Source organism: Chryseobacterium sp. ERMR1:04 (genome assembly GCF_001297705.1).
Classification (GTDB): domain Bacteria; phylum Bacteroidota; class Bacteroidia; order Flavobacteriales; family Weeksellaceae; genus Chryseobacterium.
In genome coordinates, this window is the sequence record NZ_LIRF01000007.1 from 173,015 (window position 1) to 288,357 (window position 115,343).

Consider the following 115,343-nt stretch of genomic DNA (forward strand, 5'->3'; position numbering starts at 1 on the left):
CTATGACATATACTTGGGAAGAGGTTGATAATGCAAGTGTTATCATTAATAAAACTAATTTAGGAACTACTACTACTGGAGCTTCATTTAGATCGGTATCTCCAAGTATTAGCTCAACTAGATATTTCCCAAAACTGTCATCAGTTTTAGCTGGAGTGCTTAATAACTCTTTGGATACTTGGGAATCTACTTCTCAGGTTGCTAGAGGTTCTAAATTTGCAGTAACTGTGAGAGATAATAATCCAGCTATTGCTCAACAACAAACACAATATGCTGAACAATCTATTACAGTAGGGGCTGCAGGGCCTTTTAAAATATCTAATGCATCTGCGTATTTATACACGAATGCTACTAATACGTTAACTTGGGATATTGCTAATACTGCAGCTGCACCTTACAATTCCCCAAATGTTAAAATTGATTATTCTATTGATAGCGGAGTGAACTGGACTGTTCTTGCTGCAAGTACTGCAAATGATGGCTCAGAGGTAATTAGTGTACCAGCATCTCTAAATGGACAATTTGTTGCAGTTAGAGTTTCTTCAATAGGAAATGTTTTTTACGCTCTTAAAAAGATGATGGTAGCTACACAGGTTGCTTGTGGAAGCGCTGTAACAGGTGTTAATGTAAGCAATGTAACTTCATCTGTTGCAACAGTTAACTGGGCACCCGTTACTGGAGCAACATCTTATGTGATTCAATATAAGAAGACAGCAGATACTTCATGGCAGCAGACAACATCTACAACAGGTAGTGTAAACCTTTCAGGTCTTTCATCAAGTTCTACTTATGAAGTGCAGGTAGCTTCGGTTTGTGGATCTCAAGGGCCATTCTCAAGTAGTGTAATTTTCTCAACAGCAGTAATCTCTTATTGCCCTATTTTTGCTACGAATAGTCCACAGTTTGAATATATTTCTAATGTGAAAATTACTAATGGAGCTACAACTTTATTGAATAATAATAGTGGACCATCTAATTATACAGACTATACAACAAATACAGCACTTCAGACAAGTTTACTTCCTGGTGTACCTTATACATTCTCAATGACTATTGCAACTCCTGACTATGATACAGCATTAGTATTTATTGATTATAATAATAACGGTATTTTTGACCCAGCAGAAAGAGTATTTAACTATCCTATCAATCTTCCAACTGGTCCAATAACCGGAAACTTTACAGTGCCATCTACAGCTGTTACTAATCAGCCGTTGAGAATGAGAGTAATATTGTATTATGCAGGTCAATTTGGTGCAGATGGAACAACATCTCAAGTTGGTTTTTCACTAGGATCAGGTTATGCAGGTTGTGGTACATTCGGTTATGGTGAAGCTGAAGATTATAACGTTGTTATAACAGGTGCTTTAGGAACAAATGATATTGCTGCTAACCCTAAAGATGGGATTCAGATTTATCCAAACCCGGTAAGTGATATCTTAAATGTTACTAAAGTTTCTGATAAAGCTACTTTCAAAATTTACAGTGCTGCAGGTCAGCTAGTAAATAGTGGAAATATTAACTCAGGAAAAATTAATGTTTCTGAATTAGTAAAAGGTGGATATGTAATTACAATTGAAGAAAAAGGAAAAGATTTATTCAAATCTAAATTCATCAAGAAATAATAAAAATCCCATAACAATAATGAATCCTCAGGTTTTTCCTGAGGATTTTTTGTATTTATAAATGCATTATGATATCCTGAGTATTTAATAAAAAATATAATTGAATTGGTAAATTGTTGGTAAAAAATCATTAGATTTGTTTAATTAATATAAAATATAGAACATTATGAAGAAAATCTTTACTTTTTTAATTTTTCTCCTCAGGCTGATAAATATAGGTTTTATAAAAAAAACTTATAGTATGACATCCGACAGAGTGTTACCTCACTTGTCTTCTACTGAAGATACTGTTATTTTGAAAAAAAGTAACAATAGTTTTATAGACAGGGCAATCTATAGACTTAAAAATAACCTTACTGCCAAATTATACTTTAATATTTAACATTATGAAGAAACTTCTACTCATGTGTCAATTGCTTTTTGGCGCACTTCTCATGGCTCAGGTTTCCTATACCCAAAACTGGACGGCAACAGGACTTAATAACTGGACAACCAGTGGCACTGTTTTTTCAAATAATACTACTGCCAATCAGATTTGTGGGACTAGTGGAGGAACCATCAGAGGAGAAAGATATTATGGTAATTCGGGGCAATTTACGTCTCCTAATCTTACCGGAAATAATTTAGGACAAATAACGATGTCTTTTGATTATAAGGTAACTGACTATTCCGCAGGTACGGTAGCAACACCTACAGCTAATATTGGAACAATAAACGTAGAATATGCTAGCAGTACTACAGGACCGTGGACGGTTGCTTATACTATCAACTCTTCCAATCACGTGTCTGCTAATACATGTGCTACTAAAACATTTACTTTTGTTCCTCCGACAGGAGCGAACTTGTATGTGAGATTTAATGTTACTTCCGATATTAATTCGGATGTTTATTATTATTTTGATAATGTAAACATTACACAATCAGCACCACCAACTTGTCCGTCTCCTTCTGCAATAGTATTTGGAGGCGCTACATCGAATTCTGCCAATATTTCTTGGACGGCACCAACGCCTGTACCGGCAAACGGATATGATGTTTATTTTAATACAACAGGGGTAGCGCCAACAGGGGCTATTGTCTTGAATGGAACTAACTCGGTACAAAGTACAACAACTACAGCATCTATTCCTGGATTATTACCTACTACTACCTATTATGTATGGGTAAGAGCGAAGTGTAGCCCAACGGATCAAAGTTTTTGGATAGCAATGCCTGCATTTACAACTTTATGTGCTGCGGTTACAGCCTTACCATGGACACAGAATTTTGATTCTATGACAGCTATAGGTTCTGGAATTGTTCCTAATTGTTGGAAGCAGATTACTGGAACTAATGCATGGACATCTTCAAATGCAACAGCGTCTACTACATCTCCTGGAGCGAGGTCTGTGCCTAATTATATGAGAATTCAATACAGTAATACAAATGCCAGCCAACTTTGGACCCCTGGTTTTACTTTGACAGCAGGTACAGTGTATGAATTCTCGTTCTATTATAACACAGGTGGTACTGGAAGCTCTTATGTAGGATATACAGGTAATGTATTAGTGAATACTTCACAATCTGCTACAGGAGCTACTACTTTAGGAGCATTTATTACTGCAACACAAGGTACAGCAGATTATACATTATATAAAGTATATTATACGCCTACAACATCAGGAACATATAATTTCGGATTAAATGTTAGCTCTACAGGTGCTCCTTGGTATTTAGGGGTAGACGATTTCAAACTAAGAGTTGCTCCAACATGCTTAGATCCACAGGGTTTATCTGTTTCAAATACAGGCACTTTGAATACTACAATACAATGGACGGTACCAAATCCGGCGCCTGCAGGGGGCTATGACATCTATTATAGTACAACAAATACACCTCCTGCTGCGGGTGTTACACCTCAATATTCTGGAGTTACCGGACCAACTCAGCTAATAACAGGATTAGCGGCAAGTACAACATACTATATTTGGATAAGAGCAAGATGTAGCGCTACTGATATTGGTGATTGGACAGGTCCTATTTCTACGACAACTCTTTGTGCTGCAGTTACAGCTTTACCATGGACCCAAAATTTTGATTCTATGCCAACTATAGGGACAGGTATTGTACCTAATTGCTGGAAACAGATAACTGGTACCTCTGCATGGGTATCTTCAAATGCAACAGCATCTACTACATCTCCTGGAGCGAGGTCTATGCCTAATTATATGAGAATTGCATATGGTAATACAACAGCAAGTCAGCTATGGACACCAGGTTTTGCGTTAACAGCCGGAACGACTTATGAATTTTCGTTTTATTATCATACTGGCGGAACAGATAGTAGTAATATAGGGTTTACAGGTAATGTTTTGGTAAATTCTTCACAATCTTCTACAGGAGCTACAAATTTAGGAACATTCATTACTTCAACACAAGGTACTGCTGGTTATACTCTGTATAAAGTATATTACACACCTACAGTTACAGGAACATATAATTTCGCTATAAATGCATCATCGAATGGTACTCCTTGGTATTTAGGGGTAGATGATTTCAAATTGAGAGTTGCTCCAACATGCTTAGATCCACAGGGTTTAACTGTTATAAATACAACGACTTCGAGCACCACAATACAGTGGACAGTGCCAACTACTGCACCTGCAGGGGGCTATGATGTTTATTATACTACAAGTGCTGCAACTCCTGCTGCAGGGGTTACACCTCAATATTCTGGTGTTACAGGACCAACTCAGTTAATAACAGGATTGGCTGCAAGTACAACATACTATATTTGGGTAAGGGCAAGATGTAGCGCTACTGATATTGGTGATTGGACAGGACCTCTTTCGGTTTACACTAATTATTGTGTTCCTACTGGAGGCTCATCTTCAACAACAACTTATTTAAAGAATATTACAACTACAGGAGGATTTACCAATCTTGCTTATACTGCTTCTACATATAGTGCATATGTAAACAATTCTGCTACGAGTTTCTCTGCTTTACCGGGAACTTCTGTAAATGTTAGCATGAATTCTGGAACAGGTTCGTACTATTATTATCTATGGATAGACTGGAATAATGATATGGTATTTGATCCTCTAACGGAAACGGTTTATTCTACAACTGGTGCTGGGACAGGGACAGCAGCCATTAACACTGCAGGTCACCCTTCAGGCTCTTACAGAGTGAGATTTGGTACAGGGCAGTATGGGGCGTTAACTCCTTGCGGATCATCTCCTTATGGTAATTATGTGGACTATACTTTTGTTATTAGACCTTGTTCTACTACAGCACCTACCAATGTGTATGTAGATACAGTTAGCCATATTGCTGCAACGGTACATTGGACGGCTTCTACAAATAATCTTGCCTATAAGGTATATTGGAGAGAGGTGGGAACTACCACCGGATGGCCAAATTTCTCTCCGGTACTATCACCACCTACAAACAGTTATGTTATTACAACAGGTTTACTGCCTGCTAAAAACTACGAAGCAATAGTAGTAGCTATTTGTAATACAACTGAGGGTACGGCTACTCCTGTAGCATTTGCTACAAAATGTGACCCTACTCCTCCGAATGTTACTATATCTGCTATTACTTCCAACTCAGGGTTAATCACTTGGGCACCTCTTGCTGCAAATTCAACGTATGTAATGAGATGGAGAATTGTAGGAAGTGGAGCTACGGGATGGAGTCCTAATATACCATTGCCTGTAGCGCCTGCAAATACCTATACGTTAGGAGGATTAGATCCGAATGTTTCTTATGAAGTTCAAATAGCGAATATGTGTACTGGTGGTACACTTAATCCATGGTCAAATCCTAAAGTATTTACTACAGAAAGAATCTGTCAGCAAGCGCCTCCAGGATTAACAATTACCAATCTTGCACCTACAACAGCAGCAGTAGTTTGGGACCCATTCCCAGGAGCTACCTATATCTTAAGATATAGAAAAGTAGGTATTTCGAGCTGGACAACCGTAGCAGTTCCAACAAATACAATTACCTTAACAGGATTGTTAGAATTAACGAAATATGAAATGCAGGTTATGAATGTATGTACAGGAACTCCGGGTACTTTTACGCCGCCTTATTTCTTTACAACACCAACTGTAACTTACTGTCACATGGTTTCAGCAAGTGCAGCGAATGAATTTATTTCAAAAGTAACAGTGAAGCCAAATGGTAAGCCTATGATGGAGAATGCTTCTCTTGCATCTACTTATACGGATTATACAGGCACCGTTGCTAAGTTTATAGAATTAATTCAAGGATCTACAGGAAATGAAATTTCTATTGAAAAATCATGGTTAGGGGCAAACAATGATGCAGGTATTGCCGTTTGGATTGATTTCGACAGAAATGGATCTTTCGATATCAATGAAAGAATTCTTGCTTCGGCTCCTAATACAACGACTCCTATTAAAGGAACATTCAATGTACCTGCAGATGCATTTATCAGTTTAACTGATTATAAATATGTGGTCATGAGAGTTGCATTGCAGAAAGGTGCTATTCCTGTAAACTGTACAAACTTTGCGAATGGTGAAGTTGAAGATTACACGGTGAGAATTTCTAAAACAGCTGTTCCTAGTGGTATTAATCAGGATGAAATTATGATTTATCCTAACCCGGTAAGTTCAGTATTATATGTTAAGAATATTAGTACAAAAGGAAATTATAAGATTTATAATTCAGCAGGACAATTAGTGTCTAAAGGCATTATCTTGAATAATAAGATAGATGTAAGCAACTTGCTAAGTGGAGTGTACGTTATAGACATCGAAGATGCTAAAGGTACAATTCAGAAGAAATTTATTAAAGAAAAATAATTAACTTTTAAAATAGAATAAGCTCTCAGAAATGGGAGCTTATTTTTTTATAGGTCAATAAAAAACTCGCTAGATTATTTCTAACGAGTTTTTGCTTTATTCTATATCAAAGATGATTCGTTCGGTTTGTTCCTTTAAATCTTCCAGATTCGTATTGTTGTAAATAATGCAGTCTGCCATCTTTATCTTATCTTTTTCAGGCATTTGCTTTTCCATAATGGTTTCTACTTCGCGGTAGGTTTTTCCGTCTCTGTCCATCACTCTTTTTGTTCGTATATTATCTTCAGCAGTAACCAGAAGAGATTTGTAACATTGTTTATGAAGCTTTAATTCAAACAATAAGGCTGTTTCTTTAAAGACTAAATATTTAGACTGTTTTGCCAGCCATTCTTCAAAATCAATGCGAACTGCAGGGTGAATGATTTCATTCAGTTGTTGAAGAAGATCTTTATTGTTAAAAACTTTATCTGCAACAAACTTTCTGTTGTAAAGATCTTTCTCATCGTACGATTTTTCGCCTAAAAGTTCCTTAATTTGAAGCTTTAATTCTTCATGATCATTAACGATTGTTTTAGCTCTGTCATCCGAGTAATAAACAGGGAACCCAAACTCCTCAATAAAATGGGCAACGGTAGTTTTTCCTGAACCAATTCCACCTGTTAAACCAATGATCTTGGATGATGGTGGTTCTGTACTTTTTGTTTCTGAATGTAATTCTTCCATACTTAAAAATTAATATCCAAAAACGTCATTAAAGCTAAAGGTTTCGTCAAGTCTAACGCCTTTTTCAGTCATTTTAAGACTTGCCAATTCGTTATGAGCATCATGTTCAAAGAACAATAGATATTCGTTATCTACACATTGTTTAAGGAATTTTCCTTTTTCCTCCATTGTTAGAAGAGGTCTTGTATCATACCCCATCACATATACCTGGTTGATGTGTCCTGCAGTTGGAATAAGATCCGCTGCGAAAACAATCGTTTTTTCCTGATATTGAATTACGGGAAGCATTTGCTTTTCAGTATGTCCATCAACAAAAATAACGTCCATTTTCAAATCCGGAGCAAAACCATAATTTCCGTTTGCCGGAAGGGGTAGAAAGTTCAGTTGTCCGCTTTCCTGCATCGGAAGAATATTTTCTTTTAAAAAGCTAGCTTTCTCTCTCGGATTAGGCTCTGTTGCCCACTGCCAATGGTTTTCGTTAGTCCAGAACTGAGCATTTTTAAAGGCAGGTCTGTAACCGGTCTTGTCGTCATTCCATTCAATAGCACCACCACAGTGGTCAAAATGAAGGTGAGTCAAGAAAACATCGGTAATATCTTCTTTTACAAAACCATACTTGCTTAAATTTTTATCTAAATTATCATCTCCCCAAAGAGAGTAGTGACCGAAGAATTTATCATCCTGCTTGTTTCCAAGACCACAGTCTACTAAGATTAATTTTTTACCGTCTTCAATTAATAAAGAGCGGGTTCCCAATTCAATTAAATTTTTTTCGTCTGCTGGGTTTGTTTTCTCCCACAGACTCTTTGGGACGACACCAAACATTGCGCCGCCGTCCAGCTTAAATTTTCCACATTGTATCGGATATAACTTCATATATATTTTGATTATTTTATTTTTAATTAATAAAAATTATTTGATGTTTCTAAATTATAAAACTTTAATGGAAAGTCTAATACTTAGTGTATAAATTCTGAGATCTATTTAATGAGTTTCATTTTTTCAGCGATTTTTTTTCCATTCTCGTCTGAATTTTCAAGATTGGAAATAATATTTTGAAAGTCTGCTTCCTTTCTGTTCTGAGAAAGTTTTTGCTTAATAAATATTTCGGTCGGAATTATTTTTATACCAAAAGCTCCTTTCATTTCCTTTTCTACAAACTCTCGACCCATCTTGTCTACAAACATTGGGCACTTCTGGAAAGTCTCATATTTTGAGGTTAACTTTTCAAGATGATTGTAAAGTTCTTCTTGATTCATTAGTTCTACCTTTCCGTAGATCTGAACTGCTTCATAATTCCAGGTTGAAACATTCACCTGCTCATACCAACTGCTGGAAATGTACGTGTGTGCCCCAAGGAAATCACACAGAACTTCATCGCCATCTTTTAAGGTCTTCGCTTGTGGATTAGCTCTGGAAAAGTGAGATTCAATATAAATATTTTCAGGATCATCTTCATTAAGCATCATCATTGCATGTGTTGCTCTGATCTTTTCGACTGAAGAAATAAGTAAAGCAAAAGAATTCTCTTTGATGATTTCTTTCATCAATTCATAATCTTCGCTTTTGTATAATTTAGGGATAAACATAAATTTTCTTATACTTTATTTTAATCACAAAATTTATAAACATATAAGTTTTTAGCAGATGAAATTTTGAAAATATGAAGTTCACATGAGAAGAAAATCACAGGTTTTCCAAATTTATGTGTTCTTTTATTCAGTTTACTTTTAACTTAAAACTTATGTGCTACAATCTTTTGTGCCTTTTGCGGTTAAAAAACTTAAACCTAGAATAATTCTCCGGGATTTCTAGGGATAGCAATATTTAAATGCTTGTATGCTTTGTCTGTAACTTCTCTTCCTCTTGGGGTACGAATGATGAATCCTTCCTGAATCAAGAATGGTTCATACACTTCCTCCAACGTTTCAGGATTTTCCGCGATGGATGTTGCCAAGGCTGAAATTCCAACAGGTTTCCCCTTGAAGTTTTCAATCATGACACGCATAATTTTATTATCCATTTCATCCAGTCCGAATTCGTCTACATTTAAAGAGTTTAAGGCGTATTTCGTAATATTAATTTCGATTTCACCATTCCCTTTTATTTCAGCAAAATCACGAACTCTTCTCAGTAAAGCATTGGCAATTCTGGGAGTACCACGGCTTCTTCTTGCAATTTCAAGAGCAGCATCTTCGTAGATTTTCACTCCTAAAACTCTTGAACTTCTGATAATGATCATCGATAAAAGCTCAATAGAGTAATATTCCAATCTGCTTTGAATACCGAATCTTGCTAACATTGGTTTTGTCAGCATTCCGCTTCGGGTTGTTGCACCTACTAATGTAAATGGATTCAGGCCAATTTGGACACTTCTCGCATTAGGACCGCTTTCCAGCATAATATCAATCTTATAATCCTCCATAGCAGAATATAAATATTCTTCTACAATAGGAGAAAGACGATGGATCTCATCAATAAAAAGGACATCATTTTCTTCAAGGTTAGTTAATAAACCGGCTAAACTTCCAGGTTTATCCAATACAGGACCTGAGGTTATTTTGCAGTTTACGCCCAATTCATTGGCGATAATATTGGCTAAAGTTGTTTTACCCAGACCTGGAGGGCCGTGTAATAGAACATGATCAAGAGCTCCGCCACGTTTTTTTGCAGCAGTAACAAAAACTTCAAGATTTTCCAAGGTTTTTCTCTGTCCGGCAAAATCGTTAAAGCTCTGGGGACGAATTTGTTCTTCCTGTATAAGCTCTTCGTGGGAGTAGTTTTCTTTATCTGGATGTAAAAAATCTGGCATTAATTCATTTCATTTACTTCAAAGATAGGGAATTTAGACTTAGGTTGAGGTAAAGCTTAAAGTAAAAAATGAAGCGTAAAAGATATTTTTTGAGTATTTTTGGTTGAAAATTTTAAACCTATTTTTAGGATAAGCAAATGAAATTAATAGGACCATTCAAACAAGTTGTAACACTTGCAAACCTTCCTTTAAGAGGAAAGTTGTCAGACGAACAAATAGAGATCATCATAGATGGCGGAATTTTAATTGACAATAATAAAATTCAAAAAATTGGAAATTTTGAAGAATTAAAAGCAGAAAATCAAAATATAGAGATCGAAAAAATAGAAGGTGAACAAATTGTTCTTCCTGCTTTTGTAGATTCTCACACGCATATTTGTTTTGGTGGAAATCGTGCGAATGATTTTGCGATGAGAAATGCAGGCAAAACCTATTTGGAAATTGCTGAAAGTGGTGGTGGAATCTGGAGTTCTGTTCAGCATACAAGAAGTGCTTCTGAAGAGGAATTACTAAAAACCTTATTAGAAAGAATTGATTTTTTGATTTCTTTGGGGATTACTACCATTGAAGTAAAAAGCGGATACGGACTGGATGTAGAAAACGAGCTGAAAATGCTTCGAATGATTAAAAAAGCACAAGCACAAACGAAAGCTACTTTGGTTCCGACTTGTCTTTCAGCGCATTTAAAGCCACGAGATTTTGAAGGAAGTAACCAAGAATACCTGAACTATATCATCACTGAAATTTTACCAAAAGTAAAAGAAGAAGATTTAGCCAAGCGAGTGGATATTTTTATTGAGAAATCTGCTTTTCAACCTGAGGAAAGTAAAGCTTTTTTACTTGAAACTAAAAAGCTAGGTTTTGAAATTACGGTACATGCAGATCAATTTACCGCTGGAAGTTCAAGAATTGCGGTGGAAGTTGGAGCAAAATCTGCAGATCATTTGGAAGCTACGATTGATGAAGATATTGAGTTTTTAGCAAAATCCGATACGGTTGCTACAGCATTGCCGGGCGCGAGTTTAGGATTGGGAGAAAAATTTACGCCTGCGAGAAAATTATTGGATGCAGGTGCGATATTAGCCATTGCGAGTGACTGGAATCCCGGTTCAGCGCCGATGGGGAATTTAATTACCCAAGCCTCCATCTTAGCCACTTTTGAAAAATTGACTACAGCTGAGGTTTTAGCGGGAATGACTTTCCGTTCAGCATTCGCACTTGGTTTGGACGACAGAGGGAAATTAGAAAAAGGTTTGAAAGCAGACTTTGTTACTTTTAAAACAAATAATTTCCAAAATGTTTTATACAATCAAGGGAGCTTAAAGGCTGAGCATATTTATATTGACGGACATAAGTTTTAAACCTCATGGTGACTTTGAGAGTCTAAGTCGCCAATCAATGTTGAAAATCACTTTAGGTGGCTTAGAATTTTGAAGCCACACTACTTTAAAAACATAATGGAATATGAACAATATTTGGCAAGGTAGATTTGACGGAGAAGAAGCTCTTTTCCACAGAGTTTTTCAGAGAGTAAAAGAAGAAAATAATTACGATACTATTTCAACTAATGATTTCGTTTTACATGGGTTTGCTGTGGAAGAGGGAGTTAGAAGAAACAAAGGGAGATTGGGTGCTAAAGATGCTCCGGATATTATCAGAAAAAATATGTCTAATTTTCCTGTAATTCTTCCTGACTTTACATTGCTTGATTTTGGGAATGTAACTTGTGAGGATGGGAATTTAGAAGAGACTCAAAATACGCTTGCTAAGAATATTTCAAAAGTTCTTTTGAAAGGTGGGAAATCACTTGTTTTTGGTGGAGGTCATGAAGTAACGTATGCCCATTATTTAGGAGTGAAAACGGCTTATCCGGAACAAAAGATAGGAATCATTAATATCGATGCTCATTTTGATAATAGACAACCTGAAAATGGTGTAGGGGCGAGCTCCGGAACCGGATTTTGGCAGATTGCTCAAGAAGGGGAGATCAATTCTTTACATATCGGAATTCAGAGAAATTCTAATACCCTTAAATTATTTGATACTGCCCATCAATACGGAATGAAATATATTCTGGCAGATGAATTGTTTTTTGAAAATCTTTCTTCCATTTATCAAAGAATCGATGAATTACTAAATGAAGTCGATTTTGCTTATCTCACTATTTGTATGGACATTTTTAATGCTTCTATTGCGCCGGGTGTTTCGGCAGCTGCTTATAATGGAATCTTTGCTGATGCTACGTTTATGCATTTTTACAGACATATTTTAAAAAATCCTAAATTGATTGCGTTGGATGTAGCAGAAGTTAATCCAAGCTATGATATTCAGGATAGAACGGCAAGATTAGCCTCTTGCTTGATGAATGAATGGTTTATGGTATAACAAAACTTATTGATTCAATAGAAAAAATCATTATTTTATTTAATATAAAGGAACAAATTTTGTTGCTTTCATCATGCTTTTAAAAGAAAAGCATTTATAAATTCATTATTTGAATTTAAATTGAGAATTACGTTATGGAACAATTAATTGAAAACAAGCTTATTAAAGCTGACTTGGCTTTTTCGAGTTGGAAAAAGATGTCGTTTGAGGAAAGACAAGTATTAATCAGAAAAGGTGCTGAAATTTTAAAGAATAATGCGGCAAAATTTGGAGCTATCATTACCACAGAAATGAATAAACCCATTTCACAATCTATTGCTGAGGTGGAGAAATGTGCGTTAATGATGAATTATTATGCTGATGCAGAAAATATTTTAAAAGTAGAAAAAATTGATTCTGAATTTACGTATTCTGAAGTTCATTATGTTCCAAAAGGGGTTATTTTAGGAGTAATGCCTTGGAATTTTCCTTTCTGGCAGGTATTGAGATTTGCTGTTCCTGCAATGTTGGCGGGAAATACAGTTGTTCTGAAACACGCCTCAATTTGTTTTGGAAGCGGTAATGCAATTGAAGAAGTATTATTAGAAGCAGGTTTTCCAGAAGGTGTTTTCCAAAATCTGGAAGTTGGCCATACAGAAGTAAGAGGAATTCTTGAGCATGAAATAGTAAAAGGAGTAAGTCTTACGGGTAGCGGGAAAGCTGGAGGTGAAGTGGCTTCCATAGCAGGTTTAAATATCAAAAAATCATTACTTGAATTAGGAGGAAGTGATGCCTTTATTATTTTTGATGATGCAGATTTGGACGAAGCTGTAAAATCAGGAGTAAAATCAAGACTCCAAAATTGTGGACAAACTTGTACTGCTGCAAAAAGATTTATTATTGATGAGAAAATAGAAGATGAGTTTCTTCCGAAATTTATCGAAGAATATAAAAAATACATTCCTGCAGATCCGATGGATAAGGAAACCATGATTGGCGGAATGGCAAGACCTGATTTAGCAGATGATCTGGAAAATCAATTTAAAAAAGCGTTAGAAAATGGTGCCGAGATCATTATTCCATTAGAAAGGATTTCGGATACTGAATTCAATCCTGGGTTAATAAGAGTACAAGAAGGTAATCCTATTCTTCAGGAAGAACTATTCGGACCATTAGGAATGATAATGATTGCTAAAACGGATGATGAGGCTTTGCAAATGGCCAATGATATTCCTTTCGGACTTTCTAATTCAGTTTGGACCAACAATAAAGAACGTCAATTATTTTTCATTGAAAACTTAGAATCAGGAACAGTAAATATCAACAGAATGACAAGTTCTGACCCTCGTTTTCCTTTTGGTGGAACAAAGTCTTCAGGATATGGAACTGAACTTTCTTTGCATGCTTTAAAGGAGTTTGTGACGGCTAAAACAATTGTTGGGAATTAATCTTTTAAATAATTACACTTCCCATATATAAAACAAAAAACTCTCGATATTCTCGAGAGTTTTTATTTTTGTATGATTGAGATTAAACCGTAGTCAATCTTAATGTATTCGTTTTACCACCTTCATAAGATGGAGTAGCGTTGATGTTGATTACGAAATCTCCAGTTTCAATATAACCGTGATTATGCGTCAACATGTTTACCTGAATAATAGTTTCATCCGTAGGTTTTTTCATATCGTAATAATAAGCACGAACTCCCCAAAGAAGGTTCAACATCGTGATTACTCTTTTGTTTCCACTGTAAACAATGATATGAGAGTTGGGTCTGTGTGCAGAAAGTTGGAAAGCTGTATATCCAGAATGCGTTAAAGTAACAATCGCTGAAACGTTTGTTGTTTTTGCAATTCTAACCGCTGCAAGACATACTCTGTTTGTGATGAATCTCTCATCAATACAGTTGTAGTCTTTTTCCATAGGCTCATTCTTGTGTTGATAGAAGCTAGTCTTCTCAATATTCAATACAATCTTAGCCATATTTTCAACCACCTGAATAGGATATCTACCTACAGAAGTTTCTCCTGAAAGCATTACTGCATCAGCACCGTCCAATACAGAGTTGGCAACGTCGTTTACCTCCGCTCTTGTTGGTGTTAAGCTGTTGATCATCGTCTCCATCATTTGAGTTGCGATAATAACCGGTTTAGAATAGAATCTTGCTTTTTCAACCAAATTTTTCTGAATGGCAGGAACTTCTTCCATTGGAACTTCTACTCCTAGATCTCCACGAGCAACCATCAAACCGTCACATTCTAATAGAATTTCGTCGATATTTTTTACCCCTTCAGGTTTTTCAATCTTCGCAATGATCGGTGTTTTGAATTTCCCGTTTGGATGCTTTTTAATAAGATCTTTTAGGTCGATAATATCTTGAGCATGACGAACGAATGATAAAGCAATCCAGTCAACCTCCATGTCTAGCATGAAATTAGCATCCTGAATATCCTTTTCCGTTAGTGCAGGAAGAGAAACGTTTGTATTAGGAAGGTTTACCCCTTTTTTAGAACTTAAAGGTCCCCCTTGAATTGTTTTTGCTTTTACGGTATCTATTTTGTTGGTTTCAATAACTTCCAACATAAGTTTACCATCATCAATAAGGATTTTTTCACCAACATTTACATCTTGAGGAAATTGCTGGTACGTCATATAAACGATAGTAGAATCTCCTTCAATCTTTTCATTGGTGAAAGTTAGAATATCTCCAGGATTAAGATAAGATCCCTCTTTTACAACGCCTACTCTTAGTTTCGGACCTTGTAAGTCTCCTAAGATACTTACAGAATATCCGTGTTCTTTATTTAGGTCTCTAATAGTATCAATATTAGTACGAACCAAGTCGTAATCTGCGTGTGAAAAATTTATTCTAAAAACGTCAACACCTGCTCTCATAAGTCCTAACATTACTTCTTTCGATGATGAAGCCGGCCCAAGTGTTGCGATAATTTTTGTCTTCTTTAAATGCTTATTCATAATACTGGATAATTTGATAAAGTTCTTCGTCAGAACTTAGTGTGTAATCTTGAATTGGAAAAACAAGATTTTCAGGGAGCAAAATTACGGAAAAATCAGTAAACTGTTCCGAACTATGCAGAATATATTCCACATCTACCTGATTATTTAATAAAAATTTAACATTCTGTTCTTCTGTGAAGAGCTCAGTTTGTGATTTTTTTTCTCTACTTTCGGATGATTTGTTGGAAATGAAAGTAAAACAAGTCTTTGTAAACTTGTGGTATGCCTCAAATCTTGAAAAATAATAATCATAATACGCACCATGAAAGATCCAATCTTTTTTTCTGGAAAAATTAAGGTCGTTAATCTGATTTATTTTGTAAAAAAACTCATGATCGGGTACATTTTTGGCTAATCTTACCAATCCTATGGCAATATCTTCAAATTCTGTATCGTCTAGATCATATAGTTTTTGAATTTCCAAGTATATTCTCTTTTTTGTTTAAAATATAAAATGCCCTCTGCGCTGCCTTTTCTTCTGCTTTTTTCTTGGAAGTTTCCGAAGCATTTGCAATTTTCTCGTCTCCAAGCCACACATGGCATCGGAACACGATTGCTTTATTTACTTGGGCTTCTTCGCAAGTTTCGTACTTTATATTCACTTTTTTCTTCTGGCTCCATTCGAGCAAAAGACCTTTGTAGCTTACAATTTTATTTTCAAGCTTATTGATTTCGGATGGCGTTAAAAGTCTTTCCAAGATGATTCTCTTACAAGTTTCATACTGAAAGTCTAGATAAACAGCACCGATTAATGCTTCAAATAAATTTCCGGAGATATTCTCACCTAACGCTACAGAGTTTTGTTTTAGTAATAGATCTGTAAGTTTTAAGTCTTCGCCTAATTTATTAAGATTTTTCCTATTAACAATCTTAGATTTCATTTGCGTTAAATATCCTTCATTAGCATGAGGATATGCTTGAAACAAATGACAAGAAATAATTGTACCCAAAACAGAATCTCCCAAAAATTCAAGCCTCTCGTAGTTACTGTCTTGATTTTTAGAAGAGCTTTTTAAAGAAAAAGCTTCACGGTAAAGGTCAACATTTTGCACCTCAGCACCAAGCACCTGATTCAGGTGAGTACTAAGAAATGAATCTCTTTCCGATAATTTTCTTTTTCTTTTTTTGAGAAGGAATTTAGAAAAGTATTTCTGTAACTCCATTCAGTAAATTTAGATTTTCGTAAATAGAACGCAAGCATTGTGCCCACCAAATCCAAAAGTATTACTCATGGCTACTTTTACATCTTTCTTCGCAGCTTCGTTAAATGTAAAATTAAGTCTGCTGTCGATCTTTTCATCATCAGTAAAATGGTTGATGGTAGGAGGAACAATACCATGAATAATAGTCCCCAATACAGCAATAGCTTCAATAACTCCGGCAGCACCCAGAAGGTGACCTGTCATTGATTTTGTAGAATTGATTTGAATGTTGTAAGCGTGCTCTCCCAATAATTTTGAAATTGCGCTAGATTCTGCAACGTCTCCTAATGGAGTAGATGTACCATGCATGTTGATATGATCTACTTCATCAGCAGTTAGCCCTGCATCTTCCAAGCAATTTTTCATTACTAAATAAGCTCCTAAACCTTCAGGATGTGGTGCCGTCATGTGATGTGCATCTGCACTCATACCGCCACCTTTTAATTCTGCATAAATTGTTGCTCCACGTTTTACCGCATGCTCATACTCTTCAAGAATAATTGTTCCTGCACCTTCACCTAATACAAAGCCATCTCTGTCTTTATCAAAAGGTCTTGAAGCTGTTTTAGGATCCTCGTTTCTTGTAGAAAGAGCCATCATTGCATTAAATCCACCAACGCCACTTGCTGTAACGGCTGCTTCAGAGCCTCCGCATACAATCACGTCTGCTTTTCCTAGTTGGATCAGCATTTTTGAATCAATAATGGCATTCGCAGATGAAGCACAAGCAGAAACAGTAGTATAATTTGGTCCGTGGAACCCATACTCAATAGAGATGTGTCCAGGAGTAATATCTGCGATCATCTTAGGAATAAAGAATGGGTTAAATCTAGGTATTTCTGTATTTGCCCATCCTAAAACTTCTGTTTCAAAAGTTTCTAAACCTCCGATCCCGGAACCCCAAATTACGCCGACTCTGTTTTTATCCACATTGTCTTCCATGATTCTAGAATGTGCAACTGCCTCTCTGGCAGCCACCATTCCAAGCTGAGTATTTCGGTCCATTTTCTTTGCTTCTTTCTTATCGAAATGTTGCAACGGATCAAAATCTTTCACCTCACAAGCGAATCTTGTTTTGAAGTTTTTGGCATCAAAAAGAGTAATCGGAGCAGCACCGCTCTCACCTTTAAGAAGATTTTCCCAGTATTCTTTTGCATTATTTCCAATCGGTGTTATTGCGCCAAAACCGGTTACAACTACTCTTTTTAATTCCATAAACTTTTTAAATTTTCTTTTTTGTTGAAGAGAATATTATTTATTTACTACTTCTTCGATATAAGCGATAGCGTGCCCTACAGTAGTAATTTTTTCAGCTTGATCATCAGGGATTTGAATGTTAAATTCTTTTTCAAATTCCATAATTAGTTCAACTGTATCCAATGAATCAGCTCCTAAATCGTTAGTGAAGCTAGCTTCAGGAGTTACTTCTGTTTCTTCAACGTCAAGCTTATCAGCGATGATAGCTTTTACTCTTGATGCAATGTCTGACATAGTAAATTATTTTTTTTAATTGTTAGATGCTGCAAATATATAAAATTCTTTACGATAAAACATTTTTTTAGTCTTTTTTGTGGGTAGACTATTCTTATTTTAAAGCTGGGAGATTTAGTCTTTTCGTTTTCAGGGGGTTATATTTTAATATTTTTCATGCTTAGATAATTAAATAAATAATATCCCCTATCTATCTGTGTAGATGGATTTAGTTTTTGGGCGAAAATGGTTTTTTTACGGTCGTAAAATCTTTTTTGATGGAAGTTTTATGTTGGTTTTTATTCTTGATAACACTTTTTTAAGGCAAAATATTTTTTTTCATGACTCTTTTGACAAAGTAAAGTTGAGCTTTTTAACAAAGTGAATGTGTTGTGATTTGATGGAAATTTGTATCAATATAAAATTCAATAAAAATGAAAAATGTTTGGTTTATTACAGGAAGTTCAAAGGGGTTGGGAAAAAGCCTTGTTGAAGAAGTATTATTAAAAGGAGATTATGTGGTTGCGACTGCCAGAAATCCTGAACAATTAAAAGAGTTATCAGAACAATATCCCAATCAGTTATTGGCTTTGCAGTTGGATGTACAGATCAAAGAGCAGATTTATTCTACAGTTGCAGAGGCAATCAACCATTTCGGAAGAATTGATGTCTTGGTAAATAATGCAGGTTTCGGAATTACAGGCGCTACTGAAGCATTTACGGATGAACAAGTGAGAAGTCAGCTGGAAGTTAATTTATTTGCTCCCATAGAAGTTACGAGAGCGGTATTGCCATATATGCGTAAACAACGTTCCGGACGTATTTTACAAATCAGTTCTATTGGTGGAAGGGTAGGAAATGCCGGACTTTCTATTTATCAGGCGGCGAAATTTGGACTTAGTGGTTTTTCAGAGTCTTTAAATAAAGAAGTTTCTCCTTTAGGAATTAAAGTAACTTCTGTTGAACCTGGAGGCTTTCGTACCGATTGGGCTGGCCCTTCGATGAGTTTTGCAAAAGATGTGGAAGGATATGAAGAGACGGTTGGAGGTATCAAACAATATTTAACATCAGGAAAGTTCCTTCCAATGGGTGATCCTGCAAAAGCGGCAAAGGTAATGGTTGATTTAGTAAATCATCCTAATCCGCCCGTTCATTTGGTTTTGGGAAGTGAGGCTGCTACTATTTTAAAAATGGCTGACGAGAATAGAAAAGAAGAATTTGAAAAATGGCTGGATGTTACTGTTTCTACAGATCATGACGAAGCCGTAAATGTTTTTAAGTCTGAATTTGGAAAACAATATTTAGCACATAAAGGGATTAAGCTAGAATAAGTAGGTACGAATGATGGGGTTGGGGATGAATTTCTGTAACCTCATCATTTGATTTTAATTATATTTGTATTACATGAAATCAACAAGAGAAAATCTGGAAAATATTGTTTATTCCTGCTACACCCAGCTCAGCAGGCAGGGCGAGCATTTTGTTTCCGATCATGTATTAAGTTACCAAATCGCTGGAGATCTGATTTTCAATGATGGAGTTAATGATTATTCAACTACCGATGGTTCGATACGGTTTTTAAGAAGAAATCAGTTGTTGAAATTCACAAAAATACCTCCTGCAAATGGTGATTTCAAGTCATTATCAATTCATCTTGATCAGCAAATACTAAAAGATTTCAGCTTGGAATACGGATTGACTTGCGAAAAGAAGCAGTGGAATCAACCCTTATTATTGATTCAGGAAAATAATTTGTTAAAAAGTTTTATGGATTCTTTATTGGTCTATCAATTGTCCGATCATTTTTCTGATCAACGTTTGGTAGAACTAAAGATAAAAGAATTGCTCATTTTGTTACTTCAATATGATCCGGAATTAAAAAACATTTTATTTGATTTTAATGAGCCCGGGAAAATGGATATTGAAGCTTTTATGAATAAAAATTATCACTTCAATGTGCATTTAGACCGTTTCGCTTATCTTACAGGAAGAAGCTTAGCGACTTTTAAACGCGATTTTGAAAAGGTTTTTAATTCCACCCCAGGAAAATGGTTGCTTCAAAAAAGACTTCAGGAGGCACATTATCTTTTGGAGAAAGGGAAAATGGCATCAGATATTTATATGGATCTTGGGTTTGAAGATCTTTCGCATTTTTCATTTGTATTTAAAAAGCAATACGGTTTGTCGCCGAGTAAAATAGTATCCTAAATTTCATCATCATTAAATGACGAAAATATAATTCCAAAGCATTTAGATTTTTTTTTTTGATTAGATAATTTTTGCGATAATTATCTTTTAAATAGATTCGTGAAAAACAGCTCGTTTTATGTTGAAATTAATATTTTCTACAAAATACATTAATAATAAAAATGTCCTCAAGTAAATGAATGGTGTGGTTGGTTTGACTGATATTATCGCTTGTTGGATTATTTTTAATCATTAAATGAATAATAGAGTGCTGGTTTAATTATCGTATATTGATAAAAATGTCTATTAATACTTTATAAAATAAGTTGTAAACATTCATAATTTTAAAAATAATATAAAATGAAAAATGTTTACTTAGGCGGAAACAATGAGCATATTGATTTTTCCACAAAGCCTATTAGTATTGCATATTTAATCTTGGTACACCGTTTGCCAGATCAGTTCAAAAGACTTTTTACCGCGATTTACGAACCTTCCAATTTCTACCTTATTCATATTGATAAAAAAGCAAGCCTTGAAATCGGTGAAGAAGTCACTGTTTTTCTGGAAAAATACTCGAATGTGCATATTCTTAAAAGTGAAAATGTAATCTGGGGCGGATATAGTATGGTTCAAGCCGAATTGGATGGAATGCAATATCTCCTAAACATGAACGCAAAATGGGATTATTTCATTAATCTTAGTGGACAAGATTATCCTTTAAAATCGCAAAAGATCATCAATGATTTTTTATCTAAAAATAAGGGAAAGAGTTATATGAAATTTGATGATCAGGAAAAAAGCAGACCTGAAACCATGAATAGAATCGAGAATTATTTTGAAGAATCTGAAGATCGTATTTCTGATAAGACTCACAAGAGAGGATTTATGAAAGATGTGATTCCTTATATTGGTGGACAATGGATGATCCTCACAAGAAATTGTTGCGAATTTATCTGTAATAGTATGGAGGTGAAAAAGTTTGAAGATTATTACCTAAATACCTTGATTGCCGATGAATCTTTTTTTCAGACAGTGTTAATGAATACTTCGTTTAATGGAGTGTTGGTCAATGATGATAAAAGAGCCATTATCTGGATTCCTGATGGCGATATCAAATTACGTCCCAAAACATTCACTGGAACTGATTTAGATTTTCTACAGAAAGGAGATCATCTCTTCGCTCGAAAGTTTGATGATCATGTAGACGATGAGATAATTAACAGTATCGAAAGTCAGTATAATGAACCATTTAAAGCCTTAGTTAAAGTAACTGATTTGAAAAGTATTAGCAAAAGTTTTAATCACTTGAATTAATAAGGAAGTATAATAAAGAACTATTTTTAATATAAGCTTTGATCAGTTTTGATCAGGGCTTTTTTGTTGGAAGGATATAGGGGATAAAAAAGGCTGTAAAATAGTTGGAATTAATTCTTTACAGATACTTAAGAATGTCTAAATGCTTGTATGAATATTGAGTTTTATTTAAATTTTGAACAATCGTATAGATTGTATAGTGAAAACTCAATCAGCATTAATAAATATTGTAAATTTTTCACAAAACTTTGATTTTTTGTTTTTTTTTCACATTGTGGTGTATTAAAAAAAATAATATATTTGAAACCTAAATGTAAAATACTCATTAGTCAATGTATAAAGCAATCTTTCTTTTTTTATGTATTTCATTAATGTCCGAAGCTCAAAATAAACGTTTTGTATACGAGTATAATTTTGCACAAGATTCCACCCACATTGAAATCAAGACAAAAGAATTGTTGAATCTGGATATTGGAAAAGAAGGTTCAAAGTTTTATGCTTCTGAAATTTTAGAACAAGATTCTTTAGTAAGAATCAAAGAAAAGCCAATGGGAAAATATCCTTATCAGGGAATAAAATTTTTAGATGTAGTTATAAAAAAAGACCCAAGTTTTGAGATGAACTTTTATACTAGTTGTCTTATTTACTATAATGCAAGCTTAAAGAAGAAGTTAGAATGGCAAATTCTTCCTGAAAAAGAGAAAATTTTAGGTTACTCTGCTCAAAAAGCAACTACAATATTGTACAAAAGAAAATGGACGGTGTGGTTTACTACTGAAATTCCGATACAAGACGGACTATACTTATTTCAAGGTTTACCTGGTTTGATCATAAAAGCAGAAGATGAGAAAAAAAGTATCTCATTTAATCTGATTGGAATAAAATCGTTAAATCATTTTGATATAAATGTAGTTCCTTATTTCTTTAGATTTAAAACAGTGCAGATTAATGAAAATGAATTTAAAACAGTCATAAAAAATTATTTTGATAAACCTTCACGACAGTTGAGTGATGCAGGTAATGATAATCAAGTTTTTTATCTTGAGGGAAAAGAAGTTTCAAGTTCCGAGTTTTATAGAGCAATGGAACAAAATAATAAAAATGCTTTAAAGAAAAATAATAATTTATTAAGATACGATATTATTAAATAGGAGGAACCCGAAAATCCTTTTAGAGTAGGGAAAACAAAATAAAATAATTTTATGAAAACAATTAGAGCCTGTTTAAATTTTATTCAATAATAATTTTATCGCGGATAATTTGACCATGTTTTCAGAATTTTCCATTAGCAATTCATAATTTCGGCAAAGTCTTCTGTCGTTATCAAACCAAGCAAACGTTCTTTCAACAATCCATCTTTTGTGTAAAGGCTTAAAGTGGCTTTATTATGAAAGTGTTGTATCTTCCTAACTTGCCTGTGTATAAGCCTAGTTCATAAAGAACATTATCTCGAACGGTAGAATATTCTACCCCCTAATCTTACTGATGTCATCATCACTAAAGACGAAAATGCCAAAATCAGACTTATTAAGTTACTCTATTAGGTCATCTATAGTAGTACTTCCAATATTAAACACACCATCAGTCCAAAGATTAATATTAAAGTTATGATTTAGTTTGGATTGAATTGCTTCAGCAATATCTAGACCTTCTACGGAAGATCCAATAAAAAGTTCTGGTTTCATACGAGATTAGTTTTTTAATATAATAATTTTTATCGATATTGTTAGTTTTTGAGTCTTTCTAACTGTGATTTAAGGTTAATTTTAGTAGTTCTAGCTTGAAGCTTTTCTTTTACTAACTCAAAGCATTTTACTATATCTACTAGATCAATATCAGTAAAAGTAACGGTTGTAATATCAAAAGTTTTGAAATAATCATTTCGTTTAGTCATTTCTTTACCCCATTTATCGCTAAGTTCTGCATTAACCTTATTTTGTTTCAACTTCAAATTTTCCACTTTCATATGCGTTGAAGCAGGACTTAATTCAAAACCTGTAAACTGGGATGTATGACTATTAAAAATTGTAAAGTCAAGACGGTGAATATGCTTTGGAGTAATTCCAGCATATCGAAATTCAGGAATTAACAATGGTTCATCTTCTACATTTTTTGAACTTTGCAGATATTCAACATATAGGTCGTAGAAATTTTGTTCATATATCGATACAGATAATCGTTTAAGTATGCCTTGATAAAAATTAATAAAGTCAGTTAATGTATTAACTTTATAAATTTTATTATTCATAGGATCAACTAAGCCTTCACTAAAAACATGACCAATAGACCAATATGAATATTTTACACGTCGTATTTCACTTTTGTCGTTGTGCCAATTATTAGAATGAAATTTAGGTGCAATTAATAAACCATATGTTAATTTATATCCGAACCAAATTGCCCATAAGTTGTCATTAGGCTTATTCCGGGTTCTTTCATTTAACTGCTTGTAAAAATTCCTTTCCAAAAAAATTTCAACTAAATGTCGAATGTCTTCATGGAGAAGTAATTTATAAATTCGGACTGCTGAAGGTGCGTCACCTAGTTTTGAATCCCAATGCTTATCATTACCCCTGTAATGCTCATATTTATCAATCAAACCTTTTAACCATTGTGCGTAAAAATCTTCAAAATCAGAAAATCGAGTTCTGACAACATCTAAAAATGTGTTATTTTTCCCTCCAAACAAACCATTAAATTGCTGAGTAGTGTATGGCTCTTTTTGGTTTAAACATTTTCCAATCTTTGGCAAAACTTTCTTTTCTTTAATTCTTATTTCAGCAGTTAAATCTTTTATTATTTCGTCAATAACACCTTGTTGTTCCTTTTGCTTCATTAGTTACTATAAATAATAGTTATTTTTTTATTTCGAGCGGACAATCCAAGTATAAAGCAATGATTTTAAATATAAGGACAAAGGATAAGTCTGCTTTTTTAATTGAAACTGAGATCGATGTTGGATGTATTCCAATATTTACATTATAAATTTTCCTTTTAATAGAGATTCTGCAAAATCCTCTTTATCAAGATGGTTCTTAAGCGTTAGAATATAAGAATACGGACTATTTCTTTTGGTTTTCTTATATTCGATACCCTTCAATGCCAATTTACCTGCTGCAACTGCAACAACTCCGGCACTTGCCACTACCCAGCCTAATTCTGAAGCAAAAGAAGGGATAGATATTGCCATTAATGTCAGTCTAGTATCAATTTTTAATGACTTGTAAATTCCTTCAATATCTTTCGTTGCTCTTTCAATTGTATCTCTTTGAAAATGTAAAGCATCCCTTAGCGATTGTTCGTCTTGAATCTGATATAAATCTTTTACCAGCGCATTAATATTTAAGAAAAATTGTTGCCGTTCGTCTTTAAAATCATTTCTAAAGGTAATTATTTGTTTAGCAGTAATAGCTTCAATGTTCTTAGGAATTACTGATTGAATAACCATTGAAGCTAAAGTTTCACTTAAATCTGTAGTTACTTTTTTTTTTTGTGCTTCTCTGACTATAGATTGGAAGTTCGGATCATCACATACAATTGGTAAAGACTTTTGTGTGGCTATACAATTTGCAAGTCTAGACATATAAAGTGCACCGGTAACTGAATCAAATTCAAGCCAATCTTCAAATTCAAAAGATAATTTTCTAACTGATAAGTTAAGCCGTGGTAGTTCCTCTAAAAGTTCTCTACCCATTTTATCTATATGTATGGTATAAGTATCAGTTGGTTTTACAAATCGTGAAACTCTCTGAAAAATTTCACTTCTTTTATTTTCATCTGAAAGCTCTTCTTTTGCATATTCAATAAATTCCTTTGCAATAAGGTCAACGTATTTGGTAGGTCTTATATTTCTAACAAACAAAGTTTCAACACTTGTCGCTGAGTCATTAATTCTTTCAATTAAATCAACTTCTTCTAACAAGTCGTCATTCGGAACAATTCTATCAATTCCATCATAATATAATGCTGCAAATTTCAACCAATTATGGTCATGAAAATTTATATATGGATAATACAATGCTCTTCCAAAAGGTATTGTCATAATTTTTGATTTTGAAGTTGTCACTAAAATATACAAATTGTAAAAGTAAAAATATTTTTAATAGAAATTTTTGATTTTATTCTTTTTTAATAGAACGATTTTAGATCAATTGCTTTCGAATAGCCTTGTAAAATTAAAGATGATAAAATCCTGTGTGAGAAATTCTCTAGAAAAAAATGAAATAAAAAATAACTTAATCAGAAATTCGTTTGAAATTGTATGAATTTTATTAGAAAATATCGACAGAATTTTAATATATCGAAGATAGTTCTCAGAAAGTATTGAACATATTTGAAGAAACCTGCAGTAAGATAAATTTAATCAGGATTTCCTATCCATAATATTGATTGCATGCTTTCGAAACTGTGAGACTGCAGATCCAAGTTTCCAAGACTTTCCATTGGAGTGGATTTTAAGTTCATTAAAACTAAGTTTTATTTCACAATCCGAAGAATTTAGAATAATTAAATTTTCTTTTCCTCCAACAATTATTTCTGGATTTTCATTAGCACCTACAATATAACTAAGTTTGGAATTTCTTTGATTAGCACGGTTGTACTTCATGGAATCTTGATGTAGTTTAAGGATATAATTTAAACTCGCTTTTTCATTAAAAAAAAGTGTTCCTAAACAATTTACAACTTGCAGTTTATTTATATCATTTATTGTTTTTTTATCTTTTATGACAATGATATTTTGCTTGCTAGTTCCCAATATATATATGGCTGGATCATAAAATACTAAAGTTAATTGATCATTGAGTGGTATAAATATTTGTAAGCCAACTAAACCATAACCAGTTTTAGAATTATGCCAGTTTTTTTGTTCCAAATATTGATTATACTTTACTACTGGGAAATCAGAAGTGATAAATGGTATTTCTGTTTGGTTTTTTAAAATTTTGAAGTCGAGATCAATTATGTTATCGACCATATGTGATAGCATTGACAAAGACATATTAACACTTTCTTCATGTGTTAAAGTAGGCCACATTTCATCTACATTTGCATCTTCATCTATCTCTTTAATTCTTTCTCTACCTAAAGAAAATATTTCATTCATGCCTTGTATTTGAACAGGATTTCGTAAATCAGTAAGAGCAACGAAACCTAATAATTCAATATGTTCTGGACTGTTTTTTTTTGGTAATAAAAGAGTATCAATTATTGCTTTAATTCTCTCTGCAAAAGCCCCTTCCAAAACAGATAGTTTATCTTCAATCACGCCATCTTTCCCGTAAAAAAAATTTCTTGATCCTTGAGTTTTTAATTTTGCATCTTGAATGAATCTTTGATTTAAGAGATTATATAATCCAATCTGCTTTTTGTTGGCATTATATGAGGAATTACGTAAATAGAATTTTGGTATATAGTGTTGATTTTTCTTCTCAGTCATGTTGTTATAATAATGTTTAATTTCAATGTTTCGGGTGGCAAGCTAATACTACCTTCTCAAAAATTGAAATTTGCAAATGAAGGTTATAAAATATAATTCACCTGTCTGATGACCTTTTATTACTAAATTAATGCTTTTTTCCTTGAATGTGAAATTACGGTTTTCCAGAATCAGAATCAATAAAATTTTATTAATTTGGCGAGAACTAATAATTTTAACATGAAAATAAAAACGATAGAAATTAAAAATTTTCGACTTCTTAAAAATACAAGTTTATCATTAGAAGATAGTACAACAGTAATTGTTGGACGAAATAATTCAGGGAAAACCTCTTTAACGGAGGTTTTTCGAAGATTAATAGGAGATAAAAATCCTGTTTTTTCACTTTATGATTTTAGTATTAGTTCTATTGAAGGATTTAAAAAAGCACTCCAAGCGAAATTAGAAGGAAAAGAAGATGCAGAAATTCGTAGTCATATTCCCTCAATTGAGATTATCATAACAATTGAATATCCAAAAGATTTAGCTGACCTTGGTAGTTTAGGAAATTTTGTAATTGACTTGGATGTCGAAAGTAATGTTGCAGTTATTGTAATTAAATATGGACTTAAAGATGGTAAAGTTGACTCACTTTTTGAAAACATCGCTGATAGTAGTAACGAAAGTGTTAAGGTCTTATTTAAATCTTTAAAGGAGAAAATTCCTAATTTATTTGAAACAAAAATTATAGCCCAAGACCCTACCGATGAAGAAAATATTTCTTTAATGGAGTATTCACAATTCAAATCTGTATTGGGTGCAGGCTTTATAAATGCACAACGTGGTTTAGATGATGTCACGCATTCTGAAAAGGACGTTTTGGGTAAAGTTTTAGCACAACTTTTTAAAACATCCAAATCATCCACCGCCCCTGTAGATATGAAAACTAAGTCTGATGAAATTCAAAAAATCGTTGATGAAATTCAGATAAAAGTAGATACAGATTTTAATACGGAAGTAAATAAGTTACTGCCTGCTCTATCTCTTTTTGGGTACCCAGGTCTTTCCGACCCTAATTTAAGTACTGAAACTACACTTAATGTAGCAAATATGTTGGATAGTCATACTAAGATCCGATATAAACAAGGTGATAATTTATATCTGCCTGAGACATACAATGGTTTAGGATCAAGGAATTTGATTTATATCTTGTTTCAATTATTTGAATTCTTTAGAGAGTATCAAAGTAGACCAATATCGAACGCATTGGATATTATTTTTATTGAAGAGCCAGAAGCGCATTTACATCCACAAATGCAGCAAATTTTCATCAAAAAATTGCATGAAATTGCAGATCAATTTTCTGCAACTCTAAATGATGGCAAAAAATGGCAAGTTCAATTTGTTGTCACAACACATTCAACACATATTGCTAATGAATCAGAATTTGAAGCTATTAGATATTTTCTAACATCTAAAAACGAGCAACGAGAAACAAAAATTAAGGATCTTAGACTTGAATTTAACCAAAAAGTTTTAAGAGAAGACAAGGAGTTTCTTCACAAGTATTTAACGCTAACAAAATGTGATTTATATTTTGCTGATAAGGCAATTTTGATTGAAGGTACAGCCGAAAGAATAATGTTACCTGTTCTAATGTCGAAAACTGACGCAATGGATTCAGCAGCTCTTCAATTAGCTTTGCAGTATCTATCTATTATTGAAGTTGGTGGAGCATATGCACATCATTTCTATAAATTTTTGGATTTTTTAGAACTTAGAACGCTGGTAATTACTGACTTAGATTCAGTTGTTAAATCACCTGAGAATACATATCCTAAATCCCTTGTTAAAGATGGAACGCATACATCCAACGCCGGAATAAAAAATTGGTTTGCTAAAGGAACTGATGGGCATTACTTACTCTCAGAATGTATAACTAAAACTCCACAACAAAAAATTTCTGGCTACAGAAGAATTGCATTTCAGATTGCAGAAGACGGGAAAAGCGCCATTGGTAGAAGCTTTGAAGAAGCCCTTATCTTGGCTAACCGAACTAATTTTGGAATTACAAGTACTGAAGAAGATGAAGTTGAAACAATTGCACAATCAAAAAGCCCTTCAAATGATAAAAAGTCTGAATTTGCTTTAAAGTATGCTTTGTTAGAAACAGATTGGATTACTCCAAAGTATATATTTGAAGGACTTAAATGGCTTGCTGAAAATCCCAATACACCTGCTGCTGAAGTGGTAGCAGAAATAGAAGAAGTTGTTAATGCAACTTTTGAGAACTCTGGTGAAGGGTCAGAAGAAAATACGTTAACTGAAACTGAAGAATAATTATGCCATCAGAAAATGAAATTAGTCCTGCGGAAAAAGCATCACAAGAATGTCTAGAGTTAGTGTATAAGGCTATAGACGATAATGAAAATTTTCTAGTGGAAGCAGGTGCAGGTGCGGGTAAGACTTATACTCTTATTAAGGCTTTAAAGTATTTAATTAAAAAATACGAAGTTGACTACGAGAAAAGTCATAAAAGAATTGCATGTATTACTTTTACAAACGTTGCTAAAGATGAGATCCAATCGAGAACAGATAATCATCCTATTATTATTGCCGACACAATTCATGCTTTTGCATGGGATTGTATAAAAGGCTTTCAAAAAGAACTTCGTAATAGAATAGGTGGATTGAGTGATAAATGGCAAATTAGAGTTGATGAGACTGGTCTTAAATCTCAAGAGGTTATTTATAGTCTTGGATATCCAAAAATGACAGACAAGGAAATTTATCTTCATCATAATGACGTCATAAAGCTATTTATCTTACTCTTAAATGAAAAGAAATTTAGAAAATTATTTTCTAGTAATTATCCAATTATCTTGATCGATGAATACCAAGATACAAATAAAGATTTGGCAAATGCTATAGTTGATAAATTTATTTTGACGAGAGAAGGATCGAAAATAGGTTTTTTTGGAGATCATTGGCAGAAAATTTATGGATCTGAATCATGTGGTTTGATAGAAGCAGATGAAGACAAGCTTAGGATTATAGGCAAGAAAGCTAATTTTAGATCAGATAAAAATATTGTTGAAATGCTAAATAGGCTTCGCCCCGAACTACAGCAGCATGAATATGATTCATCTTCTGAAGGAGAATTGTTGGTGTTACAAACAAATAACTGGGAAGGAGAGCGTCGTCAAGAATCACATTGGAAAGATGACCTTCCTGAAGAAACAGCGCATAAATACTTAGAATCTGTAAAGGAAAAGCTTACTAATAATGGTTGGGATTTGTCAAGTACCAAAACGAAAATATTAATGTTGACCAATAATGTTTTAGCAGCAGAACAAGGTTATCAAAATGTAGCTAATGTATTTGATACTGAAGATTATTTAAAAAAGAATGATGATTATATAGCATTTTTAACAGATGTTGTAGAGGTTGGATGGGAAGCATTTAATAAGAAGAAATACGGAGAAATGTTAAAAGTTTTAGGCTTAAAACAGATAGGAATTAAAAAGCATCATGATAAAGAAGTTTGGCATGATGCAATGGTGAGATTATCTGATTTACGCCAAACCGGAACAGTTGGACAAGTTATTGAATTATTAAAGAGCACTTCTAAGCCGCAGCTTTCTAGAAAGATAGAGGAAAAAGAATTTCGTTATTCGACTGTTAGCAAGCTTCGTGAAGAAGACCGCAGTGATGAAGATAAAGTTTTTTTTGATAAAATAACCAGAATGAGAGCGATTGCATTTACAGAAATAACTAATGTATCAAAGTACATAGACGATCAAACATTGTATTCTACAAAGCATGGCGTAAAGGGTGCTGAATTTGAGAATGTAATTGTCGTTTTTGGACGAGGATGGAATCTTTATAATTGGAATCAATTTTTAGAATGGTACAATTCGGGAAATATTCCGGCTGCAAAAAAAGATGCTTATGAAAGGAATAGAAATTTATTTTACGTTGCATGCTCAAGACCAAAAAAAAGATTATGTCTTTTGTTTACTCAGGAATTATCAGAAGGTGCTTTGCAAGGTTTGAATAAATTATTTGGGAATGTTATCAATTCGGCATAGAGAAGTATGTTTACTAAATGTTTACTTAGCTAAAACAAAACCCACTGATTATCAGTGGGCTGTTTTGTTTAGTGTGGAGTTGGAGGGATTCGAACCCTCGTCCAAACAAGCAATACATAAGATTTCTACATGCTTATTCTGCTATTGGTTTTCGACTGGAGGCAGAGAGCAGACACCCAACTTCCAGCTTATCTTCTGAAATTTTCGAGTTTTAGCCAAAGCGTCTAAAACCTTATTTCTACATTCCTATATCTCAGGATCAAACGCCGTAGAACGGAGCATTTGTGAGACATCTTGCTTCCTTACTATCTTCGGGAAAGCGCTTGAATCTTACTTTATTCGGATTAAGCTGCAAGAGCGAACTCTTCGTTGCCAGTTAAAAGTTTGTAGCAAGGGATTAAAGAGATCGCGCTACGGTTCTCTGCATGCTTACTTACCCATTGACCTTGCTGTCGAAACCAGTCAACCCCATTAGATAAGACTGCAAAGATAATTTTTTTTGTTCAAATACAATTAACATTCATGATCTCTTTTGCGAATAATAATTTTTGATGATTATTTTACGGATATATTTAATCTAAATCTATCGGGAAAACCACTCAACCTTTTACTATTATTTATGCAGTATTTTTTTTAAGAATATATATCTTAAAGAGTTGAATGAGGATTTTCTTATGATTTCTATTAAAGATGGTCTATACCAATAAACTCTTGTAGATAATGGCCTTTTTATGTAGATGCCTTTCTAGAGGGGGAGTTTTTAGAATGTGGAACATCTAAGGATGTAATTTTCTGATAAATATTTAATTAAAATGTGATGAAATTTTGTGGTTTAATAAATTATGTATACTTTTGCAATTCAAAATGAGATGTAAAATATGTTAATAATTCCTGTAAAAGATGGTGAATCCATCGATAGAGCACTAAAGAAATATAAAAGAAAATTTGATAAAACTGGTACGGTTCGTCAATTGAGATCTAGACAACAGTTTAACAAGCCTTCTGTAACTTTAAGACAAGCTAGATTGAAAGCTGCTTATAAACAAAGAGCACTTAGCAAGGAAGAGCAGGCTTAAGAATTTTTTTCTTAAACACATACTAAATTCACTTCTTAAATACTTATATTTGAGGAGTGAATTTTTTTGTTTACGCCCTCATCATGTTAGATAAATTTTTAGAATATTTACAATTCGAAAAGAGGTATTCTCCTCATACCATTACAAGCTATAGAAAAGATCTTGAAGATTTTTCTCATTTCTATCTTAAAACAGAATCTTCTGAAGATGTTTCCAAAGCTGATAAAAAAATAATCAGAAATTTTATTGTAGAGCTCAGTGAAAATAATATTTCAAAGAGAAGTATCAATAGAAAATTATCTTCTCTCCGGAGTTTTTATCATTTCCTTCTTAAAATAGGCGAAATAGCCATTTCTCCCACCGAAAGCATCTCTTCCCTGAAATTTTACGCAGAGAAGCAAATCCCCATGTCTATAGAGGAAATGCAGGTTCTTGAAGATCGTGTTTTTGAAGAAAAGGATGATGTGCTAGAAAAATGCATCATGGAAGTCTTATATCAGACTGGAATTCGAAAAGCTGAGTTTTGTGGCTTGATATTTGAGAATGTAGATTTAGGCAGTAATGAACTTAAAATTATAGGGAAGGGGAATAAAGAAAGATATATTCCCATCGCTGAAGAGTTGGCGAATCTGCTTAGACGTTATTTGGAAATAAGAAAACCTTTAGAAGAACATAAATCATATTTTTTCGTCAATAAGAAAGGTAAAAAACTCAACGAAAAATTTGTTTATGTGGTAGTTAATAAGTACCTTAGTCTTATAACATCAAAGGAAAAGAAAAGTCCCCACATCCTGCGTCATAGCTTTGCTACACACGTTTTAGACAATGGGGCAGAGATATCGAAAGTAAAAAAAATATTAGGACATTCTAGTCTAGCCAGTACGCAAGTCTATACGAATGCCAATATAGAACAATTGAAAAAAGTGTTTAATCAGGCTCATCCAAGAGCATCTAAAAAAGAAGAATTATGAAGATCACAGTACAATCAATTGGTTTAACTCCACACGAACCACTAGAGTCACACATTGAAAAAAAAGTGAGTAAACTTGAAACGTTTTACGACAAAATTCATGAAGGTAAAGTGTTTTTAAAAGTAGAGAATAACGCAGATAAAGTAAACAAGACGACCGAGCTGATATTGGCTGTTCCAGGTGAGGATATTGTCGTAAAAAAGACATCTGCAAGTTTTGAAGAAAGTTTAGACCTTTGTGTTGATACTGCTAAAAAGCTGCTAATCAAGAAAAAAGAAATGGCGTAAAAAAAAAGATAAAAAAAAGTCATAAAATATTTGAGAATTCAAAAAAACAGTTCTATCTTTGCAATCGCAAAAAGGGAACAGCGTTCTTTTGAATTCTTTTTAATTATGCCTCCATAGCTCAGTTGGCTAGAGCAGCTGATTTGTAATCAGCAGGTCGTGGGTTCGAGTCCCTCTGGAGGCTCTGTTAATATAAACTTTTGGGAAGATTCCAGAGTGGCTAAATGGGACTGACTGTAACTCAGTTGCTTCGGCTTCGCAGGTTCGAATCCTGCTCTTCCCACAATTTATATTAAAATAAAATTAAAAAAAAGTCTTGCAAGTCTCGAAAAGTTTTTATAGATTTGCAAACCGTTAACCAATAATTTTGGAAACAAAATTGCGAAAGTAGCTCAGTTGGTAGAGCGTCAGCCTTCCAAGCTGAATGTCGCGAGTTCGACCCTCGTCTTTCGCTCAAAAAGTCAGACTGAAAAGAATGATTTTTTTAACTACTGAAAAGCTTAGAGTAGAATTTTCTCAAAAGCTTTCAGTCATAACATTAAAATTGCCTCCATAGCTCAGTTGGCTAGAGCAGCTGATTTGTAATCAGCAGGTCGTGGGTTCGAGTCCCTCTGGAGGCTCATTTTAATATAAACATTTGGGAAGATTCCAGAGTGGCTAAATGGGACTGACTGTAACTCAGTTGCTTCGGCTTCGCAGGTTCGAATCCTGCTCTTCCCACAGTTTATATTACAAAAAAAATCTTGCAAGTTTTAAGAATTTTTCTTAGCTTTGCAAAGCGTTAACCAATAGTTTTGGAAACAAAATTGCGAAAGTAGCTCAGTTGGTAGAGCGTCAGCCTTCCAAGCTGAATGTCGCGAGTTCGACCCTCGTCTTTCGCTCAACAAAAATCACTCTATCTTTAGTGTGATTTTTTTGTTTAAGGCCGACTTAGCTCAGCGGTAGAGTGCTTCCTTGGTAAGGAAGAGGTCACGGGTTCAAGTCCCGTAGTTGGCTCTTATTTAAATCCCGAATTTCTTTCGGGATTTTTTTTTGCCCAATATTTCTTCTTCTTTTTAAATTTCTAAACAGTATAGTTTTTATTTAATTATCAACATAAAGTGAATTATTTTCACTGTATATCATTAAAATATTTTACATTTACAATTAAAGTATTTTACGTTCAAGTTACAAGAGTTTTGTAGATAGAATATTTATAGGAGAAATAGGGTTTGTCATATTTTTATGGTAGCCATTTCTGTAAAGCTAAAACTTGAATACCTTAGAAATAAGGAGGTGATAAAATATAATACAGAACTGAATTAAAAAGAAATTGAGGTATAGTACCGATATTCATTAAAACTAATAACATTACCCATTTTTATGAAAGCTTTAATTATTATTGATGTGCAGTATGATTTTTTACCAGGAGGTGCTTTAGCAGTTGCTCACGGTGATGAAATCGTTCAAACAATTAACGAATTACAGTCAGAATATGATTTGGTAGTTGCCACGCAAGATTGGCATCCACGAGGTCATAAAAGTTTCTTTACTTCTCACCCAGGTAAAGTAGCGTTTGAAGAAATATCGTTAAACGGACTAAATCAGGTGCTGTGGCCGGAGCATTGCATACAAGGAACAAAAGGAGCAGAATTTGTTCCAGAACTTTTAACGAATGCTATTGAGGCTATCTTTAGAAAAGGGATGGATAAAGAAACTGATAGCTACAGTGGCTTTTTTGATAATGGGAGAAAAAAATCTACAGGCATGGGAGACTATCTTAAAGGAAGAGGAATTACAGAGGTTGCTGTTTGCGGTGTAGCTGCCGATTATTGTGTGTATTATACAGCTAATGATGCATTAGACTTAGGTTTTAAATCCAGCATCATAGAGCGTGCTTCTAAACCTATAGATTTAGAAAGATATGCAAGTGTTAAGAAAGACTTTCAACAAAAAGGAGGAACTATTATTTAGCGATTATAAATATAATTTGAAAGATGCACGTAATTTGGGTGCTGCTTATCAATTAAGATAAAGAATAGGAGAAGCCTTTAAATAGTATTATTTAAGGGCTTTTTTGTGTTTGGGATATATCAAAAAATAACATAATACACTTTATTATATTTGGGATCTTGATGGTTCGAATAAAATTACATTAGCCATGCCATCACAAATTTTCTTTATTTTGGTACAAAAAAATATCTTTTATAAAAATACAAAGTCAAAATGAAAAATGAAAAGTATAGTGTATCAAATGAAACCCGAGAATATGAAGGGAGAATATTATACCGGATCATAGCTGAAAAAGATAATCCGGATCTTAACATCAAAAAAGGGGATATTGGAGGGTGGATAGAAAGTGAGGATAACCTTTCAATAGATAATAGCTGCTGGATCTATGATGAAGCAATAGCCATGGGTAATGCTATCGTTAGGGATGATGCTGTATTATCCGGAACAGCTATTGTTGAAGGGTATTCTATTGTTGGTGATCGGTCTGTAGTAAAAGATAATGTTAGACTCTCAGGCTGTTCTTACCTTTCTGGAAGTTCCGTTATATTTGGTGATGCAAAGATAGATTGTGGGGAAGATGGACCTACCATACCAAAAGACAGTCAGATTAATTTTAATGTGAGTTATGGTTGTCATTTTATGCGAATCGTTTTTTCTTATGAAGGCTCTGCGCTTCATGTTTCTGAAAACGGATTGATTTGTTTTGGATACCGGTCGGCTAATGATTTTAATGGAGGGTTAAATGACTTCAGGCAATATATAGACAATATGTTTAAAGGAAGTTATTGTTCAGAAGAATTAATAGCACCTTTATTGGCAGAAAATTATATTGAAAGAATGAAGGAGATGAGAAAAGAATTATAGTGATTTTTTAAATCTGTTATAATTTATTATTCACATTGAAACAAAGGTTAAATTATTATGATAAAACAGAATTGATATTTTTGCCGAAAATTTTCGTTAATTTCGTATAAAATAAATTCTTGATGAATATCCTTTTATTGGAAGATGATCTTATCCTTTCTGCAGAGCTTTGTAAGTTTCTAGAATCAAACAATTTTATATGTGATAAAATTTATGATGGTGAAACTTTTCTTCGTCAGATTAAAAATAACACCTATGATTTGTATCTGCTAGACATCAATGTTCCAAAGATCAACGGGCTGGATGTTTGCCAGACCATTCGTTCTTTCGATAAAAATACACCGATCATTATTATTTCTGCTTACGGAGATCTTTCAGATAAAAAAGATGCGTTTACCAGATTGGCAGATGATTATTTGGTGAAGCCTTTCCAGTTTGAAGAATTACTTCTTCGTATGAATTCTTTGTTGAGGAGAAAGACCCCTTCTGAAAATATAGATCAGGATATTCTTAGAATTGATGATTTAATTATCAATAAAACCGAACAGAAAGTGTTTCGTGCAGGAAATGAAATTGCGCTTACCCTAAAAGAGTTCCAATTGTTGGTGTATTTGGCAGAAGCACAGGGAAGAACTGTTTCTAAACAGCAGATCACAGAAAACGTTTGGGAGCATAATTTTAATACCAATACCAATACGGTAGAAGTGTATATAAATTTTTTAAGAAAGAAAATTGATAAAGATTTTAAAGTTAAATTAATCCACACACGTTCCGGATTCGGATATTATTTAAGTTCATTATAAATGTCTTTAAAAAGAAAGATAGCACTCAATCTTAGTATCGCCTTTTCATTACTTTTTGGTATTGTTATGGTGATTATTTATATGTCTTTTAATGATTTCAGAAGAGATGAATTCAAAGAAAGATTTAGACAGAGGCTAGAATTCACCACACACTTTATTTCAAAATCTAAAGACTTTGAGGAGGAGGCTCCTATTTTTTTTAATGAAAATTCGGATAATATCCTTCTTAATGAGACTATATTAATTTTTAACGCAGAAAAAGAACTCATCTACAGTACTATTAAAGACCGAAATGTCACTTGGGATAGTGCTTTACTGAAAGAGTTGGATGAGAAAAAGATTATCTATAGCGAAAAAACGGTTCCTGAAATCTATGCGGCCCTGAGAAAAATCAATGGTGAAGATTATTATATCCTCACCAGCGCGCTGGATACCAATGGGAAATCTAAATTAAGTTATTTAAAATACCTGCTTGTTGCTGCTTATGTAATGAGTACGCTTCTTATTTGGTTTTTTAGTTATTATTTTATGGGACAGTTTCTTCGTCCGTTGGAAGATTTAAATAAAGAGATCTCAGAAGTTACGGCTCATAAATTAACAACGCAGATTCCGGTACAGGAGTCGGATGACGAAATAAGCATTCTTGCACAATCTTTTAATACCATGATTGTAAGGCTGAATGACGTATTTCAGTCTCAGAAAGATTTTACGGCAAGTGCGTCACACGAAATCCGTACACCGATTACAAGGATGTCTTTCCAGCTCGAAAATTTAATTAAACTTCAACAGCATTCTCCCGAAACACTGGCTTCATTAAAGAGAATTCAGCAGGATGTATATCAATTATCTGATCTAACGAATTCTTTATTGCTCCTTACAAAATTTGATAAAGAGAATATTCAAAGTATTTATGAGGAAGTAAGAATAGATGAGGTCATATTTGGGGCCTTTGAAACCATAGAAAAAAGTTATCCTCATCTGAAAATGGATTTTCTAATATCCGAGGATACTTCTGACGAGGCTGGTCTTGTTATCAATGGAATACATTCATTATTAGAGATAGTGTTCATCAATCTGTTTAAAAATGCCGCCGTATATTCAAATAACATGGAGGTTGATGTCTTGATCACAGAGACTGCTTCCGACCTTATTGTGGATGTAATTTCTCAAGGAAACACCATTCCGGAGGAAGAGCAATCTAAATTATTTGAGGCATTTATGAGAGGAAATAACTCTCAAAACATTTCTGGTTCTGGTCTTGGACTCCGTATTGTAAAGAGAATTTTAGAATATCACGGGGCAAACATTTTTTATTCTTCACCACTTGATGATATTAACAAATTTAGTATTATCTTCAATAAGTAAAATTTAATTTTATTTTAAGGCTCCTTTAAGTTCGTTTTAATCGAGCCGCTGGTACTTTGTGTAATATAATTAAAATTGAAAGAATGAACAAAATTGCAGGACTGTTCGTTGTCATATCCTCACTCATGACAGCACAACAGCAGCAAATGTCTCTTCTGGATTGCGAAAATGCTTTCCAGACGAACAATCTCCAGCTGCTCGCCGAACAATACAGTATCAATATGGCTGATGCAGATATTTTGCAGGCCAAAATCTGGGAATTACCACAACTTAGCGGACAAATCAACGCCTATAATCCCGAAGGAAGAAAAGTATTTGATATTGGAAGCGCCAAAGGAGCACAGGTAACCCAGTTGATCTATATGGGGGGAAAGAAGAAAAACGAAATTGCTTTTGCAAAATCGAATAAAGAACTTGCCCAACTTCAATTTTCTCAACTTCTCGTGGAGCTTAGAACTCAACTTCATACCACCTATTACAATCTTTACTACGAAAAATTAAAGTTGGAAAATACAAATAAGCAGCTGGGATATATGAATGATTTGCTGAGTGCTTATAAAGTGCAGTCGGCCAAAGGAAATGTATCGCTAAAGGATGAGGTGAGGCTCCAAAGTATCGTAATACAGTTGAATAATGACAAGATAGGAATCAATAAAGATATTCTTGAATTCGAACAGAATCTAAAAGTTTTAACGGGAATTACAGATGATATCGAGCCACAGCTTTCTGAGTCTGAAGCTAAAGATATATTGGCTGCCCAACCTTTTGGACAGGAAGAAGAGCTGAAAAAGAAAGCGCTTGAAAATAATGCAGATTATTTATATAATATAAAATTAATAGACAATAGTAAGTTGTACGCCCAATGGCAGAAATCATTAAATGTTCCTGACTTGAATGTTGGAGCAGGATGGGACCAGAATGGGGGAACGTTTAAAAATGAGGTTAATTTATTGGTGGGAATTCCAATTCCTTTATGGAAAAGCAATCAGGGAAATGTAGAGAAAGCCAATTATGCGATTAAGCAAAACCAGAAAAATGCAGATTATCAGAAATTAAATCTTGAGACTAAAGTTCAGTCGGCATATAAAACCTGGAAAGGACAATATGATCAGTTAGCAGAAATCAAAACAACTGATCTTAGTAATCTGGAGCTTGTTTATAACGGAATGCTGAAAAACTTCAGAAACGGAAACGTAAGTCTTATAGAGTTCACAGATTTCATGGAAAGCTACAGACAAACGGCTCTTCAGATCTATGATATGAAAAATGAGATCATACAGTCGGCAGAACAATTGAATCAATTAGTACAAACTAAAATCTTCTATTAAAAATGAAAAAATATATAATCCCTGTATTTGTGGCCCTGTTCCTATTATCTTGTTCTAAAAAAGAAGAAGAGAAAGCACCACAAGCCAAAAAAGGTTTTGAACTGAGTAACACGATGCTGAAATCTATTTCTTTAGCAAAAGTGGAGAAAAAATACATAGAAGATATCTATAGTTTTTACGGTAAAATATCTGCTGACAAAAACAGCTACATTGATGTTTTTCCTTTGGTAGGAGGAAACGTAATGAGCGTAAATGTTGAGTTGGGAGATTATGTGAGAAAAGGACAGGTCTTAGCCACCATACGAAGTACAGAGTTGGCAGAAGTACAGAAAGATGTAAGTGATGCAAAGACCGATTTGGTAGTAGCTCAGAATAATCTGCGTGTTGCCAAAGAAATGTACGAGGGAAAACTAACAACGGAGAGAGAAGTGCTGGAAGCAAAAAGTCAGCTTCAGAAAGCACAGGATCAAATGCAGAGATCCAATGCAGTAAGTACCGTATATAATGTTAAGAAAGGAAATATTTATAGCGTAACGGCGCCTATTAACGGATATATTGTTCAGAAAAGCATCAATAAAGATATGCAGCTGAGAAGCGACAGAAGTGACAATATTTTCGATGTGGCCAATACTTCCAACGTTTGGGCGATCATGAACGTTAATGAATCGGATATTGATAAAATTAATCTTGGAATGAGAGCACAGGTTTCTACCCTATCGTATCCGGATAAAGTGTTTGATGGGAAGATTGATAAAATATTCAAGATTATAGATCCTCAAACCAATACCATGCAGGCTAGAGTGGTCTTAGATAATGCCAATGGATTATTAATTCCTGAGAGTAAAGCCACCATAAAAGTGTCAAGCTCTGAAAATAATATGGCATTGACGGTTCCGTCTAAAGCTGTGATTTTTGATGATAACAGAAGTTTTGTTGTGATCTATAAATCAAGAGCAGATTTAAAAGTACAAGAAGTGAAAGTATTGAAGCAGGTGGGTGATGTTACATACATTTCTGATGGCCTGTTTGAGGGTGAACAAGTCATTACCAACAATCAATTGTTGATTTATCGTTCGCTAAACAACTAATTATGGGAAGCATGAAAAAAATATTAGCATTCGGCTCAGCTTTTTCATCAGCTTTTTCATATTTGTTGGCACAAGAGAAGCCCGAGGACAGCTTGAAGAATAAGCTGAATGTGGGATTTCAGGCAACCGTTATCACTCAATATCATCCTAAATTTTCTGCAGATTATTCAGGAGATAATAGTCTACAGCCTAATGATGAATCGGCAACGTCTTTAACGTCTACCTTATATATTAATTATCATTTTAATAAAAATACCCAAATCATCTTTAATCCTGAAGTAGCAGGCGGAAAAGGACTAAGCGGAGCAACAGGAGTTGCAGGATTTCCGAATGGTGAAGTTTTCAGAGTGGGAGAGCCAACTCCTAAAGTTTATATTGCCAGATTAGCTTTAGAAAAAAGCTTTGATTTGAAGAATGATAATAAGCTGAGATTTGTTGTCGGAAAATATTGCTTAGCAGATTACTTTGATAATAATCCTATCGCGCATGATCCAAGATCGCAGTTTATGAATTGGTCTTTGATGAATACGGGCGCCTGGGATTATCCAGCCAATGTTAGAGGCTATACCATAGGACTATTGGCCGAATATGCATTGAAGAACAATTGGACAGTAAGAGCAAATTATGCCTTGGAACCGACCACCGCAAATGGAGCAGATCTAAGTTATAAAATGGGAAAAGATTTTGGGCTGACGTTTGAGCTTCAAAAAGATTTTTACAAAGATGGCGATCTGTTCACAAGAGTGATGCTGCTTGGTTATAGAAACCAGGCTCCAATGGCCCCTTACAGATTAGCGATACAGGAGAATGTAGATCTTTCTGAAATAAGAGGGGTGAGAAATACAAAATATGGTGTTTCACTTAACCTTTATCAAAAGCTTTCAAAAAATATTTCAGGCTTTGTAAGAACCTCTTGGAATGATGGTAAAAATGAAACTTGGGCTTTTACTGAAATTGATAATAGTTTGAGTGCAGGGATTAATTTAAATGGTAAACTTTGGCGCAGGCCGGATGATACTATTGGAATTGCTATTGTTACCAACGGAATTTCAAAAGACCATCAACATTATCTTAAAGATGGACACTATGGATTTATCATTGGAGATGGAAACCTTACTTATGGAAGAGAGACTGCCTTGGAAGCCTATTATAATGTTTGTTTTATGAAATATTATAATCTTTCTGCAGACTACCAATTTGTAAATAATCCGGCGTATAATCAATCAAGAGGACCTGTTAGTTTTTTTAGTCTTCGTTTTCACATTCAGATTTAGTATATAGTTATGAATAAATTTATTAAAAATATAATTGCTTTTTCACTTAAAAATAAAGCATTTACCTTTATTTGGGTTGCTATTTTGGCAATTGCGGGATTTATAAGTTTCAAAAACATGCCTATTGAAGCTTTCCCCGATGTTACCAATACCCAAATTGTAATCATCACCCAATGGAATGGACGAAGTGCCGAGGAGGTAGAACGATTTGTCACAACCCCCATAGAATTGGCGATGAGCCCGGTTCAGAAGAAAACAAGTGTAAGAAGTACCACGATGTTTGGTCTTTCTATTGTTAAAATTCTGTTTGATGATGGGGTGGATGATACTTTTGCCAGAAATCAGGTCAATAACCAATTAAGAACAATCAACCTTCCTGATGATGTAGATCCTGAAGTGCAACCACCCTACGGGCCAACCGGAGAAATTTTCCGATATACGCTGGAGAGTAAAACAAAAGATTCCAGAGAATTATTAACCTTACAAAACTGGGTGGTAGACCGCGCGCTGAGAGGAGTGCCCGGAGTTGCCGATATCAATGTTTTTGGAGGTCAGGATAAAGTTTTTGAATTAAGTATCGATCCAAGAGCATTGGATAAATATAACCTAACACCGTCTCAGGTATTAGATGCAGTTACCCGAAGTAACTTAAATGTTGGAGGAGATGTTATTGAGAAAAACGGACAAGCCTATGTGGTAAGAGGAATTGGATTGGTGAAATCCATTACTGATATTGGAAATATTACCATTCAAAATGACAGTGGAAACCCTGTTTTAGTTAAAAATGTAGCTGAGGTTCATGAAAGTTCAATGCCTAGAGTAGGGCAGGCAGGATTGAATAATCAGGAAGATACCGTAGAAGGAATTGTGGTAATGAGGAAAGGAGAAAACCCTCGTGATGTCTTGGTGGGAGTGAAAGCTAAAATTAAAGAGCTTAATGAAAAGATCCTTCCGAAAGATGTCAAGATGGTGACTTTCTACGACCGTGATAACTTAATGGATTTTACCACTCATACCGTAATGCATAACCTTATTGAAGGAATTGTATTGGTAACGGTTATCGTTTTAATCTTCATGGCAGACTGGCGAACGACATTAATTGTTTCCATCATCATTCCATTATCCCTGTTATTTGCATTTTTATGTCTAAAACTGGCGGGAATGAGTGCCAACTTACTGTCGCTGGGAGCGGTTGATTTTGGAATTATCATTGATGGTGCCGTCGTCATGGTGGAAGGGATTTTTGTAATGCTCGACCACAAAGCGAAAAAATACGGACCTGAAAAGTTTAATAAATTAGCGAAAGCCGGATGGATCAAACAAACCGGAACCGGATTAGGAAAAGCCATTTTCTTTTCAAAATTAATTATCATCACCTCACTATTACCTATTTTCTCATTCCAGAAAGTGGAAGGTAAAATGTTCTCTCCTTTAGCCTTTACGTTAGGGTTTGCATTAATGGGTGCGTTGATCTTTACCTTGACCTTGGTTCCTGTTCTTTCTCATATTCTATTAAATAAAAACGTTAGAGAAAAGAACAATCCTTTCGTTAATTTCTGGGACAGAATTGTTTTAAAAGGTTTCAGCTTTACATTTAAGCATAAAAGAATGAGTTTAATTGTTGCCATTTCATTCTTGGCGGTGACTTTATTCTCAGGGAAATTTTTAGGAACAGAATTTTTACCGCAGTTAAATGAAGGTTCATTGTGGATCACTGCAGAAATGCCGATGAGTTCATCATTAAAAGAATCTTTGAAAACAGCTGATCTTTTGAAGAAAGACATTATGAGCTTCCCTGAAGTGACAGATGTTTTGGCACAGACAGGTAGAAGTAATGATGGAACTGATCCTAACGGATTTGGTTTTGTACAGTTTGCTGTCAACTTAAAACCTAAAGAAGAATGGAAACGAAATATCAGTTATGAACAATTGATTGAAGGAATCGACAAAAAGTTGAGAAACTACCAGGGGATTACCTTTAATTATTCTCAACCTATTTCAGACAACGTTGCAGAAGCAGTAGCAGGTTTTAAAGCTGAAAATGGAATTAAAATTTACGGAGATAATTTGCAGACATTAGATCGATTAGCTGATGAGGTTTTAAAGCAAATTAAAGATGTTGATGGGGTTAAAGATCCCGGAATTATTAAGAATATCGGTCAGCCCGAAGTAAGTGTGGTGTTGGATAGAGATAAAATGGCAGCGTATGGAGTAATGCCAGCAGATGCACAAGCCGTGTTGGAAATGGCATTTGGAGGGAAAACAGCTTCTGAAATGTTTGATGGAGAAAGAAAATTCCCAATCAGACTTCGTTATTCTCAGGAATACAGAAAAGACGAAAATGACATTGCTGCATTGATGGTTCCTACACAGGATGGAGCAAAAATTCCTTTAAAAGAGATCAGTACTATTGTTAAAGATAATGGAGCTGCATTTATTTATAGAGACGATATCAAACGTTATATCGGGGTGAAATTCTCGATTCGTGACCGAGATTTAGGAAGTACCATCGCAGATGCTCAGAAAAAAGTAGCAAATGTTGAGCTTCCGGACGGATATTCTGTAGGTTGGACAGGTCAATTTGAAAATCAACAAAGAGCTTCACACAGATTGGCGCAAGTGGTTCCTGTAAGTATTGTGATGATTTTCTTCCTGTTGTTTATCCTTTTTGGAAACATGAAAGATTCTCTTTTGGTATTGGCCAACGTACCTTTTGCATTGATCGGAGGAATTATTGCATTACACGTTACGAGAATGAATTTCGGAATATCAGCGGGCGTTGGGATGATTGCGCTTTTAGGAATCTGTATTCAGAACGGAGTAATTCTAATCACAGAGTTCCATCAGAACGTCAAGGAAGGGCTGAGTTTGGATAACGCCATATTTAATGGGGTAAAATCCAGAACAAGACCCGTGGTGATGACTGCTTTAATGGCTTCGATAGGATTGATGCCTGCTGCATTGTCTACAGGAATTGGTTCAGAATCTCAAAAGCCTCTAGCCATCGTAATTATTGGTGGATTGATTACGGCGACGGTATTAACCTTATTGATCTTCCCGATTATTTTCTGGATATTCAACAGAACAAAAAAATCAGAACAGATCTAAGATCTAATTATTCTTTCATTTATATATAGTAAGAGAAGCGCGGAAAACATTGTTTTCCGCGCTTTTTAGTATCGAAATAATTAATATGAATGTTAAAATCCTAGTCCTACAGCAAATGCTTTTACAGCATTGGGGTAATCAGAAACTGAAGTAGCAGCTCCTGTGGTGGTATTCACCGAATAAATTTTTGTAGTTGAACCTACAGAAGCCATTAAATACGCTTTCTGACTCATGCTTCCGATATCAAAACCATTCGCACTCGTAATATTGATTCCTAAAGCTCCTGTTTCAACTAAAGTTCCATTGTTAGGAGGGTTTTGCTGATATAATTTATCAGTATTATGATCAATAACAAATAGGGTAGTGGCAGTGGTTCCTGCAAAATTATTAGTATAAGCAGCTGCACTTATCATAGCTCCTACAGGATTAATAGCTGTATCTACTGCAGTAATTCCTCCGGTAACAGGATCTAAACGAAGATTTTGTCCTGTGTTGCTCACTACTCGTATTTTGTCAACGGATGGATTAAAATCAAATCCAAAGTCTGTCCCTGAAAGTAAAGTGGGAAAAGGTGAAGTTCCTACGGCTGTAGCAGCACCTGTTCCTAAATTAATAGTGTAGATTCTGCTTGAACTTCCTAATGCGTATAATTGTCCATTTAAAGGGCGGAAATCAATTCCCAATATATTTTCTCCACTTTGTAAACCAGCTACTGTTTTTGAAATAGGCATTGGGCTGTTGGGGTTAAATATTTGAAGATTATTAGAATTGTCAATAGCATATGCTACTGCTTCTGTAGGAATCGCTAAGTCAATAATTGGTTGTTGAAGAGCGCCAATATTGGTTGCTTTACCATTATTTAAATCTACAACGTGTAAATTGTTATTTAAAGCTAATAAAGCTACGCTGTTGTCATGTTTAATATCAAAAGCGGCTTGTCCTGTAAAGGTAGTTCCCAAACTTCCCACTTCTACTAATGTTCCGTTGTTGGGAGGGTCTTGTTTAAATAATTTCCCTGAAGTTACATCAATATCATATAAGATCGTGGAAGAAGCACCCGCTTTACTGTTGGTGTAGGCAACTCCAGTGATAGAAGGAGATCCTGTACCGTTAATAGTAGTATCTGTTGCGGCAATAGCTCCTGTTTCCGGGTGTAAACGTAAATTTTGTCCGGTATTACTCACCAAACGAATACGGTCTACCGTAGGATTAAAGTCTATGGATGCAATCGTTCCTGAAATGGCTGGTGAAAATGCGGTGGAGCTTACCACTCTTGCAGAAGAATTTGTCGTATTGATAATGTATAATTTACTTGCGCTAGATAAGGCATACAATTCGCCTGTCGCAGGTCTGAAATCTATACTTAATAGTTTTTCTCCTGAAGTAATTCCGGTCACAGCAGTCTTGGAAGAAAAAGTTTTAGGGTTATTTGAATTGAAGGCAACGAGTTCATTCATGCCTGTTATTCCGTATACCATAACGTCCGGTCCCTTTACAGTTTCTTCCGGAATCATCATATTATCATTGGAATCATCACATGAAAATAAATTGGTAATGGTAAAAAGAATGATACAAATGTGTAATAGTTTTTTCATAATATTAATTTTTATAGGTTTCTATTATTTACGAGAAAGTATTTAATATGGTTTTTTTGCGATAAATATTTTAACGTTATGATTTTTTAACGTACTATAAAATATTCATAATAAGCGAGATAGTTTAGAATTTTAAGAAAACGCGGATTAGGATTTTTTCAATCGAGAAATTTGTGTAAATTTGCAGTCTCAATACATAGAAATATAGGGTTGGTAATTCTTTGGATTTGAATATTTAAATTTTTTTTCAATAAAAAGGTTTTGATATTTAAAAATTCATTATATTTGCACACCGAAAATTTGAATAAACAATAAATAAATAATTTTACATCATGGCAAAGGAAACGTTTAATCGTAACAAACCACACTTGAACATTGGTACTATTGGTCACGTTGACCATGGTAAAACTACACTTACTGCAGCAATTTCTGCTGTACTAGCGAGCAAAGGTCTTGCTGAGAAGAAAGATTTCTCTGCTATTGACTCTGCTCCTGAAGAAAAAGAAAGAGGTATCACAATTAATACTGCTCACATTGAGTACGAAACTGTAAATAGACATTACGCTCACGTTGACTGTCCAGGTCACGCGGATTACGTAAAGAACATGGTAACTGGTGCTGCTCAGATGGATGGTGCAATTGTAGTATGTGCTGCAACTGACGGACCTATGCCTCAGACAAGAGAACACATCTTACTTTGTCGTCAGGTAAACGTACCTAGAATCGTTGTTTTCATGAACAAAGTTGACATGGTGGATGATCCAGAATTGTTAGAGCTTGTTGAAATGGAACTTAGAGACTTATTGTCTACTTATGACTTTGACGGAGATAACTCTCCAGTTATTCAAGGTTCTGCATTAGGTGCACTTACTGCTGCTACTGCAACTCCTGTTAACTCAGAAGATAAGTGGTTCAAAAGTGTTGAAGAATTAATGGATGCTGTAGACGTATGGATCGAGCAACCTCCAAGAGATACTGATAAGCCATTCTTGATGCCAATTGAAGACGTATTCTCTATTACAGGTAGAGGTACTGTTGCAACTGGTAGAATCGAAGCTGGTATTATCAATACAGGTGATCCTGTTGATATCATCGGTATGGGTGAAGAAAAATTAACTTCTACTATTACAGGAGTTGAAATGTTCAGAAAAATCCTTGATAGAGGTGAAGCTGGAGATAACGTAGGTCTATTGTTGAGAGGTATTGAAAAAACTGACATCAAGAGAGGTATGGTTATCGCTAAGAAAGATTCAGTGAAGCCACACAAGAAATTCAAAGCTTCAGTTTATATCCTTTCTAAAGAAGAAGGTGGACGTCACACTCCATTCCACAACAAATATCGTCCTCAGTTCTATGTAAGAACTACTGACGTTACAGGAGAGATCTTCTTACCAGAAGGTGTTGAAATGGTAATGCCTGGAGATAACTTAGAAATCACTGTAGAATTGTTACAACCAATCGCTCTTAACGTAGGTCTTAGATTTGCGATCAGAGAAGGAGGTAGAACAGTTGGTTCAGGTCAGGTTACTGAAATCTTAGACTAATCATCTTAAAATAAATAAAGCTTCCGAAAGGAAACTCTCGGAAGCTTTTTATCTACGGGCATCGTCCAATGGTAGGATACCGGTCTCCAAAACCGTTGATCAGGGTTCGAATCCTTGTGCCCGTGCAAATATAAATTATGAGTTCATTTATCGATTTTTTAAAAGGTTCTTATATCGAATTCAGACATAAAGTTGAATGGCCAAAATGGTCTGACTTGCAGTCTTCTACGATCGTAGTAACTATTGCAACAGTAATCTTGGCATTATTTACCTTTGGAGTTGACGAGTTGTTTTCTAAAGCAATAAGCAACATAATTGGAATGCTAATTAACGTGTTCAACTAAAAAAAGTATTTTCCCACAATGAGCGAATTGAAATGGTATGTGCTGAAAGCAATCAGCGGACAGGAAAATAAAGTAAAAAACTATATTGAGACAGAAATCAAGCGTTTAGGGTTTGAACAGTATGTAACTCAAGTGGTTATTCCTATGGAAAAGGTTATTCAAATTAGAAACGGAAAAAAAGTTCCTAAAGAGAAACCTTACTATCCTGGGTACTTAATGGTTGAAGCTGATCTAATGGGGGAAATCCCTCATGCTATTAAAAACATTCCAGGTGTTATCTCTTTCTTAAGTTTAACGAAAGGTGGAGATCCTGTTCCAATGAGAAAATCTGAGGTAAACAGAATGTTGGGAAGAATGGATGAGCTTTCAGAATTTGCTAGCGATGTTGAAATTCCATTTATAGTTGGTGAGAACGTTAAAGTAGTTGACGGACCTTTCAACGGATTCAACGGAACAGTAGAAAAAATTCTTGAAGACAAAAAGAAAATTGAAGTTTCTGTATTGATCTTCGGTAGAAAAACTCCAATGGAGCTTAGCTATATGCAAGTAGAAAAAGTATAATTACTTTTTTATATATAAATTAAAATACCACCAATCGGTGGTATTTTTTTGTTTATAGGAGAATATTTTTAGGCCTGTTTTTAAATATCATGGAATTCGTTTAGAGAATATTATTAATATTTATCTTTCTTTTGTGATTTATTGTTAGGCTACTTGAAATTTCTGTACAGTTTTTAATATTCCAATATTTTTCCATTCTTTTTTCTTTTTTTCACTTAAGTGAGACTTTATAATTGATTTAATTTCCTTGAACTGTGATTTATACAATTAAAATTAAGATAATTATTAATTGTATATTTCTAGATTAAGTGATTTTAATGATAATTACTTTGATTAAGTTTTTAGCCTTTATAATTTTGAATTTAACTTAAAACATAAAGTGATGAAAAAAAATGTATCATTTATTTTGCTGTGCATAATAAATCTTTATTTTGCACAAATTGGGATATATACGCCCAATCCTAGAGGTATCTTCCATATAGATGGAGGTAAAGATAATCCTGCTACAGGAATGCCCACACCTACTCAACAATCTAATGATTTTATTGTGAGAGCATCTACAGAAGTAGGGCAGGGTACAATCTCTGTCGGTATAGGAACAAATGTTCCGGCAGAACGTTTTGATGTTGCTAACGGAAATGTCAGAATAAGAGAAATAGCTAATAATGTTGGCGGTGGATCAGATAAGCTTATTGTTGCAGATGCGAATGGCACATTGAAAGTTGCTGGGGGAGACACATTTTCAAACTCAAATTCCGGCAATAGAATACTGAATGCTTCAGATGGCGCTACCATTACAGCGGATAATGATTGGAATGATAATGAATTTACGATACTAAAGCTGAATGAACAATATGATCCTCTTAACGGATATAATCCTTCCACCGGAGAATTTATTGTTCCAAGAGATGGACTTTATTATATGTATGGAGCTTGTGGTTTTACTACACCATCAGCAGGATCAGGTATATTCGATGGGACATCTGGAGATGCATTCACAGCACTTGTTGTGGACGGATCGCGGGTAGCAACAGGCCATAATGTAATCCACAGAGGTACAAAAAATCCTGGAACCAGTGCGAATCTTTACTTTCTGGTTACCAATGCAACGATATGGTTGAAGGCGGGGCAGAAAATAACCGTTCAGTTTTTGACCTATGGTACATCCAATATGGTGGGTTCTTTAGGAGATTTACAAATAGATAAGGTCTCTTCAAGATTTATTATTAACAAGATTTTTTAATAATATTTGTGTTTTCTAAATTTGGTGTTACCTTCTTACATTTTCTGTAGGAAGGTTTTTTTTATTTATTGATAATAAGATGGATTTTAACTATTTCTAATCATTAGTAAATGATTTTGATTAAGTTATTCGCAATATAAGTATGTTTATTTGTTTTTAATTTGTTAATTAGTTAGTTGTTGTCTATTTATAGTCATTTTATAGAGCTGTTTTTTAGGTTATTTTCATCTGGCATAATTTTTGTTAACTTGTACGTAATTAATCCACAAAACTTTAAGGTTTATTAAATATTATACTATGCATAGCAATGGTATTAGAATTTTTTACACTTATCTGAGCTATAAGCAGCTTTTAAGGTTTATAAAGGATTAATGATTTTTTAAAGAAAAACAACACATCGATCAATGACTAAAATTATTTCGGCAGCGCTTGTGATAAGCGCGGCATTTATGAATGCGCAGGTTGGTATAAATACCAGTAAACCTGAAAAAGAACTATCCGTAAACGGTACGATGAAAACCTCGGGAATGGTTTTCAAAAGTCCTATGGAAAAACTGGGATCTGATGAGAATTACACATTCGTGATTAAGTCTCCGGCTCCTGAAAACAAAATTACGGCTTACAATGATACTTTTGTGCCCAATTCTCCGGCACCGATCAATCTTATTCAGTTTAAAATAACGTGTGATCCTAGTGATAAAGACTGGGTTAATCAGTTTGATACCAAGATCAATTCAAAGAAATTTCTTGTCGTGATCTCATCATTTGGATTTACGCAGCCCGTAAGAACGTATTCTGCAGATTGGCTAACGCCGGTTCCACAGATTTTTGCCTATTCTGCGGGAGATACATGGAAACTTAAAGCAGATTATCAAGGTTTTGCACCCGACAGCTCTTTGCCTACAGGAGTATGGACGCTTAACTTATTGGTTTTTGACCGAGCGTATGCCAAAGAAGTAAATAAAACACAAGATTTGGGATCATCTACAACGGGGTCGGCTGCAGCTCCTTTAATTCAATAAAAAATATACAATGAAAAAAAATATTACATTATTTATTACCATATGCGGGTTTTTCGCAGCGCAAGCTCAAGTTGGAATCAATACTGCAAATCCTCAGGGAACTTTAGATGTGGTAGGAGAAACATTGGTGGAATCTTATCTGATTGACACCGTAAACTCACCGGCAAAAGGAAATTATTTTTTACTTACCCGTTCTAAAGATACTAATCCTGTAGGGAAAATTAAAATGTTGGATATTTCGCTTCGTAAAGTAGCACCCGTAAATGTCTATACGATCGTTCTGAAAAATGTTAAACAGGATGAAGTAGTAAGCCTGAATACAGGTCTTGATGTTAATAAATATGTGGTTGCGATTACGGGTGCTGTGTTTAGCGATGCTGTTTCTGCTGCTAATACATCTACCACGCCTAAATCTTACGGAGCATATTCTACCGAAGTGACGCAAGCGGCGAGCGGAGGGAATAAATATCATGCTCTTAATTTAAGTTTTAAAGGAGCGAGCACGGTTTCTTCTACCAATGGAACATGGACTCTTACTCTTAATGTATTTGAAAAATCATTGGTAAAGGATTGGGGAACTTTCACCGGATCTGTATCTTCATCCGCTTCGCCAGGATATTCGGGAGTATCAACTAACACGCCTTTAGGGCTTCAATAATCATCAGTCATGAAAAGAAACACATATATAATAATAGCAATGTTTTTAGGATTGCTTTTGAATGCACAATCGGGTAGAGTAGGTATTAAAACAACAAATCCTAAAGAAACGCTTGATGTAAATGGAACTACCTATACAAACTCTTTATATCTTAGAAACCCTGGCGAACCTACAATGACAGGAGGAAGCTTTATGGCTACTTCTGAGAATGCGCTTCAGGTGTATGATCCTAACTTGGAAAGCAGTGGTTTATTCAATTACCTTAAATTATCATTGACGGGAGTTTCTGGTACAGGAATTACGGATTATGATACTAAGATTGATGCCAATAATTTTCTTGTGGTAGTTCATAATTATGCTTTCAAAATGAATGATGGATCTACCAATGTTGCTCTTGATTATGGAGATAACGGAACCAATGATAACAGACAGGGTTCTCCGGATGTAGTTGCCTTTAAAAGTAACGGAACATGGCATATCAGATCAAGATTTACCAATAGCAGGTTTATTGCTCTTACATCAGCTAATCCTGCGAGAGTTTATAATAATTTTACGGTAGATCTTTATTTAATGGCCTATAAAAGATTGATCACGAAACAAAATATCAATGAAAGTACGACTGATCTTGGAGGAACGAATGGTTCAGCTAAAACAATTAGCAAGCCTTCAGGATTTTAAATAAAGATTCAGACTCACTTATATGAAACCAGATTGCCTTAAAGACAGTCTGGTTTTTTTATTTCATCTATCTTTTAATTAAATATCAAGTTGACATACTTTGCTAATTAATATAAAAATGGTGAGTGAAAAAGTTCGTTGTAGGAAATGAGTAAGGGAGAATATTCCTTTTTATAGGCAACCCTTCGAAGGTTTTGATGAGAAGTCTGTATTTAATAAGGTTTTTAAACGAATATAAAGCAGTATACGGATTGAATAGTTGGAAAAAAATAATGAAAATGAAACCTTTAATAACGAATAATTTGGCGGAAAATAAAATGTGTAAATATTTTTTTTCCAAAACTTTCTAAAAATCAAGCGTATCCGTTTGCTATTTCAAAAATATTTCATAATTTTGCAGTCCTAAAAGTAGGTTTACTTTATGTGAGTGCGGTAACCTGCTGAATAATAAATGCTTCCAAACTCATTAATTATTCAAAATAAAAATAAGAAAAATGGCTAAAAAAGTCTTTAAAATGGTAAAACTTCAGGTGAAAGGTGGCGCTGCCAACCCTTCTCCACCAGTAGGTCCAGCATTGGGTTCTGCAGGTGTGAACATCATGGAGTTTTGTAAGCAATTTAACGGAAGAACTCAAGATAAGCCAGGACAAGTTTTACCTGTAGTAATTACAGTATACGAAGACAAATCTTTTGAATTCGTAATTAAAACTCCTCCTGCAGCAATCCAGTTAATGGATGCGGCTAAAATCAAGGGTGGTTCTGGAGAACCTAACAGAAATAAAGTAGGTGCTGTATCTTGGGCTCAGGTTCAAAAAATCGCTGAAGATAAAATGACTGACCTTAACTGCTTTACAATGGATTCTGCAGTTTCTATGGTTGCAGGTACTGCTAGATCTATGGGATTAAGAGTAACAGGAACTAAACCAACTTTTAACGCTTAAAACTATTAGACATGGCAAAATTAACTAAAAAGCAAAAGGAAGCTTTAAGCAAAGTAGAAAAAGGAAGAATCTATAACCTTGAAGAAGGTTCAGCTCTTGTAAAAGAAGTGAACACTGCAAAGTTTGATGCTTCTGTAGATATCGCTGTAAGATTGGGTGTAGATCCAAGAAAAGCAAACCAAATGGTAAGAGGTGTTGTATCTCTTCCTCACGGAACTGGTAAAGATGTTAAAGTATTAGCTCTTGTTACTCCAGATAAAGAAGCTGAAGCTAAAGCGGCGGGTGCTGATTATGTGGGTCTTGACGAGTACTTACAAAAAATAAAAGATGGTTGGACAGATGTTGACGTTATCGTTACTATGCCAGCTGTTATGGGTAAACTAGGACCTTTGGGTAGAGTATTAGGACCAAGAGGTTTGATGCCTAACCCTAAATCAGGAACTGTAACAATGGAAATTGGTAAAGCAGTAACTGAAGTGAAAGCAGGTAAAATTGATTTCAAAGTAGATAAGTATGGTATTATCCATGCAGGTATCGGTAAAGTATCTTTTGATGCTGATAAGATCAGAGAAAATGCTCAAGAATTAATCTCGACATTGATCAAAATGAAACCTACTGCTGCTAAAGGAATTTATGTAAAAAGCATCTATTTGTCTTCTACAATGAGTCCGGGTATTGCAATTGATACTAAATCTGTTAACTAATATAAATCCTTAAGACAATGACAAAAGACCAAAAAGTTGTAGCAATACAAGAGATCAAAGACTTGCTTCAGGATGCAAAAGTAGTATACGTAGCAGATCTAGACGGATTGAATGCTGCTAAATCTTCTGAATTCAGAAGACAAGCTTTCAAACAAAATATCAAAATAAAAGTGGTGAAAAATACACTTTTACAAAAAGCAATGGAACAAATTGAAGGAGTAGATTACTCTGAAATGTTCCAAACTTTTAAAGGAAACACTGCATTAATGGTTTCTGAGACTGCAAACGGTCCAGCGAAATTAATCCAAGGTTTCAGAAAGAAAGAAGATAAACCAGCTTTAAAGTCTGCTTACCTTCAAGAAACTTTCTATGTTGGAGACGAAAACTTAACTGCACTTGCTAACATCAAGTCTAGAGAAGAAATGATCGGAGAAATCATCGGATTACTTCAATCTCCAATTCAAAGAGTTGTTTCTGCTCTTCAAAACAAATCTGAAGCTGTAGAAGCTACAACTGAAGAAGTTGCTGCTCCTGCTGTAGAAGAAACTCCTGCTGCAGAAAGCACGGAAGAAACTCCAAGTGCTGAATAATTAGACTCAAAAAATTAAATAAATAATCAACAAAAACATTACAACAATGTCAGATTTAAAAAATTTAGCTGAAACGCTAGTAAACTTAACAGTAAAAGACGTAAATGAATTAGCTACTATCCTTAAGGATGAGTACGGAATTGAGCCAGCTGCTGCTGCTGTAGTAGTTGCTGCAGGTGGTGGAGAAGCTGCTGAAGAAAAAACAGAATTCGACGTAATTCTTAAAGCTGCAGGTGCATCTAAATTAGCTATCGTTAAATTGGTAAAAGATTTAACTGGTGCTGGTCTTAAAGAAGCTAAAGATATCGTAGACGGAGCTCCTTCTGCTATCAAAACTGGTATCTCTAAGGACGAAGCTGAAGCGCTTAAGAAGCAATTAGAAGAAGCTGGTGCTGAAGTAGAATTGAAATAATTCAATTTACGCTAGAAATAGGAAGCCCGAGCATTTGCTCGGGCTTTTTTTTTGTGTTTATTTTTTATAAGTTATGGCTCATTTAAATTCTATAAAATAGCTTTGTTGATATTAGCTTGCTTGTGAGCCCTATGAATGGAAATGTTTTATTAGCATAATGGATGTAGAAACTTGATTAGAATTGATAGTCATAATTTTGATTTTAGAAAACGGTCGGTTTTGTGCACAAGTCTTGATTTTAATAATCAAGACTTTTTTATTCTATTCTAACTACATTTTCGTTGTACTAAAATTCAAATTACATTATATTTGTTTTAAATGAGTAAAATGTACTATGTTAATTGGATATGCAAGATTAAGCAAGTTTGAGCAAAATTTAGATTTACAAACTGATGCTTTAAAAAATATTGGAATTGAAAAAATTTACGTTGACAAAGCTAGTGGTGTTAAATCTGAAAAGCCACAGCTCAACCAACTAATAAATTTTATAAGAAAAGGAGATACTTTAACTGTTTGGAGATTAGACAGAATTGGTAGGACTACAGTTGGTTTAATTCAGTTTGTTAGAGAGGAATACATTTTAAATCTATTTCAGAGAACATCGATACTGGTTCTATTAGTGGAAAATTAATTTTCCAAATATTTTGTGTTTAAGCCGAACATGAAAGGAATGTTTTGATAGAAAGGACAAATGCAGGATTAAAGGCGGCAAGAGAAAGAGGTAAAAATAGAGGAAGTCCAAAAGAAATGACCGAAAAGTATTTGAAAATAGCTCCATTAGTAAAAGCGTCCTACGAAAGTAAGAATCTTCCTGTTGAGGAAATTATGAAAGCTTTTAATATTGGTAGTAAAACAACATTTTATAAAATAATTAAATCTTAATAACAATCAAATATGATTAGAATTTTACATCTGACAGATCTTCATTTAAATAATAAAACATTAAAAGACTGGAATGACTTTTTAAAGGAACCATTCTTTAAAAAGTTAGAGGAAATAAAACAAGAGAAAAAAATTGATTTAGTTCTTTTCACTGGGGATATGATTGACCAAGCAGGAAAAGACTTCGGTTCCGTTCAGGCAGGTTTACAAGCATTTAATGAAAATATTATAGCACCAATTATAGAAGCTTTAGATTTAGATATATCAAGATTCATAATTTGTCCAGGAAATCATGATATTAACAGAAATGCAGACAAAGATTTTCAGGAAGAAGGATTAAAAGTTCATTTAAAATCGATTGAAAATATTAATTCATTTATAAATTCTAGTGCGAATGATTATGATGGAATCCAAAGAATAAAAGAATACAAAAAATTTGAAAATGACTTGTATCATCAAGTATCAGACAAATTACATTCAAAATTCAAGTTTTCTATTAAATTGGATATTGATGGTAAGTCAGTAGGAATATCTTCCATTAATTCTTCTTGGAGGTGCTATGGAGATAATGATTACAAAAATCTTCTTGTTGGAGAAATTCAACTTAACGACAATTACCTTTTTGTAAAAAATTGTGATGTAAAAATAGCATTGATGCATCATCAATTAGACTGGCTTGCAGAAATAGAATCTAAAACTATTAAAAGTCATTTATCTAGTAATTATGATTTAATTTTTAGTGGACATGTACATGAAACCGAAGTTGAACATGTGAAAAATCTTAATGGTACTAGTTTTAGAATAGTTTCACCATCAGGTCTAAACAATATAAGACAAAAAGATATAGACTACATAAATGGTTTCAGTATTATTGATTATGGAGAAAAAATTAAATGTCACTTTCTCAAATACAATAAAAATCAAAAAATATTTGTGGATAATACGGATGCCTCTGATAAAGGTATTATAGAGTTTAATTTAGATTCATTACCTGCTGTAGTTAATACAAAAAAGATCTCACATTTATTAGATGATGAATTTTTAGAATTCTTAAACGATAGTGGCGCAAATTTCACACATAGAGGTAAAACACTTACTCTCAATGATATATATGTTGCTCCATTTATGGAACAATTTAATCTAATTGAAGAACAAGAAAGAGGAACATCAGTTAAATCCGAAGATATTTTAAAAAGAATCGTAAGTAAAGAAACTAAACATGTAGTTATTTTAGGAGAAGAAAATAGTGGTAAAACATCATTCTGTAAACAAATATATAAAGGTTCTATTATTGAAGACAAAACGATTAGCATTTTTATAAAAGGTCGCGATATTCAAAAAGTTACAACTAATGATATTGAAAGTTTAATAAAAAAAGAATTTAGAAAACAGTTTAAAGAAACTTTTGATCTTAGTAAGTATGATCTTTTAATAATTATTGATGATCTTAATAATTGCCGTTTGCCCCAAAAAAGTATAAAAACCTTTGTAAATAATTTGCATCAATTAGAAATTCGAACCGTAATAACATGGGATGAGTTTTTTACTTTTAGCGAACTTTTAGAATCTAAGGTTACAACTGTCGAAATATATGAAATTTTAAAATTTGGAGGACGTAAACGTCTTGAATTAATTAGGAAATGGGTTGATTTGATGGAAGATGAATTTGATAATGATCAATCAAAAGAATTTCAAATTAAAGAGCTTTCAAAAATTGTTAATTCTGTAATTGGTAAGAATTTAATACCGTCATTACCCGTATATATATTAACAATTTTGCAAGCTAATGAATTAAATAATACAACAAATTTTGAACAAAGTACTTTTGGCCATTATTATGACGTATTAATTAAATCTGCATTAGGCAAAATTATTAAAGCTAATGCTGAAATAGAAAAATACTACTCCTATTTAAGTGAATTTTCATTTTGGCTTTTTGATAATAAGACAATCGAAATTGATGAAGATGATTTTATGAAGTTTCATAAATTTTTCGCAGATAAGTATAGAGTACAAGTCAGTTTTAGAGAATCTCTTAATATTTTAGAGACATCAAATCTAATACAGAAGAGTTTGGATCTCTATAAGTTTAAATATAAATACATTTATTTTTATTTTATTGGAAAATATTTTTCTGATAATATTGAAAATAGTAAAGTTCAAAATATTGTAACAGATTTATCGAATAAACTATATCAAACGGAAACAGCAAACATATATATATTTCTGTCTCATCATAGTAAATCTAGGTTTATAATAAATCAAATCATTGAAAGAGCTAAAGAATTGTTTGCTAAAGAATTAATTATAGGTTTTAATACTGATATAAAAAAAATAAACGAATCAATTCATGAAACTGCTAAAAAGATGGACTTTGTTGTAGATAAAAGCTCTGAATATCACAATCATGATGCTCAAAATGAAGAATTAAATATTAAAGAAAGTATTTTAGAACAAGATCAAAAAAATGAACAAATTGATAGTATTTCGCAAGTTAATAAAGCCTTTAAAACTATCGAGATACTAGGATATATTATAAAAAATAGATATGCCTCTCTCACTGGAGTTGATAAAATAGAATTGGTCGAAGAATTATATACATTAGGGTTACGGTCATTGTCATTTATATTTAATACATTTCTTGATGGAGAGGAATATATTAAAAATGAAATTATAGATTTAATAAAAAAAGATCCTAATTCTGCTTTGACCACAAGAGAAAGAGAAGAATTAGCAAAACAATTTATGTTTAATCTTCTTTACATGGTATCTTATTCAATTTTTAAGCGAATTTCTTCTTCTATCAGTTCGAAAGATTTAGAAATGACATTTGGTGATGTAAAGAAAAAATTATCAGAATCCTCTCAATCAGGTGAAAAAAATAATGCAATTTCATTAATTGATATGGCTGTAGTTTTTGAGTATAGCAAATCATTTCCTACAAAGCGTGTGGATGATTTAGCAAAGGATTTTAAAGGAAATCACTTAGCTTTTAATATTCTTAGAAGATTAGGTGTTAATTTTATGAGAATGATTCCAATGAAGGAAAAAGAGCAACAGAGTGCTAGTGAAATTTTGAATATATCAGTTAACAGACAGAGATTCATCGTGGGAACTTCGTCAATAAAAAAAATGAAGTGATAACATATCATAAACAATAACAATGTTTTCAAAAGTTTCATTCTAGTCTAAACCATTTTTATATATATGAAGTCTCAAAAAACGATAAAAAAAATCACCTTTTTATTTTTGTGCGTATTTGCATTTGTTTTTTTATTAAATAATCAATAATACGAATGGCATTATTTGCACAAATCCACTGTTCCAAAGTGGTGAAAATATTTAATTGCGGACGATCCCAATGATTGTGCAGCATTATTTAATATACCGATTTTCTACCAATTATTGTAATCATTTTGCTACTTTTGATTACGTTAACGGAGGTTTTTTTCACAGACTTACGTTAGCTGTAATTTCAAAGCAATAGACCGGATATATAATTGAAACTATGAATAATGAAAGTGTAATTGAAAATAATCTAGCGCTAAATAACTTATTAATAAATAAAGATATTAAAGTTTCATATGATTTTTCAAAGGATAATTTTTCCGCCGAATTTAAAGAATATATTAAAAATATGTTTTATGAAAGTTTTAATATAATTTACGATAAAAACATCGTTACCCAAAATCACATAAAAATAATTACCGTTTTAGAATCTTCGAAATATTTAGCAACAGAAGAAATTATAAGAAAAATATTGAATAAAATAGAGTACGGTCTTGAGCAATCCTATAATAATTTAGAATCTGTAAAAAATGTATTAAAATTTCCTGAAGTTGGCTATGAATATAAAGTCCAGCGAATTAATAATTCATTAGACTATTTAACTGAATACATATTGAATAACTTTGATAGTTTCGAAAATATTCATAATTATAAAGAAAAGATTATTGATTCGAGCTTGGATATTTGCGAAATAGTTTCAAAAAACAATCCAAAAAAAAATAATTTTCTCTATGCAACGAATGAGGTTTTAATAAAAAGATTACAAAAATTTAATAAATCAGAAATTCAAAACGAAAGATACACAGCACAATTAAAACTTATTAATAAGAAGAGAGAACAAATTAATATTGGATATAAAATTTCAATTATGATGTTTGTAATAGCTATTATTATAATCTTATTGAGAATTGGAAAATTTGCAACAGCGTAACTAGAGTCAATAACCAAGTTTTCGCTGGATTACAAAGCCAACAATGAAAACCTAACATCAAACTATAGATTAGAAGATAGATCTAAATCTCAAAAAAAAGATTATTATAAATTTCTTAATTGAGTGATTCTAATAAATTTTAACTCCTTCAAAATGAAGATGTTTTATTTGTAATTGTTAGTAAGTTTTTGTATCTTTGCCAACTCTTTTGGCGCTTATAATTGTTTGTAAATCTATAATATATTAAATATCAACTCTTTCGTGATAATGAAAGAGATTTTATGTATATAGATATTGCGATAATTTCTGCCTCAAAAAGTAAAATTTTAAAATATTTTGCATTACGCTGTGAAAAGATATACCAGCGTTGCAGTTAGAAATAAGAACATAAGAAATAAGAACATAGAATGAAAGACTTATTCTGATAGCGCCAAAAATCTTAAAAGTCTTTTACCCAGTGTTTTTTATCTTGTATCTGTTTCTGATATTTTTTGTATAAATCAAAATATTTTTTAACCCTTTCTTTAAAAGTTTTATGAGTAAAACAACATCAACAACTAGGGGGAATCAGAGAATTAATTTCTCTTCAGCGAAAGGAAAAATTATTACTCCAGACTTCTTGGATATCCAATTAGAGTCGTTTAAAGAGTTTTTCCAGCTTGATACGCTTCCTGAAGACAGAAAAAAAGAAGGTCTGCACAAGACTTTCCAAGAAAATTTCCCGATTACCGATTCTAGAAACCAATTCGTTTTGGAATTCTTAGATTATTTGGTAGATTCTCCACGTTATTCAATTAATGAGTGTGTAGAAAGAGGATTGACGTATTCAGTCCCTCTTAAAGCAAGACTTAAACTGTATTGTACAGACCCTGAGCACGAAGATTTCCAAACGGTAGTTCAGGATGTATACTTAGGGCCGGTTCCTTACATGACAGATAGTGGTTCTTTCATTATCAATGGTGCAGAGAGAGTTATTGTTACGCAGTTACACCGTTCACCTGGTGTATTCTTCGGACAGACTTATCACGCTAACGGAACTAAGCTTTACTATTCAAGAATTATCCCTTTCAAAGGATCTTGGATGGAATTTACTACGGATATCAACAGCGTAATGTATGCGTATATTGACCGTAAGAAAAAATTACCATTAACTACTTTATTAAGAGCTATCGGATTTGAATCTGATAAAGACATTCTTCAGATCTTCGACCTTGCGGAAGAAGTGAAGGTTTCTAAAGCTGCCCTTAAAAAAGTTGAAGGAAGAACATTGGCTGCGAGAGTATTGAACACTTGGTTCGAAGATTTCGTAGACGAAGATACAGGAGAGGTTGTTTCTATCGAAAGAAACGAAATCATCCTAGACAGAGAAACTATTCTTGAAAAAGAACACTTAGATCTTATTCTTGATGCAGGTGTGAAATCTATCTTGATTCACAAAGAAAATGCAAATGAATTCTCTATCATCCAGAATACATTACAGAAAGACCCTACGAACTCTGAAAAAGAAGCAGTAGAGTATATCTACCGTCAGTTAAGAAATGCAGATCCACCCGATGAGGAAACTGCAAGAGGAATTATTGAAAAATTATTCTTCTCTGAGCAAAGATATTCACTTGGTGAAGTAGGACGTTACAGATTGAACAAAAAGTTGAATCTTAATATCCCAACTACAACTGAGGTTCTTACAAAAGAAGATATCATTGCTATTGTAAGACACTTGATCGAATTGGTAAACTCTAAAGCGGAGGTTGATGATATTGACCACCTTTCTAACAGAAGAATTAAAACTGTTGGAGAGCAATTAGCAGGACAGTTCGGTGTAGGTCTTTCAAGAATCGCTAGAACAATTAAGGAAAGAATGAACGTTAGAGATAACGAGATATTTACTCCTCTGGATCTAGTAAATGCTAAGACATTAACATCAGTTATTAACTCATTCTTTGGTACCAACCAGCTTTCTCAGTTCATGGACCAAACCAACCCACTATCAGAGATCACGCACAAGCGTAGACTTTCTGCACTAGGGCCTGGTGGTTTATCAAGAGAAAGAGCAGGTTTCGAGGTGCGTGACGTTCACCATACTCACTACGGAAGAATTTGTCCTATTGAAACTCCGGAAGGACCAAACATTGGTTTGATCTCTTCTTTGGGTATCTATGCGAAAATTAATAACTTAGGTTTCATCGAAACTCCATATAGAAAAGTAAACGATAGTACAGTAGATCTTAATGCTGATCCTATTTATCTAAATGCAGAAGACGAAGAAGATAAAGTAATTGCTCAGGCAAACGTTGAGTTGAATGATCTGGGAGAATTCCAAACAGATAGAATTATTGCAAGACTAGATGGAGATTATCCGGTAGTTGAGCCTTCTCAGGTGAATCTTATTGACGTTGCACCAAACCAGATTTCTGGTATTTCAGCTTCATTGATTCCTTTCTTGGAACATGATGATGCGAACCGTGCGTTGATGGGATCTAACATGATGCGTCAGGCTGTTCCATTATTGAAACCACAGGCACCAATCGTAGGTACTGGTCTTGAGCAGCAAGTTGCGAAAGATTCAAGAATCTTGATCAATGCTGAAGGTAACGGTACTGTTGAATATGTAGATGCAGACAAGATTACGATTAAATATGAAAGAAGTGATGACGAAGATCTAGTATCTTTCGAATCTGCTACGAAAACATATAACTTAACTAAGTTTAGAAAAACTAACCAGAGTACAACCATTACACTAAGACCAAACGTAAGAATTGGTGAAACAGTGCAAAAAGGACAAGTACTTTGCGACGGTTATGCTACTGAAAAAGGAGAATTAGCTCTTGGTAGAAACTTAGTGGTTGCGTTCATGCCTTGGAAGGGTTACAACTTTGAGGATGCAATCGTAATTAACGAAAAAGTTGTACGTGAAGACTGGTTTACTTCAATCCACGTAGATGAGTATTCTCTAGAAGTTCGTGATACTAAATTAGGTATGGAAGAACTTACTGCAGATATTCCTAACGTTTCTGAAGAAGCTACAAAAGATCTTGACGAGAACGGGATGATCAGAATTGGGGCAGATGTGAAGCCTGGAGATATTATGATCGGTAAGATCACTCCAAAAGGTGAATCAGACCCAACTCCTGAAGAAAAATTACTAAGAGCAATCTTTGGTGACAAAGCTGGTGATGTTAAGGATGCTTCATTGAAAGCAGACTCTTCATTAAGAGGTGTTGTTATCAACAAAAAATTGTTCTCTAGAAATATTAAAGACAAAAAGAAAAGAACTGAAGAAAAACTTAAACTTGAAGAGATTGAAAACACTTACAAGGCTAAGTTTGATGAGTTAAGAAATACGTTAATTGAAAAATTAAATACACTTGTAAGCGGGAAAACTTCTCAAGGGGTTCAAAATGACCTTGATGAAGAGATCATCGGTAAAGGAGTGAAATTTACTCACAGATTATTAACTTCAGTTGAAGATTACGTAAACGTAAGCGGTGCAGATTGGACGGTAGATAACGATAAGAATGAATTGATTAAACAATTAATTCACAATTATAAAATCAAGTTCAACGATATCCAAGGGGTTAAAAACCGTGAGAAATTCGCAATTTCTATCGGAGATGAGCTTCCAGCAGGTATCATGAAGTTGGCTAAAGTATATATCGCTAAGAAACGTAAGTTGAATGTAGGGGATAAAATGGCAGGACGTCACGGTAACAAAGGTATCGTTTCAAGAATCGTTCGTGAAGAAGATATGCCATTCCTAGAAGACGGAACACCAGTAGATATCGTATTGAATCCACTAGGGGTACCTTCTCGTATGAACATCGGACAGATTTATGAAACAGTTCTTGGATGGGCTGGTCAGAAATTAGGAATGACGTTCGCTACACCAATCTTTGATGGAGCTACATTAGATCAAATTACTGAGTACACAGAAAAAGCAGGTCTTCCTAAATTTGGTAACACTCACCTTTATGATGGTGGTACCGGAGAAAGATTTACACAGCCGGCTACAGTAGGTATTATTTACATGCTGAAACTGGGTCACATGGTAGATGACAAGATGCACGCACGTTCTATCGGACCATACTCATTGATTACTCAACAGCCGTTAGGAGGTAAAGCTCAGTTCGGAGGTCAGAGATTCGGAGAGATGGAGGTTTGGGCTCTTGAAGCATTTGGAGCATCAAACATCTTGAGAGAAATCTTGACGGTGAAGTCGGATGACGTGATTGGTAGAGCAAAAACTTATGAAGCGATTGCGAAAGGAGAAGCAATGCCTGAACCAGGTATTCCAGAATCTTTCAACGTATTACTTCACGAGTTACAAGGACTTGGACTTGATGTAAGACTTGAGGAATAATTTTAAATTTTGAAGAATGAATTTTGAATCAGTTCAGAATTTATAACCCAAAATTTATATCCAAAATCTAAAATCTAAAAAATGTCAAATAAAAATAAATCAAGTAGATTTAATAAAATAACCATCGGTTTAGCTTCTCCGGAATCCATTTTACAGGATTCTAGAGGGGAGGTTCTAAAACCGGAAACTATTAACTACAGAACGCATAAACCTGAAAGAGATGGTTTGTTCTGTGAAAAAATCTTCGGTCCTATTAAGGATTACGAATGTGCTTGTGGTAAATACAAGAGAATTCGTTACAAAGGGATCGTTTGTGACCGTTGTGGAGTAGAAGTTACAGAAAAGAAAGTAAGAAGAGAGAGAATCGGGCACATCAACCTTGTTGTTCCTATCGCTCACATCTGGTATTTCCGTTCTTTACCAAACAAAATCGGTTACCTTTTAGGGATACCTTCTAAGAAATTAGATATGATCATCTATTACGAGAGATATGTTGTTATTCAACAAGGTATCGCTAAGAAATTAGATGGTTCTGATTTTGATGATAAAGAATTCCTTACAGAAGAAGAATACCTTGATATCATGGAAACTCTTCCTGTAGAAAATCAATATCTTGATGATTCTGATCCAAACAAATTCATTGCTAAAATGGGTGCTGAAGCGGTTGAAGAATTATTAAGAAGAATTGATCTTGATGCTTTGTCTTTCGACTTGAGACACAAAGCTCACAACGAAGGTTCTAAACAAAGAAGAACTGAAGCCCTGAAAAGATTGAACGTTGTAGAAGCATTGAGAGGTGCTAACACTAGAATGATCAATAGACCAGAGTGGATGATCATGCGTGTACTTCCTGTTATTCCACCAGAATTAAGACCATTAGTTCCATTGGATGGAGGACGTTTCGCTACTTCCGACTTAAATGACCTTTACAGAAGAGTTATTATCAGAAACAACCGTTTGAAGAGATTATTGGAGATCAAAGCTCCTGAAGTAATCTTGAGAAACGAGAAGCGTATGCTTCAGGAATCAGTAGATTCATTATTCGATAATACAAGAAAATCTTCTGCAGTAAAATCTGAATCAAACAGACCATTGAAATCACTTTCAGATTCATTGAAAGGTAAGCAAGGTCGTTTCCGTCAGAACTTACTAGGGAAAAGGGTAGATTACTCTGCACGTTCAGTAATTGTTGTAGGTCCAAACTTACAGCTTCACGAATGTGGTATTCCAAAAGATATGGCTGCGGAATTATACAAACCATTTATCATTAGAAAACTAATTGAAAGAGGGATTGTAAAAACAGTAAAATCTGCAAAGAGAATTATTGACAGAAAAGAACCAGTAGTTTATGATATCCTTGAAAACGTGATGAAAGGTCACCCTGTTCTATTGAACAGAGCACCTACGCTTCACAGACTAGGTATCCAGGCTTTCCAACCTAAGATGATCGAAGGTAAGGCAATCCAACTACACCCGTTAGTAACAACGGCCTTCAATGCCGATTTCGATGGTGACCAGATGGCGGTACATTTACCGTTAGGCCCTGAAGCAATCCTTGAAGCTCAGTTATTGATGTTAGGTTCTCAAAATATCTTGAACCCTGCAAATGGTTCTCCAATTACGGTACCTTCTCAAGACATGGTTCTTGGTCTATATTTCATGACTAAAGAATTAAGCTCTACAGAAGATAAGAAAGTTTTAGGAGAAGGTCTTGCATTTTATTCTCCTGAAGAAGCAGAAATTGCTTACGCAGAAGGAAAAGTATCTTTAAATGCTAAAGTAAGATGTAGACTACCTGTTAAAGAAAACGGTGAGATTTCAACAAAATTAATTGAAACTTCTGTTGGTAGAATTTTATTCAACCAAATCGTTCCTAAACAGTCAGGATATATTAATGAACTTCTTACAAAGAAATCATTAAGAAACGTTATCGGTAGAGTCCTTGATGATACAGATTTCCCTACAACGGTGAAGTTCTTGGATGCAATGAAAGACTTAGGGTATTCAAATGCATTTAAAGGAGGTCTTTCATTCTCATTAGGAGACATCGTGGTTCCTGTTGAGAAGAAAGCAATGGTTGCTACTGCAATTTCTACTGTAGATGAAATTAGAGCCAACTATAACATGGGTCTAATTACAGATACAGAACGTTATAACCAGGTAATTGACGTTTGGACTAATACCAACGCCGGATTAACTGAAATGATCATGAGCAGAATGAAAACCGACCAAGGTGGGTTCAACTCTGTATATATGATGCTTGATTCTGGGGCGAGGGGTTCTAAAGAACAGATCCGTCAGTTATCAGGGATGAGAGGTTTGATGGCAAAACCGCAGAAAGCCGGTTCTACTGGTGCGGAGATTATCGAAAACCCGATTCTTGCAAACTTTAAGGAAGGTCTTTCGATCCTAGAATACTTTATCTCTACTCACGGTGCTCGTAAGGGTCTTGCGGATACCGCATTGAAGACTGCCGATGCGGGTTACTTAACGAGAAGATTGGTAGACGTTGCTCAGGATGTTATCATTACTGAAGCAGACTGTGGTACTTTAAGAGGTACTGAAGTTACTGCATTAAAGAAAAATGATGAGATTGTTGAAAAGATTTCTGAAAGAATTTTAGGTAGAGTTTCTCTTCATAATATTTATGACCCTGAAAGTGATGAGCTTATTGCTGAAGCAGATCAGGTGATTAATGAAACACTGGCTAAGAGAATTGAGCAAGCTGGATTAGAAGCAGTTGAAGTTCGTTCTCCATTAACTTGTGAAACTAAGAAAGGAATCTGTGCTAAATGTTACGGAAGAAACTTAGCAACAGGTAAAGTGATCCACATGGGTGAAGCAGTAGGTGTAATTGGTGCACAATCTATTGGGGAGCCAGGTACTCAGTTAACACTGAGAACTTTCCACCAAGGGGGTGTATCTACGAACGTTTCTGAAAACCCATCAATTGTGGCTAGAAGAGACGGTATCGTTGAAATGGATGATGTAAGAACAATTACATCTGAAGATGAGCACGGTAATACTGCGGAAGTAGTAGTGTCTCGTACAACAGAATTTAGATTGGTTGCAGATAACGAATCTAAAACTCCATTGATGATTGCTAACGTACCTTATGGATCTCAATTAGCAGTTAAAGCTGGTGATAGAGTGAAAAAAGGAGATCTTATTGCAAAATGGGATCCGTACAACGCGGTAATTATTGCAGAAACTGCCGGTAAGGTAGAGTATGAAGATATTATCCAAGGTATTTCATTCCAATTGGAAATTGACGAACAAACAGGATTTGAAGAGAAAGTAATCTCTGAATCTAGAAATAAGAAAGCCGTACCTACATTGAAGGTGGTAGATTCTAAAGGAGTTGAGCAGAAAGCATACAACTTACCGGTAGGAGCCCACTTAATTGTAAACGATGGTGAAAAAATTAAGGCTGGTAAAGTCTTAATCAAGATCCCAAGAAAATCTGCAAAAGCAGGGGATATCACCGGAGGTCTTCCAAGAGTTACCGAATTATTCGAAGCAAGAAACCCTTCAAACCCAGCGGTTGTTACAGAGATCGATGGTGTAGTTTCTTACGGAAAAATCAAAAGAGGTAACCGTGAACTTATTGTTGAGGCAAAAACTGGAGAAAGAAAAATCTACTTAGTTAAATTATCTAACCAGATCTTGGTTCAGGAAAATGACTTCGTAAGAGCAGGTTCTCCACTTTCTGACGGTTCTATTACACCAGACGATATCTTAAGAATCAAAGGTCCAACGGCGGTTCAGGAATATCTAGTAAATGAAATTCAGGAAGTTTACCGTCTACAAGGGGTGAAAATTGATGATAAGCACTTCGAAATTATCGTAAGACAGATGATGACGAAAGTATCTATCGTTGATGGAGGTGATACTCAATTCCTTGAAGGAGCGTTAGAGCACAAATTTGATTTCTTAGAAGAAAACAACAGAGTATTCGGTCTTAAAGTAGTAACAGAAGCTGGTGATTCTAAAGAATTCAAGCCAGGTCAGATGATTACTGCAAGAGAATTAAGAGACGAAAATTCTAAATTGAAGCGTGAAGATCAGGCTTTAGTTGAAGTAAGAGAAGCTTTACCAGCTACAGCAACGCCTGTATTGCAAGGTATTACAAGAGCGGCTCTTCAAACTAAGTCATTCATGTCTGCAGCATCATTCCAGGAAACAACTAAGGTTCTTAACGAGGCAGCAGTTGCTGGTAAGGTAGATTACTTAACAGGTCTTAAAGAAAACGTAATTGTAGGACACAGAATCCCTGCAGGTACGGGTCTTAAAGAGTATCAGAATGTTATCGTAGGTTCTAAAAAAGAATTCGAAGATATTAACTAAAAAGTGAAGAAAAGTTTCAGGATTCAAGTTTAAATTTTAAATTAGAGGCCTGAAACTTTTTAAACAAAAAATATTTAAAGAAAACATGGACAATCAAAATCAAAATCAAGATCCAAACAACATCAACATCCAACTTAACGAAATGGTAGCTTCAGGGGTATATTGTAACCTTGCTCTAGTAAACCATTCTCCATCTGAGTTTGTTGTAGATTTTATCCAATTAATGCCGGGTGTTCAACAAGCTAACGTGCGTTCAAGAGTTATTCTTGCTCCACTTCATGCTAAGAGAGTATTAGCTGCTCTTCAACAAAACATCACTAACTACGAGCAACAATTCGGAGAGATAAAAGAAGTTGAGCCTTTCGTATTAGGTGGAAACAACGTACAAGCGTAAGATTTTCTTAACATACATAAGAATGCCCCAATTTATTGGGGCATTCTTTATTGTGATATATTCAATTCAAATTCTCTATCCTGTATTCAAAAATTCAAATTCCATAAGTAGATTATTCATTTAAATACTTTCAAATTCATCGGTTATAGTTAATTAATTTATAAATATTAAAAATTTATCCTAAGGATTATTCAATTGTATATATTTGCTGATAAATTTTATATAATGGATGTGATAAATAATCAGTTTATTCTTAATAAGTTTGGGTTTCTGGGTGCTGATTTTTCAAGTGAAATCCAAAAAAACGCAATTATAACTACGATAAAGGCGAAAACAGAAATTGTTCGGGAAGGGCAAAAAATAAATATGTTCCTTTCTTAATAAAAGGGTCTATAAAAGTTTTTTCCTTAAATGATGGTAGAGAACTGATTTACTATTACATAAGACCTAATGACAGCTGTTTGATGACTTTTTCATCTATTTTTGGCGATTATGTGAGCAGGATCTACGCAGTAGCTGAAGAAGAATCAGAAGTTTTGCTGGTGCCCGTTTCTGTGGTGCATGACTGGCTGATTAAATTTCCGGAGATCAACAGATTATTTTATAGCGAGTATGATAAACGTTTTTCTGATGTCATGAATATGGTGAATGAAGCGGTTTTTCATAGGTTGGACAGAAGAGTGTTAAGCTATATTAAACAACAGATTTCGATTACAGGAAATCATCCGATAAAACTAACCCACCGAGAAATCGCAAGTAATTTAGGAACTTCAAGAGAAGTGGTAAGCAGGGTTTTGAAGAAAATTGAAAATGAAGGAGAAATCTCTCAGACCAAAGAAGGAATCAAAATACCTGTAAATGAAAATGTTAGTCAAATCTAATAAATAATGTTTTAATACTGTGATTGATAAAAACTATTTAGTCGGTGACTTTTATCACACACTTTTGAATTCATAACTCTATAAGTTTGTCATATTAATATTTATTAAAAATTTTATATGACAAAAACTCTATTATTTTTGTCGATACTTTCATCAAGTCTTGCCTTCTCGCAGGAAGATTTGCTGAAAGATATTGACACTATCAAAACAAACACAGACACTTCACAGCCTGCTTTCAAAGGCTTACAGATTGTTACTGCACAATCTACCAAACTTACCGCCAAAAATGAATGGTACATGGTGGTGGCCCATCGCTTTGGAGACATCAGCACAGGTTTTAAAAACTTCTTTGGTCTTGATGAAGCTTCTACCAAACTGGGAGCTATTTATGGGGTTACAGACGGTCTTTCTTTGAGCTTTTCAAGAGAAACAAACGGGAAAACTTTTGAACTGGGAGCTAAATACAGTCTTTTAAAACAGAACGACAAATTTCCAGTAGATATTGTGGGTTATAATGTGGTAGCACTGAATACGTCCCTAGATAAAGACAGTTATCCACACCTTCAGTTCAGCGACAGACTTTCTTATCTTACTCAGGCTTTGATCTCAAGAAGATTTAATGATAAACTTTCTTTACAGGTAACGCCTTCTTATGTTCACAAAAATCTTTATGAACCGAAAATTGAAGATAAAAATCAGTTCTTAACAGGGCTGGGAGGGAGATACAAAATTTCTAAAAGGATTTCTATCAACGCAGAATATTTTGTGAACTTCGATAATCACAGTTTTTATAAAAATCCTTTATCATTGGGGATGGATATTGAAACTGGCGGACACGTTTTCCAACTTGTATTCAGTAATTCTCAGCTTAATTCAGACATTGGATACCTTACAAACGCAGCCGGAAAATGGGAAAAAGGACAAATTTTCTTTGGGTTTAACCTTTATAGAGTTTTTTAATATGAAAAAGATACTATACTTACTATCATCAGCGGTTGTATTAATGGCTTGTGAAAGCAAAACCTATGAAGAAATTTCAGATAACACTCCCATTACAGAGGTTGTAAAATATGAAACAGATGTAAAGCCTATTATTGAAACCAATTGTATTGGATGTCATTCCCCCGGAGGTCCCGCAGCCAGTAAACCACTAACAAGTTATAATCTGGTAAAGGCGAATATAGACAATATCATAGACAGAATACAACGACCGATAGGTGCTGCCGGAAGAATGCCTCCAGGTACATCATTATCACAAACCCAGATTAATTTTTTTATTAAATGGAAAGCAGACGGTCTTACAGAAAATTAAAACAAAAAGTTGGAATATGAAAAATGTAGTATTAATTGTTGCATCGTTGCTGTGTAGTAACCTTGCATGGGCTCAGAAATACAGTTCGAAAACAGGGCAGGTAAGCTTTGAAGCATCGGTTCCGTTGTTTGAAGATATTAGTGCGAAGGATAATAATAATTTGGTTATTCTGAATGCTGATACGGGGGAGATAGCTTCTGTTTCTATGGTGAAGAACTATAAATTTACTGTGAAGTTGATGGAAGAGCATTTCAATGAAAATTATGCAGAATCAGCAAAGTATCCTAAAGCAACTTTTACAGGAAAGCTGGCTAATTTTGATAAAGCTAAACTTACAGCATCACCACAAAAATACTACAGGGAACTTAATTTCATGGGAAACTCAGTAATATACTAGGTTCTCATAGACAGCATACAAAAATATACATTACAAGGGAAACTTAATTTTCATGGGGTAGATAAAGCGGTTACTTCATCAGCAACGCTATATGCTAAGGATGGTAAGATCTATATGCAAGGAGGTTTTGTAGCCAGACCTGCAGATCATAATGTAACCATTCCTAAAATGGTCTCTAAAAAAGTAGCAGAAAATGTGAATGTTAAGTATGACTATATTCTTTCAAAATAATGAAAAAGTTACTCTTAATACTCAATATTTTCTTAGGGTTTTCGCTAGCGCTAGCTCAGGAAAAAGCAAAATCGATTTTTGATATTGCGAGAAATGGGACTGTGGCTGAGGTTAAAGAATTGATGAAGAAAGACCCCAACAGCATCAATGAAACCAATGAAAGTGGTTTTTCTCCCCTTATTTTGGCTTGCTACAGAGGAAACACAGAAGTGGCGAAATTTTTAATGGATCATGTAAAAGATCTTAATTATAAAAGTCAGGAAGGAACAGCATTGGCCGGACTTTCGGTAAAGTACAATAAAGATTTAGTAACGTATTTATTAAGCAAAAATGCAGATCCTAATATTGCAGATGCTACAGGATCTACACCTCTTTTCTGGGCAGTAAAATTTGGTAATAAAGAATTAATAGAATTATTGGTAAAATATAAAGCCGATAAATCTAAAAAAGATTCAATGGGAATGACTCCTTTTGAATATGCTTTACAAACAAACAACAAAGAAATCATTAACCTCTTAAAAAATTAATATATGAAAAAAGTTTTACTCACACTAAGTTTAGCTCTTGCAAGCACTGTAGGAGCACAGTTTTCCTCTGGTACCGTAAGTTTGGGGTCCACTGGGATGACGGTAAAGTTGGATACTTCTTCAACCTTAGCAACGATAACACTTACGGGTGCTGATACTTCCTATTTAGGAATTGGCTTCGGAAATGTAGGCTCAGGAATGTCAGCCGGAGCAGACGGATTTATCTATAATTCTACCACCAACAGAGATTATACTTTTGGAGGAATTGGAGTAACGCCTACAGCAGATGCAGCCCAAGACTGGACTCAAACTTCAAATACCACTGCAGGAGGAATAAGAACTGTAGTTGCCACAAGATCTTTATCAGGAGGAGCGGGAGATACGGCTATCGCAAACGCTGCAGGAAGTGTGAATATCTTTTTTGCTAAAGGACCCGGAACTGCTTTATCAAGTGGTTATCATGGAGGAGGAAATAGAGGATATGCTACACTAAGCATGACGGGAACATTAGGAACTAATGATCTGTTAGCTGAAAATAAAAAAGTTGTTCTCTATCCAAATCCTGCAAAAGAAACCGTGAATTTCAAAAATGCTGATAAAATAAAATCTATTGATATCTATGAAGCAACAGGAAGAAAGGTAAAATCTTTGCAGATAAACGGAGAAAATATCAATGTTTCTGATCTGCAATCCGGAAGCTATTATTTTGAAGTTAAATTAAAAGATGGAAGTGTATCTTACCAGAAATTAATTAAAGAATAAGTAAAAAAAGCATAATGTTTTTTGAATACCTCTAGATTTTAGAGGTATTTTTATTGGGTAAAAATTGAAATACGATTGATATATTTTCTTGTCAATCGTATTTCTGATTCATAAAATAATATACATGGAATGTAAAAACCTTGAAAGTATTGATCTAGAGGAACTTTTATCAGTATTTAATACTTCATTTTCTGATTATCTGATCCCTTTTCATTTAACCTTAGAGCAGCTCAAATCAAAAATAGAAACTGAAAAAATAGAGATGAGCCTTTCGGTGGGAGGCTTCGAAGCAGGGCAGCTGGTCAGTTTTATCCTTCATGCTGAAAAAATAGAGAACGGAAAACGGATGGTATATAATGCCGGAACAGGAGTCGTTCAGGAGTATCGCGGGCAAAGATTAGTGAGAAGAATGTATGATCATATTCTTCCGGTGCTAAAAGATAGAAAGACGGATGTTCTGATGCTTGAAGTTCTTGAAGAAAATAAGATTGCCATCAGAGCGTATACCAATTTAGGATTTACTATTTCCCGAAAATTACTTTGCTTCAAAGGAAATATTGAGTCTTCAGAAAAGGATGCTGGTGTTCTTGTAATGGAAATTGAAAATATTGAATGGGATACATTCAAATCTTTCTGGGATATCGAACCCTCATGGCAAAATTCTGTTATTGTGCTGGAACAGATGCGTAAAGGTTGTCTAATTCTTGGTGCTTATCAGGCAGATGGATTGGTGGGATATGCTATTTATAATCCTACAACCAAAAAGATACATCAAATAGCTGTTGATCAAAACTATAGAAGAAAGGGCATTGCTACCAAGCTTTTTGAGGTAATAAACCAGAAGGTTGAAGGGCAACCCATATCCATCAATAATGTAGATGATTCTTCTGAAAGTAGCCATGCCTTTCTAACCAAAATAGGCCTTGAAAACTGGATATCACAATTTGAGATGGTGCATCACCTCCAGCCTTTGGTATAAAATTGATTATTGTAGCAAGCCTTTGATAATCATTACGGTAACGCTCAATTTATAATTTTCTAAGATTAAATAAAAATTTGCAATGCTTCTGGACACTCATTTTAGTGTGCAGAACTTGTTGTGTTATAATAGTTCTAATCAAACTCTAATGTTAGCTTAACCGAATTCTAATCCTATTTGAATTTGGCTTTAATGTAAAGCAAATAACTTTGAGTTTATAAGGATAATCTATTAATTTAAAATCAAATGATGAAATGACATCGTTCATTTGACAACAATTATTAATTACTCTTCATCTATTGAGAGATTCACCAGACAATAATATCCCCAATTTGGGTAGGATTATATTTAAATTCTGGAGGTGTATGTAGCCATGCATTCAGCAATATAGTATCAGAAAAAAATAATTTTAGTTATATTAAATTATGAAATTTAGACCCTGTATTAATGTATTTAGAGGGAAGGTTGTTCACACCATAGAAACTTCTCTACGTGGAGGAAAAGAAAAAGCCTTTATAAAACATTTTGAAAGTGAATATACGGCTGCCGATTATGCGAGATTATTCAAACATGATAAGTTGAAAAATGCACATATTCTCTCTTTAGGATCAGGCAATGATGAGGTAATATTAAAAGCATTAGGAATGCTTAATGATGGAATGAAATATGGAGGAGGGGTTACCGCCGAAAATGCCGCTGTTTATCTGGATGCTGGCGCTAGCCACATTATCGTTAGTTCCCATGTTTTTAATGGCAGGGGGATTAATTTTGCGAATCTTAAGTCGTTGGTGAAAAAGGTGGGTAAAGATAAGGTCGTGCTTGATATAAGCTATAGAAAAAAAGGTAAGGATTACCATATGGTCACTCATACTTGGGGCGAACCTGTATCTGTAAAAATAGACCAGGCCTCTCTTTTAAATTTAGCGACTTATTGTGATGAAATAATTGTTCATCGATTCAGGTCCGAGAAATGTGGTAACAAATTGGAATTTGATCTGATCAAAATATTGGGGGAAGATCTTCCCGTAAAAATGATATATGCAGATGAGATTAGCTCCATTTCCGATCTTAATATCATTAAAGATTTAGGCAACGGAAGAATTGATTTTTGTATTGGTACAGACATGAGTATCTATGGAGGGCCTATTTCGTATCAAGAGCTAACAGAATGGAATCAAAATAATGAAGAGTTGAATATAAATTCAATTGAAGTATAGGATAAAAAAGAGGTTGAATTTATTAAATGACGAATTATTTTTATGGGCGAATAGCTTTTAATGTTTTTTTAACTCAGGAAACTTTTCTGTAAGAAGTACAGGCTGTAACTTTGCTAAAAATTTTTATAATGAAGCGAGGATTACATTTTTTAATGCTTTTGATGTCATTAACGGTGGTTGCTCAAAAAGCGCCTGTTGATACTGCTCAAATCGTTATTCCTAATAGGTATAATACAGTTGAAGCACAAACAAAACCATATGTGATTATGATCTCTACAGACGGTTTTCGATATGATTATGCTAAAAAGTATAATGCTGAAAATCTTTTAAAATATTCAAATGAAGGCGTTCAGGCAAAGGCAATGATCCCGAGTTATCCGAGCATTACTTTTCCGAATCACTGGAGTTTGATTACCGGATTATATCCTGCTCACCACGGCTTGGTAGATAACTTTTTTTACGATTATAAAAGAAAGGAATCGTATGCCATGAGCGATAAGAAAAATGCAGAAGACGGAAGTTGGTATGGTGGAACGCCGCTTTGGGGATTGGCTGAAAAACAGGGAATGATCTCAGCTTCTTTAATGTGGGTTGGGTCTGCAAGTGATGCAGGAGGAAAAAGACCGACTTATTATTATCCGTATCACGAAAAATTTACGCCTTCTGAAAAAGTGGAAAAAGTGGTTAATTGGTTAAAATTACCGATGGATAAAAGGCCACATTTTATTTCATTATACTTTCCTGAAGTGGATGGAAGCGGACATCACTTTGGACCAGAAGCTAAAGAAACGGAAGATGCTGTGCATTTAATTGATAAAGCCATTGGGGAATTGGTTCAAAAGGTTAATGATTTAGGGTTGAAAAACGTCAACTTCGTCTTTGTTTCAGATCATGGAATGATTAAAGTAGATGGAGGAACGCCACTTGAAATTCCTGCGTTACTTTTTGATAAAAATAGATTTGACTTTTATAATTCTCAAACCTTATTGAGAGTGGTTGTAAAAAATCCTTCTGAAGTAAAAGCTGTTTATAAAGAATTGAACGCTCATAAAACAGATGATTACGAAGTTTATTTAGATAAAAAGTTACCTAAATACCTTCATTTTGGAAGTAAAGATGATCAATACAACAGAATCGGACAAATACTTTTAATTCCAAAAGCTCCGAAGATATTTTTAGAGAAAGGGAAGAAAACATCAGTTGGAAAACATGGATATAATCCAAGGCTTGTTCCTGAAATGAAAGCAACTTTCTTTGCTTGGGGACCCGAATTTAAAAGCAATGTTGTAATTGATGAATTTTCAAACGTAAATGTTTATCCATTAGTGGCTGAAATTTTAGGATTAAAAATTACCCAGCCGATTGATGGAAAATTCAAAGTATTGAAAGAGACTTTGGAAGATAAAAAGTAATTTTTGGATTAATTTTTAATATATAAACAATTTTCGGCGAGCCAAAGGCTCGCCGAAAATTGTTTGTAAAAATGACATAGGAAAATAATCACTAGAATTTTAATGCAAACTCTTTTGCAAACTCCTCCAGCTTAATCTCTCCTTCAACAGGCGAACCATGCTCAAGAAAATCTTTTTGAACAACCCCCGTTCTTAGCCCTCTTCCCATTTCAGTATATAATTCAGCCATTTCCTGAGGAAGTCCGGCTTGTAGCATTCCGTTTAAAGAATCTTCATCTTTAAATTCAACCCAAGGCAATTCTGGTTTTCCGATAGCAGCACCGAAAACTTTGGCAAAATCAGATGCTGGACGCACATCACTTATAATATATTTTATGTTTTTACCTTCATAATCTTTTACTAATTCTTCTGCAGCAGCCTTCGCAATATCAATCGGATGAACTAATGGGACACTTGAACTTTCAGGATAATTTGCCCCAATAATTCCTGCATTTTGAATTAACGGAATATCATTAAAGAAATTGATGTAGAAATATCCTGCTCTCAAGAAAGTTACATTGGTATTTTCTAAATCGGAGTATAATTTTTCAATATGGTGGAGTCCTTTTATCGGGCCTGTTTCAACAGGAGATTCAGCACCGATGCTGCTGAGCATAACTACTTTTTTAACGCCTGTTTTTGAAATAGCTTCAGCATAATTTTTTCCTACATTAATGGTGTTTTCAACAATATTTACTCCACCCATGTTGGGAGGCGTCATCAAAAATACGGCATCTGCATTTTCAAAAGATGTAACTAAGAAATCTACATCTGTAATAGAACCGATGGCTGCTTTTGCTCCTAAAGATTCTATTTCACTTTTTTTAGATTCATTACTGCTGATTACAGTGATATCGTGACCTTCTGCAATAAGTTGTTGAGCTAATGGTTTCGCTACATTTCCTAACGAACCTGTGATAATAATTTTCATATGTAATATTTTTTTATTTCTGATAACAAAGGTATATTTGTACTTACTTTTATACAAGTACTTACCCTAAAGTATGTATCATGACAGCGATTAAAGAAACCTCTACGATTCAGCAGAATAAAAAATATGCATTAGACAAATGCCCTGTTGCCTATGTGATGGAAAAGATTGGGGGCCATTGGAAACCGATTATTTTATATCAACTCTCGAACGGTGACAAAAGATACAGTGTCTTAAAGCGTGCGATTCCGGCTGTAACAGAAAAAGTACTCATTCAGCATCTTAAACAATTGGAAGCAGACGGCTTGGTGATCAGAATTGCAAAACCTGTAGTTCCTCCTCATGTTACCTATGAATTGAGTAAAGCGGGTAAAGGATTAATTCCTGTTATCCATCAAATGGCAGAGTGGGCGTTTAAAGATATGGATGGTGAATATAAAAGTGAATAATTGAATAGAAAGAATTATCAACAATCTTCAAACCCATTAATACCCCATCAATAGGAATGGGCTTTAGCCCATTTTCAAAATTGAAACCATCACATTTGGCTTTAGCCAAAACTTAAGATAGAATTGTATTTCTTAAATGAAATGCCTTTGTTTCTCTTTAAAACATAATTCATTAAAAAAAACTTTTTCTTCCTTTGCGATAAATAAGAAATTTAACCGCAAAAGAAGCAAAAGCTATTTGAATATTATATCATTAAAAGATCAAAGTTCTCAAAAGAATAATATTTCGACTCCGCTCAATATGCAAAGATTTTTAAAAACTTATGTGTTCTTATTAGCAGCATAAATGGTAATCTTAAAATAAACAAATATGTCAATCTTTTGTACCTTTTGTGGTTGAAATGAAAAGTTTAAACAAAAAAGACTCCCAAAAATGAGAGTCTTAATTAAATTATATATCAAGAAATTACAAAGATTTCATATCAATCACGAAACGGTATCTCACGTCGCTTTTCAACATTCTTTCGTATGCTCCGTTGATGTCTTGCATATTGATCATTTCAATTTCAGATACAATATTGTGCTCACCACAGAAATCAAGCATTTCCTGAGTTTCAGCAATACCACCAATTACAGAACCTGCTACAGATTTTCTTCCTAAAATCATTGGAACAGTATTTAAAATAGGTTCCAGACCGCCTAAATATCCAACCAAAACAAGCGTTCCGCTGATATTTAAAGTGGTAACATAAGGATTAACATCGTGTACATAAGGAACAGTATCGATAATCACATCAAATTTTCCTTTTACAGAATCCATTTGAGAATCATCAGTAGAAATGACAACATGATCAGCGCCTAATTGTTTAGCATCTTCCGTTTTACCTGGAGTTCTAGAGAATAAAGTAACTTCTGCACCTAAACCTTTTGCCAGTTTAATAGCCATGTGACCTAATCCTCCAAGACCTACAACAGCCACTTTAGAACCCGGACCCACGTTCCAGTGCTTTAATGGAGACCAAGTCGTGATTCCTGCACAAAGAAGAGGAGCAACGGCTGCAAGATCTAAGTTTTCAGGTACTTTTAAAACATGATTAGCATCTACAACCACTTTTTGAGAATATCCTCCGAAAGTGTGACCTCCCAAATGTTTGTCTTTTCCGTTATAGGTTCCTGTGAAACCGTTTAAACAATATTGTTCAAGATCTTGCTTACAACTGTCGCAATGTCCGCAAGAATCTACGATACATCCTACACCTGCTAAATCACCTACTTTAAATTTAGAAACATCGCTTCCTACTTTTGTAATTCTTCCTACAATTTCGTGTCCCGGAACTGCCGGATACATGGTGCCGCCCCAGTCGTTTCTTGCGGTATGAAGGTCAGAGTGACAAACGCCACAATATAGAATATCAATTTCTACATCGTTGGGTGTTGTATCTCTTCTTTCAATATTCATTTCTTTTAAATCTGCCGTCGTAGACTCTGCTGCGAAAGCTTTTACTGTAAATGTGCTCATTTGATTTTTTTATTTAGTTTTATAAGTTGTTGTATTCTTCGTCAGTTACCGGTTCCATCCATTCTACAATCCCATTTTGAGTATTAGGATTGATGGCGATATGGGTGAATTCACTATCAGGACCAGCTCCGTGCCAATGAACGATATGAGGAGGTATATTCACAACATCTCCCGCTTTTAAAACTTGAGCAGGTTTTCCTTTTTCCTGATAAAATCCCGTTCCTGAGGTTACGATTAAGATCTGTCCACCGCCATGAGAATGCCAGTTATTTCTACAGCGCGGTTCGAAAATTACATTCCCGATCTGGCAGTTAAGTTCATCTGCGTTGGGCTTTAAAATTTGTACCCAAGCGGTTCCTCCTGAAAAATATTCAGAGGGTGCCTTTTCTCCCTTAGGAAAAATAGAAGTATTAAATGTTTCCATAACAGTGCAAAAGTCGATACTTTTAAAAGAACAATACTTATATAAATTACTGAATGATGTACCAATTTTACCGACAATCTAAAAGGTACGAAAGAAAGTGGTAATTTTGAATAAGATTAAAATGAAATTCATGGAAAATCAAGAAGTTGAAATTTATAATAGCGTTTCGGAATATAATAAAATGGCGAATCAGGAAACCTTACATCCAATGGTAAGTGTGATAGATTTTTCAAAATCTGATCCTATTAGCCAGCACAAAAGAACATTTGGTTTTTATACCGTTTTTTTGAAGGATGTAATGTGTGGAGATATGTTGTACGGTAAAAACAGTTACGATTATCAGGAAGGAACTTTAGTTTTCATTGCTCCTGGCCAGACGTATGGAATTTACAATAAAGGAAAACAAATTCAGCCGGCAGGTTTTGCTTTACTATTTCATCCAGATCTTATTAAAGGAACCAATTTAGGGAAGAATATAAAGGAGTACTCATTTTTTTCTTACGATGTTCACGAAGCATTACACCTTTCTGAAAAGGAAAGAGAAATCATTTTAGAATGTTTTAAAAATATCAAATTAGAGCTCGACCAGTCGATTGATAAACACAGTAAGTCTTTAATTGTTAATAATATTGAACTATTTTTAAATTACTGTATGCGTTTCTATGACCGTCAGTTTATCACGAGAGATCATATTAATCAGGGAGTTATTGGGAAGTTTGAAAATCTTTTGGATGACTATTTACTATCTGATAAGCCTAAGAATCTGGGTTTCCCGATGGTAAATTATTTCGCAGAGCAGCTTAATCTTTCGGCAAACTACTTCGGAGATATTATTAAAAAAGAATTGGGAATTTCTGCTCAGGAGTTTATCCATAATAAATTAATTGATGTCGCTAAAAAACAAATTTTCAATCCTGAAAAATCCATTAGTGAAATCTCTTATGATCTTGGGTTTAAATATCCACAGCACTTCACGCGATTATTCAAAACTAAAGTTGGGGTTTCTCCAACTGAATATAAAACGTTGAATTAAGTTTTTTTAAACACTTATAGCACTAATATTTTCACAAATAACACGAATCTACAATCTATAATTTAAAACTTTGCGCTCTTAGCTAAGTGAAACGCCTTTGCGAACGAAAAATATTTTCAAACATTTCAAAAAAACTTTGCGTCCTTTGCGTTAAAAATAAAATTCTCATTAGTGAAAATTAGTGTTAAAAATCTGTGTCATTTGTGTTTAAACAAAAAACAAAATTTGTAAATTGTAGTTGAAAAACAGCTTAAAGTCTATTGCTTACTGCTTAAAGCCCAAATCAAATGACAACACAACAAAATATCGGCACCCATACCTTTCATTCCTCTTTTGGGAAAATTTTAGCCCTAAAAGAAAATGGTATTTTAAAAGCGAAAAGTATTCGTTACGCCCATTCTGAAAGGTTTCAAAAACCGGTTCCTGAAAAACCGTCATCTTCGGAACTCGTTTTTCTGGATAGAACGCCTGTTTGTCCGCAAAATATCAGTCCGTTATTAGAAAAAATGATTGGGAAAATAGATCTTGATCTTTTTGAGGTGGAAGAATCTACGCAATATCTATCCATTTACCGTCCTGAAAATACCATTCAGAATGAAAAATTACCTGTTGTCGTCTGGATTCATGGTGGATCTTATGAAATAGGCTGTGGAGATGTCTCAACCGCTGATCCTACCGATTGGGTGAAAGAACAAAATATTATTGTGGTTACGGTTTCCTACCGATTGGGATTTTTCGGTTTCTTGGGGGAAGTGAAAAAAGACCTGCTAATTTAGGGTTGTTTGATATTATTGAAGCGTTGAAATGGATAAAAATATACATTAATGATTTCGGTGGAGATCCTGAAAATATTACCCTTTTGGGACAGTCTTCCGGTGGAGATGCAATTGCCCACCTGATGATTTCTGATGGCGTGGAAAATTTATTTCAAAGAGTAATTATTCAAAGCGCTCCGTTGGGGCTTCGAAATAACCGGCAAAAAATGCTCACTGAATTTTTAGCAAAAACAGAACAGTTTACAGCTGAAACAGATCTTTTAGAAATTGTGGAAAACTATAAAAATTTTGTCCCATCCTTTTTCAAATACGGATTAAAAGCGGCCATGCCTTTCGGGGCTCAATATGGTTTTCCTCCTTTATGTAGTGAAGAGGAATCTATAGAAAAATGGAAACAAAGTGCCAAAAAATATGATGTTTTAATAGGCTTAAATGAAGATGAGACCTCATTTTACATAAAAGCTTCAGACTCGATGAACAAGTACCTTAATCTGGGTTTTGGTAAAAAGATCATCAGTAAAACCATTCGGGCAACAACAGAAATTATTTATGGAAAGCCCACTCAGTCTTTTGCTGAAAACTTTGCGGAAGCTGGGGGAAATATTTATCTATTCAGAATTCATTCCCGATTGATCAATAATTTTTTTGGGGCGGCGCATGCATTTGATCTTCCTCTCTTGTTTGGAAATGAAAATGCCTGGAAATCTTCAGGATTATTAAAAGATGTTCTCTGGAAATATATTCATGAGAACGGACAAATACTGAGAGCTCTTTGGGCAGGATTTGCCCGCAACGGAAATGTTTCAGAATCCTCTGAAATGCCTTCTATGCTGGAACTCCGAAAAATTTAGTTTTGAATTTAAACACGAATAACACAAATTATTTTCACAAATAACACTAATTTTATTTGTGAATATTAGTGCTTAAAATAGTAGTACTATTCGTGTTTAAGTATTTTATTCAGGAATCCAAACACTCACATTCCCCGCCGGAACAGGAAAATTCCCGAATCCATTTTCATCAATGGTTACTTTCTCTTCAAATCTTCCGAGAACATCGTAAAAATTTTGTCCAATATATTTTTCACCCATTTCCATCGGTTTGCTGTAGGCTTCCTTATTGCTCACAACTACCGCACAACCTTGATGTTCATCATCCCCTTCACGAACCCAACCCAGACAATTGGCATCTTCAAAATAATCTTTTTGAATACCGTAAGCATTATTTTTTCGGGCTTTTAACAATTCTTCAATACCATCAATTTTATTCAAAAATATTTCCTGATCATTTCCTTCTTTATCTTTATCGATGTAATGAGCACCAAATAAATCGGGATAAAAAATACAGGGATATCCGTTTTCTCTCAACAAGATTAAAGCATAGGCGAGAGGTTTGAACCATTCATCAACGGGAGCTTCCAAATCCTGTAAAGGCTGTGTGTCATGATTATCAACAAGACTTACAGAATGCAGCGGATCAGCTTGGGTAAGCGTTTCATCAAAGATTCTTCTCAAATCGTAATCTCCACCTTCTTTGGATGCAGTGTGAAAATTATTTTGCAATGAGCTGTCGAATAAACTCATGGCGCCTTCTGTAACTTCAATATATTTTTGAAGCAACGCTAAATATCCGGGAGCCCAATATTCACCCACCGCAAAGATGTTTTTCCCGGAATTGGAGCGGAGTAGGGTGAGCCATTCTTTATAAAAATCAAAAGAAATATGTTTTAAGGCGTCTAGTCGTACGCCATCGAAATCAGTTTGATCAAAATACCATTTTGCCCAATGGTTGAGCTCTTCACGAACATGAGGATTACGATGCTCAATATCATTATACATCAGGTAATCGTAATTTCCTTTTTCATCATCAATCATTTCTTCCCAGTCGTTTCCGTATTCAGACTGTATTTTGAAAATATGAGAATCCATTCCTTCAGCATAATCTACACCGCTGAAACAGGTAAAGTTCCATTCAAAATCAGAATACTTTTTCCTTCTTCCCGGAAATGTAAATTTGGTATATGATTCTATTTCAATAACATCAGAAATTATTTTTTCCCTGTTGTTTTCATCCACTTTTACGGCTTTGAATTTTTCCAATTCATCACCACCGGCTTTATGTCCCAAGACAATATCAACAATAATCTGGATATTTTGTTTTTTTAAAGCTTTAATCGCTTTTGTATATTCGTCCTTCGTTCCGTATTTTGTTTTGGTAGTGCCTTTCTGATCAAATTCACCTAAATCAAAAAGATCATAGGCGTCATAACCGACCGAATAGCCGCCGTTTGTGCCTTTATAAGCGGGAGGAAGCCAAACAGATGTAATTCCTAATTCAGATAAATAGTTCGCTTGTTTCTCTGCTTCTTTCCATAGTTTTCCGTCTCCTTCAGAGTACCAGTGAAAAAATTGAATAATCGTTTGGTTCATGTATTATAATTTGGTTTATACAATGTAGTGAAAATATAAAGATTGCAAGAGGAGTGAGGGGTCTCATTTTTTTAAAGATTAAAAAAGTATTAAACTATGACGGTTTATTTGTATTTCCATTGTTTAATTTGTAATTTATTTGCTTCAATTATGATGAATTGGAATTTAATGTGTTATTTATTTAATTATTACAATGATGAAAAAAGTTAGTTTATTTTTAATAGTATTGATGTGTTTATGGTCTCAAGCTCAAAATTACAAAGTGATATATCAGGTCAATTGGAAGCCATCTGTTGAAAAAGATTCCATTATGACTGATTTGGCGGTGCTAGCCATTAATAATCGACATTCCTATTTTACAGGGTACGACAATTTTAGAAATGATTCTTTGAAATCAAAAATAGTCACCGAATTTTTTAATGGAAACGGGCAAGGAAATTTACGTTTTCCAGACCCTGCAAAATTGTCCAGATTTAATAAAACAATTATTAAAAATATAGCTTCTGATAGCACTATACAAGAAGAAAAATACCATGTGAGCACTTTTCAAATCGTAAGCACGTGCAAGCTAAAATGGAAAATGGAGAAAGAAACAAAAACAATTTTAGGATTTGTATGTAAAAAAGCGAGTCTTGATTTTGGAGGACGAAAATGGACTGCCTGGTATGCTGAAAGCATTCCTATTTCTGATGGTCCCTATAAATTTCACGGTTTACCAGGGCTGATCTTATCCATTAACGATGAAAAGAAAGAATATAGCTTTGAAATCAAAGGAATAACAAAAGAAATAAATGATGTTGGATATAGGAATTTCGGAATGCCAAACCCTGTTAAGTTATCACCTAGTAAATGGGAAACCTTTTATGCTCGATACAAAGATCAACCTTCCGTTATTTTTGAAAATTTAAATACTGAACATACAACGTATGTCATTAATGGAAAAGATATTGATAGGAATGAAAAAATAGCCTATAATCTGAAAGAGAAAAAATATTTACTTGAAAATAATAATATGATAGAGCTCATAAGCGACTGTAAAAAATAATAAAAATTAGAGCGGTCACTTTTGAACTCACCTCGGTGTATGGTGATCAATAAACGATTTTTAATTTTCAAATTCTTCAAACGGTATTTTTAGTTGAATAGAGACCTGCTTTTTTTCCTCTGTATTAAGGTGAGAAAGCGATAATCCTAATAATCGAACGGCTTTGTCGAACGGGCGAAGTTCCCAAAGTTTTTTGGAGGTTTTAAAATATTCTTCGGGAGAACTGAAGTAGTCTTCTTTCGTGATACTTCTTGTAAATAATGAGAAATCTTTATATTTAATTTTTAAGGTTAAAGATCTTCCGAGAATATTATTTTTCTGTAATCTCTGATGAAGTTCTGCACTTAAACTTTCAAGCTTTTCATTGATCTGCTGTTCATCAAACAGATCTTCAAAAAATGTTCTTTCCACGGCAACGCTTTTCTGAATGCGATGAGGTTTTACTTCTGAAGTATGAATTCCACGGACAACATTGTAATAATAGCCTCCCGATTTTCCGAACAGGCCAATAAGTTCCTGCAATGTTTTTTTCTTTAGGTCTTTGCCTTTAAAAATCCCTAGCGTAAACATTTTATTGGCAGTAACTTTTCCGACGCCATAGAATTTTTCAACAGGTAATTCTTCCAAAAAGCCTTCGATTTTATCGGGGTGAATGGTTTTTTGTCCGTTCGGTTTATTAATGTCTGAGGCAACTTTAGCTAAAAATTTATTAATGGAAATTCCGGCCGAAGCGGTGAGTCCCGTTTCTTCAAATATTTTCTGACGAATCTCTTTCGCAATTTGATTGGCTGATTCTATTCCTTTTTTATTTTCGGTGACATCAAGATAGGCTTCATCTAAAGACAAAGGTTCAACCAAATCGGTATACTCATGAAATATTTCCCGAATTTTTTTTGAAACTTCTTTATACCGCGCAAAATGAGGTGGAACGAAAATCAGATGCGGACATCTTTCTTTTGCTGTTTTACTGGGCATGGCAGAGCGAACGCCGAATTTCCTGGCTTCATAGCTGGCAGCAGAAACTACGCCCCGATGTTCACCTCCTACAGCAATGGGTTTTCCTCTTAAGGCAGGATTATCATATTGCTCCACGGAAGCATAGAATGCATCCATATCAACATGAATAATTTTGCGGAGGGGAAAAGGAAAATCCATATCACAAAGATATGGATTCATTTATTTTTAACGATCGAATTATTACGCTTTCAATCTCATCTTAAGAAGTAAGGGTTCAAAACCTGCTTTTTCATAAGCTTTTACAGCAGATTCATTTTGATCATAAACATCCAGTCTGATTTCTGAGACCCCTTTGTTTTTTACCCAAGCAACAAGTGTATCTACAATTAATTGATTGACGCCTTTTCCTCGATGTTCAGGTTTTACAAACATAAAACCTAGATAAGCGTAGTCCTTGAAATTATTATAATCTTTTTCCGGCTGCTTAATCAAAGCGTATCCTGATGCAATAACCTCATTGTTTTCTTCAACAACAACTAAGTTGGCATCTGGAGAAAGAATGAGAGCGTTTAGATCATAGTAGTGAATTTCACCCTCCTTTAAAGTTTCATCAAAAGGTCTTTCCGAAGAAACGATACCCTGTTCAAATTCTAAAAGGATAGGTAAATCTTTTTCTGTGGCTTCTCTTATAATCATCATTTATCTATTTTAAAAGCTTGTCTATGGTTGTTTGAATTTCAGGATCTTCAGGAGAAATAGCATAATATTTTGCGATGGCAGATTTTTGATCAATCACCATATATCTTGGAATCCAGTTGAGGTCGATATAATTATTGAAATCATTTTTCCAACCAGAAGAGAACCAGTAATTTTCTTTGTCTTTCATTTCGAATCTTTCCAGACTTTTATCAAATCCTTCTTTTGATCGGTCTAATGAAAGAAATACAAAATCAATATTCTTATTTTTTTCTTCTAATTCCTTAGCTTTAGGAAGGGCGTTTAAACAGTCTCTACACCATCCGGCCCAGAAATCAATCACCAAAACTTTTCCTTTGTGCTGATTAAGGATTTGTTGAATGGTAACGCTTTTACCTTCTTCATTTTCCACTTTCTGTTGTAAAGCTTCTTTAGAAAATTTAGTTTTAAGAACGGTTGGGATCTTTTGAGAATATCCTAATCCGAAAATACTGATCATTAGCAATAGTAATAACTTTTTCATTTTTCAATTACATTTAATGCAAATCTAAACAATGAAACGCAATTGGAGATTGGTTTCTTATTAATTAGTAAAAATTTAAGAGATTGAGAATTTCTATAAATGCTTAGTGATACGTTTTCACTAAACCTTTTACAACCGTAATCACATTCGGCATCGCTTTATTGGCAGCATTCAGTACTTCTTCGTGAGAAACGGCCAAAGCAATATCCGGTCCGCCAAGATCGGTAATAATGGAAACACAGAAAACATCCATCCCCATGTGTTTGGCGACAATCACTTCAGGAACAGTACTCATTCCGACCATATCACCTCCGATGGCTTTGATCATTCCGTATTCTGCAGGAGTTTCAAAAGTTGGACCTTGTAACGCAACGTACACTCCCTGCTGAAATTTTATGTTGTTTTCAATACATATTTTTTCGGCAAGAGCAATCATATTTTTATTGTAAGGTTCGCTCATATCAACGAAGCGAGGACCAAAAGAATCAATATTTTTACCACGAAGCGGATGTTCAGGCATCATGTTGATATGATCTTTTACAATCACAACATCAGCAACGCTGAAATTGGGATTTACCCCACCACAAGCGTTTGAAAGAATCAAATTTTTAATGCCCAATAAATGAAAAATTCGGATAGGAAAAGTAACGGTTTCAATAGAATGACCTTCATAATAATGAAAACGGCCGCTCATCATCAATACTTTTTTGCCTTCCAGAATTCCGTAGATTAATTTTCCGCCATGACCCACAACAGTGGTTTGAGGAAAATTAGGAATGTCTTTGTATTCTAATACATGAATAGCCTCTACCTCGTCTTGAAGTTTTCCCAATCCAGATCCTAAAACAATCGCAAAATCAGGAATATCCTGAATCGTAGTTTTAATGAAATCAGCAGTTTGGTTACTTTTTTCTAACATAATCTAAGATGATTTGGTTGAATTCCTCTTTCTTATCGATCACTACATTAATAGGCCAGTAGTAAACGATGTCTCTAAGATAATCAAAGGATTTCAAACGAACATAATCTTTCTCAGTGGTTAAGATCAATTTGTATTCACCTAATTTTTTATATTCAGCAACGATTTTTTTAATATCATCATCCGTAAAGTTATGGTGATCTCTGAATTTTAAATGCTTTACTCTTTGGGAGAATTTAGCTAAATGCTCCAACAGAGGTTTTGGATTGGCAATTCCTGTAATCAACAGGATATCATAATAATTCAGGTTGTTGTCAGGAAGCATTTTTTCTTTTCCGTACACATTTTCGTCATACCCGATGGATGAAAAGAATACTTTTTGGGTACGATCCGGTCTGATTCTGGAAATGTAATATTGCTTGGTTTCTTCCGTGAGTTCATCAGGACATTTGCTGACCATAATGATGTCTGCTCTTTTATAACCAATTCTGGACTCTCTTAAATCTCCTGCAGGAAGTAAATGATCTCTAAAGAAGGGATCATTGAAATCGGTCATTAAAATCTGGAATCCGGGCTTAATGGCTCTGTGCTGAAAGGCATCATCCAACACCAGCACGTCTAAGTCCATATCTTCAATAACTTTCTTGGCTCCGGGCACTCTTTCTTCAGAAACAGCGATCACAAAACGGTTTTTGAAACGTTCAAATAATTGCATCGCTTCATCGCCCACGGTTTTATAATTACTTTCGTAATTCGTTACATCATACCCTTTTGTGAGTCTTCCGTAACCACGCGAAAGCACACCCGTTCTGTAATGTTTAGACAGATATTGTGCAAGATACATCACCATGGGTGATTTTCCGCTTCCGCCCACAGAAAGGTTACCGACATTAATTATCGGAGTTTTGAATTTCGTAGATTTTAAAATTCCCAGATCATACATTGTGTTTCGGATACCCGTTACCATATGATAGCCGAGGGAAAAAGGATAGAGGTACCATCTTTTCATACGCTTACAAAAATAGGAATTTTCAAAATTAATTGGCTTATTATTAACAATGATTTTTCAATATTTATTTTAAAAAATGAGCTCATGATTATTATAATTTAAAGTATTTTTGTATCGTTATTTTATTACATTGAGGTATTTTATAGAGTTTTCCTATAGCGGTAAAAATTATTTTGGTTATCAGATCCAACCGAATGCTATATCGGTGCAAGAGGAATTGGAAAAAGCACTTTCCACGATTTTAAGAGAAAAAATTAAAACTACTGGCGCAGGGCGAACAGATACGGGCGTTCATGCCAAGAAAATCTATGCGCATTTTGATACGGAGCAGGTGATTAGTGATCAGCTTTCTCATAGGCTTAATGGTTTTCTTCCGGCGGATATTTCCATCAAAAGAATTTTTGAGGTAAGAGACAATTTTCATGCACGTTTTGATGCTACTTTCAGAACATATGAATATTATATTTCCATGGAGAAGAATCCGTTTACCCAAGATTCTGCTTGGCAACATTGGAGAAAGCCTTTAGATATTGATAAAATGAATGAAGCCTGCAAAATTTTATTTGAGTATGAAGACTTCACCAGTTTTGCGAAACTCCATACCGACAATAAAACCAATCTTTGTAAAATGTACAAAGCAGAGTGGGAACAAAACGGAACGGAATTGAAATTCACAGTTTCTGCCAATCGTTTTCTTCGAAATATGGTACGTGCTATTGTTGGAACCATGGTTGAAGTAGGTTCAGGGAAGATAAAACCTGAAGATCTGCGCAAGGTCATAGAAAATAAAAACCGAAATTCTGCCGGAACTTCAGCACCTGCACAAGGCTTGTTTTTGGTGGATGTGGGGTATGAATTTTAAATAAAAACTAAAAACATTATGATGTCAATTTTTATACTTATTGGAGCTTACAGATATTATGCAGGTCTTGCGGAAAGGTTTGGGAAAACAAAATGGCATTTCGGACTTTTAGCTATTGGTATTTATCTTGGATTTCAGATTTTGTTTCTTTGTTGTTATAGAGTTTATGAATTACTTACAAATCCTGAAAGTTTGAATAATAATTATGGAGGTTTTACATTGGTTAATCTTATAAGTTGGTTACTTGCTATTGGTGTTGTGTATGCATTTCATACCTATCTTGAAAAGAAATTTATGAAGGAAATTATAAAAAAACCTTCTTTAGAAATAGAAGAGATCGGAAATAGAGGATTATAATAAATGATAGTGGCTGAGATTGATTTTTAAGATATTAATTTTTATAAAAACCAAAAATCATCTATAGCATAAATAACAGCTATCTGATATTTTCTATGAGTATTTGATGAAGTTGTAAAGGCAGAGAAATTTTAAAGTCTTATTTTTGCAAAAGAATTTTATTTAATTCCTTTCTTCAATTCGTACAATGAAAAAACAAGATACCTGGGAAATTATCAAAAGATTATTCTTCATCGGGATGAAATTCCGTTCGTGGTTTATCATAACGTTGGTGATTTCTATATTTCTTTCTATCGTTTCTACTTACAGGCCATACCTTACTATGCAGGTAGTAGATAACGATATTACCAAACTTCACGATAAGGCTTTGATGATGAAGCATATCTATATTTTAGTAGGTTTGGTTTTTGCAGAAACAGTTTTAAACTTTTTCTTAGTCTATTTCTCCAATTATATTTCTCAGAACGTTATCAGAGATATCAGAGAAAGGTTATATGCTAAACTGATCTATTTTAGAACTTCATTTTTTGATAAAACCCCGATCGGACAACTTGTAACCCGTGCTGTTGGAGATGTGGAAACTATTGCAACCGTTTATACAGACGGTTTCCTGATGGTTTTCGGAGATATTTTGAGAATCGTTTTTGTATTGGTGATGATGTTCAGTACCAATGTTCATTTGAGTTATATCACGCTGGCTATTTTACCTTTGATGGTTTTAATTACAAGATTCTTCCAAAAAAGATTGAAGAAAGCGTTTGGTGATGAAAGAAACTGGACTTCGAATCAAAACTCTTTTGTGCAGGAAAGACTGGCGGGAATGCCAATTATTCAAGTATTTAACAGACAGCAAGCTGAATATAAAAAGTTTGATGATATTAATATTACCCTGAAAGGAGCGTTATTGAGAACCGTTTTTATTTTCTCACTGTTCTTTCCTGTGGTTGAACTTATTTCCTCACTTTTCATTGGGTTTATCCTGTTTTATGGAGGGTACATCACGATTAGTGCCGGGGTGGTTATTGCGTTTATTCAATATATTTCGATGTTGATTCGTCCTTTAAGACAGATTGCAGACCGTTTTAATAATATCCAACGTGGGATTGTAGGCGCTGAAAGAGTATTGGGAGTGATGGATGAAGACTACGCGATGCCAAACAACGGGAAAGTAGAGAAAGATCATTTTGATGGTAAAATTGAATTCAAAGATGTTCGTTTTGCGTACGATGAAAAACAGGAAGTTCTTAAAGGCATTGATTTTAAAGTAAATCCCGGAGAAACGGTAGCCATTGTTGGAGCAACAGGCGCAGGGAAATCTACCATTATCAGCTTGATCACAAGATTGTATGATATTAATTCCGGAGAGATCTTTATTGATGATGTGGAACTTAAAGATTACGAATTATATAATTTAAGAAGTCATATCGGAGTGGTATTGCAGGATGTTTTCTTATTCCACGGAAGTATTTTTGAAAACCTTGCTTTTGGGGATGATACCATTACGTTAGAAAAAATAAAAGCAGGCGCCAAAGAAATTGAAGTGGATGATTTTATTGAAAGCCTTCCTGGCGGATACGAGTACGTGGTGAGCGAAAGAGGTTCGTCTATTTCCTTAGGACAAAGACAATTATTATCTTTCCTGAGAGCGTATTTATCTGATCCTAAAATTTTAATTCTGGATGAAGCAACTTCTTCTATTGACCACGAAAGTGAAAAACTCATTCAGAGAGCAACAGAGAAAATTACTAAAAACAGAACTTCTATTATTATTGCCCACAGACTGTCAACCATTGAAAAAGCTGATAAAATTATCGTAATGGAACATGGTAAGATTGTGGAAGAAGGCAAGCACCTTGAATTATTAGATAAAAACGGATATTATTCTACCCTTTATAAAGCTCAACTGAGACATGAAGTAGAGGAGAGTGAGACGGTTCAAAATAATTAAACTAAAATAATTGATTGGTTTAAAAATCAAAAAGATACTTTTTAAAAGTATCTTTTTTTATGCTGAATAAAAATCAAAAAGATTTTAAAGTATCTTTTTTTATGCTGAATAGTTGCTGAATAAACTGATTTTATAATCCGTAAGGGATAATTCCTAGGTCTTTTTTCCAGGCTTCACCATATTTCTGGGTTAGGTCTTTTGCTAATGCTAAATTATTTTTTTCTGCCTGTTTCGAAAGGGTGGGGCTGATCACGCAGTTTTGATAGACCACATCTACGTTATATTTTTTTCGGAAGTCTTGGTGGTTTTTAGACATGATCCCAAATTGAATAAAATGAGGGAGAACTTCTACTGGTCTTTTTCCATTCTTATCTTTAATCGTAACTTTTACCTCATCGCTCTTCTGTGCAAAACTTACCCCTGAGAAGGATAGCATGATCATTAAAAGAAATAATTTTGAGTTTTTCATTGGCTTTATTTTTTATAATAGATGGGAAAATAGATATAAAGTTAAATAACCAAATCAGCTTATTTAAAACCCAGGTGAAAAACCAAATCTTACTCCAAAGTTCGGTGGCGTGATTCCAAATACTTCATCAACCTTACTTCTCCAAATGAAATCTACTCTGAACGGACGTATATTTCCGTAGCCAATATTTTCAATTCCAAAACCGTATTCACTATACATTTTATTGGGTGCAGTATACATGATGGACGATCTGTTGATATCGATATTATTTTGGGAGATACTTCCATAAGCAAATCGATAAAAAATAAAACTTCTCAGCTTGAGTTTATTGAGCAAAGGAATTCTATTTAAAATAAATCCATTAAAATGATGTTCCAGATTTCCCATAATATAAGTGTCCGTAACAAAATTATAATAGTTGAGGAGTGAGAACGTTTTAGAAACTACAGATATACTCTGATTGGCAGGCACCGGACTTAAGAGAGAAATAGGTACCGTATTAAATATTTTCCCCATCTCTACAGAAGCGTTTAAAAGACCGAAATTACTTAAAAAGAAGTTTTTCTCAACAGAGAGCTGCAGTTTGTTGTAATCGAAATCACTATTCAATATGCCTTTATATCCTTTGGTATATTTCAGCATGATTGTCGTGAAAGGTAGTTTTCCAAATTTTTGCTCTGCGCCATATCCGTATACATTTCTGCCCGGCGTATAAATTAGGGTCATGTTCGTTGTGAAGTCCGTAAGCTTATTATGAATCTCAGTGGTGTTAGGAAGAACATAATCCATTGAGAAAGCATTGGAATCTGCTGATTGTATTTGTTGATGCACTCCGGAAATATTTAAATGCAAATTTTTATCGAATGCCAAATCAAAATTAACGGCATTTCTCATCACATTCGAAAGATCGTAATTTTTACCACGGGTAATAAATGAGGTTTTATTTCTTGGTAACAAGTCATTTGGATCCAGTAATTTACCCGATAATTGTAAATTATCTCTAAGGTGAGAGGCGCCGATAACAATTCTGGGTTGCGAGCTTAGTAAATAAATTCCCTCCACCCCATATTTAAATTTATGATCTCTATTTCCGTATGCTCCGTAAAAGGTTAGTCTGAATTTATCATCTTCGGTCATAAAAGTCCTGAATCCCATACGCAGTCGAAGGCCTTCAACATCATTATTAGAAACTGTATTCCATATTGATCCGGCCTGTAATCCTTTAAAAAGATCTAGATATCCTGTAGAAAAAACATTCACGACACTGGTAATTCCATGTACTCTTGCATTCGATTTTAATCCTCTTATGAGTTGCAATGTTTCCTGAGTATTTTTGCTTAGTTCTATATGTTTTTGCCAGTATTCATCATTCTTTTCGAATTGATCTGAACGCGTTTGAACTATTTTTTCTTTATAAAAAGAGGGCTCTTTAGGCTGGTTGAGCTGGTATTCGTATTCATTAACTTCCTTTTTTACATACGCTCCCGTTTCGTCTTTTCTCTTGGAAAGGAGTGTGAAATTTCCTTCATATATACTTTTCTCGGGAAGGTAAACTCCATCATTTGTTTCCGAATAATATTTTTCAATAGACAGATCACGAACCAGACTCATGTTGATCTGTTTGGTGGTCTTCATCAGAATCTCTGTTATGGCAAAGGCTTTATCTACAACATTAAAATGCCCTTGAAATAAAAGGTCTTCCGGGTTTTTTGGAAAAAAATGGATGGTATACATTTTCTGATCTCCTTCGCTGATGGAATCTTTTAATATATAATTGTAAACTCCGTATCCTCTGGAAGAGAGCGGACTTACAAAAGTTTTATCTAAAATTTTAATATCATCCTCATACGGATTAACAGTGGTGAAAGTCTGGCTGAATCTTTCGACCCCAAATCCTCTTCCCACTTCATTTAAACCCGATTTTCTTTCTCCTTCTATATCTGTTCTTTCCTCACCTTTGTGCCCATAGATTCTTTCACTCAATTCGTTGAGGAATATAGGAATAGTGATTTTCTCCTCTGTCTGATCTCCTTCTCTGGATGCTTTACGCAGGGTAGCATAATCATTTCCTAAGATCTTTTTTGCAACGGTACTGTCGATATTATTTAATCCTATGTTGACGGAGGTGTACTTTCTGTAGTCGTAAAAGTCTAAAGACTGGATGTTATTCCTTTCTTTATTTTTCCAGATTCCCTGTAATATTTTATAGGCAGGATTTTCTTTTTTAGACAAGCTTTTTTTTGGCTTTCCTGTGATTCTAATTTCCTGTAAATCTTTTTGCTTTGTTTTCCGATCATCATTTCCTATTTCTTTTATCTTCGTCTGGGCATGAAATAAGAGGATAAGAAAGGTGAAAAGAAAACCTATTTTATATTTTTTCATCATGTATAAAAAGGGGTGTAAAATTGCGTGTGATGCAATTGTTTACTGTAATAAATTGTTGATAATTATATGTTTGTGTTTTTATTAAAATTTGAAACCGATACTAAAATAGACTCTCCAAAAATTAATTGCATCATTTTTAGACACATTGATATTAATGGGACCTAAGATTGATTCGTATCCAAGGTTAAGCCCGTATCCTAAGATGTCGTCTCCGTTTTTAAAAGAGGAAAGTTCATCACTTACTCTCCCATAGTGAAAAGATGGCGTAAGATAAAGGTGTTTATAGACTTTATATTGTACATCCAGCCCTACTTTAGCAAATGAATTTATCAGAAGTTCTTTTTGTCTGAATCCGTTAAACTCGGGGTTAAGACCACTAAAATTATATTCACTGCCGCCAAGATTATATTTTTGATTGAAAAAGAGATATGGAATTTGGTCTTGGTTTTCACCTTGGTTTCTCGAGGAGAAGAAGGTACCTAGAAATGCATTGGCTTTTACGGAAAGTTTTTTGGTAACTGGAAATACAAAATTTTCATTAACGACCAGGCTTATCATATTTTTTGGTCTGAAATAATAAGAATCACTAGGATTCAAGTACTCGTACAATGCAGGTTGCACTTTCTCTAGATCATACAGATTGTATTGATGCCCAAAATAATATTTAGATAAAATTTGCAGATTATTACCTGATGTTGGATAGTATTTTTCGTTTAAATTGTTTTGATTGAATTTAAAAACCAAATCAAAATTATTATGTTGATATACTTTTCTGTCATTAGTCCCTGATAGTATTTGACCTATTCTGTCTATTGAACGGTTGATTCTTTCGGTATTATATTCTACCCCTATTGAAGCCATAGCATTGGGTGTGAAGGTATAATTAATGGCTGTATTTACATTGGTATTTCTGTAAATATAATCTGAGATGCGGGCATTATCTATTTCGTTACTATAATAATTATTAAATCGAAGGACAAAATCATTACTTTTCAGGTGAGAGGTCGTTGCTTCCGCGCTGATCCACCAACGGAAATCATTATCCAGAAATTTCTGAAACTGCACACGTCCTTTGAATCGTTCAGAAATATCCAACGTCGCTAAGGCACGAAATTTATGTTCAATGCTTCGGTACGTATAGTTAACGATAATACCAACAGACTGCTCCGTATCATAATGAAGCGCAAGTTTTAGCGCACTGTTTTTTACTCTTTTAACGAAGATATTCATAATGAGTCCGTCTCCGGCATCTGTATAAGTATAGTACACCTTTTCGTATTGTCTCATGCCAAAGATCCTGTCAATGGCTTCATTGGCACTTTTAGCATCATAGTATTCACCTTCTTTTAATCTCATAAGGTCTTTGATACTTTTAATTTCGGATGGGTTAGTAAGAGGCGTCCCATTATCTTCACTATAGGTAAATTGTAGGGTAGGCTTCTTTACCTCCTGAATCATTTTGTGTTCGTAAATGATTCCCAACCTACGTTGTTCATTAGCCAAGGCAATGAATTCGGGAAGGTGTTTTTTTGCTTCAGCTTCTCCGATTTTAATAATTTCTTTATAGTTTTTAAAATCTTTTGTCGTGTACTTATTAAGAGGGCTTACAAAATCTACTAAAATATCAGACATTTTCTTTTGCTCATTAAAATCCTGAACAGACCGAAAAGCATGCGTTTGATAGATCATTTTCATAGGATTTTCAATCTCTTTTTTGGTGAAAAGTCTAAATCCTGTATAGCCGCCCACAATATAGTCGGCTCCCATATCTTTTACTTCTTTTACAGGGAAATTTCTATCCAGACCGCCGTCTACCAATAATTTTCCGTCAATATATACCGGAGCAAAAGCTGCAGGTATGGCAAGAGTAGCACGTATGGCCAATGCTAATGATCCTTTTTTCTGCATCACAAGCCCTCCGTTGATAATATCAGATGAGGTAAGCTCCACAGGAATAGGAAGCTTGCTGAAATCATTGATGTGTTTAGCGGGGAAGGTGAGGGTGTTCAATACTTCAGACATATATTGTCCTTCTATATAGGAACCCGGCAAGGAGGGTAATCCATTGGTTATTGGGAACTCTATAATGTATTTGTTGTATTCATCTTTTTCACTGATGTTTACTTTATTGTAGGGAATCTTATTGCTTAAAACTCTTTTCCATTTGGTATTGTATACTACTTCTTTTAGGCTGTCTCCGCTATATCCCATGGCATATAGTCCGCCTAAGATGCCCCCCATACTGGTTCCGGTAATATAATCTACTTTTATTCCCAAAGAATCTATCATTTTTAGAATTCCTATATGGGCAAAGCCTTTGGCACCACCTCCACTTAAGGCAAGTCCGAATTTGGTATCCTTTGTAATGATTTTTTTTGTTTGTAAAGAATCTTGCGCCGAAAATACAGTAAATGTGAAAAGAAAAGTGAAATAAAGAATGAATTTTTTCATCAATTAGGTTTGCGCAAATTTAATGAAAGTTATGAAATTTAAAAACAAATTAGTTTATTTTTTAGTTAAATATTGTTTGTAAGTTATTTGTTTTCAGGGCTTCAGTGTTTTGCTCTGTTTTCAATGATATGTAGATTATTTTCCTCGAATAAATTAGAATAAATAAAAATTGTATCCTAATAAATAATCTTTTAGAGAAATATTTTAGTTCTGAGGAAAAGTGTTTTGATGTCAATTTGTTTACTGTTTATTAATAATTTGTTAACAATTAATTAATAACTAGATAGTTAGGTATAGTTTTTGCATCTTATTGAAATAATAAAAAAAATGTGAATACCCAACGTTTGTATTGAAATATTCACTAAATTTATTAAATATTTAAGCTTAGCCTATAAAAAGTAGGGGATGTTTAATATAAAGTTATAATTTTTTAATTAAATCCAAAAATATAGATGAATAATATCCAAGAAGAGTTCCAGGTCTTTAGAGACGAGTTAAGAAAATTGAATATCGAAGTACAGAAAGTAGTAAAGGTAGGTAACGGAAGTATGGACTTTCATGAAGTTTTTTACAAATCCCCAAGATATGAGGATGTGAAAACGATTTATGTTCAACGTCACCACCTGGATGAACTTATTGTAAAATTTAGACAGGCTTATCCTTAAAAATATAAAACGCGGCTCAGAAAATCTGAATCGCGTTTTTTTGATAGAAAATTCAATGTGTTAGTCTTCATTTAATTTTGAAGTTTCTTTGGTGTCTTTCATTCTCACATACACCAGTAAAGAAAAGAGTATGCATACGGTAATATACCAATAGAAGTAATGCTCAATTCCTAATTTTTTCAACCATAGTGCGATATATTCTGCACTTCCTCCAAATATCGCTACTGTTAAAGCGTACGGTAATCCCACGCCTAAAGCACGTACTTCAGAAGGGAAAAGTTCAGCCTTTACAATGGCATTAATAGAAGTGTAGCCACTTACGATAATTAAGGCTGCCATAATCAGGAAAAAAGCCGTCCACATAGAAGTTGTATGGCTTAACGCGGTAAGTAAAGGTACCGTACACACTGTTCCCAGAATTCCAAACCCTAAAAGCAAAGGTCTTCTTCCGATTCTATCAGATAATCCTCCAAAAACAGGTTGCAGACAAGCAAATATAAATAAGGAAACAAATGAAATGAGGGTAGATTGTTCTTTGGTAAGATGAACAGTATTGATCAGGAACTTTTGCATGTAAGTGGTGTAGGTATAAAATGCCAACGTTCCACCTAATGTTAATCCTACGACCGTTAATAAAGCTTTTGGATGTTTTAAAAGTTCTGAGATGCTTCCTTTTTTCTTATCGTTAATCTCTTTTTTATTCTCAAAAGCTTCGGTTTCATGAAGGTTGGCTCTTAAATATAAGGCAATCACAGATAAAATAGCTCCAATAACGAAAGGGATTCTCCAGCCCCAATCTTCGAGTTGAGCCTCTGTTAATAATAATTTTTGTAAAATCAATTGAATTCCTAAGGCGATTAATTGACCTCCAATCAACGTTACATATTGGAAACTTGAATAAAACCCTCTTCGGTCTTCTGTTGCCATTTCGCTGAGGTAAGTTGCCGAAACACCGTATTCGCCTCCAACACTTAATCCTTGTAATAGTCTTGCAATAAGAAGCAGGGCAGGTGCTAAAATACCTATTGTTTTATAGGTGGGCGTTAATGCAATGAGCAAAGAACCAAATGACATCAGTAAAACAGAAAGGGTCATAGCTCTTTTTCTTCCGATCTTATCGGCGATACTTCCGAACATCCATCCTCCGATGGGACGCATTAAAAAGCCAACGGCAAAGATTCCTGCCGTATTCATTAATTGAGCATTAAGATCTGAATCCGGAAAAAACGAATTGGAAAAATAAATAGCGAAGGCTGCATACGCGTACCAATCGTACCATTCTACGAGATTTCCTATGGAACCTCCAATGATGGCTTTTATTCGTTGGGCAGTTGTAATTTGAGTAGTATTCATATGGGTAAGATATTAAATTTTTTAAAGTACAATTTGAAGAGACAGTAAAAATTCTCCTTTTCTGTCAAAAATTCTTTTTGAAGCAGTATCATATAGAGGTCTGCTGCTGTATTGGGCTACAATTCTTGCATTTTGACCGTATAAAAAAAGATTGGCACCGATGTCGTAATAGCTTCCGCTTTGGTTTAATGCTTTCATATCTTTAAGAGCATAATTAAAGAAGGGTTGCACTTTCACAATCTTACTGAATTTTGGAAGGACAAAGCCTATCTGTGAAAACCAAATATTTCCGGTTCCCATTAAAACCCTATTATTTCCTGCGCCTTCCAACGCTCTTTCGCCTGTGAATCCGGCATCCACAGTTCCGGGATTCATGATTCCGCTTACTCTCAGGTAATTTGGGCCGTAGTTATAGTTGTAGAAAACAGAATAAAGTGTAAGTCCCATTTCTTTACTTTTATCACCCAGTGGAAGTTCAGAATATACATCTGCTCCAAGAATATTAACATCGTGAGATTCAAAAACATTTTCTGAAGGCTGAGATTGGGTAGCGTCTTTATTGGTGTAAAAACCGGCTCCTAGGTTCAAAACTTTTTTTGCGGCTAAGTTATTTCCGGCTAAAAATGAGGTGCTGGTCACTTCTTTATTGAAAAACTGATAATAAGCATATCCTGCATACGATAGTTTTCCACTTTGATTATTATCTACAGCAGGCCCGCCAACACTAGGTTTTGCATTGGTTGCAAAAGGTTTATTAACACTAAAACGATAATTAACTCTATCAAATTCTCCATGAACAAAAATACCAAGCTGTCTTGAAAACTGATCGGCTATTTCAATCGTAGGAAAATTAAAAACAGGAATATCACCTGCAAGCATTTTGGTTGTACTTGTATTGGTCAAACGGCTTACTCCATTCCATGAATGAAGTCCTGCTCCTATGTAAAGGTTATTTTTATTGGGTTTTCCTGTCTGAAAATCATTTCTTGGGATAATTGCCAATTCATTATAAGCATCATGAAAAAAGAAAGGTGCTTTTTTCCCTGCTCCATTACTTCCTGTTCCCGTTCCCCCTCCGGAAATGAAATTTTGATTATTGATTCCCATCTGTAAAAAAACAGAATAAAATGGGGTGAGCTGACTTTGAATGGTCAATCTCATTCTTCGTATTCCTACATCGTATGTTTGATCCTGAGGAACACCATTGACTGCCGTTCCCGGATTGTTATCAATACTGCGAAGCCAGATCTGACTGGAAATACCAAATTTTAACCATTGATCGCCTTTTTTATTCAGGTTGATTTTAAGATCTCCAATATCTAATGGATTTTTTTCAGTTGGTACTTCTTCTATTTTTTCGACTCTCATGCTGTCTTGGCTATAAGCATATTGTAAGGTCGTAAATGCTAAAATTAGAACTATTTTTTTCATAGGCGTTTTTACTTGTGCCTAAACAATACATAAATTCTGAAGAAATTCTGAAGTTTTTAAAGAAAGAGATTTTTGAGCGTTAGTGTTTTGATTTGCAGTGTTTTATTTTGTTAAATTAATTCTTATCGTATGTAATTTACCCTCAAAATGGTATGAAATTTCATAGTCATAAATCTCCAAAATTTTCTTCACGAGCGCCAAACCGATGCCAATAGAATTTTGATCGGGGTTTCCACGTTTGAATCTTTTGAACAATTCTTCTGTTGGGATTGAAGGTGGATTTCCGGTATTTGAGATCTGAAAAAAATTCTCTGTAAGGGTGACCAGAATCTTTCCATCTTTAATATTATGTCTTTTGGAGTTATTAATAAGGTTGTTAATAACAATAGAAGCAAGATTTTCATCAAAATTAAGATACACATTCTCCTGAATTTCTTTAACTAAACTAAGGTTCTGAATTTCAAAGAGATCTTCAAAATATTGGAGCCGTTCTTTTAGTAATTCAGAGAAATTAATCCGTTGGGAATCATTTTTTTCAAAGTGTTCTAATTTTGCTAGAAGAATAAGAGATTGATTAATGGATGAAAGCCTGTCTAGCTCATCATTCATAGATGAAAGGGTGATCAATTGATTTTCTGAAAGTTCACTGTCCATTAATAATTCTATTTTTCCTTTAATAGAAGCTAATGGAGTTTGCAATTCGTGAGACGTATTTTCAGAGAGTTCTTCCAATAGATGATAGTCTTTCTTTGAGCTTTCAGACATTTTCAGGAGAAACTTATTCAATGATTTGAATTCTTCGGTTTCTGTTTTCATAAGATCCATGGAACGATCGTCCTTTAGGCTAAACTTTTTGATCTCTTCCATTGCATGATAAAAAGGATTAAGAATCTTTTTTGATACCAAAACACTCACAATAATGGTAAGGATGATAAGAAAAACCATAATCCAGGCTACGACCATAATAATACTCATGATAAATTGGTTCTCAATAATCGTGATATACCTTATACTCGTAATGGAATATTTCTTTTGATGAATAACAGGGTAGGAGGTTACAGAAATTCGGTTGATATAAGACTGGATGCTTTTATTCCAGGTGTATTTTTCTTCAATTATTTTTTCCTTGGTAATCTTGGTATCGGGTGGAAGAATTTTAACCTGCGTTTGACGGTGAAATTTAAGATAATCATAAGCAGAATCTTTTTCAAGCCTATGCGTGATATACGTATTGAGATCTTCCAGTTTTACAATGGCAGAACGCATGGTCGCCCTTTCAAAAGCAAAATACAAAATTGTAAAGCCTGTGATGAGGACGAAAAATACCAAAATGGTAAATGCTCTTGCAAAACGGAAGCTTAAATTCATTTTAAAGATACTAGATTTTAGAGATAAGATAGCAGATTAGTATTTTCAGTTTACATAGGAAATATACTTTCTATTTGTCGATCCATTTATACCCCAATCCGTAGACGGTTTGCAGATAATCTTTTCCACCTCCGTCTATTATTTTCTTTCTTAAATTTTTAAGGTGTTGATATACAAAATCTACATTATCAATACTATAGGTGTAATCTCCCCAAAGATGACTTGCGATGGCTTGTTTAGAAAGCATCCTGTTTTGATTATTAATAAAATAAATCAGAATGTTGAGCTCTTTTTTGGTGAGATTTAGCAACTTATCATTGATTCTACATTCTTTAGACTGCAGATCAATTGTAATTTCATTAAAACTCAGGATGCGGTTGGCTTCCGGTGTTTTTCTTCTTACCACCGCCTTAATTCTTGAATGAAGCTCGGGCAGAGAAAATGGTTTTGTGATATAATCATCTGCGCCATCATCTAATCCTGCTAATTTTGTGTCTAAAGAATTTTTTGCAGAAACAATAATTACGCTGGCTGATGGAGAATCTTTTTTGATCTGTTGTAAAATCTCTAAGCCATTTCCGTCGGGCAGCATAAGGTCTAGAAGAATACAGTCATATTCAAAAAGTTCAATCTTTTCTAAAGCTTCTTGCGTATTAGAAGCCACCTCACAAACGTAATCTTCTTTCTTTAGATAGTCTGTAATATTGGTTGCAAGATCTTTATGGTCTTCTATGATAAGGATTTTCATATCAAATTATTAATCCGAATATAGGATATTCTTTTTAAAGATATAAAAATCTGCTCAGGAATGTTTACTGTAATTTTTTAAAATCTATACCCTAAAGACAATCCGCTTCTGAAACCGGCCCAAGGTCCGTCTACTTTTATTTTGGCGCCTCTTTCATTGGTTTCTACGGTGTAATCTACAAATGGAATATCTAAATTTTCAATTTCTTTTTTTAGCTGGGCCTGCATTTCTGGAGTTAGGATATAGTCACTTGTAAGAATGAAATCACCTTTTCCGCTTCCATAATGGCCTCCTGCAATCCAGAAATCTAAAACTAAGCTTTCACTTTTATTAAGGAAAAACTGAGCGCCCACCATAACACCTCCGCTGTTTCCGTTGGTGCTTCCTGATCCTTTAAGAGGAATTTGAAAAGTTACAGCATTGGCAGCGTTATAATCATAATAAAAATCGAAAGTATTGGAAGTTACTTTTGAATATCTATAATAGGGGGCAATATAAAATCCCTTTCCAAAGCCTTTTCCGATATAAAAACGCGGCTCTATGGTAAAATTGGTTGCTTTTACTCTTAGATTTTGAAATCTCTTTTCATCTTCATCATTTAAAAATGAATTGATGAAAGGAACTTTTCCCTCAGGCATGGTTCCAAAACCTACATTAATGGAAAACCATTGGTTAATTGATCTTTCATAAGACAAATTAATGTTTCTGAACACATATCCTGTAACGTTGGTTTTAATGATATTCATTTTGTCTGAAGAAACAGGGCCAGATTCTTGTGCCTCCACTTTCGAAAGAAGAAAACAAAGAATAACGATGAGGTATTTTTTCATGACTTTATATTTTGATTATACATTCCGTGAGTTGGTGTATGGAAACGGAAGCAAAAAGCGAGCAAGAAATCAATAAATGGTGAATTTAATTTTCTATTTTGATTAAAATTAATAACTTAATATTAATTATTAAAATAAAATTTACACAGAAGTTATTTTTTTCTTCTTTACAATTAAAAAAAAATTAAGTTTGTGATGTAACAAATTGCGGTTGTCAACTGTCTTATGTATGTTATTTAGATTTATTTATGAGAAAAGCTATATGTTCTGTACTTTTCCTTTGTGGAGTTTTTGTATTCTCACAGGAAAATGTAAAAAATGATACCATAAACGATACAAAAACGGGAGAGATTCAGGAAGTGATTTTAAAAGCCCAACGTAAAAAACAATTTGCGGATAAGGCTGTTTATACATTTGATAAAGAGGCTCTGGAGAAAGCCCGTTATGCAAAAGATCTCCTCAAAACATTACCGGAATTACAGCTTGATCCTATTTCCAATACGCTTAAAAGCATCAAAGGAGGAACTACCTTATTTTTGATCAACGGAATTGAAGCTACGGATATGCAGATCCGAAGCGTTCAGCCAAGTGAAGTTATTAAAGTAGAATATTATGATATTCCGCCAGCAAGATGGGCCGCCAGAGCAGATACTGTGATTAACCTCTTGACCCGTTCTGCAGAAACAGGATATGTTTTCGGTGCTGATCTTACGAGTGCTTTTACCACAGGCTTTGTAAACGGTTCGGCGTATGCAAATTATACCAAAGGAAAAAATAATTTCGGGCTGGAATATTCTATCAATCTTAGGGATTATGATGATAGAAGAGTTCAGAGTATTTATGATTATCAGTTGGGAGGAGAGCATTATCGTTCGGATGAAAACAAAAAAGACCATTTTGGATATACCTTTCAAAACATAGCCTTACGTTACACGCGTCAGGTTCCCGATAATTATGCTTTTCAGGCAAAACTGAATATGGATATTTTCAACAGTTTTGTAAATGGTAGCGGAGGAAGTATTTTTACAAAAGATAATTTTTCGGAGGAACATCAAATACTTAAAAATGGTAGTACAGAATATGTAACGCCCACATTAGATCTATATTTTTCAAAGAATATAAGTAAAAAAGATGAGTTGAGTTTAAATGTTGTTGCTAATAGTTTTACAACCAACACTTCCGAGTTTGCTAAAGAATGGATTGTTTCTTCAGGGCAATCTGTTTTTGATAATGATATGAATCTTAAGGCTAGGCAAACCGGAGTGGTAGGAGAGTTGGCTTATACTCATGATTTTGATGCAGGTAAACTTTCATCAGGATATCGTGTTTCTAATACTTCTATATCTAATGATTTGGAGAATTTATCGGGTCTTTCGGAATACAGTGTTAATTATCTGGAGCAGTATGTGTATTCTGAATTTGCCGGAAAAATAAAGAAATTCAGTTATCGTATAGGCGCAGGGCTAATGAATATTCATAATAAAAGTGCCGAAAATACTTTTGATGAATGGTCTTTTGTTCCAAAGCTTGTTTTGGGATATCAGCTGAAAAATAATCAAAGTCTTCGTTTTACAAGCAGTTATAAACCGAAAAGTCCGGGAAGTTCAGCTTTAAGTAGCAATGTCGTTCAGTTGGCACCGAATATTGTACAGCGTGGAAATCCTTTTCTTACTTCTCAGCAGACGTTTGGAAATAATTTGATCTATTCTTTTAATAATAAACATTTCGATTTTAATGCGAATCTTTTTTACTGGAATACGCAGCGTACGATCAATCAATTCTATGTTTTAGATGAGGTGTTAGGTAATTATGCTCTTACGTATGAAAATGCAAAAAGTTCTCAACAGTATGGTGTTCAGTTAACAGGTTCTTATAAACCTTTTGGAAGCAGCCTTCTTGTTATAAAAGCAGTGATTGCCCCTGCATCAGAAACTGTGAGAACAAGCAGTGGCGCTTTGATTAAGAATAATTATATAGGAAATAATTTTGTAGTATCATCTGAGTATAAATCATTTTCGATGCAGTATCAGATCAATATTCCGGTGTATACATTGAGTGGAGCATTTCTCAACCTTAATGAGAATCAGAACCATGTATTTGTAAGTTATAAAAAGAAAGAATGGACGTTGTCAACAGGTATGTACTGGATCGGGATGCCTTCCCAATATAAAACAAAAAGTTTACAAGAAAGTTTGGTTAATTATTCACGAGTAGGACAAATCATGAATAATAAATCAATGTTTGTTCTAGGAATAAGCTATGATTTCTCAAAAGGTAAAAAAACAGATTTAGAAAAGAAACTAAATAACTCAACAGCACCGGCTGCTACTTTTTAAATTGAGTTTAAACTTAAATGAAAAATCCGCTCAGAATATTTCTGAGCGGATTTACTTTTTGGATATATGGTATTATTCAACGAAAGGTTTTGTGCTATTGAAGAAATATCTGCGCATTCAAAACATAAATAGTATGATAGAAAAGTAGTACTCAGTAACATTTGACTTTGATTTATAGGAAGAAAATAAATTTATAAAATAATTAAATAAAATTTTAATACGACATGTTCTGTCGCCATGCGTCAATATCTTTGTATTAGAGATAAGATAAAGACGTATAGAAAGTTAAAGCATAATATTTTATTTTTTGAAGCTAGAATTAAGGATAGTGTATTGAGATTCAATTAATTAAAATTATTCGTTTTAAATTAATAATACTTTTTTATTTTTTTAAAAATAACTCTTATTTTTGTGAAATTTTTTAAATTATGTATAAAAAACAATTAATAACCATTTTTCTTTTCTTATTTTTCACGTCTTATGCACAGACTGAATTTATTACTTTGTGGAAACCTAATGTAGCTGGTACAATAGATAATGCCATATCTTTTGGTGGTACCGGGACTAGTTACACGATTAATTGGGAAGAAGTAGGATATCCTCATCATAATGGAGTTCTTAGCTCTGTTACATCCGATAGCAGCACCCCGACGATTATTTCTTTTGGGACTTCTTTAAATACCAATCCTATTCAGGCAACTTACAAATTAAAGGTTTCCAATGGTAGCGGATTATTTTATGGATTTAAAGCCAGTACAGACTTTATTAATGCGAATGCTAATCCGGAAATTATCGAGGTGAGCCAATGGGGAGAAATTCTTTGGCTTCAGCAGTTCAGTCAGGGGTTTGCAGGCTGTCCCAATCTTAATGTAACGGCTACAGACGTTCCTAATTTAACGCAACAGACCAATTTATCGCAAATGTTTTTTAATTGTTCATCTTTAGTCGGCAACAGTTCATTTTCTAATTGGAATACAAGCACTATTACCAATATGTATGGGATGTTTAGCAGGGCTTCATTATTTAATCAAAATATTGGTAATTGGAACACGGCTAATGTGAAAAACTTTAGCAGTATGTTTAATTTCGCGACTGCTTTTAATCAGAATCTTTCGGCTTGGGTTACAACATCCGGAACCGATTTCTCTGCAATGTTCAAAGATGCAACAGCTTTTAATCAGCCATTAAATTCATGGAATACTTCAAATGGTACTAACTTTCGCTATGTATTTGCCAACGCTAGTTCTTTTAATCAGCCGCTTAATAACTGGAATACAGGTAAAGTTACAGATTTTGAGTATATGTTTGAAAATGCCATATCGTTCAATCAACCGATTGGAAACTGGGATGTTAGTAAAGTTACTTATAATGCCGGTTTTAATATGTTTAATGGTGCCTCTAGTTTTGATCAGGATATTTCTACTTGGAACATAAAACTTCAAAACTTCAGTGGAAACTCTATATTTTTTGGATTAAAAAATGCTGGTTTATCATGTGTTAATTATAACAAATTTCTAATAGCGCTAAGTAATAACCCGACATGGGCAAACTCAACAGTAACAGCTGGAACGATAAATGTAACCGGATTAATTTACTCTACGCCACAAGCCATTATGGCAAGAGCTCAATTGGTAAACAAAGGATTTAATATTACTGGAGATACTTATAATGCAAGTTGCAGCGCAAGTTTATCAACTTCAGAAACTTCAGAAAAATCAAAAACTTCGGCTTATCCAAATCCAACAACAGGAGTCATAAACGTTGAATCTACAGCCAACGAAACAGCTTATTTATATGACAGCACAGGAAGAATCATTAAAAATGTGACTTTAAGTAAAGGAAATAATAGTATTGATCTTACTGAATTTCCATCAGGGAATTATCTGTTAAGAGGTAATACAACTTTTGCTAAAATAATGAAGAAATAGACTTCTTTTAATTCAGAAATAGGTCTACTTGTATAAAGTAAGCTCCAAAGTCTACCGACTTTGGAGCTTTTTTGTTATGATGAATGCTGTGGTTATATCGTTCAATTATAAATCATTAAAACTTTTATTTTTTAATAAACTTCACGGTTTCTGTCTTTGCATCTTTTCCGGAAGCTTGTATGAAGTAATTGGCTGTAGGAAGTTCAGAGATCTGCACTTTTCCAGATTTTAGATCCGATGTTTTTATCAGTTTTCCGTCCAGACTATAGATAGAAACGGTTGAATAATTTCCTGTTTCTCCTTTTAATTCAATAAAATTCTGTGCTGGATTAGGATATATTTTAAGAGCTTCTTTTTTAACTGTATGATCATTTACGGCTAGGAAAGCTTCATTTAAAGCCTGCGCGCCTACCGTAGTTTGATTAATGCTTAAAAGTGGTACGTTTATATTGGCAGTTGTTGAAGAAAGTAAAGGGAATTTATGAGAATTGTCATAATAAGTATAAGCGGTATTAGTAACTGTTCCTACAGGAACCGGAACTCCTGCTACAGACAGATTAAAATTCTGAACAGATTTAATTCTTAATACATTGGTATAGGTCTTTGCTCCTACGATTAATGTTCCACTTGCATCGGCAGAAATATTGATTGTTCCGCTAAATGTTCCGGAGGCTGCGGTGGAAGTAAATGTTCCGGATGCCGTATCAGTTTCTGAATATCCAAAAGAAGCAGGATAAGAAATAAATGTTCCGTTATTTGTCGTGAAATTCAATGTGGCATCTGGCGTAATAAGACCCGTGATTTCCAATTTAGAAGCCGTTGCTTTATAGTATATCGTATTGCTGCCATTGACCATTTTAATTGTTGTTCCCGGATAGGTACCAATTTCACCAGAAGTGGGTGCTGAATAATTAGCCGACGCAGCCGAACCTTGTGTTAAGCTACCGTTAGAAAACGTAGCACTTGAACCTAGTGCAGAATTATCTACCGTTCCGATTACATTATAATTGTTTACAAAATCACCTACGATAGGGTCATTAAATGCTTTGGTAATGGTAGTTTGTGCTGAACATACGCCAAAGCTTGCCAACAAAAAAAGTACAGATATTTTCATAGTTAAAAATTTCTTTAAAGATAATTAAAAAGACCTATTGGAAATGTATTTTATTTTACGATAACTATCTTTTAATGAAATATTTAAAAGATAATCTAGTCGTGAGTTTAAATTATATTATCTAGGGTGTTGACTCAAATCTTTAAATGTAATGTCAGGCAATTCAACAATAAAAATCCGCTCAAGCAAAACTCAAGCGGAAATTTTCTGTGCGTTATCTATTTAAAATTTAGTTCTGACTGATCATCATCATCTTACGGTAGGAATAAATATCCTCAATCGTAACGACCGTCATTTCTCTTTTTGCTGCAAAATCTACGATCTCTGGAAGTCTTGCCATAGAACCGTCTTCGTTCGTTAATTCACAAAGCACGGCATCATCACCAAGCTTGGCCAGTTTTACCAAATCTACGCTTCCTTCGGTATGTCCACGTCTTTCAAAAACGCCATCTTTTCTGGCAATTAAAGGGAAAACGTGTCCCGGACTTGCAATATGTTCTGCCAAAGCATTTTTGGCAATCGCTGTTTTGATGGTTGTTACTCGGTCTTTCGCTGAAACACCTGATTCTACGCCTTCTTTAGCTTCAATGGTAATGGTAAAAGCCGTTTGATTTTTTGAGTTATTGCTTTCTACCATCGGGCGAAGATTAAGATGTTTACTTTTCTCTTCCGAGATGCATAAACAAACGATGCCGCTGCATTCGCGGATCAAAAGTGCCATGTCTTTTTCTGTAATGGTAGAGGCTGGGAAGATGATATCGCCTTCGTTTTCACGGTTTTCATCATCTACTAAAAGGATGCCTTTTCCTTGTTGTAATTTTAAAAGTGCATTTTCTACACGTTCTTGGGAGGTAGCTCCGAATTTTTCTAATAATTTTTCCATGTTATTTTACTGTTGAAAGTTAAAATACACTTCGGTACATGGAAATGAAAGACAACACAACAAGTCTATCAAAATAGTCTTATTGATTGTTTCATTTTCTTCTCTCATCCAGACTATAACTGTCGGTTTTGGAGTTTCACCAAATCAGTCCTTTCGTTAAAAAGGAGTCGCGGACTGTAACCGCCGGTAGGGAATTGCGCCCTGCCCCGAAGAAAACTTATGTTAAGTTTTACTGTATGTTTGTTTTAATTGTTCTTTTTTAATTCATAAATTTTTTATCTAACGCACAGGCTGCTAATTTCGGGAAGTTTTTTGAATTGGGGAAGAGTTTGTAAATACTATTTAAAACTATTTTTATCTACAGGCACATTCATGATTTTCATTTAAATAGGCAATGGTTGCTTTGCACATTTTTTCTAAAGTATCAATGTTGATATCAGAAAGCTTTTTGATGTAGATGCACGCTTTCCCTATTTTAAATTTTCTAAAGTCGTCTAATAAATGCTTGCTTTCTTCGGTCGGCGAATAAACATATAGGGAGAACTCAACTTTTCGGGGTGAAAATCCGATGAGTGGCATGTCGCCTTCATGTCCGCTTGCATATTTATAATGATAGCTGCCGAATCCTATAATGGTCGGTCCCCACATTTTAGGCTCAAATCCTGACCATTCGCTCATAAGTTGTATTAACTGAAAACTATCTGCTTTCTTTTCGTCTTTTTCTACAAATGAGTTTATAAAATCTGTTACGTTGATGCTGGTTTCGTTGGTTTTATTTTTAGCCATGGTTATTCGTATTCTCTTAAGTAGGTTACCATCTTTTTCTCCATAAATTCAATAAACGAATTCGCTATTTTTATAGCTTTAGGAGGTTGGTTTTCGTGGGCAAAAATGTAGATGCTTTTATTCTCTAGATTGTACAGTAATTGATCTCCATCGCCATACAGCCAAAATTCACCTAGAATCAGATATTGTTTCTTTTGAATCGTTTCGATGGTTAATTCTTTAAAGTCAATGCCTATCCCTTCAAGCTGTAAGATTGATACATTTTGATACCATATTGCGAGATCTTCAGGAAGTTGTATGGAAAGTTCTTTCTCTGTATTTTGAATTGTTTCCTGTTTTTCGCCGGCTTGAATAACATCGGAATTACTATAAGATTTGGTTAATTGTTTAAAAAATTTAGGATAAGTATCTTTTAAATATCCGAATTTATTTTCTACCTCTTTCTGGAGTAGTTTTTCTTTTTGTTTCTCTGCTTTACAGAAACTATCAAATTCTTTTTCCCATCCTTTTTTATAGAGATCAGATAAAGAGACCTTTATTTCTTTAGATGTTAGCCAGTCAAAAGCTGCCAGCTGCCCGATGTATAAATTCTTGATCCCACTGAAACTGTCTTTTGGTTTTACTTTAAGAAAAGCCGTTCTCCCACATATTTTTTCTACGGAATCTTTATGGGTAGTAAACCAGTTTATCCATTCCTCGGCAACGAGTTTTCCTTCAGACAGGTTGGTGAATTTGTCAATAAGTTCTTGTTGTGTCATGTCTGAAATAGATTAAGTATCACAAGAAACATCATCCCATTCCTGCCTCATATAATTCACAAGCCAATTGAGTGCATACTGTCTTTCATAAACAATTCCTGAATCTATGGTTGTCATTTCCAAATTGTTTATTCGGGCATCCACACAAGCCCAATGGTATCTGTAATAAAGATCATTAGCATCTAATATTTCAGCTTTTGAACGGAGTTGATTGTTGGTCTTGATAAACTCATTCGGATCGTTATCTCCACCAATAGGGTATTTGTCAAGAGCAATATCATTTAAATCACATAATTCATTCGGAAAAGGGAGATTGTCGACAAGCTGTAGTGCCCAGAGTAAAACCCAAATGCATTCACATTTCCAGGTTTCCTGAAATTTTTTGTCTTCGGTTGGGTTCTGTAGAAAGTCTTTTTCATCAGGTGTTGTATGTTCCCAAAGATTGCACTCTTCAAGATAGCTGATGGCTTCTTCCGAATCTATACTGTCAAAAGCAACTAAGTTGGTAATAGATAAGATAGCCGCTCTTATTGCAACTTCTTTAGGAGTTCGAAGGGTTGTTTCCTCTTCCGACTCAATATAGGGAAGATTAACATTGATTTTGATACCTTCTTTTTTGAGAATTTCGTGAGTCTTTTCTTTTCTGGAAAGTTCTTCCTTATTTTTCAGAATGTCTGTCATATAATGGATTTAAAGTGGTGGGCTAACTTACGAAAACTATAAATTATTTGAAAGATAATATGTCTTAAAACTTTCTAAAATGATGATGGAGGTGTTGAGATTAAAAATACGTTTGAACTATTAAGTACATTGAAAAAGCTAAGTTTAATTAAGAAAAATCAAATAAATTTTTAAGTATTAAAGTGAAGCTAAACTTAAATTCTAAACAAAATCTTAATGGTAAAAACTTTAGAATAACTACTATAAGAAGGGTGATTTTCAAGGAAGATAAAATTTTTAAAATATAAGAAGATTCCTTATTCTTTTATCCTATTCTTTATATCCATATTTCCACCAAGAATTCTAGTGATTTCTATCTCATCTGTGTTGATGATTCTATAAAAAATGATATGCTTGTTGGCTAAAAAACCTAAAGTATGAGGATCTATTTCACTGTATTTTTTTCCAATAGATGGATTTTCACTGAGCTGTCTACAGAAGTTAATCAACTGTAAATAATATTTGTCAGCTTGATTTTCAGACCAAAATTCATAAGTATATTCATATATTTTGGAAAGATCTTCAAGGGCTTTATTGGTCAAGAAATAGTTGGCCATTATTTTTTCATTTTGGCTTTTAGAGATTCCAGATGTTTGTTAGGATTAAAGTCGGTAGCAATTCCACTATCAATTCCTTCTTGAATTGCATTTTTCAAAATTTGAATTTTATTTTCTTCTTCCTCCAACAATCTTAGGCCCGCCCGAATGACTTCACTTGCGTTTTTATATCTTCCTTCTAAAACTTTGCCATCTACGAAATGTTCAAAGTAATCTCCTAAAGAAACAGATGTATTTCGTCCCATTTTATTTATGATTTAAAAATTACCAATATAAAATTACCAAATATTGGTAACTTATGCAAACTTATTTCTTCCTATTCTTATATAATATGTGTTATAAATTATTGGAAATAAGTCTATTATTTGAGTTTTTATTTTATGTAAAAATAAAAAATGCTCCATGGAATAGAGCATTTGTGTATTGATTATTTTTCATTCATAATTTTATCTTTTTCCTTTTGGAATTCTTCTTCCGATAAAACTCCAGCATCTTTCAATTCTTTTATCTTCTTCAGTTTATCATATTTTGTTTCAGAACTTTGAACTTGGGATTTTTCTTTGGGCATGAACTCATCGGGAATAATAATTTCACCAGATTTAATGGCGTTTTCTATATCCATTTCATAGTTGATGAGTCCGCTTCCGATCTTTACATAATATACGTATCCATTCTTTTTATTTCCTCTGGGCATTACTTTTTTTACCTTAAAAGTGAGTCCGGAATTATTTCTTCTGAAAGAGTTGGCCTGGTTGGCAAGACCTTGATAGCCGGTTGTAGAGCTGTAATTGAATAAAGAAGAGGCGTTGGTTCGGATAAACTTAAAATCACCATCGTTCATAGAGCCGGTTCCTATTTTCAGATCTAAACCTTCATACACTTTAAAACCTGTTGAGGTCGTTAGGGTATCATTTTCAAATTTTGGAAGGGATTGTGAAAGTGAGATTCCAAAAATAAAGAGTGTAAAAGCCAATAGTAGTTTTTTCATTGTTTTATATTTAATTATCAAAAAATTGAGAATCAAAAGTAAAACGAATTGTTATGATGACCTTACGGGAACCCTTTTGCAGAAGTGCTTTTACGAACAATGTTAATAAAACTGTTGTATTGTTTCAATTGTTTTGGTTTGAGTATCAAGGAAAAGATAAATACTTCCGTTATCATGAAAAAACTCACAATCTTTAATATCTACTTGAGCCAGAAAGAATAAAGGCTTGTCATTTTTTATTGGCCACTGC

Annotated in this window: 98 protein-coding genes, 8 tRNA genes, 1 other RNA gene, 3 pseudogenes and 1 riboswitch (2 of these 111 running past the window's edge); of the genes and pseudogenes, 67 read left to right on the top strand and 43 right to left on the bottom strand. The window is 34.2% G+C overall.

The genetic code is table 11. The features are described from left to right. Window positions 1–1,625 carry the 3' portion of a reprolysin-like metallopeptidase gene (locus AMQ68_RS15520; protein WP_054511541.1) on the top strand. It extends 1,381 nt beyond the left edge of the window, so 1,625 of the gene's 3,006 nt are visible here — the last part of the coding sequence; its start codon lies beyond the left edge, outside the window; it ends in the stop codon at window positions 1,623–1,625. Between the two features lie 386 nt (window positions 1,626–2,011). Continuing rightward, window positions 2,012–6,445 carry a fibronectin type III domain-containing protein gene (locus AMQ68_RS15525; RefSeq protein ID WP_082384121.1) on the top strand — a complete coding sequence of 1,478 codons (4,434 nt, stop codon included), beginning with the start codon at window positions 2,012–2,014 and terminating at the stop codon, window positions 6,443–6,445. Between the two features lie 96 nt (window positions 6,446–6,541). Here AMQ68_RS15525 and coaE read toward each other — a convergent pair whose 3' ends face one another. The 4 genes from coaE to ruvB form a co-directional block, all read right to left on the bottom strand. Next, entirely contained in the window at window positions 6,542–7,168 is a 627-nt protein-coding gene (coaE, locus tag AMQ68_RS15530) for a dephospho-CoA kinase (protein ID WP_054511543.1), read from the bottom strand. A 9-nt stretch (window positions 7,169–7,177) separates the two neighbouring features. Then, on the bottom strand, window positions 7,178–8,044 hold the full coding sequence (locus AMQ68_RS15535; protein WP_054511544.1) for an MBL fold metallo-hydrolase: 867 nt from the start codon (window positions 8,042–8,044) through the stop codon (window positions 7,178–7,180). Window positions 8,045–8,148: 104 nt separating this feature from the next. Continuing rightward, window positions 8,149–8,757, bottom strand: a complete 609-nt coding sequence (locus tag AMQ68_RS15540) for an FMN-binding negative transcriptional regulator (protein ID WP_054511545.1) — start codon at window positions 8,755–8,757, stop codon at window positions 8,149–8,151. 200 nt (window positions 8,758–8,957) lie between these two features. Then, complete coding sequence (gene ruvB / locus AMQ68_RS15545; protein ID WP_054511546.1) at window positions 8,958–9,980, bottom strand: Holliday junction branch migration DNA helicase RuvB; 1,023 nt, start codon at window positions 9,978–9,980, stop codon at window positions 8,958–8,960. 137 nt (window positions 9,981–10,117) lie between these two features. On the opposite strand from ruvB, the gene hutI reads away from it, so the two are divergent. The 3 genes from hutI (at window position 10,118) to AMQ68_RS15560 (ending at window position 13,792) form a co-directional block, all read left to right on the top strand. After that, window positions 10,118–11,341, top strand: coding sequence for an imidazolonepropionase (hutI, locus tag AMQ68_RS15550; protein ID WP_054511547.1), 1,224 nt, complete (start codon window positions 10,118–10,120; stop codon window positions 11,339–11,341). Between the two features lie 103 nt (window positions 11,342–11,444). Further along, a complete protein-coding gene (hutG, locus tag AMQ68_RS15555; RefSeq protein WP_054511548.1) occupies window positions 11,445–12,365 on the top strand; it encodes a formimidoylglutamase in 921 nt (306 codons plus the stop codon). Window positions 12,366–12,499: 134 nt separating this feature from the next. Beyond that, window positions 12,500–13,792 (top strand): aldehyde dehydrogenase family protein, encoded by a 1,293-nt coding sequence (locus AMQ68_RS15560; RefSeq protein ID WP_054511549.1) that lies wholly within the window; start codon window positions 12,500–12,502, stop codon window positions 13,790–13,792. A gap of 82 nt (window positions 13,793–13,874) precedes the next feature. On the opposite strand, the gene pyk is transcribed toward AMQ68_RS15560, so the two are convergent. Genes pyk through AMQ68_RS15585 form a run of 5 tightly spaced genes read right to left on the bottom strand, consistent with a single transcriptional unit; the run spans window position 13,875 to window position 18,055 of the window. Then, window positions 13,875–15,320 carry a pyruvate kinase gene (gene pyk / locus AMQ68_RS15565; protein ID WP_054511550.1) on the bottom strand — a complete coding sequence of 482 codons (1,446 nt, stop codon included), beginning with the start codon at window positions 15,318–15,320 and terminating at the stop codon, window positions 13,875–13,877. Continuing rightward, window positions 15,313–15,786: an IPExxxVDY family protein gene (locus tag AMQ68_RS15570; protein ID WP_054511551.1), complete on the bottom strand. Its 474-nt coding sequence runs from the start codon at window positions 15,784–15,786 to the stop codon at window positions 15,313–15,315. The genes pyk and AMQ68_RS15570 overlap by 8 nt, the downstream gene beginning before the upstream one ends. Beyond that, window positions 15,764–16,525 carry a ribonuclease III gene (gene rnc, locus AMQ68_RS15575; RefSeq protein ID WP_054511552.1) on the bottom strand — a complete coding sequence of 254 codons (762 nt, stop codon included), beginning with the start codon at window positions 16,523–16,525 and terminating at the stop codon, window positions 15,764–15,766. The genes AMQ68_RS15570 and rnc overlap by 23 nt, the downstream gene beginning before the upstream one ends. A gap of 9 nt (window positions 16,526–16,534) precedes the next feature. Further along, window positions 16,535–17,779, bottom strand: a complete 1,245-nt coding sequence (gene fabF / locus AMQ68_RS15580; protein WP_054511553.1) for a beta-ketoacyl-ACP synthase II — start codon at window positions 17,777–17,779, stop codon at window positions 16,535–16,537. A gap of 36 nt (window positions 17,780–17,815) precedes the next feature. Beyond that, entirely contained in the window at window positions 17,816–18,055 is a 240-nt protein-coding gene (locus AMQ68_RS15585; protein WP_002976354.1) for an acyl carrier protein, read from the bottom strand. Window positions 18,056–18,468: 413 nt separating this feature from the next. On the opposite strand from AMQ68_RS15585, the gene AMQ68_RS15590 reads away from it, so the two are divergent. The 4 genes from AMQ68_RS15590 (at window position 18,469) to AMQ68_RS15605 (ending at window position 22,689) form a co-directional block, all read left to right on the top strand. Then, entirely contained in the window at window positions 18,469–19,365 is an 897-nt protein-coding gene (locus tag AMQ68_RS15590) for an oxidoreductase (protein ID WP_054511554.1), read from the top strand. A gap of 73 nt (window positions 19,366–19,438) precedes the next feature. Then, window positions 19,439–20,242 carry an AraC family transcriptional regulator gene (locus AMQ68_RS15595; protein WP_054511555.1) on the top strand — a complete coding sequence of 268 codons (804 nt, stop codon included), beginning with the start codon at window positions 19,439–19,441 and terminating at the stop codon, window positions 20,240–20,242. Between the two features lie 339 nt (window positions 20,243–20,581). Beyond that, entirely contained in the window at window positions 20,582–21,538 is a 957-nt protein-coding gene (locus AMQ68_RS15600) for a beta-1,6-N-acetylglucosaminyltransferase (protein WP_071254863.1), read from the top strand. A gap of 332 nt (window positions 21,539–21,870) precedes the next feature. Further along, entirely contained in the window at window positions 21,871–22,689 is an 819-nt protein-coding gene (locus tag AMQ68_RS15605) for a GLPGLI family protein (RefSeq protein ID WP_054511556.1), read from the top strand. Between the two features lie 72 nt (window positions 22,690–22,761). Here the strand turns inward: AMQ68_RS15605 and AMQ68_RS24960 are convergent. The 6 genes and pseudogenes from AMQ68_RS24960 to AMQ68_RS15620 all read right to left on the bottom strand — a co-directional run. Beyond that, a pseudogene (locus tag AMQ68_RS24960) lies at window positions 22,762–22,902 on the bottom strand (transposase); the annotation flags it as partial. Between the two features lie 7 nt (window positions 22,903–22,909). Next, window positions 22,910–22,987 (bottom strand): annotated as a pseudogene (locus AMQ68_RS25955) (hypothetical protein); the annotation flags it as partial. Between the two features lie 83 nt (window positions 22,988–23,070). Further along, window positions 23,071–23,223: a TIR domain-containing protein gene (locus AMQ68_RS25360; RefSeq protein ID WP_160317995.1), complete on the bottom strand. Its 153-nt coding sequence runs from the start codon at window positions 23,221–23,223 to the stop codon at window positions 23,071–23,073. Between the two features lie 41 nt (window positions 23,224–23,264). Further along, window positions 23,265–24,374, bottom strand: coding sequence for a hypothetical protein (locus AMQ68_RS15610; protein WP_054511557.1), 1,110 nt, complete (start codon window positions 24,372–24,374; stop codon window positions 23,265–23,267). Window positions 24,375–24,512: 138 nt separating this feature from the next. Further along, window positions 24,513–25,580, bottom strand: a complete 1,068-nt coding sequence (locus AMQ68_RS15615) for a DUF6236 family protein (protein WP_054511558.1) — start codon at window positions 25,578–25,580, stop codon at window positions 24,513–24,515. A gap of 321 nt (window positions 25,581–25,901) precedes the next feature. Next, window positions 25,902–26,975 (bottom strand): DUF4238 domain-containing protein, encoded by a 1,074-nt coding sequence (locus AMQ68_RS15620; RefSeq protein ID WP_054511559.1) that lies wholly within the window; start codon window positions 26,973–26,975, stop codon window positions 25,902–25,904. Between the two features lie 219 nt (window positions 26,976–27,194). Between AMQ68_RS15620 and AMQ68_RS15625 the strand changes: the two genes are divergently transcribed. Then, window positions 27,195–29,294, top strand: coding sequence for an ATP-dependent endonuclease (locus AMQ68_RS15625; protein ID WP_054511560.1), 2,100 nt, complete (start codon window positions 27,195–27,197; stop codon window positions 29,292–29,294). A 2-nt stretch (window positions 29,295–29,296) separates the two neighbouring features. Next, the gene (locus AMQ68_RS15630; RefSeq protein ID WP_054511561.1) at window positions 29,297–31,045 is read left to right on the top strand and encodes a UvrD-helicase domain-containing protein; all 1,749 of its coding nucleotides are present in this window, start codon (window positions 29,297–29,299) and stop codon (window positions 31,043–31,045) included. Between the two features lie 71 nt (window positions 31,046–31,116). Here the strand turns inward: AMQ68_RS15630 and ssrA are convergent. Then, window positions 31,117–31,515: a transfer-messenger RNA gene (gene ssrA, locus AMQ68_RS24735) on the bottom strand. A gap of 408 nt (window positions 31,516–31,923) precedes the next feature. Here ssrA and rpsU point away from each other — a divergent pair. The 18 genes from rpsU to AMQ68_RS15720 all read left to right on the top strand — a co-directional run bounded on the left by rpsU (window position 31,924) and on the right by AMQ68_RS15720 (window position 45,198). Next, the gene (rpsU, locus tag AMQ68_RS15635; RefSeq protein WP_048511861.1) at window positions 31,924–32,121 is read left to right on the top strand and encodes a 30S ribosomal protein S21; all 198 of its coding nucleotides are present in this window, start codon (window positions 31,924–31,926) and stop codon (window positions 32,119–32,121) included. An 83-nt stretch (window positions 32,122–32,204) separates the two neighbouring features. Beyond that, on the top strand, window positions 32,205–33,092 hold the full coding sequence (locus tag AMQ68_RS15640; protein ID WP_054511562.1) for a tyrosine-type recombinase/integrase: 888 nt from the start codon (window positions 32,205–32,207) through the stop codon (window positions 33,090–33,092). Next, a complete protein-coding gene (locus AMQ68_RS15645) occupies window positions 33,089–33,379 on the top strand; it encodes an HPF/RaiA family ribosome-associated protein (RefSeq protein WP_054511563.1) in 291 nt (96 codons plus the stop codon). Before AMQ68_RS15640 ends, AMQ68_RS15645 begins: the two co-directional genes overlap by 4 nt. Window positions 33,380–33,486: 107 nt before the next feature. Then, window positions 33,487–33,560 (top strand) — tRNA-Thr (locus AMQ68_RS15650). A gap of 18 nt (window positions 33,561–33,578) precedes the next feature. Continuing rightward, window positions 33,579–33,659, top strand: a tRNA-Tyr gene (locus AMQ68_RS15655). A 98-nt stretch (window positions 33,660–33,757) separates the two neighbouring features. After that, a tRNA-Gly gene (locus AMQ68_RS15660) sits at window positions 33,758–33,830 on the top strand. A gap of 92 nt (window positions 33,831–33,922) precedes the next feature. After that, window positions 33,923–33,996 (top strand) — tRNA-Thr (locus AMQ68_RS15665). A 19-nt stretch (window positions 33,997–34,015) separates the two neighbouring features. Then, a tRNA-Tyr gene (locus AMQ68_RS15670) sits at window positions 34,016–34,096 on the top strand. A gap of 88 nt (window positions 34,097–34,184) precedes the next feature. Beyond that, window positions 34,185–34,257: transfer RNA gene (locus AMQ68_RS15675), tRNA-Gly, on the top strand. A 43-nt stretch (window positions 34,258–34,300) separates the two neighbouring features. Further along, window positions 34,301–34,372: transfer RNA gene (locus AMQ68_RS15680), tRNA-Thr, on the top strand. A gap of 366 nt (window positions 34,373–34,738) precedes the next feature. Beyond that, window positions 34,739–35,329: a bifunctional nicotinamidase/pyrazinamidase gene (gene pncA / locus AMQ68_RS15685; protein WP_054511564.1), complete on the top strand. Its 591-nt coding sequence runs from the start codon at window positions 34,739–34,741 to the stop codon at window positions 35,327–35,329. Window positions 35,330–35,581: 252 nt separating this feature from the next. Further along, complete coding sequence (locus AMQ68_RS15690) at window positions 35,582–36,232, top strand: hypothetical protein (RefSeq protein WP_054511565.1); 651 nt, start codon at window positions 35,582–35,584, stop codon at window positions 36,230–36,232. A gap of 122 nt (window positions 36,233–36,354) precedes the next feature. After that, entirely contained in the window at window positions 36,355–37,035 is a 681-nt protein-coding gene (locus tag AMQ68_RS15695) for a response regulator transcription factor (RefSeq protein ID WP_054511566.1), read from the top strand. Next, window positions 37,036–38,400 carry an ATP-binding protein gene (locus AMQ68_RS15700; RefSeq protein WP_054511567.1) on the top strand — a complete coding sequence of 455 codons (1,365 nt, stop codon included), beginning with the start codon at window positions 37,036–37,038 and terminating at the stop codon, window positions 38,398–38,400. It abuts the gene before it with no gap. An 83-nt stretch (window positions 38,401–38,483) separates the two neighbouring features. Next, window positions 38,484–39,728, top strand: coding sequence for a TolC family protein (locus tag AMQ68_RS15705; protein ID WP_082384122.1), 1,245 nt, complete (start codon window positions 38,484–38,486; stop codon window positions 39,726–39,728). 2 nt (window positions 39,729–39,730) lie between these two features. Further along, complete coding sequence (locus AMQ68_RS15710; RefSeq protein ID WP_054511568.1) at window positions 39,731–40,816, top strand: efflux RND transporter periplasmic adaptor subunit; 1,086 nt, start codon at window positions 39,731–39,733, stop codon at window positions 40,814–40,816. Window positions 40,817–40,827: 11 nt separating this feature from the next. Continuing rightward, entirely contained in the window at window positions 40,828–42,090 is a 1,263-nt protein-coding gene (locus AMQ68_RS15715; RefSeq protein ID WP_071254883.1) for a carbohydrate porin, read from the top strand. 9 nt (window positions 42,091–42,099) lie between these two features. Then, window positions 42,100–45,198 (top strand): efflux RND transporter permease subunit, encoded by a 3,099-nt coding sequence (locus AMQ68_RS15720; protein WP_054511570.1) that lies wholly within the window; start codon window positions 42,100–42,102, stop codon window positions 45,196–45,198. A 92-nt stretch (window positions 45,199–45,290) separates the two neighbouring features. Here the strand turns inward: AMQ68_RS15720 and AMQ68_RS15725 are convergent, their stop codons facing one another. Then, window positions 45,291–46,793 (bottom strand): DUF4394 domain-containing protein, encoded by a 1,503-nt coding sequence (locus tag AMQ68_RS15725; protein ID WP_054511571.1) that lies wholly within the window; start codon window positions 46,791–46,793, stop codon window positions 45,291–45,293. A 332-nt stretch (window positions 46,794–47,125) separates the two neighbouring features. Between AMQ68_RS15725 and tuf the strand changes: the two genes are divergently transcribed. From tuf to AMQ68_RS15860, 28 genes are all read left to right on the top strand, one after another. Beyond that, window positions 47,126–48,337 (top strand): elongation factor Tu, encoded by a 1,212-nt coding sequence (gene tuf, locus AMQ68_RS15730; protein WP_054511572.1) that lies wholly within the window; start codon window positions 47,126–47,128, stop codon window positions 48,335–48,337. A gap of 54 nt (window positions 48,338–48,391) precedes the next feature. Next, a tRNA-Trp gene (locus tag AMQ68_RS15735) sits at window positions 48,392–48,462 on the top strand. 12 nt (window positions 48,463–48,474) lie between these two features. Beyond that, window positions 48,475–48,681, top strand: coding sequence for a preprotein translocase subunit SecE (gene secE / locus AMQ68_RS15740; protein WP_054511573.1), 207 nt, complete (start codon window positions 48,475–48,477; stop codon window positions 48,679–48,681). 18 nt (window positions 48,682–48,699) lie between these two features. Continuing rightward, entirely contained in the window at window positions 48,700–49,242 is a 543-nt protein-coding gene (gene nusG / locus AMQ68_RS15745; protein WP_054511574.1) for a transcription termination/antitermination protein NusG, read from the top strand. A 382-nt stretch (window positions 49,243–49,624) separates the two neighbouring features. Continuing rightward, window positions 49,625–50,485, top strand: a complete 861-nt coding sequence (locus tag AMQ68_RS15750; protein ID WP_054511575.1) for a hypothetical protein — start codon at window positions 49,625–49,627, stop codon at window positions 50,483–50,485. Between the two features lie 404 nt (window positions 50,486–50,889). Continuing rightward, window positions 50,890–51,507, top strand: a complete 618-nt coding sequence (locus AMQ68_RS15755) for a hypothetical protein (protein WP_054511576.1) — start codon at window positions 50,890–50,892, stop codon at window positions 51,505–51,507. A gap of 10 nt (window positions 51,508–51,517) precedes the next feature. After that, window positions 51,518–52,165 (top strand): hypothetical protein, encoded by a 648-nt coding sequence (locus tag AMQ68_RS15760; RefSeq protein ID WP_054511577.1) that lies wholly within the window; start codon window positions 51,518–51,520, stop codon window positions 52,163–52,165. A gap of 9 nt (window positions 52,166–52,174) precedes the next feature. Next, on the top strand, window positions 52,175–52,843 hold the full coding sequence (locus AMQ68_RS15765; RefSeq protein WP_054511578.1) for a hypothetical protein: 669 nt from the start codon (window positions 52,175–52,177) through the stop codon (window positions 52,841–52,843). A 494-nt stretch (window positions 52,844–53,337) separates the two neighbouring features. Further along, window positions 53,338–53,784, top strand: a complete 447-nt coding sequence (rplK, locus tag AMQ68_RS15770; RefSeq protein ID WP_034679146.1) for a 50S ribosomal protein L11 — start codon at window positions 53,338–53,340, stop codon at window positions 53,782–53,784. Window positions 53,785–53,795: 11 nt separating this feature from the next. After that, a complete protein-coding gene (rplA, locus tag AMQ68_RS15775) occupies window positions 53,796–54,488 on the top strand; it encodes a 50S ribosomal protein L1 (RefSeq protein ID WP_054511579.1) in 693 nt (230 codons plus the stop codon). Between the two features lie 17 nt (window positions 54,489–54,505). Further along, complete coding sequence (gene rplJ, locus AMQ68_RS15780; protein WP_054511580.1) at window positions 54,506–55,078, top strand: 50S ribosomal protein L10; 573 nt, start codon at window positions 54,506–54,508, stop codon at window positions 55,076–55,078. A gap of 46 nt (window positions 55,079–55,124) precedes the next feature. After that, window positions 55,125–55,490, top strand: a complete 366-nt coding sequence (gene rplL, locus AMQ68_RS15785) for a 50S ribosomal protein L7/L12 (protein ID WP_054511581.1) — start codon at window positions 55,125–55,127, stop codon at window positions 55,488–55,490. A 334-nt stretch (window positions 55,491–55,824) separates the two neighbouring features. Then, window positions 55,825–56,121 (top strand): recombinase family protein, encoded by a 297-nt coding sequence (locus AMQ68_RS25115; protein ID WP_123905720.1) that lies wholly within the window; start codon window positions 55,825–55,827, stop codon window positions 56,119–56,121. A 44-nt stretch (window positions 56,122–56,165) separates the two neighbouring features. Beyond that, the gene (locus AMQ68_RS25120; RefSeq protein WP_123905721.1) at window positions 56,166–56,372 is read left to right on the top strand and encodes a transposase; all 207 of its coding nucleotides are present in this window, start codon (window positions 56,166–56,168) and stop codon (window positions 56,370–56,372) included. A 12-nt stretch (window positions 56,373–56,384) separates the two neighbouring features. Next, window positions 56,385–59,513 carry a metallophosphoesterase gene (locus AMQ68_RS15795; protein WP_054511582.1) on the top strand — a complete coding sequence of 1,043 codons (3,129 nt, stop codon included), beginning with the start codon at window positions 56,385–56,387 and terminating at the stop codon, window positions 59,511–59,513. Between the two features lie 367 nt (window positions 59,514–59,880). After that, on the top strand, window positions 59,881–60,591 hold the full coding sequence (locus AMQ68_RS15800; protein ID WP_054511583.1) for a hypothetical protein: 711 nt from the start codon (window positions 59,881–59,883) through the stop codon (window positions 60,589–60,591). 535 nt (window positions 60,592–61,126) lie between these two features. Beyond that, a complete protein-coding gene (gene rpoB / locus AMQ68_RS15805) occupies window positions 61,127–64,948 on the top strand; it encodes a DNA-directed RNA polymerase subunit beta (RefSeq protein WP_054511584.1) in 3,822 nt (1,273 codons plus the stop codon). A gap of 81 nt (window positions 64,949–65,029) precedes the next feature. Then, a complete protein-coding gene (gene rpoC / locus AMQ68_RS15810) occupies window positions 65,030–69,295 on the top strand; it encodes a DNA-directed RNA polymerase subunit beta' (protein WP_054511585.1) in 4,266 nt (1,421 codons plus the stop codon). 85 nt (window positions 69,296–69,380) lie between these two features. Next, window positions 69,381–69,689: a DUF3467 domain-containing protein gene (locus tag AMQ68_RS15815; protein WP_054511586.1), complete on the top strand. Its 309-nt coding sequence runs from the start codon at window positions 69,381–69,383 to the stop codon at window positions 69,687–69,689. Between the two features lie 464 nt (window positions 69,690–70,153). Next, window positions 70,154–70,570 (top strand): Crp/Fnr family transcriptional regulator, encoded by a 417-nt coding sequence (locus AMQ68_RS25660; protein WP_241775167.1) that lies wholly within the window; start codon window positions 70,154–70,156, stop codon window positions 70,568–70,570. Window positions 70,571–70,687: 117 nt separating this feature from the next. Then, window positions 70,688–71,530: a DUF5777 family beta-barrel protein gene (locus AMQ68_RS15825; RefSeq protein ID WP_054511587.1), complete on the top strand. Its 843-nt coding sequence runs from the start codon at window positions 70,688–70,690 to the stop codon at window positions 71,528–71,530. A gap of 1 nt (window position 71,531) precedes the next feature. Beyond that, window positions 71,532–71,882, top strand: coding sequence for a cytochrome c (locus AMQ68_RS15830; RefSeq protein ID WP_071254866.1), 351 nt, complete (start codon window positions 71,532–71,534; stop codon window positions 71,880–71,882). 16 nt (window positions 71,883–71,898) lie between these two features. After that, the gene (locus AMQ68_RS25665; protein ID WP_241775150.1) at window positions 71,899–72,279 is read left to right on the top strand and encodes a hypothetical protein; all 381 of its coding nucleotides are present in this window, start codon (window positions 71,899–71,901) and stop codon (window positions 72,277–72,279) included. Between the two features lie 230 nt (window positions 72,280–72,509). Further along, entirely contained in the window at window positions 72,510–73,037 is a 528-nt protein-coding gene (locus AMQ68_RS15840) for an ankyrin repeat domain-containing protein (protein WP_054511589.1), read from the top strand. 3 nt (window positions 73,038–73,040) lie between these two features. Then, window positions 73,041–73,799, top strand: coding sequence for a T9SS type A sorting domain-containing protein (locus AMQ68_RS15845; RefSeq protein WP_054511590.1), 759 nt, complete (start codon window positions 73,041–73,043; stop codon window positions 73,797–73,799). A 124-nt stretch (window positions 73,800–73,923) separates the two neighbouring features. After that, window positions 73,924–74,778: a GNAT family N-acetyltransferase gene (locus tag AMQ68_RS15850; protein ID WP_054511591.1), complete on the top strand. Its 855-nt coding sequence runs from the start codon at window positions 73,924–73,926 to the stop codon at window positions 74,776–74,778. A gap of 425 nt (window positions 74,779–75,203) precedes the next feature. After that, window positions 75,204–75,995 carry a HisA/HisF-related TIM barrel protein gene (locus tag AMQ68_RS15855; protein ID WP_054511592.1) on the top strand — a complete coding sequence of 264 codons (792 nt, stop codon included), beginning with the start codon at window positions 75,204–75,206 and terminating at the stop codon, window positions 75,993–75,995. Between the two features lie 128 nt (window positions 75,996–76,123). After that, window positions 76,124–77,407 carry an ectonucleotide pyrophosphatase/phosphodiesterase gene (locus AMQ68_RS15860; protein ID WP_082384123.1) on the top strand — a complete coding sequence of 428 codons (1,284 nt, stop codon included), beginning with the start codon at window positions 76,124–76,126 and terminating at the stop codon, window positions 77,405–77,407. A gap of 91 nt (window positions 77,408–77,498) precedes the next feature. Here the strand turns inward: AMQ68_RS15860 and AMQ68_RS15865 are convergent, their stop codons facing one another. Further along, complete coding sequence (locus AMQ68_RS15865; RefSeq protein ID WP_054511593.1) at window positions 77,499–78,377, bottom strand: NAD(P)H-binding protein; 879 nt, start codon at window positions 78,375–78,377, stop codon at window positions 77,499–77,501. Window positions 78,378–78,457: 80 nt separating this feature from the next. Here AMQ68_RS15865 and AMQ68_RS15870 point away from each other — a divergent pair, with 80 nt between their 5' ends. Continuing rightward, window positions 78,458–78,826, top strand: coding sequence for a helix-turn-helix domain-containing protein (locus AMQ68_RS15870; protein ID WP_054511594.1), 369 nt, complete (start codon window positions 78,458–78,460; stop codon window positions 78,824–78,826). Between the two features lie 466 nt (window positions 78,827–79,292). Here the strand turns inward: AMQ68_RS15870 and AMQ68_RS15880 are convergent, their stop codons facing one another. Beyond that, window positions 79,293–80,345 carry an NAD(P)-dependent alcohol dehydrogenase gene (locus AMQ68_RS15880; protein WP_054511596.1) on the bottom strand — a complete coding sequence of 351 codons (1,053 nt, stop codon included), beginning with the start codon at window positions 80,343–80,345 and terminating at the stop codon, window positions 79,293–79,295. Between the two features lie 19 nt (window positions 80,346–80,364). Further along, window positions 80,365–80,769, bottom strand: a complete 405-nt coding sequence (locus AMQ68_RS15885; protein ID WP_054511597.1) for a cupin domain-containing protein — start codon at window positions 80,767–80,769, stop codon at window positions 80,365–80,367. Between the two features lie 130 nt (window positions 80,770–80,899). Here AMQ68_RS15885 and AMQ68_RS15890 point away from each other — a divergent pair, with 130 nt between their 5' ends. Then, window positions 80,900–81,802: an AraC family transcriptional regulator gene (locus AMQ68_RS15890; protein ID WP_054511854.1), complete on the top strand. Its 903-nt coding sequence runs from the start codon at window positions 80,900–80,902 to the stop codon at window positions 81,800–81,802. A 287-nt stretch (window positions 81,803–82,089) separates the two neighbouring features. After that, window positions 82,090–83,429, top strand: a pseudogene (locus AMQ68_RS15895) (carboxylesterase family protein). 105 nt (window positions 83,430–83,534) lie between these two features. On the opposite strand, the gene AMQ68_RS15900 reads toward AMQ68_RS15895, so the two are convergent. Beyond that, window positions 83,535–85,007 carry an alpha-amylase gene (locus AMQ68_RS15900; RefSeq protein WP_054511598.1) on the bottom strand — a complete coding sequence of 491 codons (1,473 nt, stop codon included), beginning with the start codon at window positions 85,005–85,007 and terminating at the stop codon, window positions 83,535–83,537. 193 nt (window positions 85,008–85,200) lie between these two features. On the opposite strand from AMQ68_RS15900, the gene AMQ68_RS15905 reads away from it, so the two are divergent. Continuing rightward, entirely contained in the window at window positions 85,201–86,052 is an 852-nt protein-coding gene (locus tag AMQ68_RS15905) for a GLPGLI family protein (RefSeq protein WP_241775153.1), read from the top strand. A gap of 60 nt (window positions 86,053–86,112) precedes the next feature. On the opposite strand, the gene dinB is transcribed toward AMQ68_RS15905, so the two are convergent. The 5 genes from dinB to lpxK form a co-directional block, all read right to left on the bottom strand. Beyond that, window positions 86,113–87,207 carry a DNA polymerase IV gene (gene dinB, locus AMQ68_RS15910; protein ID WP_054511600.1) on the bottom strand — a complete coding sequence of 365 codons (1,095 nt, stop codon included), beginning with the start codon at window positions 87,205–87,207 and terminating at the stop codon, window positions 86,113–86,115. Window positions 87,208–87,249: 42 nt separating this feature from the next. Beyond that, window positions 87,250–87,708, bottom strand: a complete 459-nt coding sequence (locus tag AMQ68_RS15915; RefSeq protein ID WP_054511601.1) for a GNAT family N-acetyltransferase — start codon at window positions 87,706–87,708, stop codon at window positions 87,250–87,252. Window positions 87,709–87,712: 4 nt separating this feature from the next. Then, complete coding sequence (locus tag AMQ68_RS15920; protein ID WP_054511602.1) at window positions 87,713–88,228, bottom strand: thioredoxin family protein; 516 nt, start codon at window positions 88,226–88,228, stop codon at window positions 87,713–87,715. Window positions 88,229–88,331: 103 nt separating this feature from the next. Then, on the bottom strand, window positions 88,332–89,147 hold the full coding sequence (locus AMQ68_RS15925; protein ID WP_054511603.1) for a purine-nucleoside phosphorylase: 816 nt from the start codon (window positions 89,145–89,147) through the stop codon (window positions 88,332–88,334). Next, window positions 89,131–90,156: a tetraacyldisaccharide 4'-kinase gene (lpxK, locus tag AMQ68_RS15930; protein WP_054511604.1), complete on the bottom strand. Its 1,026-nt coding sequence runs from the start codon at window positions 90,154–90,156 to the stop codon at window positions 89,131–89,133. The genes AMQ68_RS15925 and lpxK overlap by 17 nt, the downstream gene beginning before the upstream one ends. Before the next feature lie 109 nt (window positions 90,157–90,265). Here lpxK and truA point away from each other — a divergent pair, with 109 nt between their 5' ends. The 3 genes from truA to AMQ68_RS15945 all read left to right on the top strand — a co-directional run bounded on the left by truA (window position 90,266) and on the right by AMQ68_RS15945 (window position 93,323). Further along, window positions 90,266–91,018: a tRNA pseudouridine(38-40) synthase TruA gene (gene truA, locus AMQ68_RS15935; protein WP_241775154.1), complete on the top strand. Its 753-nt coding sequence runs from the start codon at window positions 90,266–90,268 to the stop codon at window positions 91,016–91,018. Between the two features lie 18 nt (window positions 91,019–91,036). Continuing rightward, the gene (locus AMQ68_RS15940; protein ID WP_054511606.1) at window positions 91,037–91,375 is read left to right on the top strand and encodes a hypothetical protein; all 339 of its coding nucleotides are present in this window, start codon (window positions 91,037–91,039) and stop codon (window positions 91,373–91,375) included. A gap of 187 nt (window positions 91,376–91,562) precedes the next feature. Beyond that, the gene (locus AMQ68_RS15945; RefSeq protein ID WP_054511607.1) at window positions 91,563–93,323 is read left to right on the top strand and encodes an ABC transporter ATP-binding protein; all 1,761 of its coding nucleotides are present in this window, start codon (window positions 91,563–91,565) and stop codon (window positions 93,321–93,323) included. 130 nt (window positions 93,324–93,453) lie between these two features. Here AMQ68_RS15945 and AMQ68_RS15950 read toward each other — a convergent pair whose 3' ends face one another. From AMQ68_RS15950 to AMQ68_RS15960, 3 genes are all read right to left on the bottom strand, one after another. Beyond that, entirely contained in the window at window positions 93,454–93,792 is a 339-nt protein-coding gene (locus AMQ68_RS15950; protein WP_054511608.1) for a hypothetical protein, read from the bottom strand. Between the two features lie 63 nt (window positions 93,793–93,855). After that, complete coding sequence (locus AMQ68_RS15955) at window positions 93,856–96,177, bottom strand: DUF5686 family protein (protein ID WP_123905722.1); 2,322 nt, start codon at window positions 96,175–96,177, stop codon at window positions 93,856–93,858. An 81-nt stretch (window positions 96,178–96,258) separates the two neighbouring features. Beyond that, window positions 96,259–98,628, bottom strand: a complete 2,370-nt coding sequence (locus tag AMQ68_RS15960) for a patatin-like phospholipase family protein (RefSeq protein WP_054511610.1) — start codon at window positions 98,626–98,628, stop codon at window positions 96,259–96,261. Window positions 98,629–99,080: 452 nt separating this feature from the next. Here AMQ68_RS15960 and AMQ68_RS15965 point away from each other — a divergent pair, with 452 nt between their 5' ends. Then, window positions 99,081–99,293, top strand: a complete 213-nt coding sequence (locus tag AMQ68_RS15965; RefSeq protein WP_054511611.1) for a hypothetical protein — start codon at window positions 99,081–99,083, stop codon at window positions 99,291–99,293. Between the two features lie 60 nt (window positions 99,294–99,353). Here AMQ68_RS15965 and AMQ68_RS15970 read toward each other — a convergent pair whose 3' ends face one another. From AMQ68_RS15970 to AMQ68_RS15990, 5 genes are all read right to left on the bottom strand, one after another. After that, window positions 99,354–100,646, bottom strand: a complete 1,293-nt coding sequence (locus AMQ68_RS15970) for an MFS transporter (RefSeq protein WP_054511612.1) — start codon at window positions 100,644–100,646, stop codon at window positions 99,354–99,356. Window positions 100,647–100,667: 21 nt separating this feature from the next. Further along, entirely contained in the window at window positions 100,668–102,077 is a 1,410-nt protein-coding gene (locus tag AMQ68_RS15975; RefSeq protein ID WP_054511613.1) for a hypothetical protein, read from the bottom strand. A gap of 102 nt (window positions 102,078–102,179) precedes the next feature. Then, window positions 102,180–103,445, bottom strand: a complete 1,266-nt coding sequence (locus AMQ68_RS15980; protein WP_082384124.1) for a HAMP domain-containing sensor histidine kinase — start codon at window positions 103,443–103,445, stop codon at window positions 102,180–102,182. A 70-nt stretch (window positions 103,446–103,515) separates the two neighbouring features. Further along, on the bottom strand, window positions 103,516–104,193 hold the full coding sequence (locus AMQ68_RS15985) for a response regulator transcription factor (RefSeq protein ID WP_054511615.1): 678 nt from the start codon (window positions 104,191–104,193) through the stop codon (window positions 103,516–103,518). 77 nt (window positions 104,194–104,270) lie between these two features. Further along, the gene (locus AMQ68_RS15990) at window positions 104,271–105,023 is read right to left on the bottom strand and encodes a DUF3575 domain-containing protein (protein ID WP_054511616.1); all 753 of its coding nucleotides are present in this window, start codon (window positions 105,021–105,023) and stop codon (window positions 104,271–104,273) included. Between the two features lie 248 nt (window positions 105,024–105,271). On the opposite strand from AMQ68_RS15990, the gene AMQ68_RS15995 reads away from it, so the two are divergent. Next, entirely contained in the window at window positions 105,272–107,359 is a 2,088-nt protein-coding gene (locus AMQ68_RS15995) for an outer membrane beta-barrel protein (RefSeq protein WP_054511617.1), read from the top strand. 428 nt (window positions 107,360–107,787) lie between these two features. Beyond that, window positions 107,788–109,287, top strand: coding sequence for a BspA family leucine-rich repeat surface protein (locus AMQ68_RS16000; protein ID WP_054511618.1), 1,500 nt, complete (start codon window positions 107,788–107,790; stop codon window positions 109,285–109,287). Between the two features lie 124 nt (window positions 109,288–109,411). Here AMQ68_RS16000 and AMQ68_RS16005 read toward each other — a convergent pair whose 3' ends face one another. The 9 genes from AMQ68_RS16005 to AMQ68_RS16045 form a co-directional block, all read right to left on the bottom strand. Beyond that, window positions 109,412–110,401 (bottom strand): T9SS type A sorting domain-containing protein, encoded by a 990-nt coding sequence (locus AMQ68_RS16005; protein WP_054511619.1) that lies wholly within the window; start codon window positions 110,399–110,401, stop codon window positions 109,412–109,414. Between the two features lie 229 nt (window positions 110,402–110,630). After that, window positions 110,631–111,284, bottom strand: a complete 654-nt coding sequence (gene ribB, locus AMQ68_RS16010; protein WP_054511620.1) for a 3,4-dihydroxy-2-butanone-4-phosphate synthase — start codon at window positions 111,282–111,284, stop codon at window positions 110,631–110,633. A 92-nt stretch (window positions 111,285–111,376) separates the two neighbouring features. Continuing rightward, window positions 111,377–111,502, bottom strand: a riboswitch (FMN riboswitch). 136 nt (window positions 111,503–111,638) lie between these two features. Further along, window positions 111,639–112,070 (bottom strand): DUF1801 domain-containing protein, encoded by a 432-nt coding sequence (locus tag AMQ68_RS16015; protein WP_054511621.1) that lies wholly within the window; start codon window positions 112,068–112,070, stop codon window positions 111,639–111,641. Between the two features lie 2 nt (window positions 112,071–112,072). Further along, entirely contained in the window at window positions 112,073–112,828 is a 756-nt protein-coding gene (locus AMQ68_RS16020; RefSeq protein ID WP_054511622.1) for an SMI1/KNR4 family protein, read from the bottom strand. Between the two features lie 12 nt (window positions 112,829–112,840). After that, the gene (locus AMQ68_RS16025; protein ID WP_054511623.1) at window positions 112,841–113,509 is read right to left on the bottom strand and encodes a DUF4272 domain-containing protein; all 669 of its coding nucleotides are present in this window, start codon (window positions 113,507–113,509) and stop codon (window positions 112,841–112,843) included. A 296-nt stretch (window positions 113,510–113,805) separates the two neighbouring features. Further along, window positions 113,806–114,105 carry a type II toxin-antitoxin system RelE/ParE family toxin gene (locus AMQ68_RS16030; protein WP_054511624.1) on the bottom strand — a complete coding sequence of 100 codons (300 nt, stop codon included), beginning with the start codon at window positions 114,103–114,105 and terminating at the stop codon, window positions 113,806–113,808. Continuing rightward, complete coding sequence (locus AMQ68_RS16035) at window positions 114,105–114,350, bottom strand: type II toxin-antitoxin system ParD family antitoxin (RefSeq protein ID WP_054511625.1); 246 nt, start codon at window positions 114,348–114,350, stop codon at window positions 114,105–114,107. Before AMQ68_RS16035 ends, AMQ68_RS16030 begins: the two co-directional genes overlap by 1 nt. Before the next feature lie 182 nt (window positions 114,351–114,532). Further along, window positions 114,533–115,093, bottom strand: a complete 561-nt coding sequence (locus AMQ68_RS16040) for an SHOCT domain-containing protein (protein ID WP_054511626.1) — start codon at window positions 115,091–115,093, stop codon at window positions 114,533–114,535. A 102-nt stretch (window positions 115,094–115,195) separates the two neighbouring features. Beyond that, window positions 115,196–115,343 carry the 3' portion of a hypothetical protein gene (locus AMQ68_RS16045; RefSeq protein ID WP_054511627.1) on the bottom strand. 461 nt of this gene lie beyond the right edge of the window, so the window shows 148 of its 609 coding nt (coding positions 462–609); its start codon lies beyond the right edge, outside the window — the gene reads right to left on this strand; its stop codon occupies window positions 115,196–115,198.

Coding starts and splice junctions, on each gene's coding strand:
- AMQ68_RS15525 (WP_082384121.1), top strand. CDS start 2,012: ATGAAGAAACTTCTACTCATGTGTCAATTGCTTTTTGGCGCACTTCTC.
- coaE (WP_054511543.1), bottom strand. CDS start 7,168: ATGGAAGAATTACATTCAGAAACAAAAAGTACAGAACCACCATCATCC.
- AMQ68_RS15535 (WP_054511544.1), bottom strand. CDS start 8,044: ATGAAGTTATATCCGATACAATGTGGAAAATTTAAGCTGGACGGCGGC.
- AMQ68_RS15540 (WP_054511545.1), bottom strand. CDS start 8,757: ATGTTTATCCCTAAATTATACAAAAGCGAAGATTATGAATTGATGAAA.
- ruvB (WP_054511546.1), bottom strand. CDS start 9,980: ATGCCAGATTTTTTACATCCAGATAAAGAAAACTACTCCCACGAAGAG.
- hutI (WP_054511547.1), top strand. CDS start 10,118: ATGAAATTAATAGGACCATTCAAACAAGTTGTAACACTTGCAAACCTT.
- hutG (WP_054511548.1), top strand. CDS start 11,445: ATGAACAATATTTGGCAAGGTAGATTTGACGGAGAAGAAGCTCTTTTC.
- AMQ68_RS15560 (WP_054511549.1), top strand. CDS start 12,500: ATGGAACAATTAATTGAAAACAAGCTTATTAAAGCTGACTTGGCTTTT.
- pyk (WP_054511550.1), bottom strand. CDS start 15,320: ATGAATAAGCATTTAAAGAAGACAAAAATTATCGCAACACTTGGGCCG.
- rnc (WP_054511552.1), bottom strand. CDS start 16,525: ATGGAGTTACAGAAATACTTTTCTAAATTCCTTCTCAAAAAAAGAAAA.
- fabF (WP_054511553.1), bottom strand. CDS start 17,779: ATGGAATTAAAAAGAGTAGTTGTAACCGGTTTTGGCGCAATAACACCG.
- AMQ68_RS15585 (WP_002976354.1), bottom strand. CDS start 18,055: ATGTCAGACATTGCATCAAGAGTAAAAGCTATCATCGCTGATAAGCTT.
- AMQ68_RS15590 (WP_054511554.1), top strand. CDS start 18,469: ATGAAAAATGTTTGGTTTATTACAGGAAGTTCAAAGGGGTTGGGAAAA.
- AMQ68_RS15595 (WP_054511555.1), top strand. CDS start 19,439: ATGAAATCAACAAGAGAAAATCTGGAAAATATTGTTTATTCCTGCTAC.
- AMQ68_RS15600 (WP_071254863.1), top strand. CDS start 20,582: ATGAAAAATGTTTACTTAGGCGGAAACAATGAGCATATTGATTTTTCC.
- AMQ68_RS15605 (WP_054511556.1), top strand. CDS start 21,871: ATGTATAAAGCAATCTTTCTTTTTTTATGTATTTCATTAATGTCCGAA.
- AMQ68_RS25360 (WP_160317995.1), bottom strand. CDS start 23,223: ATGAAACCAGAACTTTTTATTGGATCTTCCGTAGAAGGTCTAGATATT.
- AMQ68_RS15610 (WP_054511557.1), bottom strand. CDS start 24,374: ATGAAGCAAAAGGAACAACAAGGTGTTATTGACGAAATAATAAAAGAT.
- AMQ68_RS15615 (WP_054511558.1), bottom strand. CDS start 25,580: ATGACAATACCTTTTGGAAGAGCATTGTATTATCCATATATAAATTTT.
- AMQ68_RS15620 (WP_054511559.1), bottom strand. CDS start 26,975: ATGACTGAGAAGAAAAATCAACACTATATACCAAAATTCTATTTACGT.
- AMQ68_RS15625 (WP_054511560.1), top strand. CDS start 27,195: ATGAAAATAAAAACGATAGAAATTAAAAATTTTCGACTTCTTAAAAAT.
- AMQ68_RS15630 (WP_054511561.1), top strand. CDS start 29,297: ATGCCATCAGAAAATGAAATTAGTCCTGCGGAAAAAGCATCACAAGAA.
- rpsU (WP_048511861.1), top strand. CDS start 31,924: ATGTTAATAATTCCTGTAAAAGATGGTGAATCCATCGATAGAGCACTA.
- AMQ68_RS15640 (WP_054511562.1), top strand. CDS start 32,205: ATGTTAGATAAATTTTTAGAATATTTACAATTCGAAAAGAGGTATTCT.
- AMQ68_RS15645 (WP_054511563.1), top strand. CDS start 33,089: ATGAAGATCACAGTACAATCAATTGGTTTAACTCCACACGAACCACTA.
- pncA (WP_054511564.1), top strand. CDS start 34,739: ATGAAAGCTTTAATTATTATTGATGTGCAGTATGATTTTTTACCAGGA.
- AMQ68_RS15690 (WP_054511565.1), top strand. CDS start 35,582: ATGAAAAATGAAAAGTATAGTGTATCAAATGAAACCCGAGAATATGAA.
- AMQ68_RS15695 (WP_054511566.1), top strand. CDS start 36,355: ATGAATATCCTTTTATTGGAAGATGATCTTATCCTTTCTGCAGAGCTT.
- AMQ68_RS15700 (WP_054511567.1), top strand. CDS start 37,036: ATGTCTTTAAAAAGAAAGATAGCACTCAATCTTAGTATCGCCTTTTCA.
- AMQ68_RS15705 (WP_082384122.1), top strand. CDS start 38,484: ATGAACAAAATTGCAGGACTGTTCGTTGTCATATCCTCACTCATGACA.
- AMQ68_RS15710 (WP_054511568.1), top strand. CDS start 39,731: ATGAAAAAATATATAATCCCTGTATTTGTGGCCCTGTTCCTATTATCT.
- AMQ68_RS15715 (WP_071254883.1), top strand. CDS start 40,828: ATGAAAAAAATATTAGCATTCGGCTCAGCTTTTTCATCAGCTTTTTCA.
- AMQ68_RS15720 (WP_054511570.1), top strand. CDS start 42,100: ATGAATAAATTTATTAAAAATATAATTGCTTTTTCACTTAAAAATAAA.
- AMQ68_RS15725 (WP_054511571.1), bottom strand. CDS start 46,793: ATGAAAAAACTATTACACATTTGTATCATTCTTTTTACCATTACCAAT.
- tuf (WP_054511572.1), top strand. CDS start 47,126: ATGGCAAAGGAAACGTTTAATCGTAACAAACCACACTTGAACATTGGT.
- secE (WP_054511573.1), top strand. CDS start 48,475: ATGAGTTCATTTATCGATTTTTTAAAAGGTTCTTATATCGAATTCAGA.
- nusG (WP_054511574.1), top strand. CDS start 48,700: ATGAGCGAATTGAAATGGTATGTGCTGAAAGCAATCAGCGGACAGGAA.
- AMQ68_RS15750 (WP_054511575.1), top strand. CDS start 49,625: ATGAAAAAAAATGTATCATTTATTTTGCTGTGCATAATAAATCTTTAT.
- AMQ68_RS15755 (WP_054511576.1), top strand. CDS start 50,890: ATGACTAAAATTATTTCGGCAGCGCTTGTGATAAGCGCGGCATTTATG.
- AMQ68_RS15760 (WP_054511577.1), top strand. CDS start 51,518: ATGAAAAAAAATATTACATTATTTATTACCATATGCGGGTTTTTCGCA.
- AMQ68_RS15765 (WP_054511578.1), top strand. CDS start 52,175: ATGAAAAGAAACACATATATAATAATAGCAATGTTTTTAGGATTGCTT.
- rplK (WP_034679146.1), top strand. CDS start 53,338: ATGGCTAAAAAAGTCTTTAAAATGGTAAAACTTCAGGTGAAAGGTGGC.
- rplA (WP_054511579.1), top strand. CDS start 53,796: ATGGCAAAATTAACTAAAAAGCAAAAGGAAGCTTTAAGCAAAGTAGAA.
- rplJ (WP_054511580.1), top strand. CDS start 54,506: ATGACAAAAGACCAAAAAGTTGTAGCAATACAAGAGATCAAAGACTTG.
- rplL (WP_054511581.1), top strand. CDS start 55,125: ATGTCAGATTTAAAAAATTTAGCTGAAACGCTAGTAAACTTAACAGTA.
- AMQ68_RS25115 (WP_123905720.1), top strand. CDS start 55,825: ATGTTAATTGGATATGCAAGATTAAGCAAGTTTGAGCAAAATTTAGAT.
- AMQ68_RS15795 (WP_054511582.1), top strand. CDS start 56,385: ATGATTAGAATTTTACATCTGACAGATCTTCATTTAAATAATAAAACA.
- AMQ68_RS15800 (WP_054511583.1), top strand. CDS start 59,881: ATGAATAATGAAAGTGTAATTGAAAATAATCTAGCGCTAAATAACTTA.
- rpoB (WP_054511584.1), top strand. CDS start 61,127: ATGAGTAAAACAACATCAACAACTAGGGGGAATCAGAGAATTAATTTC.
- rpoC (WP_054511585.1), top strand. CDS start 65,030: ATGTCAAATAAAAATAAATCAAGTAGATTTAATAAAATAACCATCGGT.
- AMQ68_RS15815 (WP_054511586.1), top strand. CDS start 69,381: ATGGACAATCAAAATCAAAATCAAGATCCAAACAACATCAACATCCAA.
- AMQ68_RS25660 (WP_241775167.1), top strand. CDS start 70,154: ATGACTTTTTCATCTATTTTTGGCGATTATGTGAGCAGGATCTACGCA.
- AMQ68_RS15825 (WP_054511587.1), top strand. CDS start 70,688: ATGACAAAAACTCTATTATTTTTGTCGATACTTTCATCAAGTCTTGCC.
- AMQ68_RS15830 (WP_071254866.1), top strand. CDS start 71,532: ATGAAAAAGATACTATACTTACTATCATCAGCGGTTGTATTAATGGCT.
- AMQ68_RS25665 (WP_241775150.1), top strand. CDS start 71,899: ATGAAAAATGTAGTATTAATTGTTGCATCGTTGCTGTGTAGTAACCTT.
- AMQ68_RS15840 (WP_054511589.1), top strand. CDS start 72,510: ATGAAAAAGTTACTCTTAATACTCAATATTTTCTTAGGGTTTTCGCTA.
- AMQ68_RS15845 (WP_054511590.1), top strand. CDS start 73,041: ATGAAAAAAGTTTTACTCACACTAAGTTTAGCTCTTGCAAGCACTGTA.
- AMQ68_RS15850 (WP_054511591.1), top strand. CDS start 73,924: ATGGAATGTAAAAACCTTGAAAGTATTGATCTAGAGGAACTTTTATCA.
- AMQ68_RS15855 (WP_054511592.1), top strand. CDS start 75,204: ATGAAATTTAGACCCTGTATTAATGTATTTAGAGGGAAGGTTGTTCAC.
- AMQ68_RS15860 (WP_082384123.1), top strand. CDS start 76,124: ATGAAGCGAGGATTACATTTTTTAATGCTTTTGATGTCATTAACGGTG.
- AMQ68_RS15865 (WP_054511593.1), bottom strand. CDS start 78,377: ATGAAAATTATTATCACAGGTTCGTTAGGAAATGTAGCGAAACCATTA.
- AMQ68_RS15870 (WP_054511594.1), top strand. CDS start 78,458: ATGACAGCGATTAAAGAAACCTCTACGATTCAGCAGAATAAAAAATAT.
- AMQ68_RS15880 (WP_054511596.1), bottom strand. CDS start 80,345: ATGAGCACATTTACAGTAAAAGCTTTCGCAGCAGAGTCTACGACGGCA.
- AMQ68_RS15885 (WP_054511597.1), bottom strand. CDS start 80,769: ATGGAAACATTTAATACTTCTATTTTTCCTAAGGGAGAAAAGGCACCC.
- AMQ68_RS15890 (WP_054511854.1), top strand. CDS start 80,900: ATGGAAAATCAAGAAGTTGAAATTTATAATAGCGTTTCGGAATATAAT.
- AMQ68_RS15900 (WP_054511598.1), bottom strand. CDS start 85,007: ATGAACCAAACGATTATTCAATTTTTTCACTGGTACTCTGAAGGAGAC.
- AMQ68_RS15905 (WP_241775153.1), top strand. CDS start 85,201: ATGATGAAAAAAGTTAGTTTATTTTTAATAGTATTGATGTGTTTATGG.
- dinB (WP_054511600.1), bottom strand. CDS start 87,207: ATGGATTTTCCTTTTCCCCTCCGCAAAATTATTCATGTTGATATGGAT.
- AMQ68_RS15915 (WP_054511601.1), bottom strand. CDS start 87,708: ATGATGATTATAAGAGAAGCCACAGAAAAAGATTTACCTATCCTTTTA.
- AMQ68_RS15920 (WP_054511602.1), bottom strand. CDS start 88,228: ATGAAAAAGTTATTACTATTGCTAATGATCAGTATTTTCGGATTAGGA.
- AMQ68_RS15925 (WP_054511603.1), bottom strand. CDS start 89,147: ATGTTAGAAAAAAGTAACCAAACTGCTGATTTCATTAAAACTACGATT.
- lpxK (WP_054511604.1), bottom strand. CDS start 90,156: ATGAAAAGATGGTACCTCTATCCTTTTTCCCTCGGCTATCATATGGTA.
- AMQ68_RS15940 (WP_054511606.1), top strand. CDS start 91,037: ATGATGTCAATTTTTATACTTATTGGAGCTTACAGATATTATGCAGGT.
- AMQ68_RS15945 (WP_054511607.1), top strand. CDS start 91,563: ATGAAAAAACAAGATACCTGGGAAATTATCAAAAGATTATTCTTCATC.
- AMQ68_RS15950 (WP_054511608.1), bottom strand. CDS start 93,792: ATGAAAAACTCAAAATTATTTCTTTTAATGATCATGCTATCCTTCTCA.
- AMQ68_RS15955 (WP_123905722.1), bottom strand. CDS start 96,177: ATGATGAAAAAATATAAAATAGGTTTTCTTTTCACCTTTCTTATCCTC.
- AMQ68_RS15960 (WP_054511610.1), bottom strand. CDS start 98,628: ATGAAAAAATTCATTCTTTATTTCACTTTTCTTTTCACATTTACTGTA.
- AMQ68_RS15965 (WP_054511611.1), top strand. CDS start 99,081: ATGAATAATATCCAAGAAGAGTTCCAGGTCTTTAGAGACGAGTTAAGA.
- AMQ68_RS15970 (WP_054511612.1), bottom strand. CDS start 100,646: ATGAATACTACTCAAATTACAACTGCCCAACGAATAAAAGCCATCATT.
- AMQ68_RS15975 (WP_054511613.1), bottom strand. CDS start 102,077: ATGAAAAAAATAGTTCTAATTTTAGCATTTACGACCTTACAATATGCT.
- AMQ68_RS15980 (WP_082384124.1), bottom strand. CDS start 103,445: ATGAATTTAAGCTTCCGTTTTGCAAGAGCATTTACCATTTTGGTATTT.
- AMQ68_RS15985 (WP_054511615.1), bottom strand. CDS start 104,193: ATGAAAATCCTTATCATAGAAGACCATAAAGATCTTGCAACCAATATT.
- AMQ68_RS15990 (WP_054511616.1), bottom strand. CDS start 105,023: ATGAAAAAATACCTCATCGTTATTCTTTGTTTTCTTCTTTCGAAAGTG.
- AMQ68_RS15995 (WP_054511617.1), top strand. CDS start 105,272: ATGAGAAAAGCTATATGTTCTGTACTTTTCCTTTGTGGAGTTTTTGTA.
- AMQ68_RS16000 (WP_054511618.1), top strand. CDS start 107,788: ATGTATAAAAAACAATTAATAACCATTTTTCTTTTCTTATTTTTCACG.
- AMQ68_RS16005 (WP_054511619.1), bottom strand. CDS start 110,401: ATGAAAATATCTGTACTTTTTTTGTTGGCAAGCTTTGGCGTATGTTCA.
- ribB (WP_054511620.1), bottom strand. CDS start 111,284: ATGGAAAAATTATTAGAAAAATTCGGAGCTACCTCCCAAGAACGTGTA.
- AMQ68_RS16015 (WP_054511621.1), bottom strand. CDS start 112,070: ATGGCTAAAAATAAAACCAACGAAACCAGCATCAACGTAACAGATTTT.
- AMQ68_RS16020 (WP_054511622.1), bottom strand. CDS start 112,828: ATGACACAACAAGAACTTATTGACAAATTCACCAACCTGTCTGAAGGA.
- AMQ68_RS16025 (WP_054511623.1), bottom strand. CDS start 113,509: ATGACAGACATTCTGAAAAATAAGGAAGAACTTTCCAGAAAAGAAAAG.
- AMQ68_RS16030 (WP_054511624.1), bottom strand. CDS start 114,105: ATGGCCAACTATTTCTTGACCAATAAAGCCCTTGAAGATCTTTCCAAA.
- AMQ68_RS16035 (WP_054511625.1), bottom strand. CDS start 114,350: ATGGGACGAAATACATCTGTTTCTTTAGGAGATTACTTTGAACATTTC.
- AMQ68_RS16040 (WP_054511626.1), bottom strand. CDS start 115,093: ATGAAAAAACTACTATTGGCTTTTACACTCTTTATTTTTGGAATCTCA.